Source organism: uncultured Phascolarctobacterium sp. (assembly GCF_958349595.1).
Taxonomy (GTDB): domain Bacteria; phylum Bacillota; class Negativicutes; order Acidaminococcales; family Acidaminococcaceae; genus Phascolarctobacterium.
The window spans coordinates 1-88,100 of record NZ_CATWDQ010000008.1; the positions used below are offsets into that span (position 1 = coordinate 1).

The window sequence follows — 88,100 nt, forward strand, 5'->3', positions numbered from 1 at the left end:
TATATTTTCCTGCCAAGAGGCTTTTTATGCTGTCCGTTCAATATGGGGCAGTTCAGAATAACGGTGCTTTATTAACGTGGTGAAAAAGAATGGCCCAAAAGGTACCAGTTGCAAGACAAGCGAAGAAAATTTTATTTTAGAACAGAAATGTCTTGCGGGGGGGGACGGATGTGGTATAATGATGGCAATAAAAGAGAACGTTTGATTTATCAAAAAACAAAAGTCATCTTGCAATAAATAAATGGCTGAGACAAGACAACGACGGAAGTCGATAGTATAAGCTGTCTTGAGAGAATTTGAGAGTAGATTTTTATTTGTTTTCTTCAAAAAACAACTGCAAAGTGGTGATAGAGAAATAGAGTTGTTCTATTTCTCTATTTTTTTTTACCATGATCGGTTATCCGGAAACCGTCAGTTGACATGGAGGAAAGAAAAGTTTGAAAGGGGTTTAAAGCAATGAATGTTTATGCGTATGCAGGATTTTCGTATCTGTTCACTGCGGCAATTTCGTTGTTTATGATTGGCGTAGTGGTATTGCTCAATAAATTGATGGGCAATAATAATTCTAATGGAGAAGGGATGGAATAAGGATGGAGATGGGTTTAGTAGCAACATTGTTTCCTGGTATTGCCAGTTTATTTGTGCAAGATCCGGTGATCGCCTGTGCGCGTATTTTTATGATTATCTTTGGTTTCGTCCTGGCCTATCTGGGGTTTAAAAGGACTTTAGAGCCTTTGATCATGGTGCCGATGGGTGTTGGTATGATCTGTATCAACTGCGGCGTACTTTTTTTAGATGGCGGTAAGCTGGGCACCCTGTTTCTGGATCCGCTTGTTTCAGAACCCGGCGCTCTGATGAATATCATGCAGATCAATTTTCTGCAGCCGATCTATAATTTGACCTTCAGCAACAGCCTGGTTGCCTGTCTGGTTTTCATGGGTATTGGTGCGATGTGTGAAATCGGTTTTATTTTAGCAAATCCCTGGACTTCCATCATTATTGCTATTTTTGCTGAAGCGGGCACCTTTGTTACGCTTATTCTGGGTGTCAATCTTGGTTTGACCCCGCCGGAAGCTGCTGCTGTTGCGTCTATCGGCGGCGCTGATGGGCCCATGGTCCTGTTTACTTCTTTAATGCTGGCGCCGGAGCTCTTTGTGCCGATCTCTGTTATTGCTTATCTGTATTTAAGCCTGACTTATGCCGGCTATCCGACCCTGGTAAAAATGCTGGTGCCGAAAAAGTACCGTGGTATCGATATCATTTTTGATGCTCCGGAAATTCCGAAAACCAAAAAATTTATTTTCATTTTAGTATGCTGCGCTCTGTTATGCATTTTACTGCCGATGGCAGCGCCGCTGATCATGTCCTTCTTCCTGGGCATGACGATCAAAGAGGCTGAAATCGTTCCTTACCAGGATCTGCTGGAGAACGTTATTCTTTATGCTGCAACTTTAATGCTGGGGCTTTTGCTTGGCACTTTATGCGAAGCTTCCACGCTGCTCAATCCCAAAGTTGCGCCGCTGATCGTTTTGGGCGTAGTAGCTTTGGCAGTATCCGGGGCTGTCGGGATTTTAGGCGGCTGGGTAGTTTATAAATTCAAAAAGGGTGATTTCAATCCGGTCGTTGGTATTGCCGGTATTTCCTGCGTACCGACTACGGCTAAGATCGCCCAGCATATAGCCGAAGATGAAGATCCGTTTGCTGTTATCATGCCGGTGGCAATGGGTGCTAATATCGGCGGCGTTATCGTTTCGGCGATCGCCTGCGGCGTTTTCATTTCGACGATCCATCTGGTTAAGTAAAATTTGAGGCGGTGCGATGAAGATGGCAGAAACCGGGACGATACTGCACAATCAAATACAGTATTATGAGGAATTGGCTTCTACCAATCTGAAAGCGCTGGAACTTGCGAAGCAGGGTGCGGCAGGAGGTACGGTCGTTGTTGCCGCCAGGCAAACTGCCGGACGAGGACGTATGCGGCGGAAATGGGAATCTCCGGAGGGGAAGGGATTATGGTTTTCCGTGATCCTCAGACCAACGATCGCTGCCGAATACTGCGCCCAGATAACGCTGCTTGCAGCCGTTGCGGCAGTTCAAGCTTTGCAGAGATTAACGAATAAGAATTTTTCTATAAAATGGCCCAATGATATCATGCTGGACGGTAAAAAAATCTGCGGTATTTTAGCGGAAATGGCGCTGGCTGCCGATGGCAGCATTGAGTATGCCGTTGTCGGTATTGGTATCAACATAAATATGTCTTCTGAAGATTTCGGAGCCCTGCTAACGGCGACTTCACTTTATCTGGCAACGGGCATCGAATACGAGCATGAACAGGTCCTCAAGGCGTTTCTGGATGAATTCAGCCTGCTTTACTCTCACTGGCACAGCTGCGGTTTTGCTTCGATCAGGCAAGCCTGGCTGGCAAACAGCTGTACTTTGGGACAGAAGGTGATTGTAAAGGACAATGATACAGAAATTTATTCCGGAACAGCGGAAGACATGGATGATTATGGTAGTTTGCTTGTACGAAATGCTGCGGGAAAAATCGAAAGCTTCGATTTTGGTGAAATAAGCATTCGCAGCTGCTGAGGTTGCAGTAAAGGGAGGATTTGAGAGATGGAAGCATTTTTGTTGGGTGAAAGTATTAAAAGCGTTGGCGTAGCGGCAATGCTGCTGGCGCTTACACGCACACTGAAAGATGAAGAAACGGCCAAAAGAGCGCTGACGGAAGCTGGTCATAAATTTGTGGTCACAGAGGTCGGCGGTAAAACATCTTATGATGATTTCCACGAAAAGGTCAATAGGGCCGTAATTGGCGCCAGTCTTAATTCAGGCATTATTGAAAAGACAGCTAATGATATCCATGCTTTGATCCATGCCACGGAAGAAGCTAAAAAAGGTATTTTAGTCAGCGTTTCCTCCAGTGCCAGCCTGGCTCTGAAAATAGCTGTCGTACGTGATACCGGCTGGCTGGCGGTAGCGTTGTTCGGTAAATCGGCTCTGCATTACATGACGAATCATGAACGGGCAGGGCTGGGAGTTATGCATATCTAGATACGGGTATAAGTGAATAGTGGCGAATGAGAGAACGAGCGCGCAGTTAACAGCTGTGCTTTGTTCTCTATTTTTTTTACCCGCATCTGGTATAGATGAAGCAGTTTTGTAATAAGAAAGGAGAGAATGTAATGGAGCTTAAAGGTATTACGCGTGAGTGGGATTCTTTAAAGAAAGACGCTGCGGCAAGAGCTGCGTCGGCTGCCCCTTACGTCAAAGAAGGAAAAATAGTTGATGCCAAAGATGCAGTAGCTTTGCTGGAGGCTGTTATCAAACCGGGCGATAAGGTCAATATCGAAGGCAACAACCAGAAACAGGCCGATTTTCTGGCGAAAGCACTTTGCCAGGTCGATCCTGCTAAAGTACACGACCTGCATATGGTACAGTCCGTTCTGACTTTGCCGGAACATCTGGATGTTTTTGAAAAAGGCATCGCTAAAAAGCTGGATATGTCCTTTTCAGGCCCGCAGGCAGGCCGGATTGCCGAATTTTTAAAGGAAGGCAAACTGGAACTGGGCGCTATCCATACCTATCTGGAACTGTATGGCCGTTATTTTGTAGATCTGACTCCGCGTGTCGCATTGATCGCGGCCACGAAAGCCGACCGTCATGGCAACCTGTTTACCGGGTTCAGCACAGAAGATACGCCGGCGATCGTAGAAGCTACTAAATTCCGTCAGGGTATCGTTATTGCGCAGGTCAACGAGATCGTAGACGAGCTGCCGCGTGTCGATATTCCCGGCGACTGGGTCGATTATGTTATCCAGTCTCCGAAACCGTTTTACATCGAACCGCTCTTTACCCGCGATCCGGCACTGATTACCGATGCCCAGGTTTTGAAGGGCATGATGGCGATCAAAGGTATCTATGGAGAGTATGGTATCAAAAGCCTGAACCATGGTATCGGTTTTGATACGGCTGCGATCGAATTATTGCTGCCGACTTATGGTGAGGAACTGGGCCTGAAAGGCAAGATCTGCACCAACTTTATTTTGAACCCGCATCCTTCGATGATCCCGGCTATTGAAAGCGGCTGGGTCGAATCTATCCACTGCTTCGGTGGTGAATTGGGCATGGATGAGTATGTTGCTGCCCGCAGTGATATTTTCTTTGTCGGTCCTGACGGATCGATGCGTTCCAACCGTGCTTTTTCACAGACTGCAGGTCATTATGCGATCGATATGTTTATCGGCGGCACACTGCAGATCGATCCTTACGGCAACAGCTCGACGGCTACGGCCAATCGTGTGGCAGGCTTCGGCGGCGCCCCGAATATGGGCTGCGATCCTAAAGGCCGTCGTCATTCTTCGGAAGCGTGGCTTAAATGCGGTGAAGAATACGGCGTTAAGGAAGCCATGTGGGGGCCGGTACACCGCGGTAAACGGCTGGTCGTACAGCTGGCGGAAACCTTCCGCGAAAAGCTGGCGCCTGGCTTCGTAGAAGAACTGGATGCTTTTGCTTTGGCTAAAAACGCTAATCTGCCGATCGAACCGGTCATGATCTACGGCGATGACCTGACCCATATCATTACCGAGGAAGGTATCGCATACCTGCATAAATGCAGAAATATGGAAGAACGTACTGCCGCTATCCGCGGTATCGCGGGCTTTACCGAAGTCGGCATGAAGGCTGACCCGAAAGAAACCCTGCGTCTGCGTGATCTTGGTGTGATCAAGACTGCCGATGATCTGGGCATTGATATGAGCAGAGCTAACCGTTCCATGCTGGCGGCTAAAAATGTACATGACCTGGTAGTTTGGTCGAAAGGTCTGTATAATCCGCCTGCTAAATTCAGAAACTGGTAAGAGGAGGAGATTAACGTGGCATTACAGGTTTTGGAATTTGAATTTAAATCTGCCGCAACTCAGGAAATAGCTAAGGAATGGTCGCATCTTGGTGTGACCGGTTCCGGCGATCTGGAAGTACTGATGGAAAAAAAGGCTTTGAACGGCGGCGTTAAAGCCAAAGTAGTTACTCCTGTGAAAGGCTTTGATGCGGTTTGGGAAAAAATGCTCGGTAAATTTGTTGCTGATACAGGTGTTGGTAATGTCAGTATCGAGATCAACGATGACAATGCTACACCGATCGTAGTTTATATGAGATTGCGCCAGGCACTGGCAGAAGCTACTGCAAAGGAGGCTGAATGATTATGAAAAAATGGACTGAGCTTGAAAACAGCAGCTTCTTTGACGCTAATGCCCGTGAACGTGCTTTGGGCATGGTCGATGAAGGAACCTTTACGGAGTTTTTAAATCCGCTGGACCGTTATTGCAGCCCGCATCTGCCGGTATTGGGAACGGCTGTGGAATTTGATGACGGTACTGTCTGCGGTGTGGGCCTTTTGGGCAAGCATCCTGTTTTTGTAGTATCAATGGAAGGTAAGTTTATTGGCGGCGCTATCGGTGAAGTCAACGGCGGTAAAATGGTCGCGACCATTCGCCTGGCCTTGAAGGCTGCTGCCGATATCAAAGCCAAATATCCTGAGGAATATGCCGCAAGGCGTCCGCTGGTCGCTGTTTCTTTTGAAACCGGCGGTGTACGTCTGCACGAAGCTAATGCCGGTCTTTTGGCTCATGCCGAAGTTATGGATGCCTTCCAGGACTGCCGCGGTATCGTCCCGGTAGTGGCTGTTGTTGGCAGCAAAGTTGGCTGCTTTGGCGGTATGGGGTTTGTCGCTGCGGCTACCGACGTTATCGTGATGAACGAAGAAGGCCGTATCGGCCTGACCGGCCCGGAAGTAATCGAACAGGAAATGGGCAAAGACGAATTTGACGCTTCCAACAAAGCTTTGGTTTACCGGACTACCGGCGCTAAGCATAAATATATTATTCAGGACTGCAACTATCTGGTCGAAGATAAGATCGGCGAATTCCATAAAACCCTGGCGGAAGTGGCTGAGATCCCGATGGCAGAGATCGAAAAAATGCGCCGCATCGGTTCGTTGAAGCTGGTCCAGGAGCAACAGGAGCTGGTGAAGCTGGTCGGAGATATGCAACCGAAGGATTCGATGGATCTGTGGAAGTACTATGGCAACGAAGATCCGGCAGCTCTGCCTGAAATGACGACTGCGGAATTCCTCAAAGTAGTAAAACGCAGAGTACGCGCTTAAGGAAAAGGAGGAACATGAACATGGAAGAATTGGACAACACTATGATAGGTCGCGGCCGCGACGCTATCGATATGATCATCGATAAAGATTCCTTCCAGGAAAACATCATCGACGGTTACAGCTTCGACCCTGATTATGGCCCCGGTTCCGTCGTCGGTACGGCGAAACTGGACGGCAAACTGACTACGATCATCGCTAATGACGCGATGGCTTTTAACGACAGATTTCCTGTTGTTTTCGGCGGCGTCATCGGTCTTGAGGAAGGTTATAAAATGGCAACGGCTGTTTACCGGACGCTGGAAGCCGACAAGGATAAACCACTGGCAGAAAAACGCGCCATCGTTTTGATCGTTGATACCCCTGGTAACGGCCCTGGCAAAATGGAAGAAATCGCCGGTATGAATAAATCTACAGGCGGTTATCAGCTGGCTTTGGCTGAAGCACGTAAAGCAGGGCATCCGATCGTGGCTATGGTCATCGGCCGTGCTATTTCCGGCGCTTTCCTGTGTCACGGCCTGCAGGCTGACCATATTCTGGCTCTTTCCAAAGATTTCGGCACTATGATCCATGTTATGCCGCTGACTTCTATCGCCCGTATTACCAAAATGGACATCGAACGCCTGGAAGAGCTTTCTACCAGCAATCCTGTTTTTGCAGCCGGTGTTGATTTCTTTTATAAGCTGGGCGGCGTGCAGGAAATCGTCAACCAGGTTGAAGATATGCGCGCGGTCATTATCAAACATATCGACGAAGTTGCCAAATTAAAGGCAGAGGGCAAAGGCGAATTGCTCGGTCCCTGGGGCAGAGGTATTTTAGGCAATGAACGCGGCGGCCGCACTCACAGAATGGAAGCTATCGCCAAGGTCAACGCAGAATTTGCCGCTGTGGAAGATAAATATATCAACGCCTGAGGAGAATGCAGATGAACAGCTTGCTTCAGGAAATAAGTATGCTGGTCGAAGATTTCGGCTCGGCGCCCAGGCTGGAGGAGATGCCCAAGCGCACTTTGGCGGATAAAGGTATTGCGGGGCCGACAGCGGCTCATGTGATCGAAGAAGTACATACGCCTTTGAATCTGGCTTATCTCACGTTTACCACTGGTACCTCGGCGTTTCAGAATATCGTCGGCGTTACCTATGCGGAGCTGCCGGCCCGCATCAAAGCTTCCTTCAGGATTTTGGAGCGAGCCGGGCTGAAACGCGGCGATAAGGTACTGGTTACCTACCCGCCGCTGGTCAATGTTTTTTCCGGGCAGGCCTTAAAGGAGTTCGGCTTGGAATGGTCGTTTTTAGTACGTTCCAGCCGCGACGCCTTTCTGGCGGCGCTGTACAAAGAGCAGCCTACCGCTGTGGTTGGGGAATCGGCATTTTTGCGGGCGGCACTGGCAGACGCTGAAAATATGGGCGTTGCCGGAGACTTGCCGCAAGGCATCAAGCTGCTGACCGCCGGCACGCCGCTGGATCTGGAATTATTACCGGTGGCTGCAAAAATCCTGCAGGCAGAAGTACATGATTTGTATGGCTGTCAGGAAATCGGCTGGCTGGCTATGGATGGCATCCCGGTCAGAGACGATATTGAACTGGTACCGACCGCGTCTAAGGGCGGGCAGCAATATTATGAACTGATAGCAGGCGGGCTGCCGATGGGTGACAGCTTTCCCTGTTCAGAATCGGGGCATATCTGTAATAAAGACGGCAAGATCATTACTTACCGCAGGGAACGGACTTATCCGGAGTATGAAGTGATCGTGAAAGCGACGACGCTGGCTTCAGCCGTTACCCTAAACAGAGTAGCCCGCAGTATCCTGCGCATCAAGGGACGGATCGTCAAGGTCTGTCCCGAAGTGCAGGTCAATGCCGGCCAGACGGTGCTGGAACTGCGTGGCGATCCCGTGGCCGGGATCAAGGTAGCTCCCGTTACCATCACCGGACCGGTGCAAACGGAATTTTTTGACAGCATGGTACAGGCACAGCTTGATTATCAGCAAAACAGTAAGGCGGATCCCGTATGGACAAAACGCAGTTAAAACGGCATGATCTGGTTTATCCAGGCAGTGCCGGCAGAAAAAGGCTGCAGCAGATATTCCTGCACGAGCTGACAGGGGAAAAGGCATTTTTAGCGGCGGATATTTTCCGTGCGGACAGCGTTATTCCCGGGATCGTCAGACGTGCGGAAGATGTTGCAGCAGAGATGATCCCCGTAGGCTTCGTTCATCCGCAGTTATGCGGCGGCAGGCGTCTGCGGCTGGCCGCAGAGTTAAAAGTGAGCGAGGCAGTTCAAGTGCAGCGGCCCTATGAACTGGCGGCAGCAAGCTTCACAGCGGCTACTGACTGTCTGGCGGCAGCACAGGCCGTATGCGCTTATGCTGCCGGGCAGCAGATCAGGCTGGGTATTTTAGGCTCGGCGGGACTGGAAATAGCGACCGGGCTGCCTTTTACCAACAGTGATTCTGATCTGGACTTGCTGGTAACAGGTTTGTCGTTGGAGCGGCTGCAGGAATTCTATGCAGAGCTGCAGGCTATCGGCAGGAAGTTTCAGGTGGATATCGATCTGGAAACGGAGCTTGCTAACGGTTATGGTATTAAAACGGCTGAATTATTTCAGCCGACGCAGACAGTTTTAGGTAAGGGTCTGCAGGATGTACAAATATTAAAGAAAGAGACAGTTTTGGAAATACTGTCACAGGAGGCATAAATCATGGAAATCAAATCCCGCGTACCCGGTAAGATCGTTCGTTTTGAAAAAGAGGTAGGAGACAGCGTTGAAGTTAAAGATGTGCTGGTAGTAATGGAAGCAATGAAAATGAAACAACTGGTACCGTCCCCGGTGGCCGGCGTCGTCAAGGAGTACAAAGTACAGCCCGGCGACCGCGTCAGTGCCGGTCAGGTCGTTGCCATAGTTGAATAAAGACAAACTAATTTAAGGAGATGTTGAATCATGGAAATTAAATCCCGCGTACCCGGTAAGATCGTTCGTTTTGAAAAACAGGTAGGAGACAGCGTTGAAGTCAAAGACGTCCTGATCGTAATGGAAGCAATGAAAATGAAACAACTGGTACCGTCCCCGGTAGCCGGCGTCGTCAAAGAGTACAAAGTACAGCCCGGCGACCGCGTCAGTGCCGGTCAGGTTGTTGCCATAGTTGAATAAGTAAATTTTTACCGTTGCCTTTAGTTGTTTCGCTCCCCCTGAGCGGGGAGCGATAATAAAAAATTGTACTAAGGTGGTGTAATCTCATGGCTATATATGGAGTTGCTTTATTGGCGGCATGTTATATTGTCGGTATTGTTCTGGGTGATATGTTTGGTGCCATCGTAGGGGTAAAAGCCAATGTTGGCGGCGTAGGTTTTGCTATGCTTTTCCTGATCCTTTTGTCTAATCATGGTATAGACCATGGCTGGCTCGATAAAAAATCTCAGGAGGGCATTGCTTTCTGGAGTGCCATGTATATTCCGATCGTCGTAGCGATGAGTTCTATTCAAAATGTAGTAGCGGCTCTTTCCGGCGGCGCTTTGGCTATCGGGTCGGGACTTGTAGGTGTAGCGGTTGCCTTTGTATTGATTCCCGTCATTTCTAAATTAGGCGGCTCGAAAGGCGAGGTGAAATAAATGGATATCGTTGCTATTACTGCGAAAGTATTTAAATCGAATGGTTTGGTTTTTGCTTTTATGCTGATTGGTATCATTACTTTGATTACCTACAAGCTTTCTGCTCTGACCAAAGGCAAGATCCATGGTTCTGCCATCGCTATTTTTGCTGGTCTGATTTTAGCTTATATCGGCGGTATTACTACCGGCGGCTCGAAAGGTCTGGCAAGTATTCCGATGTTTGCCGGCGTTGGTATGATGGGCGGCGGGATGTTCCGTGATTTTGCTATCGTATCCACCGCTTTTGGCGCGGATCTGCGTGAAATCAAAAAATGCGGTATGGTTGGTGTCGTATCACTTTTGATGGGCGTACTCAGTTCTTTTGTTGTTGGCTGCGTGATGGCCTATTTTATGGGTTATCCTGACGTAGTTTCCATGGTTACAGTTGGTGCAGGTGTTTGTACGTTCGTTGTCGGGCCGGTAACGGGTGCTGCTTTGGGTGCTTCCTCTGATGTAATTGCCATCTCGATTGCAGCCGGTGTTGTTAAATCTGTTGCAGTTATGATTTTGACACCGTTTGTTAAAAATATCGTTGGTTTGAATAACCCTCAGGCGGCTATGATTTATGGCGGTTTGATGGGAACATCTTCTGGCGTAGCTGCAGGTTTGGCGGCAGTTGATGCTAAACTGGTGCCTTATGGCGCTATGACTGCTACATTCTATACTGGTACGGGCTGTTTGTTGTGCCCTTCCATTCTTTATTTGGCTACTAAAGCCATTATGGGTGCTTAAAAGTTATTTTGGCAGAAAGCAGGTGCAGCGATGTATGATCCCCAGGCTAAAAAATTAAATGGGCAAAGTGCGTTTAAGGAAATAGTAGTAGAGATTTCAGCCCGCCAGCTTTCTGCTAAATCTGAAGCTTTACAGCAAATGAGTCTGTTTTTGACGCAGGCTGTTTTTATGGAAGTCTGTGCCCATCCCAAACCGGGACTGGTTACCCGTCATAGTAACGGTGCGCATACGGATATGAGTATTTTGACTTTTGCCGCCGGTTCTGCGGTTTTGGCAAAAGCTTTCACTGATTTACAGGTTTTAGGAATGAACCATACCGGTGATTATCGGGAATTATTTGCCAAAGTCAGGCAGTATGGCGTTAGTGCGGAGCAGGAACTGCTGCGCGTGACGAAAGGCGTCAATACCCAAAGGGGTATTTTATTCGCCGGCGGGTTAATGGCTGCGGCTGCAGGGGCGGCTCTGAATAAAGGGCTGGACAGTGGCTCGCTGTGTTCGATCGTGGCAGAGATGACGCAGGGTCTGGTAGTGAAAGAGCTGGCAGGATTGCAGGCAGACCGGCCTTTGACGGCAGGAGAAAAACTATATCAGACTTATGGCATCACGGGTATCCGCGGGGAAGTGGAAGCAGGGTTTCCCAGTGTACGCCAGGCAGGGCTGCCGGGTTTAAAGGAAGCTTTTGCCCGGGGGGCATGCTTGAACGACGCTTTGATACATGCTTTATTAAATTTAATGACTGTCGTGCAGGATTCTAATGTCATCTGGCGCGGCGGTTATGAGAAGCTGCCGTTTGTGCAGCAGCGCGCCAAAGCTATTCTGGCGCAGGGCAGTGTTTTTACTGCTGCGGGACAACGCCTGCTGGCAGAAAGCGAAGCAGTTTTCAGGGCCGAGCGAATCAGTCCGGGCGGCAGTGCCGATCTGCTGTCTGTTACAGCAGCTTTATATTTAGTTGAAAACAAGGAATTCCCTGTGGCGATTATTTAGGACAGGTCGCCGGGGAAGAGATCAGATAGATGTTTACTGCTTCCGGCATAGAAGATGTGCTTATGCCATTCCTCCATCAAGCAAAATAAGGCCCGTTCACCGGGCCTTATTTTGCTTCAACAGCAGAAAAGAGGTGTCATATGGAATTTGTTTTAAAAGCGCTGGAAGGTATCTTCAGTATTGTTTTTATTATTGGTATCGGATTTGTTTTAAGCAGACGCGGCTGGTTTGACGAGTACAGTAGCGCACTGATCGCCAGACTGGTGACTGCTGTTTCTTTACCCTTGTATATGATCGTCAGTATCAGTAAAAATTTTGACCACAATAAGCTTGTGGCCATGGCTCCTGATCTGCTGCTGCCGATCTGTTCTATGCTGCTGGCCTTTATTGTCGGCAAACTGGCCGCCCGTATTTTTAAAATCAAAAAAGAGCGCCGCGGTATTTTCTGCACTAATTTTTTTATTGCCAATACCATGTTTATTGGCTTGCCGGTCAATCTGGCGTTGTTCGGCGAAAAAAGCATCCCTGCGGTCATGCTTTATTATATGGTCAATACAACCTTTTTCTGGACTTTAGGTGTACATAATATCGTGCAGGATACGCTGGCGCATACGAAGAACAAACCGGCGTTTTTTTCGCCGACAGCGCTGAAGAAAATTTTTTCGCCGCCGCTGGCAGGCTTCATTATCGGTATCATACTGGTCTTACTGGATTGGCAGCTGCCGCATTTTTTAATGAACAGCTTTCAATATGTGGGCAATCTGACGACGCCTTTGTCACTGGTCTTTATTGGCATCGAAATGAGCAAAATACCTCTGGGGGAGATCGGCTTTGATAAAGAACTGCTGCTGGGTGTTGCCGGGCGCTTTCTGGTTTGTCCCCTGTGCGTTTTGGTTTTAGTACCGTTATTGCCGGTAACCACGCTGTCAGCGCAGGTCTTTACCATGCAGGCGACGATGCCGGCTATGACGCAGATGGCGATCGTAGCGAAAACCTATGGCGCTGATTCTGCTTACGCGGCGACGCTGAGCTTTTTAACGGTGCTGCTGGGGATCATTGTAGTGCCTGCGTATATGACTTTAGTCAGTCTTTATTTATAGGGGAGGAGTGAAATTATGAGTACGGTAACAAATGTAGAGGAACATATCAGACAGATCTGGAGCGGCAGTGCGTTTATGCAGCTGTTGAAAATCAATATTGATGAAGTTCATTGCGGCGGCGCGACCGTAAGTATGCCGATCGATTTTGATATCCATACTAATCACTGGCTGGGAGTGCATGGCGGCGCTTTGGCGGCTTTGGCCGATTCTGTCATGGGCATTACCGGGGCCAGCGTTGGCGAAGTCGTGCAGACGCTGAGCTTTAATATCAATTTTATCAGCAATCTGCCCGGTACGGGCACGGCGATCGTTATCAGCCAGATCAAACATCACGGGCAGACGACGATGGTCATTACAGCGGAAATGACTGATGAACAGCATAACCTTCTGGCAACTATCACGACAACGATGTTTATTGCCGGGCATTTTAATGAAATACCGAAAGTGTGGTAAGAAATAACAGGCAGCGTACTTATTGCGAGTACGCTGTTTTTTTGCCGCCATCGTGGAAAGGAGCTATTTTATAATAAAATTACGAAGGGAGGTGAGGAGAATGTCCAAGGAATATCATATCGTCCGCGTCAGGGTTTCTAAAGCGGAATATTATTCGATGCAGGGAAATGCCTATCTAGGCTTGGCAGTGTATGATGATACGGATTCGATGCTGCGTTTTACTGAAAGTCATTTCCAGGCAGCCCAGCAATTTAACGCAGGTCAGGAATATAAAATTTCCGGCAAAGCGGTGGGCGAGGAAGCGAAAGCAGCCGTAACCAATTTTACTGCAAAATGTGTCGAAGATGGCAAAGGTGCTGGCAAAGCATTGTCATTTGAGGTAGCAGAGATCAATGTCAAAGAAGACGGCGTAACAATGAAATAACAGCTTTCTTTAAACCTCCGTAAACAACTTGTAAATAGTTGTTTACGGAGGTTTTTTATGATGTTAAAATATAAGTATAATTTAAAAATATTTATTAAAATTAGAAATTTTGGTGCTGTTATGAAAAAATATTGGTCTAAATACGGTAATAAAAAAATATTGGCGGCATTCATAGCTGCTGATTTGCTGGCAATGTCTGTTTGCGGGGCGGTACTGGCGGCAGGGGTTGGTATTGACACGTCTTATGACGGGCGCAAGACAGGTTTTGTCAGTCCGGTCAAAAATCAGCTTAACTATGGCAGCTGTTGGACCTTTGGCATGCTGGCTACGGTGGAGGCCAACTGGAACAAGCAGCGGCAGGCAGCCATAGAGGCGGGCAAGATCACCGAAGCTGTCGCGAAAGCCGATTTTTCTGAACGCTATCTGGCCTGGTTGGGTTATAATGCGCCACTGGGTACAGATGCGTCTACCTATCCGCACCCGTTTTATCCAAGCTCTATCGATCCTGATAGGGGGATTTATGATGCCTATGATCAGGGCGGCCTGGAATTTAAGGCGGCAGCGCTGCTGACGCGTGGTACGGGTTTGACCTGGGAAACCAATGCTCCGTTTGCTTCCAAACCTTTTCAGAAAAATGATCCGGCAACGCGGATGCAGGGAGTTACATTGCAGCCGGAGGTTGGATTGGTAACACAGGTCTATGGCCTGTATCAGTATGTTGATAGTATGTCCGTTAATTATTATTATGATAGTGAAAGCAAGAGTTTTGTCAGCGATTCTGATCGGCAAAAGTATATCAAGCAATTGATAACTGAGAATGGTATTATTTCTGTCGGTATCTATGCTGGCCCAGAATGGAACGACGCCAAGATTACGGAAATATATAACCAGGACTTTGACTTGGGAGCCAACCATGAAGTAGGGCTGGTAGGCTGGGATGATGATTATGAGTTTACAAATTATAAAGACAAGAATGGTCAGCCATTAAAGGGCGCCTGGATCATGCGCAATTCCTGGGGCTCTGATTGGGGCGACGGCGGCTACGCCTATGTGTCCTATTATGATACCAGTCTGGCCGGCGGCGTTACCAGTGTTGTCGAAGCTGATCCCTTAAGATATACTTCCATTAGCCAGCACGGACAGCTTGGCAGCGATATTTACTGGCGCTGGGATGACGAGGATCCTGTTGCGATGGAGACCGGCAAAGGTATGGCCAGCCATTATGTGGCCGCCAGGCCGCAGTTTTTAAAAGCGGTGGGTTTTTGTACGCTGACGGACGCTGCCAGTTATGAGATCGAAGTGCTGGCCGGGGCGACTGATCCTGAAAATGGCAAAAGCGTCTATACGCAAAAAGGTACGTTTGGCAAGGATGACAGCAAGGATTATGTCGGTTACCGCACTGTTGAGCTAAAAAAATTTACTTTGCTGCCGACGGGCGGCGATTATGTAGTCAGGGTTAAGATCTATGACAATAATGGTAAATTATTGGGTACCCAGATAGTGATCGATGATCTCAGCCCCGCGGCACAGGGGAACTCGTTCATTAGTTTTGGCGATGCTGGCGGTTGGCAGGACATGGCCGCAGACGGCAATTTTTCCGTAGTGCTGGCGGCGCTCGGCAAAGATACGATCCTGGCCAATGGCGGGGATTTCACCGTCGGCTGGCTGGATGACGGCGGTGTGGGCGGCAGTATCATCAACCTGGGTAAGAATGATGAGCTGTACGGCAGCGATCCCTTCGACCCGGAACGGAAAACTTTGTCGAATATGACAGTTGACCTGGAGGCTGGCGTTACGGATTCTGTCTATGGCGGCTCGATCATCGGCGAGGGTGATGTTATAAAAATCGGCACTGGCAAGCTTGACCTAACCGGTTATAATACCTACAGTGGTGATACTTTAGTGCAGGCAGGTACGCTGGCTGTCAACGGTTATCTGACCAACAGCGATGTTACGGTCAGCACCGCTGCGGCAGAGAACGCTAAAAATGCAGCAGCAGATCAGCCTAAGTTACAAGGCAATGGCTTTATTACTGGTAGTGTTAATAATGTGGATGGTATCGTAGCGCCGGGTAATTCTATTGGGCATCTGACTGTCGGCAGTTACACGCAGGGGAAAGATGGCGTGCTGGAACTGGAAGGCGGCATCAACGGCGGGGATAAACTGACTGTGCGGGGTACAGCCAAACTTGACGGCACAGTGCAAATTGTACCTAATGGTTATTTTGCCAACGGCGAGAATACTTTGCGGCTGACCGATTTTATAGAAGCAGGCACATTAGAGCAGGACAATAATTTGCAGTTAGAAGGAAAAGATTCCGCAGATTCTATAGTACACGTTGAGTACAAAAGCACATCCGGGGGGGATATAACATTCTCCGCCAGCAGGGCTGCCGATGCATACAGTAAAATTGCTGCCACTGCGGATGGACATCAGTTGGCCGCCTTTTTAGATCAAAAGGCCGGAGCGATGACCGGGGACGCGCAGAATATCGTTGGCGGTATCGATTTTGCAAAATTCACAATCGATGCGGCAGCGGAACAAATGACGCCGCGGGCATATGACAGCCTGCAGTATGCGGCGCAGAGCCGCATCAAAATGATGACGGATCTGACCAGTGACCGGTTACTGGAAAAAGAGCGGCCGCAGGAAGGCGAATGGTCAGTTTATGCCCAGCCGCTGCGGCTGGAGTTTGACCAGAACAGCTGGCGCAGCTATGCCGGGTTCAGCGGTCAAAGCAGCGGTATTTTAGTCGGCGCCCAGCGTCAGGCTGGCAACTGGCGTTATGGACTGTATGGCGCTTATTTGGACGACAAAACTGATGTTATGGCCGCAGCGCCCCTGCACAGCGAAAGCCAGAGCGGCTTTATCGGTATCACCGGGCATTATGCAGCCGATCCTGAGCGGGGGCAATTTTATTATGGATTGCTGCAGGGCGGCGCTGAACGTTATGATACCAAGCGTAATGTCATGTTGGGCAATACCTATTCCGGCAGCTACGATAAGAAATGGACAAGCCGCAGTTTAACGACGGAGGCCGGGACCGGCTGGCGTCTGCCGCAGCGCCAGGGCACACTTATACCTGTTGCAGCTTTGCGCTACAGCATGCTGCACTATCCCGGTATTACTGAAAGCAGTGCTGCAGATGGTGCGGCAGTAAGCCGCGGCGCCAGCGATCTGCAGTCGCTGCAGAGCAAGGTAGGACTGCGTATAGAACTTGGCAAAGAGCGGCTGGGAGCAGTGACAGAACGCAGCTATGACATGAGCGCCATGTGGTACCATGAATGGCTTAACAACGATACTGATTACAACTGGAACCGTTTTGTAGGGCAGGACCGTCTGAACGAAAAGGGCGGCGGCAGTGCCGGGCGTGATACCTATACTTTAAGCGCCGGGATGCAGCTGCAGGAAAACAATAAATTTACGCTGCGGGCGGCCGTGGGTAAAGCCTTTGGCAAAGGTTATCACGACAGTAAGGTATCGGTAGACTGTCAGTGGTATTTTTAAAACCGTTTGCTCAGTTTTCGCTGATAATTTAGTGGAGCTGGAAGCGTTAAATATGGTAAAATTAATATATCTGAACTAAATATAAAAATTTATTGCGAACAGGAGAATTTATTATGCAGCAGGATATGATCGTAATCTTAGACCTCGGCAGCCATGAAAATACGATGGTGGGCCGCGCCGTCAGGGAACTTGGTGTTTACAGTGAAATCAAGGCGCATGATATTACAGCGGCAGAGCTGCAGGCACTGCCGAATGTCAAAGGTATCATCATCAACGGTGGAGAAAATAATATTATCGACGGTAAGCAGATTGATGTGGAGGCCGCTGTTTATCAGTTTGGCGTACCGGTAATGTCCGTTGGCCATGCTTTGGCGAAAGTCGAAAACCTGCCTGCCTGGCCGGAACATGCAGCTATGCTGGAGCTGCTCAAAAAATTTGTTTTTGACGAATGCCATGCTACAGCTAACTGGAATATGAAAAACTTCATCAACGATCAGGTCGAACTGATCAAAAAACAGGTCGGCGCTAAAAAAGTCCTGCTGGCACTGTCCGGCGGCGTCGATTCCTCTGTTGTTGCCGCACTCCTGATCAAAGCCATCGGCTCTCAGTTGACCTGCGTGCATGTTAATCATGGACTGATGCGCAAAGACGAGTCAGAAAGCGTCGTCAGAGTTTTCAGAGATGAACTTAAGGCCAATCTTGTCTATGTTGACGCCAGCGAACGCTTTCAGTCTAAACTGGCCGGCGTAGCTGATCCGGAAGCCAAAAGAAAAATTATCGGCGCCGAATTTATCCGTGTTTTTGAAGAAGAAGCGCGTAAACTGGACGGCATCGAATTTTTGGGACAAGGCACAATTTATCCTGACGTTGTCGAATCTGGAACGAAAACAGCTAAAAGCGTCAAAAGCCATCATAATGTCGGCGGTCTGCCAGAAGATTTGCAATTCAAGCTGGTCGAGCCTTTGTATCAGCTGTTTAAAGACGAAGTGCGTGCCTGCGGTATCGAACTGGGACTGCCGCACAGCATGGTCTATCGTCAGCCCTTCCCCGGACCTGGCCTCGGCGTAAGATGTCTGGGGGCTATCACTAAAGAACGTCTGGAAGCAGTGCGTGAAGCTGACGCTATTTTGCGTGAAGAATTTGCCAATGCCGGCCTCGATAAAAAAGTCTGGCAGTATTTTACCGTCGTGCCTGACTTCAAATCCGTCGGTGTACGCGATAACGCCAGAACCTTTGAATATCCGGTCATCATCCGTGCTATCAATACCGTCGACGCTATGACCGCTACCGTCGAAGAACTGGACTGGCCGATCCTGCACAAAATCACCAACAGGATCTTGGCAGAAGTGAAAAACGTCAACCGCGTCTGCTATGACCTGTCGCCTAAACCGAATGCCACTATCGAGTGGGAATAGGACTTGCTTTCCGCGGAAATCCTTGATAAACAAGGATTCCCGCGGATTTTTTATTTTAGGCCTTAACATCAAGAAGTAAAAAAATTTCTGCGATTGACAAGCAAAATGCACGGGTGATATATACCCGTGCATTGCGTGTCATATGCTTTATATATAAATTGTCTTTGGACTGTTGTTCTTATGTTTTAAACCTATATTGTTCCACCCACGCCTTTAAATTTCTCCACAAAGGCAGCTATTTTTTGAAAAACAGTTTGCTTTTTCGTTAAATATGTAGGATTAAGAGGACTCATTTTAGGAAGAACTTCATTTAGTTCCGTTCCGTTTTCGCTAGCATATTCTTTTTTTAATGAAGCAAGGATGTACCGTTTGGCTGCATCTTGGTTAAGTTTTTCAGTATTAATTAATTCTTCTGCTTCTCTTTTTTGCTCAGTTTGAGCAAATGAGAAGAAGGAATCAATAATGCTTGCTTTATCTTGAATATCGTCTAAATCAGTTTGGTTAATAAAATCTATTACCAAGCTTTCTTTTGCGCGATTTCCGATGCTGGAACGAATGATACGACGTATCTCTTCAACCAGAATTTCTTTGTCTTTTACTTTTTTATTTTTTTCAAAAATCAGCTCAAGAATATAATCCAAGTTTATTTCTTGTGATTTCAATAAATCTACTTCAAATACAACATCATCCCAATCGATTGAATCACTTTCCTTATCTTTTCCTACTTTTTCTCGACGAAGCCAATCTCGGATATCGTTATATGTAGAACGATAATCTTGAATTATTCTTTCATCAAGGATATCGATTCCTTCCATAGCTTCTAAATCTTCATCGCTCATATAATGAGTTGCTTTAAATTCTTCCAGAGCTTTCGTATCGTGTATATCAATTGATTGCAGGGCTTTTAAATTGGTAAACTCATCATAGTTTTGCAGTATGTTTTCAACTCGCAAATATTCACCAAACAGCTTTGCAAAATCTTTTTTATCCTTTTCAGTAACAATATTATCAACATCAGGAAAGCGTGCGTTTAATTCTTTTACTACGTCTACATATCCACGGCGTGCCTCGCCTGTAGAAATATCGGTAAACCCTTCCATATATTCCTTATAGCTTTTTTCAAGCACTACATTTTTGGTGTTTTTATCTCCAAAAAGAGTAATGGCATCAATTGTCGCTTGCTCCAGATTTCTAAAAGTAACAATATTACCAAATGTTTTGGTAGCATCATAAATACGATTGGTTCTCGAAAATGCTTGCATTAAACCATGGTAGCGAAGGTTTTTATCTACGAATAGTGTGTTCAATGTCGGTGCATCGAACCCAGTTAAAAACATACCGACTACAATCAACAAATCGACTTCTTGCTTTCTTACCCGGTTTGCAAGGTCACGATAATAGTTTTGAAACTCCTTGCTCTCCACACCAAAATTGGTTTTGAACATGGCATTATAATTGCTGATGGCATACGTTAAAAACTCTTTTGCACTGCTATCCATGGCTGTGGGCTCAAAGGTTTCGTCCACAATTTCGCCAATGGCATTTTGCTCCTCGTTGGCGGCAAAGGAAAAAATCGTTGCAATTTTCAGCGGTTTTTCGCTTTCCTTTTGCAAGTCATGCAATGCCTCGTAGTAGAGCTTTGCGGCATCAACGCCGCTTACGGCAAACATGGCATTGAACCCTTTTGCCCCGGCATGGGAGCGGTGTGTCTTTACCCTGAAGTTATTCAGAATGTATTGGGAAATTTCTTTGATTCGTTCGGGGTGTAGTAGCGCCTCCTTCGTTTCGGCGGCAGTCAGCTTTTTCTCATCCTGTTCCATTTCGATTGATTTGAATTTAGGCCGAACATCGTTATAATCCACTTTGAATTTAAGCACTTTTTCGTCTCTGATAGCATCAGTGATAACATAGGAGTGTAGTTCTCGTCCAAATACTGAAGCAGTTGTTTCAGCACCAAGGGCATTTTCAGGGAAGATTGGTGTTCCTGTAAAGCCAAATTGATAATATTGCTTAAACTTTTTATGAATGTTTTTTTGTGCCTCTCCAAACTGTGAACGATGAGCCTCGTCAAAAATAAAAACTACTTGTTTATTGTAAATAGGCAAATCAGCTTCGGTTTTAATAAGATTATTCAGCTTTTGAATAGTCGTAACAATAATTTTATTATCATCTTTTTCAATATTGCGTTTCAGCCCGGCGGTGTTTTCAGAACCGTTCACGCTATCAGGTGAAAAACGCTGATATTCTTTCATCGTCTGATAGTCCAAATCTTTTCTATCTACAACAAAAAACACTTTATCTATAAAATCAAGTTCAGTCGCTAAGCGGGCAGCTTTAAAACTAGTCAAGGTTTTGCCTGATCCGGTTGTATGCCAAATATATCCACCACTTTCGTTGGAGCTCCATTTTTTTGCTTGGTATGAGCTGTTAATTTTCCACAAAATTCTTTCTGTTGCTGCGATTTGATAAGGGCGCATAATTAACAAGTTATTGCTGGTATCAAAGACTGAATAATGCAGCAAAATATTAAGTAATGTGTTTTTTTGAAAGAAAGTAGCTGTAAAATCCTTTAAATCCTTAATTAGAGTATTATCTGCTCTTGCCCAGTTCATTGTAAAATCAAAACTGTTTTTATCACGTTTAGTAGTGTTTGCAAAGTAGCGGCTGTCGGTACCATTTGATATAACAAAAATTTGCAAATACTTAAACAGAGAGTTTTCTGCATTAAAACTCTCTTTGCTATATCTATTTATTTGATTAAAGGCTTCTTTAATGGCGATTCCACGTTTTTTTAGTTCGACCTGAACCAAAGGTAGCCCATTTACCAAAATCGTAACATCATATCGATTGGCATGAGTCCCTGTTTGTTCAAATTGAGAAACTACCTGCATTTTATTTCTTGATAGGTTCTTTTTATCCACTAAGTAAATATTTTGTATATGTCCGTCATCAAAAACAAAGTCATAAATGTAATCATTATGGATTTTACGGGTTTTATCGATATGATTGTCACTTGGATTATCTAAATATTCTTCGCAAAATCGTGCCCATTCTGAAGAACTAAACTCTACATTGTTCAGTATTTGTAATTGGGCACGAGCATTTTCAAGCATTGCATTAGGTGTAGTGAGTTTCGGGAGATACTCATATCCTTGATTAACTAGGTCTTGTATAAATTCTCTCTCAAGGGATGACTCAGTTTGATAAAAAGATGCTGTTTCATGTATAACTGAGTATTTTGTGTATTTATCTAAAACTATAAAATTGTTTGATTCCGCAATGGTGTTATAGTCGCACATTTTAAGCCTCCTAAATTATACTTTTCATATGAGGTCACTTAAATTGGTGATTTGCCTTGATTTGATTTAATAAATATTCTAAAACACGTTTGTCATCATCTGTTAATTCAGAAATCTCTTCACCTGAATGTTTTGAATGGCTTGAAATATTAATAATTCTACTTTCATATGATTTTGTGGTGCCATCATTAGTCTTTGGTAAAATTTCACCCCAATTGCTGTAGCCTAAAAATGTTGAGGTTTTTTCTAAAATGTTTCTAAGAAAATTAAAATGATACTTTTTTAACTGACCTGACTTAATTGCTTTTTCAATCTCTAGTTTCAAGAAAAGGTGATAAGAAAAAGGAGAATCGTTATTTTGAGGTACTAAATCAAATTGTGCGTCCCCGTCTTTTTTTAGAAAAAAATTTCCTTGCTTGAATTCGTTATGGAGTACATTATAAAACAAGGGATTATGTGTTGTAATAACAAATTTTAAGTCAGATTCACTCTGCTTAATCAATTGCGCTAAGTTTACGGCTAATTCAATTAAATGATTATCATCCAACGAACTTACGGGGTCATCTATAAATACATATTCCAACTTATCAAACTGATTTGTTTCCCGGTCATTTTCTTCAGGGATATTTAATACATGTACTACTTGGTCAAGCAAAGAATAAAAAATGCTCCAAATAAAACAACTTTCTTCACCTTTAGATATCTTTATATGTTGATTATCTTCATCATTGCCACGTTCATAAGAAAAGGTCACTTCTGAAAATGCATTTATTATTATATCTTTACCCGCATCATTTTTAAAAGTGTATTGCGAGTTGAAATGTGGTGTTAGTTTTTCATCGGTGTAGTGCTGAAAAATATCAATTATATTACTGTCTTGCCCTTGGTCTTCAAAAACCCACTTTGTAAAAACATTTGGGTGTATTTTTAACTTGGATCAATGTCATTTTGCAAATCATTATCCCAATAAAACAAATCCTCTGTAAAGGCATTATAATAAAGGATTTTTTTGCTAGCTAAGGATGTTTCTTCTACATCTATATCGATTTTGGGGTCGACTAAAGCTTTAAATTCTCTTGAAAGTCTTGTCTTCCCCGTACCATTAAAAGCGTATATTAATTGTACTTTCTTATTGCTATCTTTTAACTCCTGTGCTATCTCATTTAGATTTGTCCCCATATTTACACCTCTAGCTCATCTTTTCTTTAAAGGTTAAAAGCTTCTCGCGGTAATATTCATATTGTTTTTGGCGTGCCTCAATTTCGGCAGGTAGACCGGTTGAGATATCGTTGCAAAGAGTATCGAAACGGTCGAGAATATCAACAATGCGTTGTTGTTCTGGAAGCTGTGGTAGTGGTATTTTAATATCATTAAGATTCTTTTGATTCAATTTCGGCTGAGCTGCTCCAGTGATATAAGGCGTTAAATCAATAGAGTTTAAATACATTTCAACATATCGCCTAGTTGCGTATTCATCAAATCTAAGTACATGTGCATGATTATTTACCCAGATTTTTCCCGAAACAGAAAATGCAATGGGTGTAGTTCGTGCTATAAGATTAGCACCATCCTCAGATATCAAGAGATAATCTCCGTCATAAATATAGTCTTTTACATAATCAACAATTCCAGATGCACCATAGTATGGAATATCTCCATTTTCTCTACTTCCACTGGTAACAGGCTTTCTTTGCGAATCGCAATTTTCAGCTATTGTATCCAAAGTTACTGCTTGAATGCCCTCAGCTTCACTGAACAACTTGTTTTTATAATACTCATACTGTTTTTTTCTCGCTGTAAGCTCCGCTGTAAGCTCCGCTGTAAGCTCCGTGAAATTGTCTAGTATGCGGGCAATTTCCTCTTGCACTGGCAAAGGGGGGAGGGGGATTTGAATGTGTTGTATCATGGGTTTTGTAAGTTGCGGAATACCTACTTTTGGTACATTGTAATCATTTTCAATGCTTTTCATGAAATGATACACATATTTTAAGCTCATTTTCACTTTTGGTGTTAATACTAGTAATCGTACTATAGGATAAAACGGATAATCTCTATAGCTGGTCCAGCCAATAGTGCCCCTTGCAGAAATAGTTATACTTGGTTTTTCAATTTTAGCTTTATTTGTCCAACCATATAATGACTTATCTTCAATTCCATTGGATAAAATGGGAATACGAAATTCGTTGGTTCTAGTTTCTGAAAAGAATTCCTTTGGAACATCTCCCCCTGCTAGAATATCGAATGCGTAGTCTAATGGCTTATGCTCTACCCCATTCGGACAAAGTTCCTTTATCAGCTCATCTAATTTACTCATTGATTACACCTCGATTTCTGCAATAATTTTATCTATTTCAGTTCGAAGCGTATCTATATTTTTTACGGTTTCTTTTATTTGAGCATTCAATACATTGATATCAATAACTTCTCGTGTATCTTTCGTCTCCACATAAGAACTTACCGAAAGGTTATAGTTACCTTTAGCAATATCATCATTATCTACAGATTTTGAAATGTAGTCTATATCTTCTTTTCTGTCAAACAATTCCATTATTTTTTCAATGTGTTCTTCTGTCAAAACGTTGTTATTAGTTTCTTTTTTGAAAAAATCTTCTCCGCTTGCATCTATAAACTGTGTTTTAGTATCGCTTTTATGTTTTGAAAGCACCAAGATGTTAACAGCGATAGAAGTACCGTAAAAAAGATTTGGCGCAAGAGAAATAACTGTTTCTACAAAGTTATTATCAATTAAATATTTTCTGATTTTTTGTTCAGCACCGCCGCGATAAAAGATACCTGGGAAACAAACGATAACGGCACGTCCTTTCCCGGAAAGGTAACTTAGTGCATGAAGCACGAAGGCAAAGTCAGCCTTAGATTTTGGTGCCAGCACACCTGCCGGAGCAAAGCGATCATCGTTTATAAGAGTTGGGTCATCGCTGCCAATCCAGTTAATTGAATACGGGGGGTTTGATACAATGGCATCAAAAGGTTTCTCATCTCTAAACTGAGGATCTATAAGCGTATTTCCCAGCGCGATATTGAACTTGTCATAGTTTACATTATGTAAAAACATATTCATACGAGCCAGGTTATAGGTTGTATGGTTGATTTCCTGCCCAAAGAAGCCGTCTTCAATAATATGTTCGTCAAATTGTTTTTTTGCCTGCAATAACAAAGAACCTGAACCGGCAGCGGGGTCGTAAATCTTATTGATTGTTGTTTGCTTGTGTATTGCTATTTTTGCAATCAGTTTAGAAACACTCTGCGGTGTAAAAAATTCTCCTCCTGATTTGCCTGCGTTGGCAGCATAATTAGAGATTAAATACTCATATGCATCACCAAACAAATCAATATTACTATTTTCAAAATCGCCAAAATCAAGCTCTGCAACGCCTTTAATGACAGCAGCTAAACGGCTGTTTTTATCTTTTACAGTATTGCCCAAGCGGTTGCTAGTGGTATCAAAATCGGCAAATAAGCCTTTGATATCCAGTTCAGACGGATAACCGTTAGCTGAACTTTCAATTGCTGAAAATATAGCTGCTAAATCGGTATTTAAGCTTTCATTTGTATTTGCATTTTTAGCGATGTTAGTAAACAACTGACTGGGATAAATAAAATAGCCTTTTGTTTTGATTGCGTCCTCTTTGATTTCTTTGGTTATAATGCTGTCAGGGAGTTCTGCGTAGTTGACACTATCGTCTCCTCCTTCAATGTAATTACAAAAGTTTTCGCTAATGAAACGATAAAAAAGTGTTCCTAAAACATATTGTTTAAAATCCCATCCGTCTACAGAACCACGAACATCGTTGGCTATTTTCCAAATTTTAGATTGCAGTTCGGCTCTCTGTGCTGCACTTGACATTTTTATTCCTCCATATAATCATACTGAGTAATGCTCAAATCTTTGGGGCTGAGCTTGCTGAATTTTTGTTGTCATATATTATCATAAATTTATGGCGATTAGTAAATTGGGCACTTTTCAATATCGTTGACTACTCGATTGCCTGCCCGCTTGTCACCCATTCGTCAACCTCACTGACTTTAAATTTCCACAGTTTACCAATTCGATGGCAAGGTATTTTTTCAAGTCGGATCCATTTACGAACAGTTTCCACAGTAACACCCATGTGCTCGGCAATTTCTTTGGTGTTTACCCATGGTTCAGGTTTTATTATTTTACTCATGCTAAAACCTCCGTTTCTCTTGAGTAAAATCATAGCATAAATTACAATGAAAAAGTAGTGATTTCGCATAATTTGATAAAAGTATAAAGAATTAGGTAAAGGTGAATGCATCTATTACGTCAACAGACAGTGAATTTTTTTAGTAACCTGACACTGTTTCAAAAACGATGTCAGGTTGCTTAATCTTTCGCTATTTATGCTATAATACTGGTTAGATAAAAGGCTATATCATTTTCTCTAAATTTAATTTTAGTGCATCATATTGATTATGATATTTATTGTAGGAAAGGATAATAAAATATGTGCGAAAAAAGTAGGTGTTCCTGGGCAGGTGAGCTTCCGATATATATTGAGTATCATGACAAGGAGTGGGGGCGTCCTGTGCATGACGACAACAGGCTTTTTGAAATGTTGATTTTAGAGGGGATGCAGGCAGGACTCAGCTGGATCACGGTGCTCAAAAAAAGGAAGGCGTTTCGGGAAGCTTTTGATGATTTTGATCCTAAGAAGGTAGCTCTTTATGATGAGGTAAAAATGCAGGAGCTGTTGGCAAATGCAGGGATCATCAGAAACCGTCTGAAAGTAGCCGCAGCGGTAACGAACGCTAAAGCCTTTCTGGAAATACAGAAAAAGCACGGAAGCTTTGATAAATTCATCTGGGCCTATGTAGATTATACTCCGATCAGAAACCATTGGGAAAAGATGGAGCAGATACCGGCCTCGACAGCACTGTCAGATCAAATCAGCAAAGATCTGAAAAAGCTGGGCTTTAAATTTGTTGGTTCAACGATCGTCTACGCATTCATGCAGGCCATAGGTATGGTGAATGACCATGTGACGAACTGTTTTATTTATCAGGAGATGAATGGCTAGCTTCTGATAAGGATATTGTTGATTACATACAGTAAAAATAACTTTATTGATGATCAGAAAAATTTAAAACAGGTCTGACAGCGCATTCTGTCAGACCTGTTTATTTATATGCTTTACAACACCTTGCTCAATAAATTCAGCATATGATTGCAATTGATACATGTAATCATACTGAATAAAAATCATGAATTGTACTGAATGGAATTGCCAAATGTTATTGATTGGTATTCTAATAAATGTGTGCAGGGGATGCTTGAGGGACTGTATATTCATATAAAACGCCAAATCACTTTATAATTAATATTTCCCGCAGTCTGTCCAGAGCTTTCAAACGGTGCTTTGTGATATTGCGCACCGTACAGTGCAAACATCTGGCAGCTTCCGCCGGTTTCAGGTCATTTACAAAAAGTAGCAGCAGTATCCTGCGCTGTTGTTCGTTCAGCTGCGCCAGTGCTTCCTGCAGGTCCAGCGATAGCAAAAGCTGCGCCAGCTCGTCCAGAGTGCCGTCAGCGCTATAGCCGCTGTCCAGCAGGTCGATACCGGCCTCACTGCCCGTATCGATCTGCGTTTCATGTTCCCAGATCCTGCCCTGCTTTTCCATAGCGTCGAACAGCGCGAAATGCACCTTGCAGCGGGCATAACCGGGCCAGTTCAGGTAATCGGCGCCCTTATATTTCAATACCAGCTCGATAAAAGCCAGCACGGCAATACTTTCGGCGTCGTGTCCCAGCGACTTATAAAACATTTCGCGGCGGGCCTCGCTTTGCAGCAGCGGCTTAAAATCTTCGCATAACTGTAAAAGCGCAGCCTTATCGCCTGTTTGGGCGGCAGTTATCAGCCGCTGTAAGCGTGCTGCCTGGGTTTCGTCTGTATTGGTATTGTTGAAATCGTTAAATTTATTTATGGTGATCAAGTCCCTTGATTTTATGATAACCGGTTATACTGTCGATCGTCGTGCACAACAGTAGCTAGTGTACGCCTGTTTTGTGTAAAAGTAAATAGGGAAAAATGGCGCAAAAAGTTTTAGCCCCTGAAAGGGGCTAATTTTTTTTTTGCGATGTTTTTTAGAATTTTCTTTAGACTTTCTTGAAAGAAAGTCAACAAGTTTTTACTTTTTGTTTATGTAGCTTTTCTTTAAGTGTTAATTTCTTTTGTTGAGAATTTTAATTTAGATTTTTGTTTTTATATTATGCCGCTTTCTTGAAAGCAATTCGTTTAAAAGTTCATTTCTTTTGGCGGCAAAAGAAACGAACCAAAGAAAAACCGGCACGTCGCAGATTTTTATTTAGCTTTGCTCAACGGCGGCTCCGCGAAACTCGGCATTGTTGCCGAAGATAAATCATCTGAGCAACAATGCCTCAAACAAGTCACTCCGCTATCGCCTTATTCGCATCGCACATAACAAAATCTGCTCAATGTGCCCTAACACCCTACGTTCTACTTCTTTAGTCACTAAGGATTTATAACATCAGTCAATCGATACCGTTCTCATGAAATTCAGCAGTAATTTGTACGATGCAGGGTTTTGAGCGCACATTGTGGTCAAGTCCGTTGTGTGTGCTGCGAGCTGTAAGCGCTGGAGGGACTGTTTGAGGCATTGACGATTTGTAGGTAAAGATTTTCTTTGTTCTGCAATGCCGAGTTGCCCGGAAGCCGGACAGCGAGCAAAGCAAAACAGGACTTGCCACAGTGCGCAAAGTTCTTTGCTGACTTTCTTTCAAGAAAGTCTAATGTGATTTTGTCGCCAAAAGAAATGAACATTAAAAAAAGTCTAAAAAAACAAAAAACTAAATTTAAAAGCAAAAATTGGAATTTCAAAGAAAAAGAAAATTTAAAGGAAAAACACTAAACCAGTGTCCGGCAAGCCGTGACACCGTGCGGCTCCCCTTCTCTCCTGGCGGCTATCAAACCGTAAGGGCAAAAGACAGCCAAACTGCGTCGAATATATCCGTTAGTATGTCTTGTGGGGGGTACAGGTGTGCTATAATAGGTGCGAATATTATTTTAACAAATGTTTTTAAGGTTTCAGCAAATAAAATCAGAATTTCAGCAAAATAAGACAAAGAAGGAACAATATTTTCAGCAGCGCAGAGTGGGGGTGTAAAGGTGTACGACGAAAAATGCTTGGCACGTATCGGCAGCAATATCCGCTTTCTGCGGATGGCCTGCCAGGTAAGCCAGCAGGATATGGCTGAACGTATCGGTATCAGCCAGACCCATCTGAGTAATCTGGAACGTAACCATGTCAACGTCAACTTGAAGCTGCTGCTGCGTATCGCCAATGTCTTCGAATGCCAGCTGGAAGTATTTTTAGACACCCAGGCGGCGCTGGACTGGGGCAAAGAGCAGGCTGAAAAGGCTGCGACTGAGCAGGACACCCCTGCAGAAGCCTATACCCTAGAGGAAGTGCAGAGGCTTTTACAGCTTGTAAGGCTGTCAAACAAATAAAACGCTGTAACCGCGGCGACAGCTGCGGAGGATATATTAAATTTACCAGACAGGGAGGCGGTCAGGTATAAACAAAGCAGCCCAAAGAAAATACTTTTGAGGCAAAGAGAGGAGGTGCAAGGTGCCTGAACAAATACATCTTGGTTTTGGCATTGATAAGAATTTTGGCAAATTCGCCGGCATCACCATCACATCGCTGGTACATAACAATATCGGGCATGATCTAATCGTGCACATCGTCTATGACGAGCTGCTGCCGGAGGATATGGAAAAATTACAGCAGATGGAAGTACTGTACCGTAATCTGACGCTGCGCTTTTACCAGATCACAAGTACCGAGGGTATGACCTTTGTCGTACCAAAAGGCCATATCACGCAGGCCATGTATTACCGCTATCTGTTCGCCGAGCTGCTGCCGCCGGAGATAACAAAGATCATCTACATGGATGCGGACATCATCTGCAAAGGTGACATTTTACCCTTGTGGCAGACGGACTTGCAGGGTAAGGTTTTAGGCGCTGTACGTGACTGGGGCGAAGCCAAAAGCTGTGACCGTATCGGTCTCAAAAACGGCGGTTATTTCAATTCAGGCGTGCTGCTGATGGATCTGACTAAGTGGAGGCAGCAAAAATTGACGCAGCAGCTGTTCCAGTGGCTGGCGCAGGTAGGCAGCACAAAGATACTCTGGGGCGATCAGGACGCGCTTAACGGCGTTATCGATGGTGATTTTGTAGAGCTGCCCAAAAAGTATAACTGCATCATCATCAATAATACCTTGCTGAAAGCGGCTGCGGAAGATGTGATCGTGCATTATATCGACTATGTGAAGCCCTGGCATATTTACTATTACGATAGTGATGAAAAAAAGCTGTATTGGCAGTATGTCAAAAAGTCGTTGTGGAGCGATCTGCAGCCTGTTGATGGCAATACGGTAGAAACGGCGCTGCTGACGGCGCGTTTGCTGCATAACCGTGGCGAGTACCAGAAGGCGGCCTCGTATTACGAAGCCGTGCTGAAATACCTGCTTGGGGATAAATATTTTTAAAGACGTTAAGAAGAAATAAAGATAAATCAAATTACAAAAACCTAGGGAAGAAGGATGAAAATGAGTAGAAAACAAATGCTGGCAAAAAAGGTGGCCCATACCTTGCTGGCCATGTCGATCGTATCGGCCAGCGGACTGAACTTGTGGGCTGGCACCGCCTGGGCGGCTGACAATGGACAAGATGGCAATGATGATATTCGCAATGGTGTTGTGATCAGTGATGCCTATAACGAAACTGTAGGGGGTACAGCTGATACAGATGGTAAAGACGGTACCCAGGGTACTGATGAAAATGACGATGGCGGTAATGGCGGCAAGGGTGGTAGTGCCGGCCTCAGCGGCACATTGACTGTTAACGATAGCAGTAAAGCTGTCAGCTTGACAGTGCAGGGTGGTAAAGGCGGCGGCAACGGTGGGTTAAAGGATGATGTAGATGTTACTAACCATAAGACGGGCCAAAGCGGCGCTGGTGGCAGCGCTATTTTAGAGCTTACTACAGGTGCGGCTGCCGTTCAGATGGGAGCAGTGGAATTAAACGCCAGCGCCGGCTCCGGTGGCACCGGTACCAGTACAGGGACCTATGCGCCCCAATATTTTAACGGAGTTGTTGGCGGTGATGGCGGTGATGGCGGTGATGCGGCAGTGTCGGTGACAGTAGCTGGCAGCAGCCTGACGGCTCAAAGCATTACCTTAAACGTCAGCGCTGGTGATGGTGGCAACGCTGCTATTATAGAGAAAAAAGGTAAAGATAACCAAGGTGGAGATGGCGGTAAAGCCGGCATTGCTTCTGTTAGAGGCTTTATTTTGAATGGAGAAACGGCGTCGGTAAATATAAGGAACAATATCGTGATCACCGGCACCGGCGGCAAGGGTGGTGACGGTGGCTCGGCCTATGGTGCGGCCGGACTGGCAGCTGTGGGTGGTGCGGCTGAGGCCTATGGCCTGACAGCTGCAGATAACGGCTCTTACAGCGTACAATTTGCTGATTTGGAACTGGAGGCTACAGGCGGCGAAGGTGGCGTCGGCGCCGGTGCCAGACGCTTTCATGGAGATGTAAATAGCAGCGACGGCACACTGTACAAAGGCACTGACGGTGCTGCCGGCGGTAATGCTACGGGTAAAGGCCTGGCAGTACAGGGCGGCGTTGTGCAGCTGACAGCCGCTAATATCACCAGTACGGCAACTGGCGGGACTGGTGGTGGTGGTAAAGAAGGCAGCGATTTTGCTGACGATAGTGATGATGGAGAGGGTGCTTTTAAAAGCACTGCCAGCGGCAGCGGCGGCGAGTCGCAGGCGCTGGGTATCGATATTGCGCAAGGCACAATTTCGGGTTCAGTGACTGGCAGTATTACAGCTGCGGCTACTGGTGGTACTGGTGGCAGTAAGAGCGGTGCAAATAGTAGGAAAGTCGGCGCAGAAGGAATTCCCGGCGGCAGCGGCGGGCAGGCCATGGCTGTTGGTATTGCTGTGCAGAACGGTTTGGTTGAAGGACTGGAGATAGGTAGGATTGAAGTACAGGCTATTGGTGGTAATGGGGGGAATGGGACTGCCGGCGGCCTCTACGGCGTAGTTAGTGGCGGCACTGGCGGTGCAGGTGGCCGCGGCGGCAAGGCTTTGGCTTATGGACTGCGCAGCAGCAGTCGGGCTAAGATAACTGTTGCTAACAGTATCAGTGTGAACGCTATAGGTGGCGACGGCGGCCAAAGCGGGCAAGGTTCAAAGGGTACAGATGGAAACAGTTATCATAGTAGTAGTGATGTTGTCACAAATGGAGTTATTGGCGGTCAAGGAGGACTTAGCAGCAGTGGCGGTGGGGCTTACGCTTACGGACTGTATGGCAGCACTGAAATGTCGGGCAGCAGTATCGAGGTTGAGGCAACTGGCGGCGTTGGCAGTAAAGGAGAAACTGGTGGTAATGGTGGCACTGGTGGTGATGTTTATCCTGGAGGAAGCGCTAATGCCGGCAGTGGTGGCACTGGTGGTACTGGAAGCAACGGTGGAACTGGCGGTGATGGTTATGCCTATGGCGTGTGGGGCAGCGGTATTACAGCAGCAACTGTAGACAGCATTACTGCTAAGGCCACTGGCGGCAGCGGTGGTGATGGCGGCAACGCTGGTAATGGTGGTAATGGTGGAAGGATTTATAGTAGTGTTGGTAACGACAATGGCAATGGCGGCAACGGCGGTACAGGCGGCAACGGCGGAACAGGTGGTAATGCTTATGCCTACGGCGTGTGGGGCAGCGAAAAGGCTGTACTTAAGCTGACAGTAGATAATATCAACGCCGAAGCTCTTGCCGGAGATGGTGGAACTTTTGGTGCTAAAGGTACAGGTGGGTCTGCTGGAACTGGCGGTAATGGTGGTACACCTGGTAATGAAGGCGCAGATGGTGAGATCGGCCAGAAGGGCGCTCAGGCCGAAGCCTATGGCGTATATGCCGAAAAGGGCGCTGTGATCACTTTGAGCACCAAGACTGACGGCGGTGCTATCACTATCGGCGCTAAAGCTGGGAATACCGCAACCCCGGAAGGCAGTAAAGCCTACGCTATCTATGCCGATAACGCGACAGTGTTGTTTAACGATAACGCTGTTTTAAATAGCGATGGTACAAACCTTGACGATACGGTTATTACTTACCTGAACAATGCGACTTTGGGTTTTGGCAGCCCGGCTGAAGGCCAAAACGTGGGTCGTACTATTACCGGCGGCACTTTGCAGCTGGCAGGCAGCAATACCTTTAAAGTTGCAACTGATTTGTCGAATATTATTCCTAATGCCGATAAGTTTACATTTGCTAAACTGGCAGCTGACAGCAGCACGGCAACGCAGTACATCGCCGTTGGTTATGACAAAGCCTTTGATGGCAGCAAGCTGGACAGTTTTGTGGGTGATGTGACGGTGCTGACGATAACTAATTTAGGTACTGACCAGAACTTGAATAATTTTGTGGGTAAAGAAAGCGAAATGGACGACCCGCTGACGAGATTCCTGGCAACGCCGACCGTAGCAGTGGACGGCAATGATGTCAAGATCACCAAAATAGATTTTAAAGAAGTGGGCGCTTCAGAAGCTGTGATGACGGCCGCTGACGCGCAGATGTCGATCGGTAATCTGTGGCGCATCGAAGGCAACAACCTGATGAAACGCATGGGCGACCTGCGCAGCGACCCTGAAGCTGCTAAAGGCGGCGTTTGGGCCCGTTACTACAGGGGTGAAATGAGCGCCGACAGTGCTTACGACCGCAGTTTCGATCAGGACTATACGGCCTTTCAGGGCGGTATCGACAAGGTGCAGGATTATAAGGGCGGCAAGCTCTACACAGGTATCGCCGTCAACCGTATAGACAGCAATTCCGGCTACAACAGCGGCAGCGGCGATTTGAGCAGCACGGGCGTAGGTTTGTATGCCAGCTGGCTGGGCAGCAAAGGCCATTATCTGGATGTGATCGCCCGCGGCAGCAAACTTGCCAATGACTTTAAGCTGGTAGACAAAAGCGGCAATACGGCTAAAGGTGATTACGATACCTGGGCTTACGGTATCAGTGCTGAATACGGTTACAGGCAGGATCTGCAGGGCGGCTGGTTCATAGAACCGCAGGCAGAATTGAGCCTGGGTCGTATCGGCAGTGCCGATTATACTATGTCCAATGGTACGGAGATCAGTCAGGACGCAGTCAACAGCGCTGTGACCCGTATAGGTGTTTTGAGTGGTAAGGAATTTACCATGAACGGACGGCAGGGCAATGCCTATCTAAAAGCATCGCTGCTGCACGACTTTGGCGGTAACGGCGGTGGAGCAGCATATTATAACGGCAGAAGCACAGTTATGGAAAGCGCCGATATGAACGGCACCTGGTACGAGATCGGTCTGGGAGCTAATCTGGGGATCGCCAAAAACAGCAACCTGTATTTTGATGCTTTGAAAACCTTCGGCGGCGACTTGCGTACCGACTGGCAGTTCAACGCCGGGTTAAGGTTTACGTTCTAAGCGGCAGCGCAGTGCTGTAAAAGCAGCTGCAATATAAAAGGTCCTGACAGTTTAACTGTCAGGACCTTTGCTTTTTCCATTTACAGCACTTTACCCAGCAGATTCAGTACGTTTTTGTGGGTGATCTTCTCGATAGTGCTTTCGCTGTAATTTTTGCTTTGCAGGTATTCTACCAGCGGTTTGTAATCCTGCACGCCGTGGATGTTATACGGCGGATGGCTGATGCCGTCAAAGTCGCTGCCGAAGCCGATATGGTCATCGTTGCCCAAAAGGTTCAGCATATAGTCGATATGGCGGTAAACGCTGTCGATGCAGGCGTTGTTGTAATCTTCTTCCAGAAACTGCCCGGCGAAGGTGATACCGATCAGGCCGTCATTAGCGTTGATGGCTTTGATCTGGTCGTCATTGAGGTTGCGCGGATGGCTGCACAGGGCTTTGGCGTTGGAGTGGGTGGCGATGATCGGTTTGGTAGAAGTTTCGATCACGTCCCAGAAGCCGGCCGTAGCGATGTGGGAAACGTCGACCAGCATCCCCAGACGGTTCATTTCGGCAACGACCTTACGGCCAAAGGTGGTCAGGCCGCCGCCGCTGCATTCTTCGTTGACGCCGTCGGCAATATCGTTGCGGTTGCTCCAGGTCAGCGTCATGGCGCGCAGTCCCAGTTCATACAGCACCCGCAGCGCTTCCAGGCTGCCGTCGATGGCGCCGCCTTCTTCGATCGCCAGCAGGGTAGCCGCCTTGTGATTGAGCACATCGGCAGCATCGGCTTTCGTCAGTACGGGCAGTACGTCGATGCCGTTGGCCTGCAGTGCTTTAAGCTCCTGCTGGTATTTATCCAGCAGGCACATGGTATAGCGCAGGCCGCCGTAATAACGGAATTCGTGGGTCGGTACGAAGATGGCGCAGAATTGCAGGCCGCCGCCCAGCTCGATCTGACGTTTGATGTCAAAATGCTGGTCGTTGTCGTACAGGGAAGTTCCTTTTTTGTACAGCTCGGTCAGGGTGTCGCAGTGACAGTCGCAGATGAACATGGTTTACACATCCTTTCTAAAATAAGAATAGCCGCCCGCAGGCAGCTATTCTGTCTGTTGCTATAAGTTTTTATTAACCTCTGTAATAATAGAAGAAGGTCATACCGATGTTGACGAGCATAGCCCCGGCCATCGGGATAGCAGTACGTTTGACCAGATCGAACGGAGAAACGCCGCCCATGCCGGAGGAAACGACGATAACTGCGGTGATCGGTGACCAGTTACGGGCGATAGATGCTGCAAAGTGCATCGGCAGCAGCATCAGTACCGGATGGATACCGGTTTGCGCTGCAACAGCCGGAGTCAGTGCCGCAAAGGCAAAGAACGGTGCGTTGCCGCTGCCCATAACAACGGCGGAGAAGGCGATGATAGCGACCATAACGAGCATCATCGACATCGGGCCGAAGCCGAAGCCCTGGCTGCCGGAGATCAGAGAGTTGATAGTGCCCATGGACAACAGGCCCTGAGCAAAAGTCTGACCGGCAACGATCAAAGTGATGACGTTAGCCATCTGCATACCTAAGCCGTCGAAGAAGGTCTGGATATCGCCCATGACTTTTTTGCCGTCATGCCAGCGCATATATTCGCAGCAGGCGCCGATAAAAAGACCGATGAACATAGCCATAACGATGTTCATTTTGATGGAGGTGATCCACAGCGGGCTGAAGGAAAGGATCAAAGCCAGCGGGATAACAGGCAGGACTGCATACCACAGCGGAGCGCTGTTAGCCGGATCATCTTCGGCAGGTTTTTCAACTTCCATCGGCTGGACGATATGTCCGTCGCGTTTATCCATATATTTTTGCGTGAAATAGTGCAGGGTGCCGACAACTACAAAAGCCACCAAAACGATGGGGACCTGATAGTCAGTCCAGTAAACTACCGGGTTCAGGCCTGCGGTTTCAGCAGACAGGATCGTACCGGTATCACTGGGGCTCCAGTCAAAGCACAGCGTCGTAGCAACGGCTGCCGTAGCAGACAGACGGCTGACGCCAAGACCGATCAGGATCGGGAACATGGTGACCATCAAAAGCATGGCCAGACCGGAAGCGCTGTTGATGCACAGGCCGATAAGCATGCCGACGATCCAGGTGCCGGATAAAACGATGTAAGGCGATTTGAGCGCCAGCAGCGGACGGATGGTGAGACGAACCAGAGAACGGGAAGCGCCGATCTTGTCCATATAACGGGCAAAAGCGCCGACCGCCATAATGTTCATGCCCAGCTTGCCGGCATTGGAGCTCATGGTAGCACGGATAAATTCAAAAGCGTCAAAGAAAGTAGAGCCTGTAGCGGCTTTGGCAGGTAAAATAGTACCATAGCCGAAAACGGCGGCGATGTACATTAAAATCATACCGCCTAAGAATAAGACCGGTTGTGGTTTGTACTTTTTGTAGATCAGAAAGCCGACCCAAAAAGTAACGAGAGCAGAGATAACTAAACCCATTGGTGCAACACCCTTTCTTCATATAAATGTCTTTCATTGACTAAAGTATAGCATTTACATATTGCGTAAGGCAAGCACAGCAGCAACGATAGCTGACAAAATTACAGAAAATTTTGTCTAAATAAAGACGTTGTAATATTTTTGTATTTATTTCCAGAACATAAAAGGACGTTCTTCCGTGGAAGAACGTCCTTGGTACTGACAGTAATCTTTTATCTTTGCACGCCTGCTTCAGCAGCAACTGCATGCTGTACGTAAATTGCCTGTACTGCGGCGTTGCGGCCGATACCCTGCAGGTGACCTATGGTTTTGACACCCATTTTTTCGATCAGGGATTTCCAGGAATCTTCTTCGTCACCATACATGTCGTTGTTGGCATGGTCGCCGGCAACGATCATCAGCGGGAACATATGCACGGTTTTGTAGCCGCGTGCTTTGATCTGTTCCAGCACTTCGTCAACATTAGGGGTATCTACTTCTTCAACAGTGCCTACTACTACGGGCAGACCCATTTTATCAAAGGTTTCCTGCAGCATTTTGTAGGTGTTGCCAAAGGACTGGTTGTTGTCACGGGGAGAACCGTGGCCCATCAGCACAACGCCTTCGCCTTTGCCCAGGGTCGGGAATTGGGTAGCAACAGCGGAAGCGGCGATAGCAAAGTCGTTTTTACCGACCATCAGAGGATCGCTGACAACGATGCGGTCAAAGTCGCCTTTGAATTTATCGACAGTAGTCAGGACTTTGTGTTCATATTCTTCACCGTGCAGCAGATGGGTCGGCTGTACGAGGATATCTTTATAGCCGGCTTTTTTCAGTTCTTTTAAGGTCGTAGGCAGGTCATTGACTTTGATGCCTTTATTTTTTTCCAAACGTTCCATAATGATGTAGGAAGTAAAAGCGCGTTTAAAATCACGGTTCGGAAAAGCTTTGGCAACAGCTTCTTCGATACCGCCGATATCTTTGGTACGGGTATCGTCGAAGGTAGAGCCGAAGCTGACTACTACTACGGCTTTGTCGTTCTGCGGTGCTTTAGCAGCAGAAGCTCCCATAGTTCCTAATGCAAAAACCATCATTGAAGCCATAACTAACATTGAAAGCAGTTTTTTCATAAATGATTCCTCTTTCCTCTGATTATTTTCTGAATAGGTAATAAAAAAACCATCCGTAAAAATCAGGATGGTAATAAAAACATGGTCAGGTTAGAACCATGATCTTTCCCCGTCCTTCGCAGGTCACTAAGATCGCGATGCAGGTAGTTCTTCTGGCTTGATTTCATCGCTTGGCCTTCCTTCCCAGAATTTTCCAGTGGTTTTATAGGCTTTGCTCCATCTTACAGCGGCGGGACCGCGCCGGCATTGAACCGGACTTCTCTGTTATTCCTTACGGAACCTGCATTACCGTATTCAGTTTGATACACTAAATTATAACATTTTTAAATAGAGTGTCAAGTAAAATAGCAAAAATGTCATTAATACATTCTTATACAAAAAAATAATACCCTCCTTTAATAAGCAAAGGAGGGCAGGTCGTTATTAAGTTAATTTTTGGCGGCTTTATCCAGATCCTGAACGAAAGCATTGGCAACACGCTGCCACATATTGGTAGTATCACTATCTTCGACCCGGCTGCGTGAATCGCGGAGGCTGAAGATTATTTTTCCGGTTGCAGGATCGAACAGGTGGAAAGCCACATCGACGTAGGCATCATAAACTGTACGTGCCGGGACGTATTCGTAAACAGTTCGCTGGGCATCCCTTTCAATCCAGTTGCCTTTATTGTCTTTTACTTTTTCTTTGTAATATCTGGTACGGGGTTCTTCATGTGCAGGGATGATTCGTTTGTTATAACCAAATTTGTGGGCGATTATTTTCAAATCAGCGGTTACAGCAGGTGCTATTTTGGTAGATATATCCGTGTAAGTTCCGCTTAAAGCATCTTTAGTCAATTGCGAAGCATCTTCTTTGGTGATAGAAAGATTTGATTCGATACTTGTGTCAAAAGTATAATCTTTTTTTATAAAAGCCTTTTGCAAAGCACTGATTATTTTTTCGGTTGCCATATCGTCAACAGTAAAATTGCTGCCGACTGGGTCCACTACACTTACAGAGACCAGATTGATACGGTGAAGTTTATTAAAATCATAATTGGGATTGGCCCATTTCGTTTTGTCGGCATGGGCTGCCAGCGGCAGTGCCAGCATGGCAATGGCTACAGTAAGTAAAACAAATAGTTTTTTCATCATTATCAAACAGCTCCTTTAAAGTTAAGAGTTTTTGATCAGTTTTTTGATGCCCGCAAAGGTTTCCGGGCTGATAACATGCTCGATGCGGCAGGCGTCTTTTTCTGCTATTGTGGCAGGAACGCCCAGATTTTCACATAAGAAACGTGTCAATAAACGGTGTCTTTCCAAAACAGCATTGGCTTTGGCCAGGCCTGTTTCCGTCAGCACGATATTACCGTCGGCTTCCATCAGAATATAGTTTTCACGTTTTAAAATACTCATGGCCCGGCTGACGCTGGCTTTGGTAAAATTCATGTACGTTGCGATATCGATAGAGCGTACACTGCCGTTTTTTTGCTGCAGCATCAGGATGGTTTCCAAATAGTTTTCTCCAGATTCCTGTAAAATCATAACAAGTCCTCCGCAGGCCCAAAGGCCGTTTATTGATAATGTAATATAAATATGTCCGGAAAATATCAGTGAGCAGTAAGAATATTCCGGCAAATATTATCAATACTATTTTAACATTATAAAAAGCTGTGGGCAAGTATAGCTACAGGGAAGATAAAAAGACCTGAAGCTTTATGCTTCAGGTACAATAAAAAACACTGTTTAGTAGCGTTCATAAGCGCGTTTAGTCAGGAGCAGTGTTTTCTCAAAAACAGAAGCAAATAATCCTGCCGTTAAAGCTGTAAAAATCATTCCAGGCAGGGCCGCCGCCAGCAGGGGATAAACTGCTTTGCCGATAACAAGACTGAGCGCAAGGCGTGCTGCGGCAGATGCCAGCGGTCCTGATAACAGGTAAAAGACTTTGCTTTTACCTAAAACTGCATATAATAAGGCAACGACTATCCTGAAAAGCATTGCGATAAGGACATTGAAAATAGTTTGGGTACCTAAAAGTAAACCGCCGGCAGAGGCCAGCAGACCGGCCAGCAGGTATTTTTTGATGCCAAAAACACCGCAGATGGCGACGGCCAGCGGTGCAGAAAGCTGAAATTCACTGCCTGGAATGAAGCTGGGCAGTTTAAAAGCACCGCTGACGGCGATAAAGGCTGCCAATAAAGCAATTTCGCTGATTGCGCGGATTTTAAAAGTAGACATGTAGATCACCTTAGTTATGGTTAACCATAGAATATATTTTAGTTTACGATAATAGTATATAAAACTCAGGACCCGTATGTCAACCTTGATGCAAGAAAAAGTTAACCTAAGAAAAGTATGACTGCAGATAAAGTTTCGTGTACAATAAAGTTATGAAGAAGGGAGCATCAAAAATGTTGGATTTTATTGAAGCCAGGCAGGATGTCTGGCAGACTTTGCAGCTGACGGACAAACCAGTCGTTTTATATGGTATGGGCAATGGCGCCGATCAGATCATTGACTGGTGTGACAGCCATAAAGTAGAGGTTGCCGGTGTTTTTGCCAGTGACGAGTTTGTTCGTGGGCAGGTCTTTCGTGGTTACAGGGTCGAGACTTATGACGCTGTCAAGGAACGTCTGGGGGATTTTTTGCTCGTGATTGCCTTTGCCTCAGAGTCGCCCGCGGTTTTACAACGCTTTCAAGAGCTGAGTCTGCTGCATGAGACCGTAGCACCGCATTTGCCGCTGTTTCCCGGAGATGAAACAGTTTCGTTTGACTGGCTGCAGCGGCACCGGCAGGAATTGCAGCAGGTATATGACAAATTGGCTGACGACTGGTCCCGTAAGGTTTTTGCGGCGGCGCTGAATTATAAGCTGAGCGGGAAGCTGCATTATTTATGGCAAAGTGATACGGAGCGGTTGGAAGACCTGCAGAATATCTTCAGCTGGAGCGAGACAGAAACGTATGCCGACTTAGGCGCTTATAATGGCGATACGATCAGAGAATTTTTACAGCTGACGGATAGTAAATATAATAAGATTTTTGCGGCAGAGCCGGACAGACGCAATTATAAAAAGCTGGCGGCTTATGTAGAAGCCAGCGGTCTGACAAATATTAAAATTTTTGAAAGGGCCATTTGGAAAGAGTGTACCGAATTAGCTTTTTCCGACAGCGGCGGACGTCAGTCGACATTACTGGCAGGTCAGCGGCGGACCGTGCAGGCGGCCGATATCGATACGCTGCTGCAAGGCGAGCGCGCTACTTATATTAAAATGGATGTGGAAGGCGCCGAGCTGGAGGCTCTGGTAGGCGGCAGCGAGCAGATACGGCTCAATCGGCCTAAATTATTTATTGCTGCTTATCATCATGATGTTGATATGTTTTTATTGCCGTTGTTTTTATGGCGGTTAGTACCTGAATATAAGGTTTATCTGCGCAAGCATCCCTATGTGCCGGCCTGGGAATTGAATTTTCTGGTGACGCTATATAGCGGGACGCTAAAAATCCCGTAGGGTCAAAAGTGTCGTATTGTCGATTGACAATGGAATGTTTTTTAAATAAGGCGTAAATGTGACATAAATTTTAATTTTTTGTAAAACTTTTTTTCTAATGTAAGCAGGAATTTTACAAAGCCGGGCGAACTTTAAGGGTAGTACGACAACACAAAGGAGTGGATGTTTGATGAAAAACGCAAAATGGTTGTGCACTGCAGCAGCAGTTCTGGCATTATCCGTAGCAGTTGCCGGCTGTGGCGGCAGCGGTGATAAGAAAGCTGCAGATTCTAAAGGTGGTCCTAAAGGCGACGTTATGGTTTATACCTCTATTTATCCTGATATCATCGATAAAATGTGTAAACCGAATGTAGCTAAAGCATTCCCTGATATGAAAGTTACCTGGTTCCAGGGTGGTACTGAAAAAGTAATCACCAAAATCACCGGCGAGATCAAAGCTAACAAGATCGGCACCGACGTTTTGATGGTTGCTGATCCTTCCTACTATCTCAATCTGCAGGATCAGGGCCTGCTGCTGGATTATGTTTCCCCGAATCTGAAAGATGTCATCACCGATAAAGACAAAAACGGTGCCTGGTCTTCTGTTCGTGTCTGCAACATGATCATTGCTTATAACTCTGATAAACTGAAACCTGAAGATGCTCCGAAATCCTGGAAAGATCTGACCGATCCGAAATGGAAAGGCAAAATCGCCATGCCGAACCCGATGCTTTCCGGTACTGCTTATGTAGCGGTTGGCGCTTTGGCTGACAAATATGGCTGGGAATATTTTGACCAGTTAAAAGCTAACGATATCCGCGTTGAAGAAGGCAATTCTGCTATCCAAAACAAACTGCTGACCGGCGAATATGCTGCAGCAATGATTCTGGAAGAAAATATCCTCAAACTGGCTAATACTAAAAATGAGCCTTTGAAAGTTTCCTATCCTGAAGACGGCGTTATCATCATTCCGTCTCCGATTGCTATTTTCAAAGCAACCAAAAATCCTGAAGGCGCTAAAGCTCTCGTTGACTGGTGGCTGTCCAAAGACGGTCAGCAGGCAGTCGTTCAAGGCTGGATGCATTCCGTACGCGGCGACGTAGAACCGCCTAAAGGTGCTCCTGCTCTGAAAACTTTCTCGGATAAAGCTATTAAAGTAAACTGGGAAAAACTTGCTAAAGAAAATGCTCAGATCAAAGAGGCTTTCCGCGTAAGAGTTATGGAATAGTTCTTATTAAAATTTCTTGGGTAACAATTTTTAAGGGATCAGGGGTCGTTTTTGACGATCCCTGTTTTCCAATTTCTTTGCAGGAAAAACCTGTAAATGATTTTTCACCGGGTTGAACACCGGGGAAAGGAGCCATAGTGGGGTCTTTACCTAGATTTAACAGTAAATTTGCAGTTATTGCTATTTCCGTTATTTTATTATTATATTTTGTAGTTTTCCCGATGGGTATACTGCTTTATGACAGTGTTATGGTTGATGGAGCCATTAATTTTGGTAATTATGCCGATGTTTACAGTCAGGATGTTAACTGGCGTGCATTGTCCAATACTGTGCAGCTGTCGCTTTTAGTTATGGTAGCCAGTGTTATTATTACTTTCCCACTGGCCTGGCTCGTTGGCCGTACCGATATGCCCGGTAAGAAAACATACCGGACCTTACTGGTTGCCAGTTATATGATCCCTCCTTATGTGGGCGCGATCGCCTGGGTACAGCTTTTAAATCCCAGCGTCGGGTATTTGAATTCGATTTTTAAGTGGATTCTGCAGCTGCAGCAATCTCCATTTGATATTTATACTATGGGCGGCCTGGCCTGGGTGCTGACCCTGTTTTATTCGCCTTTTGCTTTTATTACCATTTCCCGGGCAATGGAAAAAATGGACCCGACGCTGGAAGAAGCGGCCCGTGTTTCCGGTGCTTCGCCGCTGCGGACCCTGATCGATGTGACGCTGCCTTTGATGGCGCCGAGTATTCTGGCTGGCGGCCTGCTGGTCTTTATTGCTGCCGGCTCCTGCTTCGGTATTCCCGCTATCGTCGGTATGCCTGGTAATATCGAGGTTATGACGACACGTATTGTAACCTATATTTATATGGGCAACGACGAGGGTATCCGTGACGCTACGGCTTTAGCCGCATCGTTGATGTTCCTGGCTAACTTCTTACTGTTCTTTATGACCTGGATGCTGGGCCGCAAGGATTATACGACCATCAGCGGTAAGAGCACACGTCCGAATATCGTAGAGCTGGGCAAATGGAAATGGCCTGCTTTCTGCGGTGTAGGCTTATATGCGTTCATCGCGGTAATTTTACCGTTAGGTTCTATTTTGCTGACTTCGCTTTTAAAGAGTATGTCGCGCGGCGTTACCTGGTCGAATATCGGCTTTGATGCCTGGGAACCGGTTATTACCAGCAGCCAGTATATGGAGAGTATCTGGAATTCGGTGGTGTATGGCGTTATTGCCGCTACTATCGGTACCATACTTTCTGTATTTATTGCTTATCTGGCAGTTAAAACAAAAGTCAAAGGCCGCAGCTTCCCGGATCTGCTGACCGTTATCGGCGGTTCTACCCCGAGTATCGTTATTGCTCTGGCTCTTGTTATTACCTTCTCCGGTAATTTCGGTCTCAATCTGTATTCGTCGATGTGGATTCTGGTCGTCAGCTATCTGGTCAAATATATGACCATGTCTGTGCGCACGATCGCGGCTTCCCTGAGTCAGGTGCATGTTTCTCTGGAAGAAGCAGCGCTCAATTCCGGGGCCAGCTGGATCAGAACCTGTAAAGATATTATTATGCCGTTGATCGCTCCGTCCATCATCGCCGGTTGGTTCCTGATCTTTATGCCGTCCTTCTACGAGCTGACGATGTCACTCCTTTTGTACGGCGCAGAAACTAAAACCATCGGTGTTTTGCTGTACGAGCTGCAAACTTATGCAGATACACAAAATGCTTCTGTCTTGTCAGTAATCATTTTGACTATCGTTTTGGCCGGTAACCTGATCCTCAACAAACTGACCAAAGGCAATGTTGGAATTTAAAGAAGGAGTGGAATAAATTGGCACAAGTACGTATTGAACATGTATTTAAACGTTTCGGCCCGGTAACGGCTGTTAACGATTTTAACCTGACGGTCGAAGACGGCGAATTCGTTTCGATCCTCGGCCCTTCCGGCTGCGGTAAAACTACCTCCCTGAGAATGATCGCAGGCTTTGAAAAAGCTACTGAAGGCGAGATCTATATTGGTGACCATTGTGTCAGTTCTTCGGCGCAGAATAGATTTGTTCCGCCGGAAAACCGCGACATCGGCATGGTTTTCCAGTCTTATGCAGTGTGGCCGCACATGACGGTCGTCGATAATGTAGCCTATCCGCTGAAAATCCAGAAAGTTCCCAAAGAGGAGCGTTTAAAAAGAGTAAATGAGATGCTGGAGCTTGTGCACTTGGGCGAATACGGGCACCGTTACCCGCATCAGCTGTCCGGTGGTCAGCAGCAGCGTGTTGCTTTGGCTCGCGCTTTGGTTGCGCAGCCAGGGTTATTGCTGCTCGACGAACCTTTATCCAATCTGGACGCCAAACTGCGTGAAAGTATGCGATTTGAGATCCTGTCGATCCAGAAAGCACTTGGCATTACCGTTGTTTATGTAACCCATGATCAGGGCGAAGCAATGGCTATGAGCGACCGCGTCGTCGTTATGAGTAAGGGTGTTGTACAGCAGATCGGCGCACCGCATGAAATTTATACCAATCCTGCCAATAAAATGGTTGCCGACTTCATTGGTCTGGTCAACTTCATGCAGGGCGAAGTATCTGATGACAGGGTATACCTGCAGGGCACTACGGCTTCCTTCCCCAATACCTCGGGTGTTTCCGGCAGTGCCACGATCGCCGTACGGCCTGAGAATATTACAATGAGCCGCTGCGGCGGTATGCTGGAAGGAACCCTGACGCACCGCTTCTATCTGGGCGATGCTGTTGACTATCGCGTTACCGTGGGCGATCATGATGTACGCGTTATCGTCAAGGGCGCAGATTTAAAGGAATTTACCGACGGCGAAAAAGTATATCTGGATTTTGAAAAAGTAATGATTTTTGACCGCGAATAATCACGAAGCTGTTTATGGGAAAGAAAAAGCCCTCAGATGCCTTGCGTCTGAGGGCTTTACGTATTTTTAATTTAACTGGTTTTTAGTGAATTGCGCCATGTACAGCCGGTAATATTCTCCCTGCATGGCCATCAGCTCATCGTGAGAACCCTGTTCGCCGATACCGTCAGGCGTGAGGACGACGATGCGGTCGGCATGACGGATCGTAGCCAGACGATGGGCGACGATCAGCGTGGTCCGGTTGCGTGACAGCTGCATCAGTGATCCCTGGATCAGGTTTTCTGTTTCGTTATCCAGAGAAGAAGTTGCTTCGTCTAAAATCAAAATAGGGGGATTTTTGAGAAAAACACGGGCGATAGCGATACGCTGCTTCTGCCCGCCTGACAGCTTGACGCCGCGTTCGCCCAGCTGGCTGTCATAACCTTCGGGAAGCTGATTGATGAAGGTATCAGCTTCAGCTAATCTGGCTGCGGTGATGATTTCTTCCATACTGGCCTGAGGTTTGCCGTAAGCGATGTTTTCGCGTACAGAGTCGGAGAAAAGGAAAATATCCTGCTGAACGATACCGATGTTGCGCCGCAGTGATTTGAGCGTCATACTGCGAATGTCCAGTCCGTCGATCGTGATTAAACCCTGCTGCAGCTCATAAAAGCGCGGCAGCAGATTACAGAGCGTACTTTTGCCGACTCCCGTAGTGCCTACAAAAGCGATAACTTCACCGGCAGCGATATCCAGATCAAAATTTTGGATGACTGGTTTTCCGGGGTCATAGCCAAAGCTGATGTTCTTAAAGGAGATCGCACCTTTTAAAGTACCGCAGTCAACGGCGCCAGGCAAGTCGGTGTTTTCAGATGGCGTATCCATCAGCTGGCAGAAACGCTGATAGCCGGCCATACCTTTCTGGTAAGATTCAGCTAATGCCGCCAGACGCAGGATAGGGCGGATAAAAATTGATACATACAGTAAAAAGGCGACCAGATCGCTGATCTGCATTTTGCCGTAGGAGATCATGGCGCCGCCCACGACGATGATGACAAGATTGGTAACATTGGAGAACAGCACAGCGTTACTGTTGAGCCGTGATAAAAGATCGAAAGAGGTTTTGCGTGCCTGCAGCAGGGCCTGTCCGTTTGTGTCCATGCGTTTTTCTTCCCAGGTTTCATTGTTGAAGGACTTGACAAGGCGGATGGCGTTCAGGCTTTCGTTGGTCTGGGCTGTAAGGTTGCCCACCTGTTCGCGAATGATCCGTCCCGACTGTTTCAGTGCTTTGTTGGTAGCCAGCGACTCATACGCTTTGCCTAAAAGCAGCAGATTGACAAGCAGCGCCAAAGGCCAGTTCAGATAAATAAGTATCCCCAGCGTACCGACCATGGTAATGGTGCAGACCAGCAGATAATTGGGGCCGAGAAAAACAAGCTCGCGAATTTCGGCAATGTCGCTGACGATGCGTGAGATCAGCTGGCCGATGCGGACGTTATCAAAATAACGAAAAGACATCGACTGGACGTGCCGGAAAAGATCGCCGCGCATGTCCTGTTCGATTTTGGCTCCCATCAGGCGCCCATGCCGGGAGACCTGATAGCTGATAACAAAATTGAGCAGGTACAAAAAAAGCAGGACGGCTGTAGCCTGTCCTAAAAGCAGAAGATTACCGCCGGGCAGCACGTCACCCAGGATATACCGCATGAAGAGCGGAAAACACAGGTCAAGGGCGGACGTGATAACGGAGCCGAGCAAAGCAAAAAATAATGTTTTACGGTAAGGACGATAGTATTTCAGTAGACGTTCCGGCATATGACAGACCTCGCAGATATAATAGTGACAGTAAAAATAAATTATAGTTAATTATAACATATTAGCCCAAAACAGCAGGAGTTGTTTTAAGAAAAGAAAGAGAGCTGACATGATCCTGCAGATTGTATTCAAGGTTTTGATAAAAGTTAGCTCAAACTAACTCGATGAAAATAAAAAACTGTGCGTGAGAGTTGTTGGCACAGTATCGAGTAAGCTTTAAGTTGATAAGTATAAAAGTTTGGAAGTGGGCAACTACAAACAGTTAACTTAAGCTAACGTATAAATTATATTTGAAAAAAGAAGGGCTGTCAATATCGGGCTGAAATTTAAAAGGCCGTTAAGTTGATGTTAGAGACGTGCCAGGGGGTATGTTTAAGGAAAGTACGCAGAAATAATGCTTAAATATGGTATAATTGATTTATCATGAGAAGGACGAGGCGGACGAACTATGAAAGTAATCCTGGTGGCATTGCTGTCGGTCGTACTTTGCTGCAGCGGCTGCGGCAGTGATACGAAAGAGGCGCAGAAAAGCATCAAGATCTGCAGCAGCTTAAATGAAACAATGACAGATATTTTAGTAGAAGATTTTGCCAAACAGCAAAATATCAAAGTTGAAGTCAGGTATTTACCGGTAGGTAATCTTGATGAGCGGTTGAAATTTTTACGGGAAGGAAATTTTGACGTCTGGCTGGGCGGTACGCCTGAAGAATATTATCTGGCGGGAGAGCAGAAGATGCTGCGCAGTTACCGGCCGCAGGAAGCATATAAGGTGCCTGCCGAGATGCGTGAGAATCAATGGCGCTGGACAGGGCTTTATGTTGACTACATAGGTTTTTTGACCAATCGCGCGCGGCTGCGCGAACTGGGCTTATATGCGCCTGATACCTGGGAAGAATTGCTGAAGCCGGAGCTGTGGGAAGAAACAGTACTGGCCGATTTTAAAAATGGTGGGCGCAGTTATGGTATGATAACTTCTATCTGGCAGCTGCGTGGTGAAGCTGAGGCGATGGAATATGCGGCTTCTTTCAACAGCCAGCTGCCCTTATATACTGCCAGTGAATGGGAGGCTATTGAAGAGGTCCGCAGCGGCAGAAAAACCGTTGCTGTCGTTTCACTTTCCGTAGCTTTACAGTTGGAGCGGCAGAACCGTGATTTATTTGCGACCCTGGTCAAGGACGGTAATAAAAACTGCATTACCGGCGCCGCTGTTCTGCAGGGAGCTAATTTGGCAGAGGCACAGTCTTTTATGGACTATCTGCTGTCCGAACGGTCGAAAGATTTACTGGCCTCCAAAGGTTATCCGCTTTTATGGCGTGTCAGTGATTACGCGCATGACGACGGCCGAAAAATGATGATCGGTGATCTGCTGCTGGCTGTTGATGATCTGAGCTGGACTGCGGGACAGAAAAGCGTGATCATCCAGCAGTGGTTGAATGCGCAGTAAGAGAAAAATATTGACGGTATCAATGGATACGTTATAATAAGAGTATATCAGTAAGATTTGCTGATTGTGACTATGAGAGGATGATGTAGATGAAGAAATTAGTAATGCTGGTAACTGTGGCTCTAACAATGGCAATGGCTGCTGTCTGTTTTGCAGCTGGTGACGGTAATGATTTGAATAAACAGCAGAAAATAGTCGATAAATTCGTGGCGGCGCTCAATGTGCCTGATGACAGCGGTTATGCCGGTGCGGCAGCTGGTTTCAGCCCGGAATTGAAACAGAAGTTAGATGAAAAAGCTTTTGCAGCGCTGCAGAAACAGGTCAAGGATACGCTGGGAACAATGAAGGACATGAAATTTGTCGCTTATGAGCGTTTAGGTCAGGCTGATCGTCTTACTTATTTGGGCAGCTATAGCAAGCAGCAGATGGTACGTGTGATTTATGGCTTCAATAAGGAAAGCAAGCTGACAGAGTTTATTTTTGCACCGATGGAAGTCCAAAAACAGGCAGAAAAATAATCAACAGTAAAAAACCGTCATAACCTTATGGTTATGACGGTTTTTGTTTCAGTACGGAGTTTATTTTCTGGCTGCGGCGACTGCTGCAAAAGCTTTGGCAGCTGCCTGTAAGGTTTTTTCAATATCCTCCGGCGTATGTGCCAGCGATAAGAAATTAGTTTCAAATTGAGAGGGGGGCAGGTAAATGCCCTGTTCCAGCATATTGTGGAAATAGATACGGAATGCTTCCAGATCGCTTGTGCAGGCGCTGTCATAGTCGTAAACTTCTGCCGCTGTAAAGAAAACGGTGAACATGGAACCGAGGCGATGCACCTGTACGGGTACGCCGGCCTGGGCCGCCGCTTTAACGAGCCCGCCTGCCAGGATAGCAGTCATACTTTCCAGCTGGCTGCAGACATGATGCTCACGCATATAAGTAAGGTTGGCGATACCGGCAGCCATCGCCAGCGGATTGCCGCTTAAAGTACCGGCCTGATACATGGGCCCGACCGGAGCGACCTGTTCCATGATCTCACGTTTGCCGCCGTAAGCAGCTACCGGCAGCCCGCCGCCGATAACTTTACCCAGACAGGTGATATCTGGATCGATACCGTAGAGACCCTGCGAAGATTTTTCGCTGCTGCGGAAGCCGGACATGACTTCATCACAGATCAGCAAAGCGCCATGTTTTTCAGTGATGCTGCGAATGAATTCCAGATAACCGTCCTGCGGTAAGACCAGTCCCATGTTGCCGGGAGTAGGTTCCATGATAACGGCGGCAATAGTATCGCCTTGAGCCGCAAAAACGGCTTCCAGGGCTGCCTGATCGTTAAAAGGAACGGTAATGGTATTGGCCGCCACGCCTTTGGGGACGCCGGGACTATCGGGAACGCCTAAGGTAGCTGCGCCGCTGCCGGCTTTGACCAGCAGGCTGTCATGATGACCATGATAGCAGCCGATAAATTTGACGATGTTCTCACGGCCGGTATAAGCGCGGGCCAAACGCAGCGCGCTCATAGTAGCTTCGGTGCCGCTGTTGACCATGCGGACCATTTCCATAGAAGGCACAAGCTGGCAGAGCAGCTTGGCAAGCGCTGTTTCCGCCAGCGTCGGCGCGCCGTAGGAAGAACCTCTGGCAGCCGCCTCTTGAATGGCTGTGGTGACTTGGGGATGAGCGTGCCCTAAAAGCAAAGGGCCATAGGAAAGTACATAATCGATATATTCGTTGCCGTCGATGTCAGTCAGTCTGCTGCCGCTGCCTTTGGCAATGACAGGCGGAATGCCGCCGACGCTGCGGAAAGAGCGGACGGGGCTGTTGACGCCGCCGGGAATGTATTGTTTGGCTTCGGCAAAGGCTGCCTGAGATTTACTGTGATCCATCTGCGGCCTCCTTATTTGCCCTGCAGCCATCTGGCTACGTCGAGGGCATGATAGGTGATGATCATTTTAGCGCCGGCGCGTTTGAAGCCCAGCATGGTTTCCATAACGATCCGCTGTTCGTCGATCCAGCCTTTGGCTGCTGCGGCTTTGACCATGGCGTATTCGCCGCTGACATTATAAACGCATAAAGGGCGGTTAAAGGTTTCTTTCACACGGCTGATGATATCCATAAAAGCCAAAGCAGGCTTGACCATAACTATATCAGCACCTTCTTCGATATCGAGGGCCACCTCGCGCAGCGCTTCGTCACTGTTGCCGGGGTCCATCTGGTAGCCTTTACGGTCGCCGGCAGAAGGAGTAGAATCGGCAGCGGCACGGAAAGGTCCGTAATAAGCGGAAGCATATTTGGCGGAATAGGCCATCAGGGCAACATTGCTGAAACCGGCTTCGTCCAGCGCTTCGCGCATGACTTTGACATAGCCGTCCATCATGTTGGAAGGAGCAACGATGTCAGCGCCGGACTGCGCGTGGGAAACGGAAATTTTAGCCAGCAGCGGCAGTGTTTCATCGTTGTTGACCGTGCAGCCGTTTTCTAAAACACCGCAATGACCGTGCTCTGTGTATTCGCACAGGCAGGCGTCGGTAACTACTACCAGCTCCGGATAGGTTTCTTTGATCAGGCGGCAGGCCTGCTGTACAGGTTCATCTGCATCCCAGGCGCTGCTGCCGACAGCATTTTTATATGAAGGGATACCAAAGAGGATCACGGCTGGGATACCAAGCTCGCTGATCTCCTGTAAAACTTCCGGCAATCGGTCTAAGGACCAGTGATAATTGCCGGGCAGCGATTCGATTTCATTTTTGATACTGGTGCCGGGCACGACGAATAAGGGATAAATGAGATCTTTAACGGAAAGTTCAGTCTCGCGGATCATGCTGCGCAGATTTTCTGTAGCGCGCAGACGGCGGGGACGGTAAATAGGAAAGCCCATACTGATCACTCCTTATAATAGCTTTGGATAGCGTCTGTTAAACCTGCGATAGTAAACTTTTCGGCGATGATGGCAGGTTCAAGATTATTCTGGCGGCAGGTATCGGCAGTAACAGGACCAATAGCTGCTGCGGGGATCTTATTGATAAGTTCTTTATGCTCGCCCAGCGATTCCAAAAGATTGGTAACGGTCGAGGAGCTGGTAAAAGTCACCAGATCGACTTCGCCGTTTTGCAGGGCAGCCAGCAGTTCTTCCCTGTTCTCCAGGGCGGCAATGGTTTCATAAGCTGTTACCACATCGACGCTGGCGCCTAAGGCACGCAGACTCTCCGGTAATACTTCGCGGGCGACACGGGCGCGCGCCAGCAGGACCTTATCGCCTACAGACAGCTCGGAAGCCAGAGATTCTGCCAGTTCTTCGGCCTTGAAAGCGGGCGGTACTATATCGGCGGTGATACCGTAGTTTTTTAAAGATTTGGCAGTTTCGCTGCCAATAGCCGCTATTTTGAGTTCGGACAGGGAACGGGAATCCAGCCCGGCGTTATCCAGACGGTCAAAGAAAGCAGCAACGCCGTTGGCGCTGGTAAGTACCAGCCACTTATAGGTTTTGATATTTTCGATCGCCTTGTCCAGCGGCGTATAATCTTCCGGGGGAACGATCTTGATTGCCGGCGCTTCGATCACGCGCGCTCCGGCAGCTTCCAGTTGCTTTGTTAAAGCGCTGGCCTGCGCCCGGGCTCTGGTCACAACGATCGTTTTACCAAAGAGCGGTTTGTTATCGAACCATTGCAGCTGCTCGCGCAGCTTCACTACATTGCCGACAATGAAGATGGCCGGCGGTTTCAGCCCTGCGGCGGCAACATCGGCGGCAGCAGTGCCGACGGTCGTGATTAGGGTGCGCTGTTCCGGTTTGGTGCCCCAGCGGATGACTGCTGCCGGAGTATCAGCACTGCGCCCGTTGGCGATGAGATTTTTAGTGATATTGGTAAGATTTTCGACACCCATCAGAAAGACCAGGGTATCGACAGCGGTAGCAAGACCGCTCCAGTTGATCGTCGATTCGCCTTTAGTAGGATCTTCGTGGCCGGTAATGACGGCAAAGGAAGTAGCTACATGGCGGTGGGTAACGGGGATACCGGCATATTCGGCAACTGCGATCGCAGAAGTAACGCCGGGAACGAATTCAAAAGGCAGGCCGGCTTCTAAAAGCTCAATAGCTTCTTCACCGCCGCGGCCAAAAACAAAAGGATCGCCGCCCTTAAGACGAGCGACTGTCTTGCCTTCCGCCGCCAGTTTTACCAGCAGTTTGTTGATGTCGGGCTGACGCATGGTGTGGTTGGCGGAAGCTTTGCCGACGTAAACCATTTCTGCGTCGTCTTTAGCATAGGCTAAAATTCTCGGATCTGCCAGACGGTCGTAAACAATGGCGTCGGCAGCCTGTAAACATTCCATAGCCTTGATAGAAAGCAGACCGGGATCTCCGGGGCCTGCGCCGATCAAGTAAACTTTTCCCTGTTTTGTCATTAATTTCTCTCCTTACATGATCTCGGCGAGGATTGCCCGGCCGCCCTGATCTAACATTTTATTGCCAAGCTCTTTGCCGAGCGCTGCAGCATCTGCCGCCCGGCCCTGGATCTTATCGCGTAAAACGGTGCTGCCGTCCAGCGAAGCAATGATGGCTTCAATAGAAACAGTATCACCTGCAGTAACGGCATGTACTCCGATCGGTACCTGACAGCCGCCCTCTATAAGTCCCAAAAAGGCGCGTTCAGCATCGGTGGCCTGTTGGGTAGGCAGATCATTTAAAAAATCAAGCATAGCTCTTACTTCTGCATTGCCGCTGCAGCACTCGATCGCCAAAGCACCCTGTCCAACTGCCGGCAGGCAGAAACTGTGGGGGATGATCTCTTTGATCCGGTCGGTATAACCCAGGCGGGTCAAACCAGCTGCCGCGAGAATGATGGCGTCCATTTGCCCTTCGTCCAGCTTGCGCAGACGTGTATCAACATTGCCGCGCAGATCCACGATCTTCAGGTCGGGACGTGCAGCCAGAAGCTGGGCTTTGCGGCGCAGGCTGGAGGTACCCAGCACTGCTCCCTGCGGTAGTGTTTCGATAGAAGCGTATTTATTGCTGACAAAAGCGTCGCCTGCGTTGGCCCGTTCAGTGATCGCTGTCAGGCACAGGCCTTCCGGCAGCACGGTCGGCATATCCTTCAGGCTGTGGACGGCGAGATCGATCTCACCTTCTAAAAGAGCTGTTTCCAGTTCTTTGGTAAAAAGGCCCTTGCCGCCGATTTTGGCCAGCGGTACGTCAAGGATACGGTCGCCCTTGGTAATGATCTTTTTTAAAGTCACGGTACATTCCGGATATTGCCGGCGCAGAAGCCCGGCAATATGATTGCTTTGCCACAGGGCCAGCAGGCTCTGCCTAGTCCCAATAATCAAATTTGTTTTCATCACCTATATAGTCCTCTCCCGAATCGTTGAGTAGAAATAACTCACAGATCATTTTTTTATAGCGTTCTTCATCTGCCGTACCGGCAGCATTGTTCATAGCTGTCATCGGTTCGCGCAGGAATTTATGTTCCAGACGCTGGGTCATGATGTCGATGATGCGGCGTTCTTTCTCGGTAAGGTCGGGCAGCTTGGCAAAAGCACGTTTTAAGACCTTCTGCCGCAGAAAGTTCATTTTTTCATGCAGCTGCACCATTACAGGCCGCATAGTCAGATAACGCAGCCGTTCTTTTAATGCTTCGATGCCTTCTTCAATGATATTTTCCGCGACTTTGGCTTCCGAAGAACGGAAATTTTTATTCATATCGACAACGCCTTCAAGGTCGTCGATATTATACAGCGTTACGCCTTCGATGCCGCCTACAAGCGGGTCAACATCGCGCGGCACGGCAATATCTACCAGAATAAGCGGTTTACCGCCGCGCTTGGGGATAATGTCGCGTACGCCCTGCTCTGTGATCACATAATGAGGTGCTCCGGTAGAGGTGATAATGATGTCAGAGGTTATGGCCTGCTGCATAAATTCATTATACGGGATCGCTGTACCGTTGAATTTTTCTGCCAGTTCCTGGGCGTGATCAAGATTGCGGTTGCTGACAAAAATGGTTTTAGCGCCTTTGTCGATCAAATGCCGGGCGGTCAGTTCGCTCATTCGGCCGGCGCCGAGTACTAAAATATTGGCTTTGGTCAGATCGCCGACGATGTTGATAGCCAGATCGACAGCGGCCGAAGAAACAGATACCGAACTGTAGGCGATCTTGGTTTCTGTGCGTACCCTTTTACCTACGGTAATAGCGCGGATAAAAACGGTATTGAGCAGGGTAGCAGTCATGCCCCGGCTGCGGGATAGATTATAAGCACTTTTGATCTGGCTCAGGATCTGGCCTTCGCCGATGATGAGAGAGTCAAGGCTGGAAGCGACTTTAAACAGATGCCGGACACAATTGATGCCGGTCAGATTATAGAAGTAGTCGGGCTGATACTGTTCGCCCGCCAGGTGGCGCAGTAATGTGCGCAGAAAGGCTACGCCTGCCGTGGTATCTTCCAGTACCAGATAAAGTTCGGTTCTGTTACAGGTCGATAGTAAAACGGCCTCGTTGATATTATCGTTGTTGATCAGCCGGCGCAGCACACGGACTGTTTTGTCCTGCGGGAAATTGAACCGCTCGCGGATCTCAACGGGGGCTGTTTTGTGATTCAAGCCTAAAACGATTAACTGCATCAGTGATGCTCTCCTTTGCCTGGTCAAGCTGTCCTGCATGAAGCAGGTCGATGACGGATTGTGTTAAAGTCTGACGCCAGAAAGCAGTACGCTTTTCAGGCGTTATCTCAAGAGTTTGCAGCTCCTTGCGGAGCTGCTGTAAAAATTCGTTGAATTCAGCAAAATCAGGACCGTAATATTTTTTCAGGTCCTGTGCCAGCACCCGGGTCAGGGCGGGCATGCCTCCGGTAGACAGGGTAAAGTTCAAAGCGCCGTTTTTGACGGTCGAGGGCACGCTGAAATTACCCAGTGCCGGTTCTGTCACTACGTTGCAGAGACAGGGCGCGGCGGCAGCGATCTTTCGATTGACGGCAAAATCATCAGTTGCGGCTACGGTGACAAAAGCGTCGCTGAGATCATCAGCTGCATAGGCGCGCAATTTTACCTGCAGCAGCCCTGTTTTCGCCAGGGTCGCCAGCTGCGAGTCTACTGCCGGTGCGATCACCGTCAGGTCGGCGCCGGCTTCGATCAAGGGCAGGGCTTTACGCACTGCTACTTTACCGCCGCCGATGATGACGCATTTTTTATTTTTTAGGTCCAGCATTGCCGGATAAGCAAAAGAATTCTGCTGCATGATTACCTGCTTATAAAAATAAAGTTTACAGAAGTATTAATGATAAAAATACAACAACTATAATATCATAAAATAGGATTTATTTCCAGTTAAAAGAGTGTTCCAGCGGTGTAAAATCAGGGCTGAAGATTAATTGCGGCAATAAAAAGGATTTGCTGTTCCGGCAGCGAATACTTACAGATAAACAACAACCTGCGGTAGGAGGAATGACTTATGAACTGTGCTTTTTGCCCTCATCACAAATGCTACACCAGCGGTCAGAATTGTACTCGTCTGACTCATGAAGAAATCAACGAGTATTATACCGACGAAGATAAAAAAATGATGCGCGCATCGTCTGCGACCGAGAGCCGTAATTATTTGAAAATGACGCGTCTGGAGGAAAGCGTATTTTTCGCTAAAGAAATGGGCATTCAAAAAGTCGGCATTGCTTTTTGCATCGGCCTGGCCAATGAAGCGCATTTTTGTGCCCAGTATTTCAAAAATGAAGGCCTGGACGTGCAATCTGTCTGCTGTAAGGTCTGTTCTGTCGATAAGGATCTGCTGGAACTGGAAAAAATCAAACCGGGTCAGCGTGAAGCCATGTGCAACCCTAAAGTGCAGGCCCGTCTGCTGAACGAAGGCGGCACAGAACTGAACTTTATCGTAGGCCTTTGCGTAGGGCATGATATGCTCTTTACCATGGAATCCAAAGCCCCTGTCTCCAGCATTATTACCAAAGACAGGGTTTTAGCCAATAATCCGGCCGGCGCTGTTTATTCGCGTTACTGGCGGCGGAAGCTGGGAATTTTGGAAGATGGTACTGTATAAAAAATATTTTTTTATGAAAGTCTGTCGCTTATGCGGCAGACTTTTTTAATGTAAAGCAGCAAACGGAAGGGAAATTCCCTTCCGTTTGCTTGAGAAACTTATGTAGGAGGATGATAAATGTTACCCAAGTAGCTGCAGAAGGTTATTGTTTTATGATTGTACCTTCTTTCATGATAATCTTCATATTGTTAACTGCAACAGCGCGTATGTTTTCTAAAGGATTGCCATCTAGGACAAGGATATCAGCAAATTTATCGACTTCTAAAGTACCGGTTATTTTATCTACCTTCAGCATTTCAGCACCTACTTTTGTTGCTGCAACGATAGTATCCATTTCTGAAATGCCGGCTTTTTCTACGAAAGAATACATTTCGCCGATAGCAGTGGTCCCGTAAGGTGTAAGGCTGGAACAGAAGCTATCAGAGCCAATGGTTAACCCTATGCCTTTGGATTTTGCTTTACGCAGGTTGGCGTAAACACGGTTCAGTTCTTTTTCTGCAACAGTTGCTCCGGAATATTGATCATGTACCTCTGGGATGTATGGCGGCGCGTATGTTTTGAACCATTCGTTAAGGAATTGGATTGTTGGGCAGAAGTAAATCCCTTTTTCAGCCATGATATCAAGGCATTCATCATTTAAGGTTTGTCCATGAATGATCAGATGAACGCCGGCTTTTGCAGAATCAAGGGCGCCGCCGTAACCTTCGGCGTGAGACCAGACTGGGATACCGACCATATTGCATTCGTCAACGACAGCCTTGATTTCTTCAAAGGTATAATGCTGATCTAATTTTTGATCCCAGCGCCAAATGCCGCCTCCGGTAGACCATATTTTGATAGCGTCAGGATTTTCACGCAGTCTTTTGCGGACAGCTTTACGCAGTTCCCAAGGCCCGTCTACACGTTCAGCCCATGGATGAGATTGTTCATTATACCAAATAGGAAGTTTATGAGAATCTCCGTGACCGCAGGTACGGCAGAAGCCTAATCCTGTACCGACGACACGTGGTCCCTGCATAATACCTTTTTCTACCATATTTCGGATTGCAAGGCCTGAATAAGAGATTTCTCTGACTGTAGTCAAACCATTTTCCAAACATTCGTGGGCCTGTTGTACAGCTACTACCGTTTTTTGAACGCGATCTTCTAAAACCCACTCGGTATCGTCATCGGTCAAGTTGCCGGAAAAGTGCAAGTGCGTATCAATAAGTCCTGGCATGATAGTTTTGCCATTAATATCGATCTGTTCATATTCAGGAGAGATTTGCTTGACAGGTCCGGCATAGGTTATTTTTTTGCCTTCTACCAAGACTAATGAGTTTACAATTGGTTCTCTACCGGTGCCATCAATGAGATAACCTCCAACTAAAGCGATTTTTTTCATGATAAATACCCCCTTGATTATTTATTGTGAATATGGTTTTTAATTAAAGTTATTTATGAATCTGTGTGTCATCTATGGATATCGGAATTGTTGTAGATCCAGAGGTTTTATTTCGGTGCAAAGTTTTGATGATCAGGCCTATAGCCAGCCATCCCAAAACGATACTCCATTCTACGGCATTTAGTGTAGCGGGGCTTCCGGGAACTACCATCAGAAGTATGATCAGTGATCCTGCAAGACAGGCCAGTGAGATGCCAAATTTTCCTCCTGGGACTTTATAAGGTCTGGGAAGATCGGGTTCTGTAAGGCGCATTTTGTAACAGGAGAAACTGACCATAGTACAGGCGAAAATAAAAGCCAGAGCTGAGACATTAGTAAGTGGCACTAACATCTTTTTGCCTAAAAATGGGCCGATAACAGTTAAAATGGCTAAGAGAATATTCGCTGTTTTGGGAGTTCCTGAAACAGGGTCTACTTCAGAAAAAGATTTGGGCAGCTGGCCTTTACGTCCCATAGCAAGCATAATACGGCTTGTAGCACCATAAAAAGAATTCATGGGACCCATAGGCCCGATTGTGGCAATGCAGAGCATTGCGATATACAAAAAAATATTTATTGTTTTCAAACAAGCTAAAGCAGGAACAGAACTTTTAACAAAATCAGTCCAGGGTATGATACTGCCAAAGGAATAGATGCAGACCATATAAAATCCGCCGGAGGCCAGCAGTGCTAAACTGATAACACGCCCGAATTTGTTCCAGTCGAGACCTTCAGCGGCTTCTTCTGCCTGTTGAGGAATAGTGTCGAAGCCTGCGTAAAAGAATGGTGTCATAACAAGAACCGAGATGATACCGGCAAACATAGTTGAAGCTGAAGTTGATGAAGCCGCACCTTCAACACTGGTAAAAATTGGTTGGATGTTCTCAGGACTACCTTTAACAAGAGAGATACCCATAGCAAGGATCATTCCACAGAGCAGGGCTTTAGTAAGAAATGCCTGCAGGCTTGCCGCGGCGGAAGCACCACGAAAATTTTGGATGATTACATAAACAGCAAAACTCAGAGCAATAACAGTGGGAAGCAGATAGACATCAGCCCCCATAATTGAATATAGCTTCATTGAACGTAGGATTGGAAATAAATCTCCGAACATATCTGAAACGAGCGTTGAAATAGCAATTGCTTCCCATGGACAGAGGATTGCATTGCCTAAAGCCAAGAACCAGCCGGTAATATAGGACATGGTATTTCCGTAAGTACGGTCTACATATTCAACAATGCCGCCGGAAATAGGGATTGCTGCAGTGAGTTCTCCGAATACAGCTCCGATAGGCAGTAAAAATACAGCTCCAATAATAAAGGCGATCATAGCTGCTACAGGACCTCCGCCAATGATCATCCAGTCACCTACCATCAGAACCCAGCCGGTTCCGATGATAGCTCCGAAACCGATTGTAAAAAAATTCCAGAGTGACAGTGTTTTTTGCATACTGCCTTTTTGGTTTGATGCTGACATGTAAAAGCCCTCCTTTGGGTGAAGATAATGAGAAACATGAAACGATGTCTACTAAATATTCGAATAATTTAGAGAAGGGTAGTAACTTTGTACGGCTTTACTATAGCTTAAAGTAAATCGTATTACGACAAAAATTTCATAATTGATAGATTCGATGTAATATCAGGTACGGTTTAAATTTTGTAGCAGCAAAATCGGCACTTCCAGTGTCATAATCGCAGCGATTAGTTCAAGATACAGAGGTTATAATAAAAATATAATTAACCGTTAAGAACGGAGGTGAGAATATGTTTTATATTGCTTTGTGCGATGATGAATGGCAGGCTGTAGAATTATTGACCGGTTATTTATCAGAGATCAAAAGATCGGGATTACAGCTGGAAAGTGTGCCTTTTTTGAACGGACTGGAACTGGTACACCAGTATGAACGGGGGCGTAAATTTGATATTATCATATTGGACATGCTGATGAAGCCATTAAATGGTATTGAAACAGCAAGGTTGATCAGGAAATATGACAGCGAAGTGCCGATTTTAATCGTAACGGGAACTGTTGAATATGCGATGGAAGGTTATCAGGTAAATGCCTATCGTTATATTTTGAAGCCGGTAGATAAAGCTTATTTTCTACAGGAAGTACGGACTATTTTGACATCAATAGCCAGGTTACAGAACAAATATTTCAGTTTTACCAACGAAAAAGGACTATTTAAAATAAAAACTACTGATATTTATTATTTCGAATCTAATATGCGCACTTTATCGGTTTGCCATCTGGGAGGAAAAACAAATTTTACGGGGAAAATCAGTGAAGTGGAGGAGTCGCTGAGTGAACAGAATTTTTTCAGGATTCATAAAAGTTATGTTGTTAATCTAAAACATATACGTAATATTTTTAAAGATACTGTTACTTTAGAAAATGGAGAGGAATTGCCGCTTAGTAGGCATCGCAGCAAAGAATTACGGCAGCAGTTCCTATCCTATATGAAGGAAAATATTTGATATGGATATTATGCTGAAATGGATCGCTTATGTGATTTTATCTGCGGCTGAGACGTGGATCGGATATCGTCTTTTCAATACTTATCTGACTCGTAATTCAGTAAGACAGAGTTATTACTGGTTGGGTGTGATATTCTATTTTACGTTTCAGATGTTTTCTTATGTAAATGAAAGTCCCATGTTTTCGACGGCGGCTTATTATTTTTTCTTTGCTACAATTATTGCCGTTGTTTTCTTTTCTGATTCTTTACAGAATAAGATTACGATTGCTTTGCTCTTTGTTATTATGAATTATGCATGCAAAACGGCCATGACAGGTATTGCTTTGGCCTGGGGGGAACAGACTTTGCCGCGGGAGCTGACTAATTATCGTATTGTTATGGATTCATGGTCGCAGATGATGGCATGTATACTGTTTGTTTTGAGTTTATGGGGTACGATTTGTATTCGTGAGTTGAGGCTGAATAAGCAAAATTTACTTTATGCTGTAATTTCATATCTGTTTCCACTGACTGTGATGATTTCAGTAATCATTATTTCCCATAAAAATATTGGGTTTGGATCTGTCGCGGGGATACAGGCCTTTTATATTTATACTTCAGTACTGTTGTTTTCTGCATCAATTAGCCTTTTCTACCTTCTGGAAAAAAATATTCTTTTGGATATGTCCGGAGAAAAGTCATCGGTAATGGAAGAATTGCTGTCACTGCAGCGCCGTCATTATGAACGATTGGATATATCACAGTGTGAATTACAGAGCCTGCGGCATGATATCAAAAATCATATTAGCTATCTATATGCACTTTTGGACATTGGTCATGCTAAAGAAGCTCAGGAATATATTAAGGAACTTTATACCGGTAATAAAGGCTTGCAGGGCATTATTTACAGTGGGAATATAGTTATTGATTCCATTCTCAGTAATGGTTTGGCTAATTTGGAAAACAGTGGGATAAATTTAAAATGCAGTATAATTATACCGCCTTCGTTAAATGTTGCTGATGTTGACCTGTGTATTCTTTTTGGAAATTTGATTGATAATGCTGTGGAAGCATGTGAAAGAATAGTAGAACCGGGCAGGGAAAAATTTATTGTTCTTAATGTTAACATCAAAAAAGATTATCTGTTCATTGATATCGCTAATTCATTTACTGGTGAAGTGAAAAAACAGAATAATGTTTATAGAACAGTGAAGATTGATGAGCGTTATTGTGGTATAGGCCTGTTTAATATTAGAAAGATTGTTGAAAAATATAATGGCGAATTTTCAATCAGCCATTCTGATAATGTCTTTAGCGTTTCGGTTATGTTGTCATTACTCCAGGGAAAACAATAAGGACTGCCGTTTAACGGCAGTCCTTATTGTTTTTGTAAAGCAGCAGGCTTTTAACGAGTAATCCCAAAGCGGCCCAGCCGGACAGCAGGAGGTATTCTGTTTTACTTAGTGAAGCGGCAGTACCGGGCAGCAGCATGGAAGCGATGATCAGAAAGCTGATGCAGCAGGCGCAGAAGATACCTGTTTTACCGCCCGGTACTTTGTAGGGACGGTGCAGAGCCGGCTCGCTGCTGCGCATTTTATAACAGGCCAGACAGACCATCAGGCAGGAAAACATGAAGGTCAAAGCTGCAACATTTGTTAAAGGCAGCAGCATATTACCTCCCAGAAAAGGGGCAAGCATGATGCCGGAGCTGAGCAGGAGATGCGTTGGTCTGGCTATGGGCTGGGCAGCATCGGCAGGGATAAACGCTGCCGGCAGTTGTTTTTTGCGGGCCATGGCCAGTAAAATCCTGGAGGAAGAGGCATAGAAAGAGTTCATTGGTCCCAAAGCGCCTAAAACGGTGATGCAGAGCATCAGAAAATATAAAGTGAAATTGATGTGTTTTAGGCAGGCAAGGGCAGCCAAAGGCTGTTTGATAAAATTTGTCCAGGGCATAAGGCTGCTGAAAGCCGCTATACAGATGATATAAAAGCTGCCTGCTGATAAAAGCGCAAGACTGATGATCCTGCCGAATTTATGCCAGTCCAGACCCTGAGCAGCTTCTTCTGCCTGCTGGGGGATGGTATCAAAGCCGGTATAGAAAAAGGGCGTTACTGTAAGCAGGGCCAAAACACCCGTACCAAAAGAAGCAGCCTGGGTCTGCGCGGTTGCTGCATGGACAGCAAGAAAAAGCGGCTGCCAGTTTGCGAGCCGGCCTTTGTCAAAAGCGCTGAGAAGTGCCAGCAGCAGTCCTGCCAGTAAAGCTTTGGCCAGGAAGGACTGCGCTTTGGCGGCAGCTTTTGAGCCGTGCAGATTTTGCCTGATGATGAAACCGGAGAGGCAGAGCGCGATCAGGGCCGGAAAAAGGTAGACGTCTGCGCCTAAAATACTGTAAAGCCTGACGGAACGCAGCCAGGGAAACAAGTCGCCGAACAGGGTGCCCAAAAGGGTAGAGATAGCGATCGTTTCCCAGGGGCACATGATGATATTGCTCAGCAGCAGGAACCAACCGGTAATAAAAGCAGCTGTTTTGCCATAACTGCGGTCTACATATTCGATCACGCCGCCGTCGATCGGCAGGGCGCTTGTAAGCTCACCGAAAACGGCGCCGACCGGCAACAGAAGCAGCGCGCCCAGCAAAAAGGCCAGCATGGCCGGGATGGGCCCGCCGCTGATGATCAGCCATTCGCCAACCAGAAAGATCCAGCCGGTACCGATGATGGCCCCAAAGCCGATCGTAAAGAAATTCCAGAGCGTCAGCGTTTTAGCAGCAGCTTTTTGTTTAGCAGGTTCAACAGACATAAAAAGGTCCCCTTACGAAAATTTTCAGGAGTAAGATATTGGTACTTTTAGTCTACTCTTTTCAAACCAGCGCCGCAGATAACTCTGCTTGTTTAATCATTTACAATAATGCCTGCTAAAAGCTTTCTAAAATTACAAATTCAGCCGTCGCCCAGAATGTAAAAATATCGCAAATTATCTGAAAATTAATTTACAAATGTTCTGACAAATGTTAAAATGACGGTAAATAAACATTTAAGAGGTGATTGGAAATGCTGACTTTACCTATCCTCAGAAAAATGCTGCACAGCGCCGCAACGGAGCTGAAAGCCAACAGTAAATATCTGTGTGAGCTTGATGGTGTGGCAGGTGACGGCGACCACGGGATCACTATCGGCAGAATGGCCGATGTGATGCAGGAACTGCTTGACGTAACTACTCTCAATACGATGCGCGCGCTTTTGGATGCCCTGGGTGATGCCTTTATGGGTATCAACGGCGGCAGCGCCGGCCCGCTGTGGGGCACGGTTTTTACAGGTATGGCTGAAGGTATCGACGATCAGGCTGAACTGACTGACCTGGAACTGCGGAAAATGTTTACGCAGGCGAAGCTGGATTTTATGGATATTTCCAAAGCTAAACCCGGCGATAAAACTATGGTCGATGCCTTGTATCCGGCTATCGACGCCATTATCGAAACGCAGGGCAGCCTGAAGGAGATCATGGCTGCGGCCGCAGCAGCTGCTAAAGCCGGTGCCGAAGCCACCAGCCAGATGGTAGCCAGATTCGGCCGCGCTAAAAATATGGGCGAGCGCAGCATCGGCACGAAAGACCCGGGAGCTGTGTCTATAGCCATTTTATTCGACGGTATGGCCAAGGCGTTATAAGTCTTTAAACTTTCGCAGGTGCGGAAGCAAATAAAATTTTGGAGGTTGAAAAGCATGAAAAAATTTGTTAACGATCCCGAAAATCTGACCAGTGAATTATTGGAAGGCCTGGCGCTTGCCAATAAGGATATTATCCATCTGGAAGACGGCAATCTGGTCGTCAATAATAAATTGAAAGACGCTGACCGCGTTACGATCGTCACTTTGGGCGGCACCGGACATGAGCCGGCTATCAGCGGCTTTGTCGGTGAAGGCATGGTGGATATTTCCGTAGCCGGTAATGTTTTTGCCGCTCCCGGCCCGCAGGCCTGCGTAGAGGCCATAAAAATGGCTGATAAGGGTCATGGCGTTTTATTTGTTGTTCTGAATCATGCCGGCGATATGCTGACAGGCAACCTGACCATGAAACAAGTCAAGAAACTGGGCTTGAATGTAATGAAAGTCGTTACGCAGGAAGATATTGCCAATGCACCGCGCAGCAATGCCGATGACCGCCGTGGTCTGGTCGGCTGCGTGCCGCTGTATAAAATCGCCGGTGCCGCAGCTGCTGCCGGTAAATCTTTGGAAGAAGTTGCAGCCATTGCCCAGAAATTTGCCGATAATATGGCGACGATTGCTGTTGCGGCTAAGGGCGCGACCCATCCCGCTACGGATATGGTCATTGCCCAGATCGAAGAAGGTAAGATGGAGATCGGCATGGGCCAGCACGGCGAAGGCGGCGGCGGACTGACTGAAATGAAAACGGCTGATGAAACTGCCGTTATCATGATAGACGCGCTGCTGAAAGATCTGGAGATCAAAAAAGGCGAAAAGCTTTTGGTCATCGTTAATGGCGTTGGCGCCACTACCTTGATGGAACAGCTGATCGTGTTCCGTAAATGCTATAACTATCTGGCGGAAAAAGGCATCGAAGTCGTTGCCAATATCGTCGGCGAAGTGCTGACAGTACAGGAAATGGCTGGCTTCCAGCTCTTTATCGCCCGTATGGACGACGAACTGCTCGAGTATTGGAATGCTCCCTGCCGCACTCCGTATTATAAAAACTAAGTGATATTTTTGAGGAGATAAAAATGGCTGATAAAGACGGTAATATTATTGCGAAAGATTATGGTATCGGGATCAAACCACCTCACCAGCACTTTCATGTCAAAGGGCATGATAACGCCGGCTGGGGCATGAAGGCCCGCCTGTCACAGATTTTTACGGCTGACGGACGCACGATCATGCTGGCTTTTGACCACGGCTATATCATGGGCAGCACAGCCGGCCTGGAAAGACTGGATCTGGTGATTCCGCCGCTGATGGAGTATGCGGACTGCCTGATGGCGACCCGCGGCGCGCTGAGGACCTGTATCCCTGCCGATAACCGCCGGGCGATTGCCCTGCGCTGCACTGCGGACAGCTCTGTTTTGAAAGACGATATGAGCATGGGCGTTGTTGGCAGCGACATCGAGGATGCCCTGCGGATGAATGCTTCCTGCATGGCCGTACAGTGCTTTATCGGTTCGGCCGGTGAGATCGCTTCCCTGCATAATCTTTCTTACTATGTCAATAAAGGCGAACGCTACGGCATCCCCGTACTGGGCGTAGTCGCCGTAGGCAAAGAAATGGAACGTACAACCCGCTATTTTGCTTTGGCGACACGGCTTTTGGCAGAACAGGGAGCGCATATCATCAAAACCTATTACTGTGAAAACTTTGAACAGATCACAGCTGCCTGCCCGGTACCGATCGTTATAGCCGGCGGCAAAAAAGTGTCCGAAGCAGAAGCTCTGGACATGGCTTACCGTGCCGTCAATGAAGGCGCAGCCGGTGTTGATATGGGCCGCAACGTACTGCAGGCAGAGTGCCCTGGCGCCATGCTGCAGGCGATCCGCATGGTAGTGCATGAAAATGCCAAGCCGGAAACCGCCTATAAGGCTTATCAAACTTTGATGAAGGACGTGAAATGATGAAACAGTTTATGCACGTGGGCGTACCCACTGATAAAGTTATGGAAGGCGCGGTTTACGCCGAGGCTATCAAAACCTATATCGTAGCTCCTGAAACCAACGAGTTCAATATCGAATACCTGCGTTTTGAAAAAGATACCCCGCTGCCCAAAGAGCTGCAGACTATGGTCCATGTCGCTTATAAGGTAGACGATATGGATGAACAGGTCAAAGCCAATACCGTTGTCGTTGAGCCCTGGTTTGCTGATGAGCATACCCGCCTGGCTTTTATTATGAAAGACGGTATTTTAATGGAACTGATGGAAGTGAAATAAATTGCTGAGCGGTAAAGAACGGACTGATCTTGTCAATGTTGCCCGGCTGTATTATGAACAGGGTCTGACGCAGGATCAGGTCGCCAGGCGCATCGGCGTTTCCCGTCCCCTGGTCAGTAAAATGCTGGCGCGGGCCCGTGAGGCAGGCATCGTCCATATCGAGATCCGCGCTGCGGACGAAGGCGACGCTGCGTTGCTGACAGCTTTGCAGGCCAAATATGCTCTGGCGGGCGGTTTGGTACTGCCGCAGCAGACAGATGCAGAGCAGTCTGTCCAGGCTGCCGCCGCTTATCTGGCCGGCGAGCTTTTATATGAGCGCAGCATCGGCCTGGGCTGGGGTTACCTGCTGGGTGAAAGCGTAGCCCTGCTGGCACAGCAGTGCGTACGCCGGCAGCCAGGCGCTGTGCTGCCGCTTATTGGCCGGGCGCATATTCCCAATAAAGGCTATCGGGTGGACGAACTGGCAGAAATGCTGGCTGCCGCTTGCGGCAGGCAGGCCTGGCGTCTGGCAGCGCCGGCGTTTCCGGGCAGTATGGAAGAACGGGAGCAGCTGGAGGCAACTCCTGCTTATGCGGAGCTGGCCGCCATGTGGCGCAAAATGGACGCTGCACTGGTAGAGATAAGAGATTTTCCCAGTGTGCCTGACGAAGCGACAGCTACCCGTTTTGGCGACAGCCTGAAACGGCAGCACGCCGTTGGCAGTTTTTTATCCTATTATTACAACGAACGTGGTGAATTTATCAGCGGCGAGCATGATTTTGCAGTCAGGATACCGCTGGGGACCCTGCGCCGCTGTCCTAAGATCATTGGTCTGGCCTTGGGCGCTGCGCCCGCTGCCATAGCAGGCGCTTTGCAGACAGGCCTGTTTACACACCTGCTGGTAACAGAAAGTACGGCGCGTAAAATTTTGGAGAAATGATATAGATGTTTTTACGCCTGCCCGGCGCTTTTGTACCGGACAGGCGTATTATTTTTGAACATTTTGTGTTCGAGAATGCTGTGGGGCTTAACAAATCTTGTTTTTGAGTTTATACTGTTTTTGAATAATTATCATAACAGTAAAGAAAGCTGGCAGGAAAATGCAGAAAAGCAATACAGTTTTGATTTTACGGGGATTTGTTGTTTTAGGTGTTATTTTGATGCACACAAGCTGGTTTTTTAGCAGCGGCGGCAGTGAAAATATGTTAGCCTTTTCTTCAATGCTGCTGGAGGTGCTGTCATTGTTTGCAGTGCCGCTGTTTATGGCGATAGCGGGTTATTTGTTTACAGGGCGTAATAAGCACGCTTACATTTACAGCGCTGCTTTTTTTAAGAAGATGCTGCTGTCGGTATTGTCACCTTATTTGTTGTTTTCTGCCCTCTATATAGTAACTGCTTTTGTTTTTGACGGTCATACATATACGCTGGGTGAGATAGTCGTTGATATGCTGACGGGCAGTGCTGCGGTTCATTTGGGATTTTTCAGGGCACTGATCGGGTTCTATCTGGTGTATCCGTTTTTAATCATGATTTTTAATAAATGCCGCGAGTCAGGCTGGCTGAAATACTATTTTGCTGCGACAGCTGTTTTGCAGATCTCCTGGAAGGTGTTGAATAATATTCAGTTTGAGACTGTTTGGATCATCTACCTGCTTATGGGGACAATGTTTCTGCGTTATCTTGTTTATTTTTCGCTGGGAATGGCGGCCTACTATTATAAAAAGGAATTTTTAGAGTGGATCGGCAGGAGCCGGAAATTTTTGGTCTGGCTGCTGATCATTTTTATTCCTTTGGTTACTGTATGCTGGTTGGAAAAGTACTATTGGAAGACCTATTATATTTTGGAGTTTATCTGTTTTCCACTCAATATGTTTTTATATACGATTTTGATAGCGATGCTGTTTTATCATTCTGAGGATATTAATAGAAAAAATACCCTGCAAAAGCGGTTTGTGCTGTATTTGGGCAATTATTCGTTCGGTATTTTTCTTATCCATATCTTTTTTATGTATCTGTGTACTGAGTATCTGCTGCCTTTGCTGCAGATTACGCCTTCGATGCTGACTTTTTATCCGTTGCTGTTCGTTTTGATGCTGGTATTGAGTCTGGGAAGTATGGAAATACTGGCGCGGCTTCCTTTTCACGAGCTGCTGATAGGGAAGGTTGAACGCCGGCTGCTGCTGCATAGAAAAAGCGGCAAAACCAACAACTTATAAGTTTGATTTTTCTGATAATTAGTGTTAGAATAGCGATAATCACAGCTTGGAGTTGTCAGGCTGTAAGCAAATTTTTGTAGAATGGAAGGATGGTAGTAATGAACAGAAAGAATTTACGCAGTTTGGCTGCAGGTGCGGCCCTGCTGCTGGCAGTAGGTGTTTTGGCAGGCTGCGGCGGCGAAAAGAAGGCTGAAGACGGGAAGAAAATGGTGACAGTCGGTATTGCCCAGCTGGTAGAGCATGGTGCTTTGGATGCGGCTAATAAGGGCTTTGTGGCCGGTATGGCTTCCCAGGGCTTCAAAGAAAACGAAAATGTAAAATATGACCGGCAGAACGCGCAGGCAGACCAGTCTAACCTGCAGAATATCGCTCAGCGTTTTGTCAGCAATAAAGTAGATCTGATCTGCGCTATTGCCACGCCGACGGCGCAGACGATGGCTAATGCTACTAAAGATATCCCTATCGTGGCAACGGCGGTGACTGATTATGAAGTGGCGAAGCTGGCGGCTTCTAACAGCGAGCCGAAGGGCAATGTTACCGGTACCAGCGATATGAATCCCATCGATCAGCAGCTGGAGCTGCTTTTGCAGATCGCACCGCAGACAAAAACTATCGGGACCATTTACAGTTCCAGTGAAGTCAATTCACAGCTGCAGGTCGACGTTCTGAAAAAGCTGGCGGTAGCTAAGGGGATCAACGTCATTGAGGCGACGGTTTCCACAGTCAACGATATCCAGCAGGCTGCGCACAGCCTGATCGGCAAGGTGGACGCTGTTTATGTGCCGACTGATAACGTGATGGCTTCTTCGATGCCGACGTTGGTAGCTGTAACAGATGAAGCCAAGCTGCCCGTGATCTGCGGCGAGAGTGATCCGGTACGTGCCGGCGGTCTGGCGACCTTAGGTATCGACTATTATAAACTGGGTGAACAGACTGGCGTGATGGCTGCCGAGATCCTGAGCGGTAAGGGCAAGCCGCAGACCATGCCGATCCAGACTCAGAAAGAGTTTAAAATCGTTGTTAACGAAACTACAGCTAAACGCAATGGTATTACTATCCCGCAGGATATTCTGGCTAAGGCCGAGGTCGTAAAATAAAATACACAACAGGGTTGTTTCGTTACGAAACAGCCCTGTTTTTATTGTTTTGTTTGTGTTTTGTGATAATAAATGATAAAATTATTTTATCCTTATATATGTTCGTCAAGGATCAAAAGCTATATTGTAGAGTGGAAGGATGGTCATTATGAACAAAAAAATGCGTGCTTTGGCAGCAGGCATTGCCCTGACTTTGTCTTTAGGACTTTTAGCGGGCTGCGGCGGCGAAAAAAAGTCTGCCGATAACAGTAAGAAGGTAGTAAACGTAGGTATCGTTCAGTTAGTTGAACATGATGCTTTAGATGCAGCCAATAAAGGCTTTGTAGCCGGAATGGCAGCTAAAGGCTTTAAAGAGAATGAAAATGTAAAATATGACCGGCAGAACGCGCAGGCAGACCAGTCTAATCTGCAGAATATCGCGCAGCGTTTTGTCAGCAATAAAGTGGATCTGATCTGCGCTATCGCTACGCCGGCGGCGCAGACTATGGCCAATGCTACCAAAGATATCCCCATCGTAGCAACGGCAGTGACTGATTATGAAGCGGCCCGGCTGGTTGCATCCAACAGTGAGCCTAAAGGCAATGTTACCGGTACCAGCGATATGAACCCGATCAAAGAGCAGCTGGAACTGCTGCTCAAATTGGTGCCCGGCGCCAAAACTATCGGTACTATTTATTGTTCCAGTGAAGTAAATTCACAGCTGCAGGTAGAGCTGCTGAAAAAATATGCGGCAGAAGAAGGCGTGCAGGTAGCAGAAGCGACTGTATCCAATGTCAATGACATCCAGCAGGCAGCTCAAAGCCTGGTGGGTAAGGTAGACGCTATCTATGTGCCGACAGATAATGTACTGGCTTCGGCGATGCCGACTCTAGCCCAGGTCACTGAGCCTGCCAAACTGGCCGTGGTCTGCGGCGAGGGCGGTATGGTTATGGCTGGCGGCGTGGCTACGCTGGCGATAGATTATTATCAGCTGGGCGAACAGACCGGCGAAATGGCCGGCGATATACTGAGCGGCAAGGCAAAACCTCAGACGATGCCGATCCAGCTGCAAAAGTCATTTAAAGTTATTATCAACAAGGAAAATGCTGAAAAAATCGGTATCAAGATTCCCGAAGATCTGCTGAAGGCAGCAAGCTCTAAGTAAACAGGCGCGGGTTTCTCCTTGTTTTAGGGGAGAGGCCCGTTTTTTATGGATATATTAGGAGGAAGATAGATGATAGACTTATTGATGCCGACGATAGCACAGGGACTTTTATGGGCGATCATGGCACTGGGCGTATATATAACTTACAGGGTTTTGGATATTGCTGATCTGACTGTGGAGGGCAGTTTTCCGTTGGGCGCTGCCGTGGCTGCTTCTTTATTGGCAGGCGGTTGTTCTCCGTGGCTGGCTTTTGGCGCGGCGATGCTGGCCGGGATGCTGGCCGGTGTTGCGACCGGGCTTTTACATACCAAGCTGAAAATACCTGCCCTGCTGGCCGGTATTTTGACGATGATAGCTTTATATTCCGTTAATCTGCGTGTGATGGGCAAGGCCAACTTGTCGCTGCTGCGTGTAGACACGGTGTTTTCTCTTATGCGCGACATCGGTGGTTTCAGCAATGCGCAGGCAGTGCTGTGCGTCGGTATCGTCAGTTCGCTTTTGATCGGTTTTTTGATCTACTGGTTTTTTGGTACGGAAATCGGTGCGGCGATCCGTGCTACAGGCTTCAATCCGCAGATGATCAGAGCGCAGGGCGTGGATACTAATTTTACGATCATTCTGGGCCTGCTGATCAGCAATGCCCTGGTCGCTTTAAGCGGCGCTTTAGTAGCACAGAACAATGGCTTTGCCGATGTTGGTATGGGTACGGGCACGATCGTTATTGGTCTGGCTTCGGTCATTATCGGCGAGGTGCTGTTCGGCACCCGCAGTTTTAAAAACTGCATCATCAGCGTTGTGCTTGGCTCTATCGTTTACCGTCTGGTTATTGCCGCTGTACTGCAAATGGGCATGCCGCCAAACGATCTGAAGCTTTTTACGGCGATCCTGGTAGCGTTTGCTTTGTCGCTGCCGCTTATTAAAAGTAAGCTTGGTCTGCGAAAGGCGGTGAAGTAAATGCTGCGTGTTGAAAATATCTGTAAGACATTTTTTGCCGGGACGATCAACGAGAAGAAGGCCCTGCAGGGTCTATCACTGCATTTAAAACCGGGCGATTTTGTGACCGTCATCGGCGGCAACGGTGCTGGTAAGTCGACTTTGATGAATTCCATTGCCGGAGTATTTCCCATCGACAGCGGCAGGATCGTTATCGACGGCCATGATATTACTAAAACTCCTGAGCATAAAAGAGCCAAATATATCGGCCGTGTTTTTCAGGACCCGATGATGGGGACTGCTGCCGGGATGATGATCGAAGAAAATCTGGCTATTGCCGCCCGGCGCGGGAAAACGCCGGGATTAAAATGGGGACTGGACAGTGATAATCAGGCCTGGTTCAGTGAATTGCTGCAGGAGCTGGATCTGGGACTGGAAAACAGAATGACTGCTAAAGTCGGCTTGCTTTCCGGTGGTCAGCGTCAGGCGCTGACGCTGTTGATGGCAACGCTGATCAAACCAAAGCTGCTGCTGCTGGACGAGCATACAGCGGCTCTGGACCCGAAAACAGCTGCTAAAGTGCTGGCGCTGACGGAACGGATCGTTAACAGGGATCAGCTGACGACCCTGATGATCACCCATAATATGCGTGACGCACTGCGCTGCGGCAACCGGCTGATCATGCTGCATAACGGGCGGGTCATCGTCGATGTGGAAGGCGAAGAAAAGGCGCATCTGACGATCCCAGATCTTTTGAAAATGTTTGAGCAGGCCAGCGGTGATATGCTGGACAGCGACAGGCTGCTGCTCAGTTAATGGAAATAAAAAAGACGAGTTCCTTTGAACTCGTCTTTTTTTGTACGCATTTTTATTTTTCCAAACCATAGGTCCAGCTGCTGATTGCACCCATATCATAAATCCTGTTATAACCTAATGCGATCAGGGTATCGGCTGCAATGGCGCTGCGTCTGCCGCTGCGGCAGTAAACAACTATTTCGGTATTTTTATCCTGCGGTAACTGGCCGGCTTTGGTTTTGATCTCGTCAAAAGGGATCAGGATACTGCCGGGAACATGGCCGGAGGCATATTCTTCTTTAGTGCGTACGTCGATAACAGTGAGCATATCGCCCTTATCCAGACGTGCTTTGACCTGGGCGGCAGTGATATTCTGATAATTTTCGCCTGCTGCCGCGGCGCTGTTTCGCCCCAAAGCCTGCAGAGGGCAGGCCCCTTTGCTGTAGAACCAGAAGCCGATGGCAGCGAGGATACAAAGTAGAAAGACAGACAGTTTACTCATCTTGATGCTCCTTTTCTTCAGCAGCTACTACTGCCAGCTGGTCGTCGGCAACAGTTTGCCGGCAATGCGGGCAGTAATACTGCGTTTTTACAGTATGGTTACAGTTTTTATGGACCAGGCGCTTGTAACAGGTGGTAAGGTGTTTTTCGCCCCACAGTACCAGGCTGTTGAAAACGATATTCAGATCTTCGCCGGCTGGCGTCAGCGTATAGCGGTAGCGGGGCGGATGTTTCTGATATAATTCGCTGCTGATCAGTCCGTCGGCTTCCAGCGCTTTCAGGCGGCTGGAAAGCAGATTGCTGGCGATCTGTCCTTCCAGACTGTCAGATATTTCCTTATAGGTCTGGTGTCCGCTCATGATGCCATGCAGAATGAGCAGGGACCATTTGTCGCCGATAATGTTGAGGGCCTGGGCGATATTACAGTGGAAAGGATATTGCTGGCTCATAAAGTACTCCTTCAATTTATAGTAACGAAAAGATCGTTTAAAAATTCGCTCATCGAGGGATGGATATAGATATTATCCCGCAAAAAAGTGTAGTCCAGATCGGCTTTCATTGCCATTTGGACGATATTGATGATTTCGTAAGCATTATTGCAGAAAAAGGCGGCGCCCAGGATCTTGTTGCTGTCAGCGTCCACAATGGCCTTCAGATAACCGGAAGTGCTGCCGAATAAACGGGCTCTGGGACTGGCTGCTTCGGCTATTTTGGCTACTTTGATCTTGTGCCCTGCCTGCAGGGCTTCTGTCTCATTCAGACCTACACGGGCAAAAACCGGGTCCAGAAACATCGAATAGGGGATTGGGCCGCGATTGGCGGCAGTACGTTTACCGTCGCCCCAAAGCTGGTCTTTGATGATGCGGGAGTCGTCCAGAGAGATGTAAGTGAACTGCAGACCGCCTTTGACATCGCCTAATGCCCAAATGTGGGGAACGCTGGTTTGTAAAAATTCATTGACGATGATTTCGCCGCGTTCGTTCATTTTGACGCCGGCTGCTTCCAGATCAAGCTCAGCAGTACTGGCTTTGCGGCCTGTCGCGATCAGGACAGCATCTGCCGGCAGTGTTACGTGGTCGCCGCTGCTGCGGTCAAGATAACCAACAGTAGTCTGATCGTTTTCATCTGTTATTTCTTTAACTTGTGCATTAAAAACAAGACGTATGCCCAAAGCTTCTAAGCGAGTCTGGATCACGTTAGCCATATCGCGGTCTTCGCGGGGAAGAAAGTCGGCCCCGTATTCCAGTACTGTGACCATAGAGCCGTAGTTAGCATACATGGCGGCAAATTCCAGACCGATATAGCCGCCGCCGACAATAATAAGCCGTTGGGGCAAAGTGTCAAGCTCCATTAAGGTTGTGCTGGTATAGACGCGGGAACTGGCCTGCAGTCCGGTGATCGGGGGGATAATTGTTTCGGAGCCGGTGTTGATAAAAATCTTTTCTCCGTATAAGGAAACAGTTTCTTCGGGCAGCTGCACTTCGACGGTATGGTCAGAAAGAAAACGGGCTGGCCCTGTATAAATATCGGCTGCCGCTGCGACGTTATCATAATTTTTCTGGCGTAAAAGCGCAGTCAAAGCATTTTTTTCGTGGATGGCAGCAGAGTAAAAGCTGTTTTTCTCTGCGTAGTCAGCCTGCGGGTTCTTTTTGGCGTCTGCGGCTGTATGGATAAGCTTTTTGGTAGGGATACAGCCAATATTGATGCAGGTACCGCCGTACATGAGCGGAGATTTTTCAATAAGGGCTACTTTCAGGCCTTTCTTGCCCATAGCTGTAGCTAAAGTTTTACCGCCTTTACCAAAGCCGATGATCAATGCGTCATATTTTTTCATAGTTGAAACACGCTCCTTTGCTGTTCTGTTTTTAGTTTATCACTGAAAGAATAAAAAAACAAGTAACTTTATAAAATAAAGTGTAAATAAAACAGGAAAAGTTTTACCTCTACAGTGAAATACTATATAATAAACATATGATTATGAATTATAGGAGCTTGAAATGACTGATCAAAAGCAATGTGCGAAACTTAAAAATATCAGGTGTTTTCTGTTTGATATGGATGGCACGATCAATTTGGGCAATACTCTGATCCCCGGGATGGATGTGTTTTTTCAAAAACTGCGCGCCGTAAAGCGCGATTTTTATCTGGTAACGAACAATTCGTCTAAGGGGCATGAGCATTATGTGGAAAAAATGGGGCGGATGGGGATACAGGTCACTCGTGATAATGTTTTGATATCCTCGGATGCTTTTGTTTATTATATGCAGCAGCTCCGGCCAGGGGCCAGGTTATTTGTTTTAGGGACGGAACAGCTGAAAAAAACTATTCGTGAGGCAGGCTTTACATTGACGACGACGCTGGAAGAAGGTGCTGATTTCGTTGTTGTGGGGTTTGATATGTCTTTGAATTATGAAACGCTGACTATTGCCTGCCGGCTTATTGACAGAGGCGTGCCTTATGTGGCAACGCATCCTGACGTACGCTGCCCGATTGAAGGCGGGGAATTCATTCCTGACTGCGGCGCTATGATCGAGCTGATCAAAACTGCTACCGGCAAGGCGCCGCAGCAGATTTTAGGCAAGCCGTATCATTATATGATCGATGTTATTACAGCCAGGACAGGCTATAAACGGGAAGAACTGGCCATGGTCGGCGACCGCTTATCGACAGATATTGCCTTTGGGCTCAATAACGATGTTTTATCGGTACTGGTTCTGACCGGTGAGGCAACTATGGCTGATGTAGAAAACGGCAGCATCAAGCCGGATATTATTTTGGAGCATGCGTCTGAAATAGCGGATTATTTTTAAAGTGAGAGATTTTTATGGCGATACAATGTGAACGGATCAAGAAGACGATAGCTGCTTTGGCAGCTTACGGAGCGTTGCCCGATGGTGGGACGACGCGTCTTTCCTATACGCCGGAATATCTGGCGGCGCAGGAGTTTTTAAAGCAGGAAATGCTGGCGGCAGGTATGCTGACAGAGATAGACCCGATCGGCAATCTGATTGGTTCCTATGTGGGCAGCAGTCCTGAACTGCCGGCAGTTATGAGCGGTTCACATCTTGATACCGTACCTGGCGGGGGTAATTTTGACGGGGCGCTGGGTATAGCGGCGGCTCTGGAATGTGTGCGCAGCTGGCAGGAAGAAGGTTACTGGCCGAAACGAACCGTGCAGGTCATTGCTACGGTGGAAGAAGAATGTACGGCTTTTGGCATGGCCTGCTTTGGCGTGCGTGTGCGCAGCGGTGAATTTAAACAGCAGCGGCCTGAGTCTATCACGCATTTATCAGGCGGATCTTTGGCCGAATGTCTGCAGGCGGCTAAACTGCCGCAAAGTGCGCTGCAGGATGCAGCAGTTGGGTTTCAGAAGCTGGCGGCTTTTGTGGAACTGCATATCGAGCAGGGAGCTGATTTGGCTGAACGTGGCCTGGCCTGCGGAGTGGTGACCGGTATCGTAGGGTACGATAGATTATTTCTGACTTTACAGGGCGAAGCCAATCATGCCGGTACTACAAGCATGAGACGCCGTAAAGATGCTTTGGCTGCTGCTGCGGAGGTAGTCCTGGGAGTGAAGGCGTTTGCGGAAGCTGATGACAGGTTCGTGGCGACTGTAGGGCAGCTCAGTGTCGAACCCAATGCAGTGAATATCGTGCCGGGGAAGGTGCAGCTGTCTATTGAAACCAGAGCAGCTGACGACAGGGTTTTAGCAGAGGTCCGCCAAAAGCTGACAGGCTTATTGAAGCAGATTGCGGCTAAAAGCGGTATTGTGATCACACAGGACAACGATTTTCATGTGGCTGCAGTGCCGTTATCAGAGCAGGTCGTAAAAATTATTGAGCGGTCTGCGGCTGAATGCGGTGTAGACTGTCAGCTTATGCCCAGCTGGGCCGGTCATGACGCGCAGATCTTTGCAGCGGGCGGTGTGCCGACGGGGATGATTTTCGTACCGAGTATCAATGGTATCAGTCATGCCAGGGAAGAACGCAGCGATTTTCAGGCTGTTACTCAGGCGGTGCAGGTATTGGAAAAAACTTTAAAGACTTTAGCGGAAGTCTGAAATATACATAACTGAAGGGTTAGGAAAGTGAGGCAGTGATGAGTAATCTGCGGGACGCCATTGTACGTATGGCTTTACGGCGCCCTTATCTGTATTTGCTGGTTACTTTGGTCATCAGTATCTTACTGATGGAAGTGCTGGTAGAAATAGCTGAGCATACTTTTATCAAGCCGGAATTACAGCAGCTGGAGCTGCAGTTTATTGCTTATGTACAGCAGTTTGTTACACCGGCGCTGACCGTAGAGGTGATGCTCATTACGGCCAGCGGTTCCAGTACCTTTTATCTTCTGGCCAGCGCCCTTGTCTGTTGTTGGTATTTATACAGCAGACAGAGAGACAGATTTTATCTTTATATAGTTTGCTTATGCGGCGGCGGTATTTTAAATCAGGTATTGAAGCGCATTTTTGAACGTGTCCGGCCCGATATTTTTCCTGTGATTGCGGAAAGTGGTTATAGCTTTCCCAGTGGGCATGCCATGGGGGCAATTTGTTTTTATGGTATCCTGGCCTATTTTGCAGGCTTGGGCCTGCGCAGTAAACCGCTGCGCTGGGGATTGATGACTGCGGCAGGACTTTATATCCTGCTTATTGGGTTGAGCCGTGTTTATCTGGGTGTGCATTATCCAACGGATGTTTTAGCCGGTTATGCGGCCGGGGCGACCTGGTTGTTTTTCTGCATTACTCTACATCGTATTTTTAGAAGGAACGATCATAACGGTCAATTACCGCCGCAGTAAAAGGTTTGGTGACTTTATTCATATAAAATAGCCTGTGCATTTAATGCACAGGCTATTTTATATGAATGTAAATTGATGTTCAGTTGTTTTGCAGGGTCCAGTCTTCTGTAATAAAAAATTCTGCTTCAGATTGAACGGCTGTTTCTTTTATATCGTATTCTTTATTCAGTATTTGTTCAAAATTATCTTCAGGAAGCGGTCTGTAGAAAAAATAGCCCTGGATCATATTACAGTTAACGGCTTTCAGGAAGTCTACCTGTTCTGCAGTTTCAATGCCCTCGGCCACGGTCCTGATGCCCAGTTTATTGACGAGATCGATAATACCTTTGATGACGATATTGTCTTTTTCCTTATGGACGCTTTCTTTGAAAAAGCTCTGATCGATCTTCAGCACATCGATAGGAATATTTTTCAAAAGACTTAAAGAAGAAAAACCGGTACCAAAGTCGTCGATAGAAATCAAAAAGCCTTTGCTTTTCAGTTCAGTAACTATTTTTTCAAGAAAGAACACATTATCAAAAGCGATGGATTCAGTTATTTCTATTTCTAAAAGGTTATCCGGGATACGGAATTTGTTTTTGATATCTTCATAGGTTTTGACGAAATCCGAGTTATAAAACTGCAGGCGGGAAACATTGACAGAAATAGTATTGACCGGCAGATCGGCATCGAGGCGCCGGCGGATAAACGCACAGACTTTTTTTAAGACGTATTGATCAAGAGATGAGATCAGGTATTTCTTTTCAAAAACAGGAATAAATTTATCGGGCGGGATGATCAGATTGTCATCGGTCTGCCAGCGTACCAGTGCTTCTGCCTGTGTTGCCAGACCTGTTTTTAAGTCTACCTTGGGCTGATAATATACAAGAAATTCCTCGTTTTCCAGTGCTTTCAGCATCCTGTTTTCGATAGATTTTTCGTACCGCAGCTGTTTACGGATGCTTTCGTCATAAATGGCATATTTCCTGTGGAGGCCTGTTTTAACAGTTTTACGGGCATAATTGGCACGGTCTAAAATTCCTTCTATCTGCAGGTCTTCTTCCAGATCATTGAGATAACAAATGCCGCATTGTACGGAAACTGCCTGGCCTCCATGCATATCATGCATGAATTCCGTTATTTTGATGTCTACCTGCTGCTGTCTTAGCATGATGTCGTTTTTCTCATTATAGTAACGCAGAATAACAAAGTTATCGGCGGAAACACGTCCCAACAATTCTTCTGGGCGCAATTCGCTGCTGATGATGGCGGCGTAATTAATGAGAATATCGTCGCCATATTTGTAGCCAAAGACATCATTGATATATTTGAAATCAGCAAAATCAACATAAGTCAGCGCATAGTTTTTATCGCTGCTGTTAAGTATTTTTTGAGCTTTTTTCTTAAAGGTTTCAAAATTATAAGCACCGGTAAGCGGATCTTTTGTAGTTATATCGTAAAGTGTTTTGTTGCTGCTTTCCAGTGAATATAATTTTCTCAGATACACCATGAATAGTGCGATCCACATGATGATGATGCCTGCCAGCATCAAAGCTGACAGGAGCGTCAGCTGATGGCTTTTGGCGGTAGTGTAATTGTCGGCGGCGAAAACGGTATTATTGGCGACTTCAAAATGAAATTCGCTGTCCTGCAGCAGCGCCGGCGAAGCAGCAGGATTGAGCCGTATGGCATAAATATCGTTTTTTACCCGATGCCAGAGCAGTTTGAGGGAAGCAAACTGGCTTTTATATTCGGCATCAGTTATTTTTACCAGCTGATATTTACCATCATTGTTATTAAGGTCATAAATAATGTCATCCAGATAGGCAATAAGCTCGTCGTTGTGGTGATGCTGTAATTCAAGCTTGACCAGACGCTGGGTCGCGCCCCGGACGATACCAAGATAATTGATGAGCGTGCCGTAGGATTGGACTTTGCTGATCGAATAAACTGTAAAACTGCCGACAAATATCGAAAGCAGAAATAAAACCAGAACGCTTATTTTTCCTAATTTTTTCAAGGGAATCAACTCCGGAAATAATTTCGAAAATTCAAATAATTATAGATTTAAATGTCATTTATATAATCTTATAATATCTAAAGTTAAAATACAAGATAATAAAACTTAAATATAGAAAATAATTTTTGGTTGATGGCAATACTGTATTATAAAATAGAGATATGTAAATGAATTTTTCTTTGAGAAAAATATAAGTTAGCCTTGACAAACTTATAAAAATCGCTTATAGTGTTCTTGTATAGGAACAATGAAGGTGAAATATGGATATTATTGAAAAACTTACTTATTTTAATCTGACCAGGCAGGAAGCTACGCTGTATTTGACTCTGCTGGCGGAAGGACGTCTGACCGGTTACGAAGCAACAAAGCTGACGGGTATTTCCCGGTCTAATACTTATACGGCGCTGGCAGGTCTGGTAGAAAAAGGCGCTGCTTATGTGTTGGAGGATAAGGCTACAAGATATACGCCGGTGCCATTGGACGAGTTCTGTGAAAACAGGGTAAGACGGCTGCAGGAACTGAAAGAGGAACTGCTGCAGGAGCTTCCCAGTACATCGCAAAGCGTTGATGGTTATATTACGATCAAGGGCGCGACTGAGATCATCAATAAGCTGAAAAATACTATTGTCAAGGCAAAAGCCCGCATTTATGTTTCGGCAACAGGTTCTGCTATCGAAGCTTTGCGCGGTGAATTGACTGAGGCGGTAGGGCGCGGATTAAAAGTGGTCGTTATCACTGGCAGACCGTTTGTTTTAGAGGGTGCGATCATTTATTATGCGCATAAGCCTAATAGCCAGATTCGCCTGATCGCCGATTCACAGGAAGTTTTGACGGGAGATCTGGCTGATGGCAACAGTTCGACCTGTTTATATTCCAGCAAACAGAATCTGGTAGATTTATTTAAGGATGCCCTGAAAAATGAAATAAAATTGATAGAATTGCTTCCCGAAGTGGAGAAAGGTGAGAAAGAATGAGTAAAAAACCCTTTGTAACTAAAGAAAAATTGGATGAGATCGCTGCACAGTACGCCACACCGTTTTATTTATATGATGAAGCGGCTATTCGCGAAACGGCACGCCGAGTAAATAAAGCCTTTGCCTGGAATCAGGGGTTCAAAGAATATTTTGCCGTCAAGGCTACTCCTAACCCGGCAATATTGAAAATATTGCATGAAGAAGGCTGCGGTGCAGATTGTTCTTCGTATACGGAGCTGTTGATGGCGGATGCGGTCGGCTTCAAAGGCGACGAAATCATGTTTTCCTCCAATGCTACGCCGGCAGAGGATTTTCAGCTGGCCCGGCAATTGAATGTAACTATCAATCTGGATGATATCACCCATATTGATTTTCTGGAAAAAGTGGCTGATATACCTGATACGGTCAGCTGCCGCTATAATCCTGGCGGGCATTTTGCTATTGCTAATAATATTATGGATAATCCCGGCGATGCCAAATATGGCATGACCAGGGAGCAAATGACAGAAGCTTATAAAATCCTTTTGAGTAAAGGTGTCAAACATTTTGGCATGCACGCTTTTCTGGCCAGCAATACCGTGACTAATGATTATTATCCGGAACTGGCACGGATCTTGTTCCAGGTCGCTGTTGAATTGAAGGAAGAGACCGGAGCGCATATCGAATTTATCAATCTGTCCGGTGGTGTCGGTATTCCCTATCGTCCCGATCAGGAAGGCAATGATATCATGGTTATCGGCACAGGCGTACGTCAGGCTTTTGAGGATATCCTGGTGCCGGCCGGCATGGGAGACGTAAAAATTTTTACAGAGATGGGACGTTATATGCTGGCTCCCTATGGGGCGTTGGTTGCTAAAGCGATCCACGTTAAGCATACCTATAAAGAATATATCGGACTGGACGCCTGCGCGGCCAATCTGATGCGTCCTGCCATGTACGGGTCTTATCATCATATTACCGTCATGGGCAAGGAAGACGCTCCCTGTGATCATAAATATGATATTACCGGCGGTTTGTGTGAGAATAACGACAAATTTGCTATCGACAGGATGCTGCCGGAAATCAATATCGGCGACTTGCTCTTTATTCATGACGCAGGGGCACATGGATTTGCCATGGGGTACAATTATAACGGCAAGCTGCGCAGCGCGGAAGTGCTGTTGAAGGAAGATGGCAGTACGGAACTGATCCGTCGTGCGGAGACTCCGGCAGATTATTTTGCAACTTTTGATTTTACAGGATTATTTAAAAATATATAGGCTAAATGAGGGGAAACAGGGCTGATATTTAATATCGGCCCTGTTTCATTATTTATGGTAAGATAATAGGAGATACTTTTTTTAAAGGAGTGAAACAATGACTATTTTAGAGCATGAGATCATGATGACAGAACAGCTGCGGCGTGTGCCTGCTGATGAGCTGCAGGCACGTCTGCACAAATTCCGTACGGTCATGGACAGAGAGTTCCCCGGCTGGGAAATAGCCATCGTCAACCATAAAGTCAATATGTATTATTTTGCCGGTACGATGCAGGACGGTGTGCTGGTCATCAGGCCGCAGGATGAGATCTTGTGGGTGCGTCGCAGCTATGAACGCGCCTGTAACGAATCACTGCTGAAGGATATCCGGCCGATGAAAAGTTTTCGCACTTTGGCGGAGTTTTATCAGCCACTGCCGGCTAAGGTATATTTGGAAGCCAGGACGGCGACGCTGGAATGGCAGCAGCTGTTGTACAAATATTTGCCTTTTGCCGCTGTGGCAGGTATGGACAGTGTGATCAGTGAATTGCGCCTGCTGAAAAGCCCCTATGAACTGGCGCTGATGAAAAAATCCGGTTCTATCCACCGGACTGTTTTAGATGAACTGGCGCCGCGTTTTATCATACAGGGTGTGAGCGAGGCAGAGCTGGCAGTCAATCTGTATGCAGAAATGCTGCGCCGTGGCTCGCATGGAGTAGCACGTTTTAATTTGCCTTTAGGGGAGGACGTTGTAGGACTGGCGTCTTTTGGTAAAAGCGGGCTGGTAAAAACAGCTTTCGACGGACCTGGCGGTACCGGCGGAACTTGTGTCGCTGTGCAGTCGATCGGCTCTGCTTTTCGCAAGCTGCAGGCAGGGCGTTTGGTGTATCTGGATATTCCCTGCGGTGTGGACGGTTACCATACGGATAAAACCGTAGTTTATTATTATGGGGATCTAGATGAAGATCCCTTCAGGGATAAAATCAAAGCTGCTTATGAGCACTGTGTCTTTCTGGAGGAATTGACAGCTTCGCTGCTGCGTCCGGGAATGGTGATCGAAGATATTTACCGGCAGGTAATGGAGCAGTTTGACCCGCAGTATGCAGATGGTTTTATGAACGGCGGTAAGTTTTTAGGACACAGTATCGGATTGGTAATGGACGAATCACCAGCACTGGCCAAGGGCTTCAAAGGTGAGCTGGAAGCGGGTATGGTTTTCGCAGTGGAGCCTAAGATAGCTTTAGCCGGTATCGGGATGGTCGGTACAGAGAATACGTATCTTGTAACGGCAGGCGGCGCAAAATCGCTGACAGGGAAGCCGCAGCCGCTGCGCTGTATTATATAAGTATTTTTGCTGGCAGGAAAAAACGGCTGCAAAGCGAATAAAGTAAAGATAACATTGAAAACAGGAGCAAAAAAATGGAAAATAAAATTTTAGAGCAAATCAAAAATTCAGAAGCTGACATGCTGGGTACTTTAGAAAAGCTAGTCAATATCGATTCCGGGTACGATGCCATAGAGGGGACTGCTGAAATTGCCCATATCGTAGGTGATTTTTTGAAGCCGTATGGCTTTGAAGTACAGTATCTCGAAACGCCGAACGCGCCTACGCATGTGCTGGCTAAACGTCCGCGTCCCGGCAAGAAGAAGGTTATGCTGATGGGACATATGGATACGGTCTTCGCTAAAGGTACAGCAGCAGCGCGTCCTTTCAAAGTGGCAGACGGCAAAGCCTATGGCCCCGGCGTTATGGATATGAAGGCAGGTATCGTGCTCTCACTCTATACAGTTAAAGCCTTGCTGGATAACGGCTGGGATGATACTGACCTTACTTTGTTTTTCTGCGGCGATGAGGAACTGGCGCATCCGCTGACTGACGCTGTAGAATGGTTCAAAAAAGAAGGCTTGGGCAAAGATGCCGTTTTCAATATGGAACCCGGTCGTGAAGATGGCAGCGTCGTTATTGGGCGCAAAGGCGTTATCCGTCCGGTATTGACTGTCCGGGGGATTGCCGCCCATGCCGGCAACGAACCTGAAAAAGGCGCCAGTGCTGTTTTAGAGCTGTGCCATAAAACTATTGCTTTACACGCGCTGACTGATTTAGAAGTTGGCACGACTTATAACGTAGGCGTTTTTAATGGCGGCAGTCTGGCAAATATTGTTGCCGACCACGCGGAAGCACGTGTTGATATCAGATTCAAGACAGCTGAAGAAGCTGAAAAAGCAATAAAAAATGTAGAAGCGGTCGCAGCCAAAACTTATGTGGACAAGACAACGACTACTGTAACAGAAAACCGAATCGAGTTTATGCCTCTGGAAACTACTGCGGGCGTACAAAAGCTGTATGGTCATTTGGCAAAGCAGGCTGAGAAGCTTGGTTTGCCTGTGCCGGGAGCCTTGTATGTAGGCGGCAGTGCTGATTCTGCCTGGACGGCTATGGTCGGTGCGCCGACTTTATGCGGCATGGGTCCGCAGGCTGTAGGGGCGCACAGTAATAATGAGTACTTATTCGTGCCGTCGATGACGGAAAGGGCCCAGCTCCTGGCAATGTGTATCATGCATCTGGAAGAAATGCAGTAATAAGCTGTTAAAAAACAGTATGGGATTTGATCCCATACTGTTTTTTATTTTAACGACTATTTATAAATTTTCTGAAATTATGATTTTTTATGAGCGAAAAGCAGGAGAAAACAGATAGAAAGCGAATAATATAAAAATTATACTTGTATTTATGCAGAGGAGAAGTTTGATGAAAGAGAATATTTTAAAACAAATCAGGGGTTCAGAGCAGGTGATGCTGCAATTACTGGAAGAATTGGTGAATATTGATTCAGGTGCCGACGCTTTGGAGGGTATAAACGCAGTAGCACAGAAAATAGGCGCTTTTTTGGCAGAACTGGGGTTTACGGTAGAATATCTGGAAACCGAGGGTGCGCCTGTGCAGCTGCTGGCGAAGAAACCGCAGCCCGGTAAAAAGCAGGTGCTGTTTTCAGGACACATGGATACGGTGTTCAACAAAGGTACAGTAGCAGCCCGTCCGTTCAGGCTGGAAAACGGCAGAGCCTACGGACCGGGCGTACTGGATATGAAGGGTGGCCTGGTCATGGCTTTGTATGTGATCAAGGCACTGTTGGAGAATGGCTGGCAGGATACGGATCTGACTGTTTTGCTGTGTGGCGATGAAGAAATGTCACATCCGCTGACAGACGCTGTGGAGCAGTTCAAAAAAGCCGGCGCCGGCAAGGATGCTGTTTTTAATCTGGAGTTCGGACGTGTTGACGGCAGCGTCGTTACAGGACGTAAAGGTACTACCAGACCGACGCTGGTAGTGGAAGGCATTGCCGCACACTCCGGTAACGAGCCGGAAAAGGGGGCCAGCGCCATTTTAGAGCTGGCCCGGAAAACTGTGGCTATCCATGCGCTCAACAATTTTGAACTGGGCACGACCTATAATGTGGGTGTGTTTAACGGCGGCACTATGGCCAATATCATTGCTGATAAAGCGATCGGCGAGGTAGATGTACGTTTTAAGACGATAGCCGAAGCGGAAAAATCTATCGCCGATGTACAGCGGATCGTTGAAACTAATTATGTGCCTAATACCAAAACTACGGTAACGGGCAATGTGATCAAGTTCATGCCCTTTGAAACTACGCCCGGAGTACAGCGGCTGTATGAACACTATGCCAGCCGGGCAGCGGCACTGGGGCTGCCCAAGCCGGGTCAGCAGTATGTGGGCGGCGCTTCTGACGCCTGCTGGCCGGCACTGACAGGCGCGCCGACTTTGTGCGGCGTAGGTCCCTGCGGTATTGGCGCTCATAGTGACAGCGAGTATATCGAGGTAGCGAGCTTAACGGAAAGGGCCCTGCTTTTGGCAAGCTGTATTATGGAACTGGATAAATTATAAGCAAAAAGACGAGTCGATAAGACTCGTCTTTTATTTTAAGTATGGTTTAGTTTTTTCCAAAAAATATTTCCAAATCGCTATCTACATCAGAGATCCCGGCAATACCAAAGGTTTCAACTAAGACTTTGGCAACGTTAGGCGAGAGAAAGGCTGGCAGAGTAGGACCGAGATGAATATTTTTGACGCCGAGGGCAAGCAGTGCCAGAAGAACGATAACAGCTTTTTGTTCGTACCAGGCGATATTATAAACAATAGGCAGCTGGTTGATATCAGCCAGGCCAAAAACTTCTTGCAGCTTGAGCGCGATTAGTGCCAGTGAATAGGAGTCGTTGCATTGGCCTGCGTCTAAAACACGGGGGATTCCGCCGATGTCTCCGAGCGGCAGCTTATTATATTTGTATTTGGCGCAGCCGGCGGTCAGGATAACAGTATCCTGCGGCAGGGCTTTGGCGAAATCAGTATAGTAATTACGGGAGGGGCTGCGTCCGTCACAGCCTGCCATAACGACAAATTTTTTGATGCTGCCGCTTTTGACTGCGTCAACGATTTTATCTGCCAGAGCGAGGACCTGATGATGTGCAAACCCGCCTACAAGTTCGCCGCTTTCCAGCTGAGTTGGCGGCGGGCACTTTTTAGCATGTTCGATAAGAGCAGAGAAATCTTTCTTTTCTCCAATTTCACCGGCAATATGTTTGCAGCCGGAAAAACCTGCCGAGCCGGTAGTATAGACACGGTCTTTATAGCTGTCCTTGGGCGGCACGAGACAATTGGTAGTCAGAAGGATCGGACCGTTGAAGGCTTCGAATTCTTCTTTTTGTTTCCACCAGGCGTTGCCGTAGTTGCCTGCAAAATGAGGATATTTTTTGAAGGCTGGATAATAGTGCGCAGGCAGCATTTCAGAATGGGTATAAACATCAACGCCAGTGTTTGCAGTTTGTTCCAGCAGCATTTCCAAATCACGCAGGTCGTGTCCGGAAATAAGGATCGCGGGATTGCTTCTGACGCCAAGCTCAACTTTTGTGATCTCAGGATTGCCATAAGTTGAAGTGTTGGCAGTATCAAGCAGAGCCATGACTTTGACGCCAAAGCTGCCAGTTTCCAAGACCAGGGCCGTCAGGTCATCGGCAGTCAAACTGTCGTCTAAGGTTTTTGCTAAAGCCTGCTGCAAGAAAGCATCAATAGCTGCATCGGCGTAGCCCAGAACGTTAGCGTGCTTGTTATAAGCAGCCATACCCTTTAAGCCGTAGAGCATCAGCTCGCGCAGACTGCGCAGGTCTTCGTTTTCGGTAGTCAGAACACCGACGGCAGCTGCTTTTAAAGTTCTTTCTTCTGCCGTACGATATTGCCAGACTGCGGCGGCGCTCAGTTCTGTAGTATCATGGAGCTGCTCAAGCAGTTCGTCACGGCTGGACAGAGTCTCGTTGATTCTGTCGATGAAACGGTTATCATCAAAATTGGCATTAGTGATTGTCATAAACAGGTTAGTGGTGATCAGACGGTCAACAGCTGCCGGTATTGCTTTGCCTTCTGCCCGCAGGCGGGTAGTTATTTCAGAAAGTCCTTTAGTTACATAGATCAGCAGATCCTGCAGATTGGCAGTTTGAGGTTTTTTACCGCAGACCCCTCCAAACATACAACCTTTATTGCCGGCTGTTTCCTGACATTGAAAACAAAACATTTTCGGTTCCATAATATCACTCCTTATAATGCTGGAGATTTTCTTCTCCGTTATTTGGGCCGTTGATATAACGGCAGAGCAGACGATTGCTTCTTTCATGTTTATGATATTATAATTGCCATTTAAAGTAAGTTGTATTTACAACGAAAATAGATTTCTTTAGTACCAAAATAGTTGTTTAAAAAAAATAGGCTGCTGCTTGCTATTATAGAAAGTATTAGAAAATTACCACCGCTGGCTTAGCCAACGGTGGTAATTTTTTTAGCACTGTTGCCTGTATGTGCTGAGGTCAGCAAATAGCGGGCGGACAGCTTGCTGGCCGACTGCGTACTGGTTAACGCGGC

Annotated in this window: 77 protein-coding genes, 1 pseudogene and 1 riboswitch; of the genes and pseudogenes, 51 read left to right on the forward strand and 27 right to left on the reverse strand. The window is 46.7% G+C overall.

Annotated features, from left to right (window positions below; all coding sequences use genetic code 11):
* Window positions 1–456: 456 nt before the first annotated feature.
* From Q4G98_RS07245 to guaA, 20 genes are all read left to right on the forward strand, one after another.
* A complete protein-coding gene (locus tag Q4G98_RS07245; protein WP_021718763.1) occupies window positions 457–588 on the forward strand; it encodes a hypothetical protein in 132 nt (43 codons plus the stop codon).
* A gap of 8 nt (window positions 589–596) precedes the next feature.
* Entirely contained in the window at window positions 597–1,802 is a 1,206-nt protein-coding gene (gene madB, locus Q4G98_RS07250; protein ID WP_177562370.1) for a Na+-transporting malonate decarboxylase, carboxybiotin decarboxylase subunit, read from the forward strand.
* A gap of 16 nt (window positions 1,803–1,818) precedes the next feature.
* Window positions 1,819–2,589 (forward strand): biotin--[acetyl-CoA-carboxylase] ligase, encoded by a 771-nt coding sequence (locus tag Q4G98_RS07255; RefSeq protein ID WP_298563002.1) that lies wholly within the window; start codon window positions 1,819–1,821, stop codon window positions 2,587–2,589.
* A gap of 27 nt (window positions 2,590–2,616) precedes the next feature.
* A complete protein-coding gene (locus Q4G98_RS07260) occupies window positions 2,617–3,054 on the forward strand; it encodes a HutP family protein (RefSeq protein ID WP_177562345.1) in 438 nt (145 codons plus the stop codon).
* A 131-nt stretch (window positions 3,055–3,185) separates the two neighbouring features.
* The gene (gene mdcA, locus Q4G98_RS07265) at window positions 3,186–4,859 is read left to right on the forward strand and encodes a malonate decarboxylase subunit alpha (RefSeq protein ID WP_293548541.1); all 1,674 of its coding nucleotides are present in this window, start codon (window positions 3,186–3,188) and stop codon (window positions 4,857–4,859) included.
* A gap of 15 nt (window positions 4,860–4,874) precedes the next feature.
* Window positions 4,875–5,201 carry a malonate decarboxylase acyl carrier protein gene (gene mdcC / locus Q4G98_RS07270; protein ID WP_177562348.1) on the forward strand — a complete coding sequence of 109 codons (327 nt, stop codon included), beginning with the start codon at window positions 4,875–4,877 and terminating at the stop codon, window positions 5,199–5,201.
* 2 nt (window positions 5,202–5,203) lie between these two features.
* Complete coding sequence (locus Q4G98_RS07275; protein WP_298562999.1) at window positions 5,204–6,163, forward strand: biotin-independent malonate decarboxylase subunit beta; 960 nt, start codon at window positions 5,204–5,206, stop codon at window positions 6,161–6,163.
* 20 nt (window positions 6,164–6,183) lie between these two features.
* Window positions 6,184–7,074 carry a biotin-independent malonate decarboxylase subunit gamma gene (mdcE, locus tag Q4G98_RS07280; RefSeq protein ID WP_293548545.1) on the forward strand — a complete coding sequence of 297 codons (891 nt, stop codon included), beginning with the start codon at window positions 6,184–6,186 and terminating at the stop codon, window positions 7,072–7,074.
* 11 nt (window positions 7,075–7,085) lie between these two features.
* Window positions 7,086–8,189: an acyl carrier protein gene (locus tag Q4G98_RS07285; protein WP_298562997.1), complete on the forward strand. Its 1,104-nt coding sequence runs from the start codon at window positions 7,086–7,088 to the stop codon at window positions 8,187–8,189.
* Window positions 8,171–8,857, forward strand: coding sequence for a malonate decarboxylase holo-[acyl-carrier-protein] synthase (gene mdcG, locus Q4G98_RS07290; RefSeq protein ID WP_298562995.1), 687 nt, complete (start codon window positions 8,171–8,173; stop codon window positions 8,855–8,857). The genes Q4G98_RS07285 and mdcG overlap by 19 nt, the downstream gene beginning before the upstream one ends.
* Before the next feature lie 3 nt (window positions 8,858–8,860).
* Window positions 8,861–9,070 (forward strand): acetyl-CoA carboxylase biotin carboxyl carrier protein subunit, encoded by a 210-nt coding sequence (locus Q4G98_RS07295; RefSeq protein ID WP_298562993.1) that lies wholly within the window; start codon window positions 8,861–8,863, stop codon window positions 9,068–9,070.
* A 30-nt stretch (window positions 9,071–9,100) separates the two neighbouring features.
* Complete coding sequence (locus Q4G98_RS07300) at window positions 9,101–9,310, forward strand: acetyl-CoA carboxylase biotin carboxyl carrier protein subunit (RefSeq protein WP_298562991.1); 210 nt, start codon at window positions 9,101–9,103, stop codon at window positions 9,308–9,310.
* An 86-nt stretch (window positions 9,311–9,396) separates the two neighbouring features.
* Complete coding sequence (madL, locus tag Q4G98_RS07305; RefSeq protein ID WP_177561493.1) at window positions 9,397–9,768, forward strand: malonate transporter subunit MadL; 372 nt, start codon at window positions 9,397–9,399, stop codon at window positions 9,766–9,768.
* Complete coding sequence (gene madM, locus Q4G98_RS07310; RefSeq protein ID WP_298562988.1) at window positions 9,769–10,539, forward strand: malonate transporter subunit MadM; 771 nt, start codon at window positions 9,769–9,771, stop codon at window positions 10,537–10,539.
* Window positions 10,540–10,569: 30 nt separating this feature from the next.
* The gene (locus Q4G98_RS07315; RefSeq protein WP_298562987.1) at window positions 10,570–11,523 is read left to right on the forward strand and encodes a triphosphoribosyl-dephospho-CoA synthase; all 954 of its coding nucleotides are present in this window, start codon (window positions 10,570–10,572) and stop codon (window positions 11,521–11,523) included.
* Between the two features lie 140 nt (window positions 11,524–11,663).
* Entirely contained in the window at window positions 11,664–12,623 is a 960-nt protein-coding gene (locus Q4G98_RS07320; protein WP_298562985.1) for an AEC family transporter, read from the forward strand.
* A gap of 15 nt (window positions 12,624–12,638) precedes the next feature.
* A complete protein-coding gene (locus tag Q4G98_RS07325; protein ID WP_298562983.1) occupies window positions 12,639–13,076 on the forward strand; it encodes a PaaI family thioesterase in 438 nt (145 codons plus the stop codon).
* Between the two features lie 100 nt (window positions 13,077–13,176).
* Window positions 13,177–13,500: a hypothetical protein gene (locus Q4G98_RS07330; protein WP_298562981.1), complete on the forward strand. Its 324-nt coding sequence runs from the start codon at window positions 13,177–13,179 to the stop codon at window positions 13,498–13,500.
* A 57-nt stretch (window positions 13,501–13,557) separates the two neighbouring features.
* Window positions 13,558–17,007, forward strand: coding sequence for a C1 family peptidase (locus Q4G98_RS07335; RefSeq protein ID WP_298562979.1), 3,450 nt, complete (start codon window positions 13,558–13,560; stop codon window positions 17,005–17,007).
* Window positions 17,008–17,120: 113 nt separating this feature from the next.
* Complete coding sequence (gene guaA / locus Q4G98_RS07340; RefSeq protein ID WP_298562977.1) at window positions 17,121–18,422, forward strand: glutamine-hydrolyzing GMP synthase; 1,302 nt, start codon at window positions 17,121–17,123, stop codon at window positions 18,420–18,422.
* Between the two features lie 191 nt (window positions 18,423–18,613).
* Here the strand turns inward: guaA and Q4G98_RS07345 are convergent, their stop codons facing one another.
* From Q4G98_RS07345 to Q4G98_RS07370, 5 genes and pseudogenes are all read right to left on the reverse strand, one after another.
* Complete coding sequence (locus tag Q4G98_RS07345; RefSeq protein ID WP_298562975.1) at window positions 18,614–21,721, reverse strand: type I restriction endonuclease subunit R; 3,108 nt, start codon at window positions 21,719–21,721, stop codon at window positions 18,614–18,616.
* A gap of 34 nt (window positions 21,722–21,755) precedes the next feature.
* Window positions 21,756–22,900 (reverse strand): annotated as a pseudogene (locus Q4G98_RS12395) (AAA family ATPase).
* Window positions 22,901–22,910: 10 nt separating this feature from the next.
* Window positions 22,911–24,035: a restriction endonuclease subunit S gene (locus Q4G98_RS07360; RefSeq protein ID WP_298562969.1), complete on the reverse strand. Its 1,125-nt coding sequence runs from the start codon at window positions 24,033–24,035 to the stop codon at window positions 22,911–22,913.
* A gap of 3 nt (window positions 24,036–24,038) precedes the next feature.
* Window positions 24,039–25,586 carry a type I restriction-modification system subunit M gene (locus Q4G98_RS07365; protein ID WP_298562967.1) on the reverse strand — a complete coding sequence of 516 codons (1,548 nt, stop codon included), beginning with the start codon at window positions 25,584–25,586 and terminating at the stop codon, window positions 24,039–24,041.
* Between the two features lie 130 nt (window positions 25,587–25,716).
* The gene (locus tag Q4G98_RS07370) at window positions 25,717–25,908 is read right to left on the reverse strand and encodes a helix-turn-helix domain-containing protein (protein WP_293662831.1); all 192 of its coding nucleotides are present in this window, start codon (window positions 25,906–25,908) and stop codon (window positions 25,717–25,719) included.
* Between the two features lie 300 nt (window positions 25,909–26,208).
* On the opposite strand from Q4G98_RS07370, the gene Q4G98_RS07375 reads away from it, so the two are divergent.
* Window positions 26,209–26,781 carry a DNA-3-methyladenine glycosylase I gene (locus tag Q4G98_RS07375; RefSeq protein WP_298562965.1) on the forward strand — a complete coding sequence of 191 codons (573 nt, stop codon included), beginning with the start codon at window positions 26,209–26,211 and terminating at the stop codon, window positions 26,779–26,781.
* A 286-nt stretch (window positions 26,782–27,067) separates the two neighbouring features.
* Here the strand turns inward: Q4G98_RS07375 and Q4G98_RS07380 are convergent, their stop codons facing one another.
* Window positions 27,068–27,694: an RNA polymerase sigma factor gene (locus Q4G98_RS07380; RefSeq protein ID WP_301961912.1), complete on the reverse strand. Its 627-nt coding sequence runs from the start codon at window positions 27,692–27,694 to the stop codon at window positions 27,068–27,070.
* A gap of 1,193 nt (window positions 27,695–28,887) precedes the next feature.
* Here Q4G98_RS07380 and Q4G98_RS07385 point away from each other — a divergent pair.
* From Q4G98_RS07385 to Q4G98_RS07395, 3 genes are all read left to right on the forward strand, one after another.
* Window positions 28,888–29,229: a helix-turn-helix domain-containing protein gene (locus tag Q4G98_RS07385; RefSeq protein ID WP_301961913.1), complete on the forward strand. Its 342-nt coding sequence runs from the start codon at window positions 28,888–28,890 to the stop codon at window positions 29,227–29,229.
* Window positions 29,230–29,350: 121 nt separating this feature from the next.
* Window positions 29,351–30,274, forward strand: a complete 924-nt coding sequence (locus Q4G98_RS07390; RefSeq protein WP_298565465.1) for a glycosyltransferase family 8 protein — start codon at window positions 29,351–29,353, stop codon at window positions 30,272–30,274.
* 60 nt (window positions 30,275–30,334) lie between these two features.
* Window positions 30,335–34,261, forward strand: a complete 3,927-nt coding sequence (locus tag Q4G98_RS07395; protein WP_301961914.1) for an autotransporter outer membrane beta-barrel domain-containing protein — start codon at window positions 30,335–30,337, stop codon at window positions 34,259–34,261.
* A gap of 80 nt (window positions 34,262–34,341) precedes the next feature.
* Here the strand turns inward: Q4G98_RS07395 and Q4G98_RS07400 are convergent, their stop codons facing one another.
* The 6 genes from Q4G98_RS07400 to Q4G98_RS07425 form a co-directional block, all read right to left on the reverse strand.
* Window positions 34,342–35,292: a dipeptidase gene (locus tag Q4G98_RS07400; protein ID WP_298563829.1), complete on the reverse strand. Its 951-nt coding sequence runs from the start codon at window positions 35,290–35,292 to the stop codon at window positions 34,342–34,344.
* Window positions 35,293–35,365: 73 nt separating this feature from the next.
* Window positions 35,366–36,739: a C4-dicarboxylate transporter DcuC gene (gene dcuC / locus Q4G98_RS07405; RefSeq protein ID WP_298563832.1), complete on the reverse strand. Its 1,374-nt coding sequence runs from the start codon at window positions 36,737–36,739 to the stop codon at window positions 35,366–35,368.
* A 212-nt stretch (window positions 36,740–36,951) separates the two neighbouring features.
* Window positions 36,952–37,848 carry a sirohydrochlorin cobaltochelatase gene (locus tag Q4G98_RS07410; RefSeq protein ID WP_177561162.1) on the reverse strand — a complete coding sequence of 299 codons (897 nt, stop codon included), beginning with the start codon at window positions 37,846–37,848 and terminating at the stop codon, window positions 36,952–36,954.
* Window positions 37,849–37,972: 124 nt separating this feature from the next.
* Window positions 37,973–38,147: riboswitch (cobalamin riboswitch) on the reverse strand.
* A gap of 129 nt (window positions 38,148–38,276) precedes the next feature.
* Window positions 38,277–38,981 (reverse strand): hypothetical protein, encoded by a 705-nt coding sequence (locus Q4G98_RS07415; RefSeq protein ID WP_298563835.1) that lies wholly within the window; start codon window positions 38,979–38,981, stop codon window positions 38,277–38,279.
* A 21-nt stretch (window positions 38,982–39,002) separates the two neighbouring features.
* Window positions 39,003–39,371, reverse strand: a complete 369-nt coding sequence (locus tag Q4G98_RS07420; protein WP_293663332.1) for a metal-dependent transcriptional regulator — start codon at window positions 39,369–39,371, stop codon at window positions 39,003–39,005.
* A gap of 201 nt (window positions 39,372–39,572) precedes the next feature.
* Window positions 39,573–40,064 (reverse strand): hypothetical protein, encoded by a 492-nt coding sequence (locus Q4G98_RS07425; RefSeq protein WP_298563839.1) that lies wholly within the window; start codon window positions 40,062–40,064, stop codon window positions 39,573–39,575.
* Window positions 40,065–40,237: 173 nt separating this feature from the next.
* Between Q4G98_RS07425 and Q4G98_RS07430 the strand changes: the two genes are divergently transcribed.
* From Q4G98_RS07430 to Q4G98_RS07445, 4 genes are all read left to right on the forward strand, one after another.
* Window positions 40,238–41,335, forward strand: coding sequence for an FkbM family methyltransferase (locus tag Q4G98_RS07430; protein ID WP_298563842.1), 1,098 nt, complete (start codon window positions 40,238–40,240; stop codon window positions 41,333–41,335).
* Window positions 41,336–41,504: 169 nt separating this feature from the next.
* Complete coding sequence (locus Q4G98_RS07435) at window positions 41,505–42,542, forward strand: ABC transporter substrate-binding protein (RefSeq protein WP_293663330.1); 1,038 nt, start codon at window positions 41,505–41,507, stop codon at window positions 42,540–42,542.
* 137 nt (window positions 42,543–42,679) lie between these two features.
* A complete protein-coding gene (locus tag Q4G98_RS07440; RefSeq protein ID WP_293545457.1) occupies window positions 42,680–44,356 on the forward strand; it encodes an iron ABC transporter permease in 1,677 nt (558 codons plus the stop codon).
* A 17-nt stretch (window positions 44,357–44,373) separates the two neighbouring features.
* Entirely contained in the window at window positions 44,374–45,420 is a 1,047-nt protein-coding gene (locus Q4G98_RS07445; RefSeq protein WP_298563846.1) for an ABC transporter ATP-binding protein, read from the forward strand.
* Between the two features lie 66 nt (window positions 45,421–45,486).
* Here Q4G98_RS07445 and Q4G98_RS07450 read toward each other — a convergent pair whose 3' ends face one another.
* Window positions 45,487–47,214 carry an ABC transporter ATP-binding protein gene (locus tag Q4G98_RS07450; protein ID WP_298563849.1) on the reverse strand — a complete coding sequence of 576 codons (1,728 nt, stop codon included), beginning with the start codon at window positions 47,212–47,214 and terminating at the stop codon, window positions 45,487–45,489.
* Between the two features lie 448 nt (window positions 47,215–47,662).
* On the opposite strand from Q4G98_RS07450, the gene Q4G98_RS07455 reads away from it, so the two are divergent.
* Both Q4G98_RS07455 and Q4G98_RS07460 read left to right on the forward strand, forming a co-directional pair.
* Window positions 47,663–48,658 (forward strand): extracellular solute-binding protein, encoded by a 996-nt coding sequence (locus tag Q4G98_RS07455; protein WP_293663327.1) that lies wholly within the window; start codon window positions 47,663–47,665, stop codon window positions 48,656–48,658.
* An 89-nt stretch (window positions 48,659–48,747) separates the two neighbouring features.
* Window positions 48,748–49,176 carry a DUF3887 domain-containing protein gene (locus tag Q4G98_RS07460; protein WP_298563852.1) on the forward strand — a complete coding sequence of 143 codons (429 nt, stop codon included), beginning with the start codon at window positions 48,748–48,750 and terminating at the stop codon, window positions 49,174–49,176.
* A gap of 60 nt (window positions 49,177–49,236) precedes the next feature.
* On the opposite strand, the gene hemL is transcribed toward Q4G98_RS07460, so the two are convergent.
* The 6 genes from hemL to Q4G98_RS07490 are packed head-to-tail and all read right to left on the reverse strand — an operon-like array spanning window position 49,237 to window position 55,875.
* Window positions 49,237–50,535, reverse strand: coding sequence for a glutamate-1-semialdehyde 2,1-aminomutase (gene hemL / locus Q4G98_RS07465; protein ID WP_298563855.1), 1,299 nt, complete (start codon window positions 50,533–50,535; stop codon window positions 49,237–49,239).
* An 11-nt stretch (window positions 50,536–50,546) separates the two neighbouring features.
* Entirely contained in the window at window positions 50,547–51,527 is a 981-nt protein-coding gene (hemB, locus tag Q4G98_RS07470) for a porphobilinogen synthase (RefSeq protein ID WP_298563857.1), read from the reverse strand.
* Window positions 51,528–51,532: 5 nt separating this feature from the next.
* Window positions 51,533–53,050, reverse strand: a complete 1,518-nt coding sequence (gene cobA, locus Q4G98_RS07475; RefSeq protein ID WP_298563860.1) for a uroporphyrinogen-III C-methyltransferase — start codon at window positions 53,048–53,050, stop codon at window positions 51,533–51,535.
* A 12-nt stretch (window positions 53,051–53,062) separates the two neighbouring features.
* On the reverse strand, window positions 53,063–53,983 hold the full coding sequence (hemC, locus tag Q4G98_RS07480; protein WP_293718405.1) for a hydroxymethylbilane synthase: 921 nt from the start codon (window positions 53,981–53,983) through the stop codon (window positions 53,063–53,065).
* The gene (gene hemA / locus Q4G98_RS07485) at window positions 53,955–55,262 is read right to left on the reverse strand and encodes a glutamyl-tRNA reductase (RefSeq protein WP_298563863.1); all 1,308 of its coding nucleotides are present in this window, start codon (window positions 55,260–55,262) and stop codon (window positions 53,955–53,957) included. The genes hemC and hemA overlap by 29 nt, the downstream gene beginning before the upstream one ends.
* Entirely contained in the window at window positions 55,216–55,875 is a 660-nt protein-coding gene (locus Q4G98_RS07490; RefSeq protein WP_298563865.1) for a bifunctional precorrin-2 dehydrogenase/sirohydrochlorin ferrochelatase, read from the reverse strand. The genes hemA and Q4G98_RS07490 overlap by 47 nt, the downstream gene beginning before the upstream one ends.
* Window positions 55,876–56,088: 213 nt before the next feature.
* Here Q4G98_RS07490 and Q4G98_RS07495 point away from each other — a divergent pair, with 213 nt between their 5' ends.
* Window positions 56,089–56,685: a DUF1847 domain-containing protein gene (locus tag Q4G98_RS07495; RefSeq protein WP_177561147.1), complete on the forward strand. Its 597-nt coding sequence runs from the start codon at window positions 56,089–56,091 to the stop codon at window positions 56,683–56,685.
* 142 nt (window positions 56,686–56,827) lie between these two features.
* Here Q4G98_RS07495 and Q4G98_RS07500 read toward each other — a convergent pair whose 3' ends face one another.
* A complete protein-coding gene (locus tag Q4G98_RS07500) occupies window positions 56,828–58,069 on the reverse strand; it encodes an amidohydrolase family protein (RefSeq protein WP_301961915.1) in 1,242 nt (413 codons plus the stop codon).
* A gap of 49 nt (window positions 58,070–58,118) precedes the next feature.
* On the reverse strand, window positions 58,119–59,585 hold the full coding sequence (locus Q4G98_RS07505; RefSeq protein ID WP_177561145.1) for an APC family permease: 1,467 nt from the start codon (window positions 59,583–59,585) through the stop codon (window positions 58,119–58,121).
* A 287-nt stretch (window positions 59,586–59,872) separates the two neighbouring features.
* Between Q4G98_RS07505 and Q4G98_RS07510 the strand changes: the two genes are divergently transcribed.
* Both Q4G98_RS07510 and Q4G98_RS07515 read left to right on the forward strand, forming a co-directional pair.
* On the forward strand, window positions 59,873–60,586 hold the full coding sequence (locus Q4G98_RS07510; RefSeq protein ID WP_298563872.1) for a LytTR family DNA-binding domain-containing protein: 714 nt from the start codon (window positions 59,873–59,875) through the stop codon (window positions 60,584–60,586).
* A 1-nt stretch (window position 60,587) separates the two neighbouring features.
* Window positions 60,588–61,922: a sensor histidine kinase gene (locus Q4G98_RS07515; protein WP_298563875.1), complete on the forward strand. Its 1,335-nt coding sequence runs from the start codon at window positions 60,588–60,590 to the stop codon at window positions 61,920–61,922.
* 10 nt (window positions 61,923–61,932) lie between these two features.
* On the opposite strand, the gene Q4G98_RS07520 is transcribed toward Q4G98_RS07515, so the two are convergent.
* A complete protein-coding gene (locus Q4G98_RS07520; protein ID WP_177561142.1) occupies window positions 61,933–63,366 on the reverse strand; it encodes an APC family permease in 1,434 nt (477 codons plus the stop codon).
* 251 nt (window positions 63,367–63,617) lie between these two features.
* Between Q4G98_RS07520 and dhaL the strand changes: the two genes are divergently transcribed.
* The 10 genes from dhaL (at window position 63,618) to Q4G98_RS07570 (ending at window position 72,683) form a co-directional block, all read left to right on the forward strand.
* Window positions 63,618–64,232, forward strand: coding sequence for a dihydroxyacetone kinase subunit DhaL (gene dhaL / locus Q4G98_RS07525; RefSeq protein WP_298563880.1), 615 nt, complete (start codon window positions 63,618–63,620; stop codon window positions 64,230–64,232).
* Window positions 64,233–64,286: 54 nt separating this feature from the next.
* Window positions 64,287–65,279 (forward strand): dihydroxyacetone kinase subunit DhaK, encoded by a 993-nt coding sequence (locus Q4G98_RS07530; RefSeq protein ID WP_177561140.1) that lies wholly within the window; start codon window positions 64,287–64,289, stop codon window positions 65,277–65,279.
* 23 nt (window positions 65,280–65,302) lie between these two features.
* Window positions 65,303–66,184: a 3-hydroxy-5-phosphonooxypentane-2,4-dione thiolase gene (gene lsrF, locus Q4G98_RS07535; protein ID WP_298563883.1), complete on the forward strand. Its 882-nt coding sequence runs from the start codon at window positions 65,303–65,305 to the stop codon at window positions 66,182–66,184.
* Window positions 66,181–66,498: a hypothetical protein gene (locus Q4G98_RS07540; RefSeq protein WP_298563886.1), complete on the forward strand. Its 318-nt coding sequence runs from the start codon at window positions 66,181–66,183 to the stop codon at window positions 66,496–66,498. The genes lsrF and Q4G98_RS07540 overlap by 4 nt, the downstream gene beginning before the upstream one ends.
* 1 nt (window position 66,499) lies before the next feature.
* Complete coding sequence (locus tag Q4G98_RS07545) at window positions 66,500–67,417, forward strand: sugar-binding domain-containing protein (RefSeq protein WP_298563890.1); 918 nt, start codon at window positions 66,500–66,502, stop codon at window positions 67,415–67,417.
* Window positions 67,418–67,577: 160 nt separating this feature from the next.
* Window positions 67,578–68,693 carry an acyltransferase gene (locus Q4G98_RS07550; RefSeq protein WP_177561136.1) on the forward strand — a complete coding sequence of 372 codons (1,116 nt, stop codon included), beginning with the start codon at window positions 67,578–67,580 and terminating at the stop codon, window positions 68,691–68,693.
* 89 nt (window positions 68,694–68,782) lie between these two features.
* Window positions 68,783–69,790, forward strand: a complete 1,008-nt coding sequence (locus Q4G98_RS07555; protein ID WP_177561135.1) for an ABC transporter substrate-binding protein — start codon at window positions 68,783–68,785, stop codon at window positions 69,788–69,790.
* A gap of 148 nt (window positions 69,791–69,938) precedes the next feature.
* On the forward strand, window positions 69,939–70,934 hold the full coding sequence (locus Q4G98_RS07560) for an ABC transporter substrate-binding protein (RefSeq protein WP_177561134.1): 996 nt from the start codon (window positions 69,939–69,941) through the stop codon (window positions 70,932–70,934).
* Window positions 70,935–71,003: 69 nt separating this feature from the next.
* Window positions 71,004–71,888 carry an ABC transporter permease gene (locus tag Q4G98_RS07565; RefSeq protein WP_177561133.1) on the forward strand — a complete coding sequence of 295 codons (885 nt, stop codon included), beginning with the start codon at window positions 71,004–71,006 and terminating at the stop codon, window positions 71,886–71,888.
* Window positions 71,889–72,683 (forward strand): ABC transporter ATP-binding protein, encoded by a 795-nt coding sequence (locus tag Q4G98_RS07570; RefSeq protein ID WP_177561132.1) that lies wholly within the window; start codon window positions 71,889–71,891, stop codon window positions 72,681–72,683.
* Window positions 72,684–72,735: 52 nt separating this feature from the next.
* Here Q4G98_RS07570 and Q4G98_RS07575 read toward each other — a convergent pair whose 3' ends face one another.
* The 3 genes from Q4G98_RS07575 to Q4G98_RS07585 are packed head-to-tail and all read right to left on the reverse strand — an operon-like array spanning window position 72,736 to window position 74,997.
* The gene (locus Q4G98_RS07575) at window positions 72,736–73,164 is read right to left on the reverse strand and encodes a rhodanese-like domain-containing protein (protein WP_301961916.1); all 429 of its coding nucleotides are present in this window, start codon (window positions 73,162–73,164) and stop codon (window positions 72,736–72,738) included.
* Window positions 73,157–73,612 carry a helix-turn-helix domain-containing protein gene (locus Q4G98_RS07580; protein WP_293545416.1) on the reverse strand — a complete coding sequence of 152 codons (456 nt, stop codon included), beginning with the start codon at window positions 73,610–73,612 and terminating at the stop codon, window positions 73,157–73,159. The genes Q4G98_RS07575 and Q4G98_RS07580 overlap by 8 nt, the downstream gene beginning before the upstream one ends.
* A gap of 11 nt (window positions 73,613–73,623) precedes the next feature.
* Complete coding sequence (locus Q4G98_RS07585; RefSeq protein ID WP_298563901.1) at window positions 73,624–74,997, reverse strand: FAD-dependent oxidoreductase; 1,374 nt, start codon at window positions 74,995–74,997, stop codon at window positions 73,624–73,626.
* Between the two features lie 163 nt (window positions 74,998–75,160).
* Between Q4G98_RS07585 and Q4G98_RS07590 the strand changes: the two genes are divergently transcribed.
* Genes Q4G98_RS07590 through Q4G98_RS07600 form a run of 3 tightly spaced genes read left to right on the forward strand, consistent with a single transcriptional unit; the run spans window position 75,161 to window position 77,960 of the window.
* Complete coding sequence (locus tag Q4G98_RS07590) at window positions 75,161–75,973, forward strand: HAD-IIA family hydrolase (RefSeq protein ID WP_177561128.1); 813 nt, start codon at window positions 75,161–75,163, stop codon at window positions 75,971–75,973.
* A gap of 14 nt (window positions 75,974–75,987) precedes the next feature.
* Entirely contained in the window at window positions 75,988–77,223 is a 1,236-nt protein-coding gene (locus Q4G98_RS07595; protein WP_177561127.1) for a Zn-dependent hydrolase, read from the forward strand.
* A 38-nt stretch (window positions 77,224–77,261) separates the two neighbouring features.
* Complete coding sequence (locus Q4G98_RS07600) at window positions 77,262–77,960, forward strand: phosphatase PAP2 family protein (RefSeq protein WP_298563905.1); 699 nt, start codon at window positions 77,262–77,264, stop codon at window positions 77,958–77,960.
* Window positions 77,961–78,039: 79 nt separating this feature from the next.
* Here the strand turns inward: Q4G98_RS07600 and Q4G98_RS07605 are convergent, their stop codons facing one another.
* Entirely contained in the window at window positions 78,040–79,959 is a 1,920-nt protein-coding gene (locus Q4G98_RS07605; protein ID WP_298563908.1) for a bifunctional diguanylate cyclase/phosphodiesterase, read from the reverse strand.
* Window positions 79,960–80,219: 260 nt separating this feature from the next.
* Between Q4G98_RS07605 and Q4G98_RS07610 the strand changes: the two genes are divergently transcribed.
* The 5 genes from Q4G98_RS07610 (at window position 80,220) to Q4G98_RS07630 (ending at window position 86,078) form a co-directional block, all read left to right on the forward strand.
* Window positions 80,220–80,933: a TrmB family transcriptional regulator gene (locus Q4G98_RS07610; protein ID WP_177560882.1), complete on the forward strand. Its 714-nt coding sequence runs from the start codon at window positions 80,220–80,222 to the stop codon at window positions 80,931–80,933.
* Complete coding sequence (locus Q4G98_RS07615) at window positions 80,930–82,192, forward strand: diaminopimelate decarboxylase (RefSeq protein ID WP_298563910.1); 1,263 nt, start codon at window positions 80,930–80,932, stop codon at window positions 82,190–82,192. Before Q4G98_RS07610 ends, Q4G98_RS07615 begins: the two co-directional genes overlap by 4 nt.
* A gap of 97 nt (window positions 82,193–82,289) precedes the next feature.
* The gene (locus Q4G98_RS07620; RefSeq protein ID WP_298563913.1) at window positions 82,290–83,516 is read left to right on the forward strand and encodes a Xaa-Pro peptidase family protein; all 1,227 of its coding nucleotides are present in this window, start codon (window positions 82,290–82,292) and stop codon (window positions 83,514–83,516) included.
* A 74-nt stretch (window positions 83,517–83,590) separates the two neighbouring features.
* The gene (locus tag Q4G98_RS07625; protein ID WP_298563916.1) at window positions 83,591–84,751 is read left to right on the forward strand and encodes a M20 family metallopeptidase; all 1,161 of its coding nucleotides are present in this window, start codon (window positions 83,591–83,593) and stop codon (window positions 84,749–84,751) included.
* 169 nt (window positions 84,752–84,920) lie between these two features.
* Window positions 84,921–86,078, forward strand: coding sequence for a M20 family metallopeptidase (locus Q4G98_RS07630; RefSeq protein ID WP_298563918.1), 1,158 nt, complete (start codon window positions 84,921–84,923; stop codon window positions 86,076–86,078).
* Between the two features lie 46 nt (window positions 86,079–86,124).
* Here Q4G98_RS07630 and hcp read toward each other — a convergent pair whose 3' ends face one another.
* Window positions 86,125–87,768 (reverse strand): hydroxylamine reductase, encoded by a 1,644-nt coding sequence (gene hcp, locus Q4G98_RS07635; protein WP_298563920.1) that lies wholly within the window; start codon window positions 87,766–87,768, stop codon window positions 86,125–86,127.
* Window positions 87,769–88,100 lie beyond the last annotated feature (332 nt).

What these genes read in the sequence shown, in the direction of transcription:
- Q4G98_RS07245 (WP_021718763.1), top strand. Translation starts at nt 457, where the DNA reads ATGAATGTTTATGCGTATGCAGGATTTTCGTATCTGTTCACTGCGGCA.
- madB (WP_177562370.1), top strand. Translation starts at nt 597, where the DNA reads ATGGGTTTAGTAGCAACATTGTTTCCTGGTATTGCCAGTTTATTTGTG.
- Q4G98_RS07255 (WP_298563002.1), top strand. Translation starts at nt 1,819, where the DNA reads ATGAAGATGGCAGAAACCGGGACGATACTGCACAATCAAATACAGTAT.
- Q4G98_RS07260 (WP_177562345.1), top strand. Translation starts at nt 2,617, where the DNA reads ATGGAAGCATTTTTGTTGGGTGAAAGTATTAAAAGCGTTGGCGTAGCG.
- mdcA (WP_293548541.1), top strand. Translation starts at nt 3,186, where the DNA reads ATGGAGCTTAAAGGTATTACGCGTGAGTGGGATTCTTTAAAGAAAGAC.
- Q4G98_RS07275 (WP_298562999.1), top strand. Translation starts at nt 5,204, where the DNA reads ATGAAAAAATGGACTGAGCTTGAAAACAGCAGCTTCTTTGACGCTAAT.
- mdcE (WP_293548545.1), top strand. Translation starts at nt 6,184, where the DNA reads ATGGAAGAATTGGACAACACTATGATAGGTCGCGGCCGCGACGCTATC.
- Q4G98_RS07285 (WP_298562997.1), top strand. Translation starts at nt 7,086, where the DNA reads ATGAACAGCTTGCTTCAGGAAATAAGTATGCTGGTCGAAGATTTCGGC.
- mdcG (WP_298562995.1), top strand. Translation starts at nt 8,171, where the DNA reads ATGGACAAAACGCAGTTAAAACGGCATGATCTGGTTTATCCAGGCAGT.
- Q4G98_RS07295 (WP_298562993.1), top strand. Translation starts at nt 8,861, where the DNA reads ATGGAAATCAAATCCCGCGTACCCGGTAAGATCGTTCGTTTTGAAAAA.
- Q4G98_RS07300 (WP_298562991.1), top strand. Translation starts at nt 9,101, where the DNA reads ATGGAAATTAAATCCCGCGTACCCGGTAAGATCGTTCGTTTTGAAAAA.
- madL (WP_177561493.1), top strand. Translation starts at nt 9,397, where the DNA reads ATGGCTATATATGGAGTTGCTTTATTGGCGGCATGTTATATTGTCGGT.
- madM (WP_298562988.1), top strand. Translation starts at nt 9,769, where the DNA reads ATGGATATCGTTGCTATTACTGCGAAAGTATTTAAATCGAATGGTTTG.
- Q4G98_RS07315 (WP_298562987.1), top strand. Translation starts at nt 10,570, where the DNA reads ATGTATGATCCCCAGGCTAAAAAATTAAATGGGCAAAGTGCGTTTAAG.
- Q4G98_RS07320 (WP_298562985.1), top strand. Translation starts at nt 11,664, where the DNA reads ATGGAATTTGTTTTAAAAGCGCTGGAAGGTATCTTCAGTATTGTTTTT.
- Q4G98_RS07325 (WP_298562983.1), top strand. Translation starts at nt 12,639, where the DNA reads ATGAGTACGGTAACAAATGTAGAGGAACATATCAGACAGATCTGGAGC.
- Q4G98_RS07330 (WP_298562981.1), top strand. Translation starts at nt 13,177, where the DNA reads ATGTCCAAGGAATATCATATCGTCCGCGTCAGGGTTTCTAAAGCGGAA.
- Q4G98_RS07335 (WP_298562979.1), top strand. Translation starts at nt 13,558, where the DNA reads ATGATGTTAAAATATAAGTATAATTTAAAAATATTTATTAAAATTAGA.
- guaA (WP_298562977.1), top strand. Translation starts at nt 17,121, where the DNA reads ATGCAGCAGGATATGATCGTAATCTTAGACCTCGGCAGCCATGAAAAT.
- Q4G98_RS07345 (WP_298562975.1), bottom strand. Translation starts at nt 21,721, where the DNA reads ATGTGCGACTATAACACCATTGCGGAATCAAACAATTTTATAGTTTTA.
- Q4G98_RS07360 (WP_298562969.1), bottom strand. Translation starts at nt 24,035, where the DNA reads ATGAGTAAATTAGATGAGCTGATAAAGGAACTTTGTCCGAATGGGGTA.
- Q4G98_RS07365 (WP_298562967.1), bottom strand. Translation starts at nt 25,586, where the DNA reads ATGTCAAGTGCAGCACAGAGAGCCGAACTGCAATCTAAAATTTGGAAA.
- Q4G98_RS07370 (WP_293662831.1), bottom strand. Translation starts at nt 25,908, where the DNA reads ATGAGTAAAATAATAAAACCTGAACCATGGGTAAACACCAAAGAAATT.
- Q4G98_RS07375 (WP_298562965.1), top strand. Translation starts at nt 26,209, where the DNA reads ATGTGCGAAAAAAGTAGGTGTTCCTGGGCAGGTGAGCTTCCGATATAT.
- Q4G98_RS07395 (WP_301961914.1), top strand. Translation starts at nt 30,335, where the DNA reads ATGAGTAGAAAACAAATGCTGGCAAAAAAGGTGGCCCATACCTTGCTG.
- Q4G98_RS07400 (WP_298563829.1), bottom strand. Translation starts at nt 35,292, where the DNA reads ATGTTCATCTGCGACTGTCACTGCGACACCCTGACCGAGCTGTACAAA.
- dcuC (WP_298563832.1), bottom strand. Translation starts at nt 36,739, where the DNA reads ATGGGTTTAGTTATCTCTGCTCTCGTTACTTTTTGGGTCGGCTTTCTG.
- Q4G98_RS07410 (WP_177561162.1), bottom strand. Translation starts at nt 37,848, where the DNA reads ATGAAAAAACTGCTTTCAATGTTAGTTATGGCTTCAATGATGGTTTTT.
- Q4G98_RS07415 (WP_298563835.1), bottom strand. Translation starts at nt 38,981, where the DNA reads ATGATGAAAAAACTATTTGTTTTACTTACTGTAGCCATTGCCATGCTG.
- Q4G98_RS07420 (WP_293663332.1), bottom strand. Translation starts at nt 39,371, where the DNA reads ATGATTTTACAGGAATCTGGAGAAAACTATTTGGAAACCATCCTGATG.
- Q4G98_RS07425 (WP_298563839.1), bottom strand. Translation starts at nt 40,064, where the DNA reads ATGTCTACTTTTAAAATCCGCGCAATCAGCGAAATTGCTTTATTGGCA.
- Q4G98_RS07430 (WP_298563842.1), top strand. Translation starts at nt 40,238, where the DNA reads ATGTTGGATTTTATTGAAGCCAGGCAGGATGTCTGGCAGACTTTGCAG.
- Q4G98_RS07435 (WP_293663330.1), top strand. Translation starts at nt 41,505, where the DNA reads ATGAAAAACGCAAAATGGTTGTGCACTGCAGCAGCAGTTCTGGCATTA.
- Q4G98_RS07450 (WP_298563849.1), bottom strand. Translation starts at nt 47,214, where the DNA reads ATGCCGGAACGTCTACTGAAATACTATCGTCCTTACCGTAAAACATTA.
- Q4G98_RS07455 (WP_293663327.1), top strand. Translation starts at nt 47,663, where the DNA reads ATGAAAGTAATCCTGGTGGCATTGCTGTCGGTCGTACTTTGCTGCAGC.
- Q4G98_RS07460 (WP_298563852.1), top strand. Translation starts at nt 48,748, where the DNA reads ATGAAGAAATTAGTAATGCTGGTAACTGTGGCTCTAACAATGGCAATG.
- hemL (WP_298563855.1), bottom strand. Translation starts at nt 50,535, where the DNA reads ATGGATCACAGTAAATCTCAGGCAGCCTTTGCCGAAGCCAAACAATAC.
- hemB (WP_298563857.1), bottom strand. Translation starts at nt 51,527, where the DNA reads ATGGGCTTTCCTATTTACCGTCCCCGCCGTCTGCGCGCTACAGAAAAT.
- cobA (WP_298563860.1), bottom strand. Translation starts at nt 53,050, where the DNA reads ATGACAAAACAGGGAAAAGTTTACTTGATCGGCGCAGGCCCCGGAGAT.
- hemC (WP_293718405.1), bottom strand. Translation starts at nt 53,983, where the DNA reads ATGAAAACAAATTTGATTATTGGGACTAGGCAGAGCCTGCTGGCCCTG.
- hemA (WP_298563863.1), bottom strand. Translation starts at nt 55,262, where the DNA reads ATGCAGTTAATCGTTTTAGGCTTGAATCACAAAACAGCCCCCGTTGAG.
- Q4G98_RS07490 (WP_298563865.1), bottom strand. Translation starts at nt 55,875, where the DNA reads ATGCAGCAGAATTCTTTTGCTTATCCGGCAATGCTGGACCTAAAAAAT.
- Q4G98_RS07495 (WP_177561147.1), top strand. Translation starts at nt 56,089, where the DNA reads ATGAACTGTGCTTTTTGCCCTCATCACAAATGCTACACCAGCGGTCAG.
- Q4G98_RS07500 (WP_301961915.1), bottom strand. Translation starts at nt 58,069, where the DNA reads ATGAAAAAAATCGCTTTAGTTGGAGGTTATCTCATTGATGGCACCGGT.
- Q4G98_RS07505 (WP_177561145.1), bottom strand. Translation starts at nt 59,585, where the DNA reads ATGTCAGCATCAAACCAAAAAGGCAGTATGCAAAAAACACTGTCACTC.
- Q4G98_RS07510 (WP_298563872.1), top strand. Translation starts at nt 59,873, where the DNA reads ATGTTTTATATTGCTTTGTGCGATGATGAATGGCAGGCTGTAGAATTA.
- Q4G98_RS07515 (WP_298563875.1), top strand. Translation starts at nt 60,588, where the DNA reads ATGGATATTATGCTGAAATGGATCGCTTATGTGATTTTATCTGCGGCT.
- Q4G98_RS07520 (WP_177561142.1), bottom strand. Translation starts at nt 63,366, where the DNA reads ATGTCTGTTGAACCTGCTAAACAAAAAGCTGCTGCTAAAACGCTGACG.
- dhaL (WP_298563880.1), top strand. Translation starts at nt 63,618, where the DNA reads ATGCTGACTTTACCTATCCTCAGAAAAATGCTGCACAGCGCCGCAACG.
- Q4G98_RS07530 (WP_177561140.1), top strand. Translation starts at nt 64,287, where the DNA reads ATGAAAAAATTTGTTAACGATCCCGAAAATCTGACCAGTGAATTATTG.
- lsrF (WP_298563883.1), top strand. Translation starts at nt 65,303, where the DNA reads ATGGCTGATAAAGACGGTAATATTATTGCGAAAGATTATGGTATCGGG.
- Q4G98_RS07540 (WP_298563886.1), top strand. Translation starts at nt 66,181, where the DNA reads ATGATGAAACAGTTTATGCACGTGGGCGTACCCACTGATAAAGTTATG.
- Q4G98_RS07550 (WP_177561136.1), top strand. Translation starts at nt 67,578, where the DNA reads ATGCAGAAAAGCAATACAGTTTTGATTTTACGGGGATTTGTTGTTTTA.
- Q4G98_RS07555 (WP_177561135.1), top strand. Translation starts at nt 68,783, where the DNA reads ATGGTAGTAATGAACAGAAAGAATTTACGCAGTTTGGCTGCAGGTGCG.
- Q4G98_RS07560 (WP_177561134.1), top strand. Translation starts at nt 69,939, where the DNA reads ATGAACAAAAAAATGCGTGCTTTGGCAGCAGGCATTGCCCTGACTTTG.
- Q4G98_RS07565 (WP_177561133.1), top strand. Translation starts at nt 71,004, where the DNA reads ATGATAGACTTATTGATGCCGACGATAGCACAGGGACTTTTATGGGCG.
- Q4G98_RS07570 (WP_177561132.1), top strand. Translation starts at nt 71,889, where the DNA reads ATGCTGCGTGTTGAAAATATCTGTAAGACATTTTTTGCCGGGACGATC.
- Q4G98_RS07575 (WP_301961916.1), bottom strand. Translation starts at nt 73,164, where the DNA reads ATGAGTAAACTGTCTGTCTTTCTACTTTGTATCCTCGCTGCCATCGGC.
- Q4G98_RS07580 (WP_293545416.1), bottom strand. Translation starts at nt 73,612, where the DNA reads ATGAGCCAGCAATATCCTTTCCACTGTAATATCGCCCAGGCCCTCAAC.
- Q4G98_RS07585 (WP_298563901.1), bottom strand. Translation starts at nt 74,997, where the DNA reads ATGAAAAAATATGACGCATTGATCATCGGCTTTGGTAAAGGCGGTAAA.
- Q4G98_RS07590 (WP_177561128.1), top strand. Translation starts at nt 75,161, where the DNA reads ATGACTGATCAAAAGCAATGTGCGAAACTTAAAAATATCAGGTGTTTT.
- Q4G98_RS07595 (WP_177561127.1), top strand. Translation starts at nt 75,988, where the DNA reads ATGGCGATACAATGTGAACGGATCAAGAAGACGATAGCTGCTTTGGCA.
- Q4G98_RS07600 (WP_298563905.1), top strand. Translation starts at nt 77,262, where the DNA reads ATGAGTAATCTGCGGGACGCCATTGTACGTATGGCTTTACGGCGCCCT.
- Q4G98_RS07610 (WP_177560882.1), top strand. Translation starts at nt 80,220, where the DNA reads ATGGATATTATTGAAAAACTTACTTATTTTAATCTGACCAGGCAGGAA.
- Q4G98_RS07615 (WP_298563910.1), top strand. Translation starts at nt 80,930, where the DNA reads ATGAGTAAAAAACCCTTTGTAACTAAAGAAAAATTGGATGAGATCGCT.
- Q4G98_RS07620 (WP_298563913.1), top strand. Translation starts at nt 82,290, where the DNA reads ATGACTATTTTAGAGCATGAGATCATGATGACAGAACAGCTGCGGCGT.
- Q4G98_RS07625 (WP_298563916.1), top strand. Translation starts at nt 83,591, where the DNA reads ATGGAAAATAAAATTTTAGAGCAAATCAAAAATTCAGAAGCTGACATG.
- Q4G98_RS07630 (WP_298563918.1), top strand. Translation starts at nt 84,921, where the DNA reads ATGAAAGAGAATATTTTAAAACAAATCAGGGGTTCAGAGCAGGTGATG.
- hcp (WP_298563920.1), bottom strand. Translation starts at nt 87,768, where the DNA reads ATGGAACCGAAAATGTTTTGTTTTCAATGTCAGGAAACAGCCGGCAAT.